This window comes from Bifidobacterium imperatoris (assembly GCF_002860405.1).
Lineage (GTDB): Bacteria > Actinomycetota > Actinomycetes > Actinomycetales > Bifidobacteriaceae > Bifidobacterium > Bifidobacterium imperatoris.
In genome coordinates, this window is sequence record NZ_NMWV01000016.1 from 1 (window position 1) to 115,343 (window position 115,343).

101 protein-coding genes, 5 tRNA genes and 2 pseudogenes (1 of these 108 running past the window's edge) are annotated in these 115,343 nt (G+C 54.7%); 82 read left to right on the forward strand and 26 right to left on the reverse strand.

Annotated elements, in window-relative coordinates:
* The 4 genes and pseudogenes from Tam1G_RS06165 to Tam1G_RS06180 form a co-directional block, all read left to right on the forward strand.
* Positions 1-326, forward strand: a pseudogene (locus Tam1G_RS06165) (integrase catalytic domain-containing protein); the annotation flags it as partial.
* A 249-nt stretch (positions 327-575) separates the two neighbouring features.
* On the forward strand, positions 576-2,216 hold the full coding sequence (locus tag Tam1G_RS06170) for a peptide ABC transporter substrate-binding protein (RefSeq protein WP_101625833.1): 1,641 nt from the start codon (positions 576-578) through the stop codon (positions 2,214-2,216).
* A gap of 207 nt (positions 2,217-2,423) precedes the next feature.
* Positions 2,424-4,307 carry a DUF5696 domain-containing protein gene (locus Tam1G_RS06175; protein ID WP_101625834.1) on the forward strand — a complete coding sequence of 628 codons (1,884 nt, stop codon included), beginning with the start codon at positions 2,424-2,426 and terminating at the stop codon, positions 4,305-4,307.
* Between the two features lie 40 nt (positions 4,308-4,347).
* Complete coding sequence (locus Tam1G_RS06180) at positions 4,348-4,812, forward strand: hypothetical protein (protein WP_101625835.1); 465 nt, start codon at positions 4,348-4,350, stop codon at positions 4,810-4,812.
* Between the two features lie 203 nt (positions 4,813-5,015).
* Here the strand turns inward: Tam1G_RS06180 and Tam1G_RS06185 are convergent, their stop codons facing one another.
* A complete protein-coding gene (locus Tam1G_RS06185; protein ID WP_133124983.1) occupies positions 5,016-6,479 on the reverse strand; it encodes a proline-rich domain-containing protein in 1,464 nt (487 codons plus the stop codon).
* A 239-nt stretch (positions 6,480-6,718) separates the two neighbouring features.
* Between Tam1G_RS06185 and glgA the strand changes: the two genes are divergently transcribed.
* The 6 genes from glgA to Tam1G_RS06220 all read left to right on the forward strand — a co-directional run bounded on the left by glgA (position 6,719) and on the right by Tam1G_RS06220 (position 12,364).
* The gene (glgA, locus tag Tam1G_RS06195; protein WP_101625838.1) at positions 6,719-7,969 is read left to right on the forward strand and encodes a glycogen synthase; all 1,251 of its coding nucleotides are present in this window, start codon (positions 6,719-6,721) and stop codon (positions 7,967-7,969) included.
* A gap of 15 nt (positions 7,970-7,984) precedes the next feature.
* Positions 7,985-8,833, forward strand: a complete 849-nt coding sequence (locus Tam1G_RS06200; RefSeq protein ID WP_101625839.1) for an ABC transporter ATP-binding protein — start codon at positions 7,985-7,987, stop codon at positions 8,831-8,833.
* A 102-nt stretch (positions 8,834-8,935) separates the two neighbouring features.
* The gene (locus Tam1G_RS06205; RefSeq protein WP_101625840.1) at positions 8,936-10,363 is read left to right on the forward strand and encodes an ATP-binding protein; all 1,428 of its coding nucleotides are present in this window, start codon (positions 8,936-8,938) and stop codon (positions 10,361-10,363) included.
* A 79-nt stretch (positions 10,364-10,442) separates the two neighbouring features.
* Positions 10,443-11,285 carry an HAD family hydrolase gene (locus Tam1G_RS06210; RefSeq protein ID WP_101625841.1) on the forward strand — a complete coding sequence of 281 codons (843 nt, stop codon included), beginning with the start codon at positions 10,443-10,445 and terminating at the stop codon, positions 11,283-11,285.
* 2 nt (positions 11,286-11,287) lie between these two features.
* On the forward strand, positions 11,288-12,121 hold the full coding sequence (locus Tam1G_RS06215; RefSeq protein WP_101625842.1) for a nitrilase-related carbon-nitrogen hydrolase: 834 nt from the start codon (positions 11,288-11,290) through the stop codon (positions 12,119-12,121).
* A gap of 39 nt (positions 12,122-12,160) precedes the next feature.
* Entirely contained in the window at positions 12,161-12,364 is a 204-nt protein-coding gene (locus tag Tam1G_RS06220) for a hypothetical protein (RefSeq protein ID WP_101625843.1), read from the forward strand.
* Between the two features lie 7 nt (positions 12,365-12,371).
* Here the strand turns inward: Tam1G_RS06220 and Tam1G_RS06225 are convergent, their stop codons facing one another.
* Together Tam1G_RS06225 and Tam1G_RS06230 are read right to left on the reverse strand one after the other, a co-directional pair.
* Positions 12,372-13,223: an SDR family NAD(P)-dependent oxidoreductase gene (locus Tam1G_RS06225; RefSeq protein WP_242689620.1), complete on the reverse strand. Its 852-nt coding sequence runs from the start codon at positions 13,221-13,223 to the stop codon at positions 12,372-12,374.
* 166 nt (positions 13,224-13,389) lie between these two features.
* Entirely contained in the window at positions 13,390-14,238 is an 849-nt protein-coding gene (locus tag Tam1G_RS06230; protein WP_101625950.1) for an aldo/keto reductase, read from the reverse strand.
* 323 nt (positions 14,239-14,561) lie between these two features.
* Here Tam1G_RS06230 and tenA point away from each other — a divergent pair, with 323 nt between their 5' ends.
* Positions 14,562-15,299 carry a thiaminase II gene (gene tenA / locus Tam1G_RS06235; protein WP_165781926.1) on the forward strand — a complete coding sequence of 246 codons (738 nt, stop codon included), beginning with the start codon at positions 14,562-14,564 and terminating at the stop codon, positions 15,297-15,299.
* A 386-nt stretch (positions 15,300-15,685) separates the two neighbouring features.
* Here tenA and Tam1G_RS06240 read toward each other — a convergent pair whose 3' ends face one another.
* A complete protein-coding gene (locus tag Tam1G_RS06240; protein WP_101625846.1) occupies positions 15,686-16,306 on the reverse strand; it encodes an alpha/beta hydrolase in 621 nt (206 codons plus the stop codon).
* 181 nt (positions 16,307-16,487) lie between these two features.
* On the opposite strand from Tam1G_RS06240, the gene Tam1G_RS06245 reads away from it, so the two are divergent.
* The 20 genes from Tam1G_RS06245 (at position 16,488) to Tam1G_RS06340 (ending at position 42,504) form a co-directional block, all read left to right on the forward strand.
* On the forward strand, positions 16,488-17,972 hold the full coding sequence (locus Tam1G_RS06245) for a class I SAM-dependent DNA methyltransferase (RefSeq protein ID WP_101625847.1): 1,485 nt from the start codon (positions 16,488-16,490) through the stop codon (positions 17,970-17,972).
* Complete coding sequence (locus Tam1G_RS06250; protein WP_101625848.1) at positions 17,972-19,072, forward strand: restriction endonuclease subunit S; 1,101 nt, start codon at positions 17,972-17,974, stop codon at positions 19,070-19,072. The genes Tam1G_RS06245 and Tam1G_RS06250 overlap by 1 nt, the downstream gene beginning before the upstream one ends.
* A gap of 113 nt (positions 19,073-19,185) precedes the next feature.
* The gene (locus Tam1G_RS06255) at positions 19,186-22,617 is read left to right on the forward strand and encodes a DEAD/DEAH box helicase family protein (protein ID WP_101625849.1); all 3,432 of its coding nucleotides are present in this window, start codon (positions 19,186-19,188) and stop codon (positions 22,615-22,617) included.
* 162 nt (positions 22,618-22,779) lie between these two features.
* Entirely contained in the window at positions 22,780-24,054 is a 1,275-nt protein-coding gene (locus Tam1G_RS06260; protein WP_242689622.1) for an ATP-binding protein, read from the forward strand.
* Positions 24,055-24,231: 177 nt separating this feature from the next.
* The gene (locus tag Tam1G_RS06265) at positions 24,232-25,323 is read left to right on the forward strand and encodes a tRNA (adenine-N1)-methyltransferase (RefSeq protein ID WP_101625850.1); all 1,092 of its coding nucleotides are present in this window, start codon (positions 24,232-24,234) and stop codon (positions 25,321-25,323) included.
* Positions 25,324-25,463: 140 nt separating this feature from the next.
* On the forward strand, positions 25,464-26,021 hold the full coding sequence (locus Tam1G_RS06270) for a SixA phosphatase family protein (protein ID WP_101625851.1): 558 nt from the start codon (positions 25,464-25,466) through the stop codon (positions 26,019-26,021).
* Positions 26,022-26,202: 181 nt separating this feature from the next.
* Positions 26,203-28,506 carry a 5-methyltetrahydropteroyltriglutamate--homocysteine S-methyltransferase gene (gene metE, locus Tam1G_RS06275; protein ID WP_101625852.1) on the forward strand — a complete coding sequence of 768 codons (2,304 nt, stop codon included), beginning with the start codon at positions 26,203-26,205 and terminating at the stop codon, positions 28,504-28,506.
* Positions 28,507-28,567: 61 nt separating this feature from the next.
* A complete protein-coding gene (metF, locus tag Tam1G_RS06280) occupies positions 28,568-29,413 on the forward strand; it encodes a methylenetetrahydrofolate reductase [NAD(P)H] (RefSeq protein ID WP_101625853.1) in 846 nt (281 codons plus the stop codon).
* A 98-nt stretch (positions 29,414-29,511) separates the two neighbouring features.
* Positions 29,512-32,748, forward strand: a complete 3,237-nt coding sequence (locus tag Tam1G_RS06285) for a bifunctional [glutamine synthetase] adenylyltransferase/[glutamine synthetase]-adenylyl-L-tyrosine phosphorylase (RefSeq protein WP_423220486.1) — start codon at positions 29,512-29,514, stop codon at positions 32,746-32,748.
* A 133-nt stretch (positions 32,749-32,881) separates the two neighbouring features.
* Positions 32,882-33,844 carry an aspartate carbamoyltransferase gene (gene pyrB / locus Tam1G_RS06290; protein WP_101625855.1) on the forward strand — a complete coding sequence of 321 codons (963 nt, stop codon included), beginning with the start codon at positions 32,882-32,884 and terminating at the stop codon, positions 33,842-33,844.
* The gene (locus tag Tam1G_RS06295) at positions 33,844-34,263 is read left to right on the forward strand and encodes an aspartate carbamoyltransferase regulatory subunit (protein WP_101625856.1); all 420 of its coding nucleotides are present in this window, start codon (positions 33,844-33,846) and stop codon (positions 34,261-34,263) included. Before pyrB ends, Tam1G_RS06295 begins: the two co-directional genes overlap by 1 nt.
* Positions 34,260-35,780 (forward strand): dihydroorotase, encoded by a 1,521-nt coding sequence (locus Tam1G_RS06300; protein ID WP_101625857.1) that lies wholly within the window; start codon positions 34,260-34,262, stop codon positions 35,778-35,780. Before Tam1G_RS06295 ends, Tam1G_RS06300 begins: the two co-directional genes overlap by 4 nt.
* A gap of 17 nt (positions 35,781-35,797) precedes the next feature.
* Positions 35,798-36,772 (forward strand): orotidine-5'-phosphate decarboxylase, encoded by a 975-nt coding sequence (gene pyrF / locus Tam1G_RS06305; RefSeq protein ID WP_101625858.1) that lies wholly within the window; start codon positions 35,798-35,800, stop codon positions 36,770-36,772.
* A gap of 31 nt (positions 36,773-36,803) precedes the next feature.
* On the forward strand, positions 36,804-37,628 hold the full coding sequence (locus Tam1G_RS06310; RefSeq protein WP_101625859.1) for a dihydroorotate dehydrogenase electron transfer subunit: 825 nt from the start codon (positions 36,804-36,806) through the stop codon (positions 37,626-37,628).
* Positions 37,616-38,608, forward strand: coding sequence for a dihydroorotate dehydrogenase (locus tag Tam1G_RS06315; RefSeq protein WP_207553042.1), 993 nt, complete (start codon positions 37,616-37,618; stop codon positions 38,606-38,608). The genes Tam1G_RS06310 and Tam1G_RS06315 overlap by 13 nt, the downstream gene beginning before the upstream one ends.
* A 5-nt stretch (positions 38,609-38,613) precedes the next feature.
* Positions 38,614-39,309: an orotate phosphoribosyltransferase gene (pyrE, locus tag Tam1G_RS06320; RefSeq protein ID WP_101625861.1), complete on the forward strand. Its 696-nt coding sequence runs from the start codon at positions 38,614-38,616 to the stop codon at positions 39,307-39,309.
* Between the two features lie 117 nt (positions 39,310-39,426).
* Positions 39,427-39,621, forward strand: coding sequence for a hypothetical protein (locus tag Tam1G_RS06325; RefSeq protein ID WP_101625862.1), 195 nt, complete (start codon positions 39,427-39,429; stop codon positions 39,619-39,621).
* Positions 39,622-39,710: 89 nt separating this feature from the next.
* A complete protein-coding gene (locus Tam1G_RS06330; protein WP_101625863.1) occupies positions 39,711-40,853 on the forward strand; it encodes a DUF2974 domain-containing protein in 1,143 nt (380 codons plus the stop codon).
* Between the two features lie 89 nt (positions 40,854-40,942).
* Positions 40,943-41,641, forward strand: coding sequence for a hypothetical protein (locus tag Tam1G_RS06335; RefSeq protein ID WP_101625864.1), 699 nt, complete (start codon positions 40,943-40,945; stop codon positions 41,639-41,641).
* Complete coding sequence (locus Tam1G_RS06340; RefSeq protein ID WP_101625865.1) at positions 41,638-42,504, forward strand: hypothetical protein; 867 nt, start codon at positions 41,638-41,640, stop codon at positions 42,502-42,504. Before Tam1G_RS06335 ends, Tam1G_RS06340 begins: the two co-directional genes overlap by 4 nt.
* 63 nt (positions 42,505-42,567) lie before the next feature.
* On the opposite strand, the gene Tam1G_RS06345 is transcribed toward Tam1G_RS06340, so the two are convergent.
* Positions 42,568-43,491 (reverse strand): LysR family transcriptional regulator, encoded by a 924-nt coding sequence (locus Tam1G_RS06345; RefSeq protein ID WP_033890897.1) that lies wholly within the window; start codon positions 43,489-43,491, stop codon positions 42,568-42,570.
* Positions 43,492-43,636: 145 nt separating this feature from the next.
* On the opposite strand from Tam1G_RS06345, the gene Tam1G_RS06350 reads away from it, so the two are divergent.
* Positions 43,637-43,864 carry a helix-turn-helix domain-containing protein gene (locus Tam1G_RS06350; protein ID WP_101625866.1) on the forward strand — a complete coding sequence of 76 codons (228 nt, stop codon included), beginning with the start codon at positions 43,637-43,639 and terminating at the stop codon, positions 43,862-43,864.
* Between the two features lie 144 nt (positions 43,865-44,008).
* Here the strand turns inward: Tam1G_RS06350 and Tam1G_RS06355 are convergent, their stop codons facing one another.
* Together Tam1G_RS06355 and Tam1G_RS06360 are read right to left on the reverse strand one after the other, a co-directional pair.
* Positions 44,009-44,638, reverse strand: coding sequence for an HAD family hydrolase (locus tag Tam1G_RS06355; protein WP_101625867.1), 630 nt, complete (start codon positions 44,636-44,638; stop codon positions 44,009-44,011).
* A gap of 59 nt (positions 44,639-44,697) precedes the next feature.
* A complete protein-coding gene (locus Tam1G_RS06360) occupies positions 44,698-46,557 on the reverse strand; it encodes a bifunctional ADP-dependent NAD(P)H-hydrate dehydratase/NAD(P)H-hydrate epimerase (protein ID WP_101625868.1) in 1,860 nt (619 codons plus the stop codon).
* Positions 46,558-46,792: 235 nt separating this feature from the next.
* Between Tam1G_RS06360 and Tam1G_RS06365 the strand changes: the two genes are divergently transcribed.
* Both Tam1G_RS06365 and Tam1G_RS06370 read left to right on the forward strand, forming a co-directional pair.
* Positions 46,793-48,394, forward strand: coding sequence for an ABC-F family ATP-binding cassette domain-containing protein (locus Tam1G_RS06365; RefSeq protein WP_101625869.1), 1,602 nt, complete (start codon positions 46,793-46,795; stop codon positions 48,392-48,394).
* An 11-nt stretch (positions 48,395-48,405) separates the two neighbouring features.
* Positions 48,406-49,113 carry an SDR family NAD(P)-dependent oxidoreductase gene (locus Tam1G_RS06370; protein WP_101625870.1) on the forward strand — a complete coding sequence of 236 codons (708 nt, stop codon included), beginning with the start codon at positions 48,406-48,408 and terminating at the stop codon, positions 49,111-49,113.
* 75 nt (positions 49,114-49,188) lie between these two features.
* Here Tam1G_RS06370 and Tam1G_RS06375 read toward each other — a convergent pair whose 3' ends face one another.
* The gene (locus tag Tam1G_RS06375) at positions 49,189-49,830 is read right to left on the reverse strand and encodes a hypothetical protein (protein WP_101625871.1); all 642 of its coding nucleotides are present in this window, start codon (positions 49,828-49,830) and stop codon (positions 49,189-49,191) included.
* Between the two features lie 94 nt (positions 49,831-49,924).
* Complete coding sequence (locus Tam1G_RS06380) at positions 49,925-50,881, reverse strand: AbaSI family restriction endonuclease (RefSeq protein WP_133124985.1); 957 nt, start codon at positions 50,879-50,881, stop codon at positions 49,925-49,927.
* 86 nt (positions 50,882-50,967) lie between these two features.
* Here Tam1G_RS06380 and Tam1G_RS06385 point away from each other — a divergent pair, with 86 nt between their 5' ends.
* Positions 50,968-52,044: a helix-turn-helix transcriptional regulator gene (locus Tam1G_RS06385; protein ID WP_101625873.1), complete on the forward strand. Its 1,077-nt coding sequence runs from the start codon at positions 50,968-50,970 to the stop codon at positions 52,042-52,044.
* On the opposite strand, the gene Tam1G_RS06390 is transcribed toward Tam1G_RS06385, so the two are convergent.
* The 6 genes from Tam1G_RS06390 to Tam1G_RS06415 all read right to left on the reverse strand — a co-directional run bounded on the left by Tam1G_RS06390 (position 52,039) and on the right by Tam1G_RS06415 (position 58,669).
* A complete protein-coding gene (locus Tam1G_RS06390) occupies positions 52,039-53,421 on the reverse strand; it encodes a DnaA/Hda family protein (protein WP_101625874.1) in 1,383 nt (460 codons plus the stop codon). The two genes, Tam1G_RS06385 and Tam1G_RS06390, sit on opposite strands and share 6 nt — an antisense overlap.
* 87 nt (positions 53,422-53,508) lie before the next feature.
* Positions 53,509-55,041: an ABC transporter ATP-binding protein gene (locus Tam1G_RS06395; RefSeq protein WP_101625875.1), complete on the reverse strand. Its 1,533-nt coding sequence runs from the start codon at positions 55,039-55,041 to the stop codon at positions 53,509-53,511.
* Positions 55,041-55,760 (reverse strand): energy-coupling factor transporter transmembrane component T, encoded by a 720-nt coding sequence (locus Tam1G_RS06400; protein WP_101625952.1) that lies wholly within the window; start codon positions 55,758-55,760, stop codon positions 55,041-55,043. The genes Tam1G_RS06395 and Tam1G_RS06400 overlap by 1 nt, the downstream gene beginning before the upstream one ends.
* A gap of 74 nt (positions 55,761-55,834) precedes the next feature.
* Positions 55,835-56,473 (reverse strand): MptD family putative ECF transporter S component, encoded by a 639-nt coding sequence (locus Tam1G_RS06405; RefSeq protein WP_101625876.1) that lies wholly within the window; start codon positions 56,471-56,473, stop codon positions 55,835-55,837.
* 73 nt (positions 56,474-56,546) lie between these two features.
* The gene (locus Tam1G_RS06410) at positions 56,547-57,947 is read right to left on the reverse strand and encodes a sensor histidine kinase (protein ID WP_165781927.1); all 1,401 of its coding nucleotides are present in this window, start codon (positions 57,945-57,947) and stop codon (positions 56,547-56,549) included.
* Between the two features lie 50 nt (positions 57,948-57,997).
* A complete protein-coding gene (locus Tam1G_RS06415; RefSeq protein ID WP_101625878.1) occupies positions 57,998-58,669 on the reverse strand; it encodes a response regulator transcription factor in 672 nt (223 codons plus the stop codon).
* 136 nt (positions 58,670-58,805) lie between these two features.
* On the opposite strand from Tam1G_RS06415, the gene Tam1G_RS06420 reads away from it, so the two are divergent.
* The 13 genes from Tam1G_RS06420 (at position 58,806) to Tam1G_RS06480 (ending at position 73,235) form a co-directional block, all read left to right on the forward strand.
* Positions 58,806-59,750, forward strand: a complete 945-nt coding sequence (locus Tam1G_RS06420; RefSeq protein WP_133124986.1) for a hypothetical protein — start codon at positions 58,806-58,808, stop codon at positions 59,748-59,750.
* A gap of 213 nt (positions 59,751-59,963) precedes the next feature.
* On the forward strand, positions 59,964-60,794 hold the full coding sequence (locus tag Tam1G_RS06425) for a hypothetical protein (RefSeq protein ID WP_101625880.1): 831 nt from the start codon (positions 59,964-59,966) through the stop codon (positions 60,792-60,794).
* 103 nt (positions 60,795-60,897) lie between these two features.
* Complete coding sequence (locus Tam1G_RS06430; RefSeq protein ID WP_101625881.1) at positions 60,898-61,734, forward strand: hypothetical protein; 837 nt, start codon at positions 60,898-60,900, stop codon at positions 61,732-61,734.
* Positions 61,735-61,746: 12 nt separating this feature from the next.
* The gene (locus tag Tam1G_RS06435) at positions 61,747-62,862 is read left to right on the forward strand and encodes a peptidoglycan-binding protein (protein ID WP_101625882.1); all 1,116 of its coding nucleotides are present in this window, start codon (positions 61,747-61,749) and stop codon (positions 62,860-62,862) included.
* Positions 62,859-63,539 (forward strand): ABC transporter ATP-binding protein, encoded by a 681-nt coding sequence (locus tag Tam1G_RS06440; protein ID WP_101625883.1) that lies wholly within the window; start codon positions 62,859-62,861, stop codon positions 63,537-63,539. The genes Tam1G_RS06435 and Tam1G_RS06440 overlap by 4 nt, the downstream gene beginning before the upstream one ends.
* A 10-nt stretch (positions 63,540-63,549) precedes the next feature.
* A complete protein-coding gene (locus tag Tam1G_RS06445; RefSeq protein ID WP_165781928.1) occupies positions 63,550-64,749 on the forward strand; it encodes an ABC transporter permease in 1,200 nt (399 codons plus the stop codon).
* A 60-nt stretch (positions 64,750-64,809) separates the two neighbouring features.
* Positions 64,810-66,348 (forward strand): DUF3375 domain-containing protein, encoded by a 1,539-nt coding sequence (locus Tam1G_RS06450; protein ID WP_101625885.1) that lies wholly within the window; start codon positions 64,810-64,812, stop codon positions 66,346-66,348.
* A 2-nt stretch (positions 66,349-66,350) separates the two neighbouring features.
* Positions 66,351-67,163 carry a DUF4194 domain-containing protein gene (locus tag Tam1G_RS06455; RefSeq protein WP_242689623.1) on the forward strand — a complete coding sequence of 271 codons (813 nt, stop codon included), beginning with the start codon at positions 66,351-66,353 and terminating at the stop codon, positions 67,161-67,163.
* A gap of 1 nt (position 67,164) precedes the next feature.
* Positions 67,165-70,695, forward strand: a complete 3,531-nt coding sequence (locus tag Tam1G_RS06460; protein WP_101625887.1) for an ATP-binding protein — start codon at positions 67,165-67,167, stop codon at positions 70,693-70,695.
* A gap of 18 nt (positions 70,696-70,713) precedes the next feature.
* Positions 70,714-71,871, forward strand: a complete 1,158-nt coding sequence (locus Tam1G_RS06465; RefSeq protein WP_243394871.1) for a DUF3322 and DUF2220 domain-containing protein — start codon at positions 70,714-70,716, stop codon at positions 71,869-71,871.
* A 46-nt stretch (positions 71,872-71,917) separates the two neighbouring features.
* Positions 71,918-72,241, forward strand: coding sequence for a nucleotidyltransferase family protein (locus tag Tam1G_RS06470; RefSeq protein WP_165781929.1), 324 nt, complete (start codon positions 71,918-71,920; stop codon positions 72,239-72,241).
* The gene (locus Tam1G_RS06475) at positions 72,238-72,633 is read left to right on the forward strand and encodes a HepT-like ribonuclease domain-containing protein (protein ID WP_101625890.1); all 396 of its coding nucleotides are present in this window, start codon (positions 72,238-72,240) and stop codon (positions 72,631-72,633) included. Before Tam1G_RS06470 ends, Tam1G_RS06475 begins: the two co-directional genes overlap by 4 nt.
* The gene (locus Tam1G_RS06480; protein WP_101625891.1) at positions 72,630-73,235 is read left to right on the forward strand and encodes a pyridoxamine 5'-phosphate oxidase family protein; all 606 of its coding nucleotides are present in this window, start codon (positions 72,630-72,632) and stop codon (positions 73,233-73,235) included. Before Tam1G_RS06475 ends, Tam1G_RS06480 begins: the two co-directional genes overlap by 4 nt.
* Positions 73,236-73,239: 4 nt before the next feature.
* Here the strand turns inward: Tam1G_RS06480 and Tam1G_RS06485 are convergent, their stop codons facing one another.
* Complete coding sequence (locus tag Tam1G_RS06485) at positions 73,240-74,118, reverse strand: nucleoside triphosphate pyrophosphohydrolase (protein ID WP_101625892.1); 879 nt, start codon at positions 74,116-74,118, stop codon at positions 73,240-73,242.
* A gap of 421 nt (positions 74,119-74,539) precedes the next feature.
* Between Tam1G_RS06485 and Tam1G_RS06490 the strand changes: the two genes are divergently transcribed.
* The 4 genes from Tam1G_RS06490 to Tam1G_RS11660 all read left to right on the forward strand — a co-directional run bounded on the left by Tam1G_RS06490 (position 74,540) and on the right by Tam1G_RS11660 (position 75,926).
* Positions 74,540-75,025: a hypothetical protein gene (locus tag Tam1G_RS06490; protein ID WP_133124987.1), complete on the forward strand. Its 486-nt coding sequence runs from the start codon at positions 74,540-74,542 to the stop codon at positions 75,023-75,025.
* Positions 75,022-75,330 (forward strand): hypothetical protein, encoded by a 309-nt coding sequence (locus Tam1G_RS06495; protein ID WP_101625894.1) that lies wholly within the window; start codon positions 75,022-75,024, stop codon positions 75,328-75,330. The genes Tam1G_RS06490 and Tam1G_RS06495 overlap by 4 nt, the downstream gene beginning before the upstream one ends.
* Positions 75,331-75,427: 97 nt before the next feature.
* Complete coding sequence (locus Tam1G_RS11655) at positions 75,428-75,664, forward strand: hypothetical protein (RefSeq protein ID WP_101625895.1); 237 nt, start codon at positions 75,428-75,430, stop codon at positions 75,662-75,664.
* Positions 75,657-75,926: a DUF4160 domain-containing protein gene (locus tag Tam1G_RS11660; protein WP_101625896.1), complete on the forward strand. Its 270-nt coding sequence runs from the start codon at positions 75,657-75,659 to the stop codon at positions 75,924-75,926. The genes Tam1G_RS11655 and Tam1G_RS11660 overlap by 8 nt, the downstream gene beginning before the upstream one ends.
* A 27-nt stretch (positions 75,927-75,953) precedes the next feature.
* Here Tam1G_RS11660 and Tam1G_RS06510 read toward each other — a convergent pair whose 3' ends face one another.
* Positions 75,954-77,171 (reverse strand): histidine kinase, encoded by a 1,218-nt coding sequence (locus Tam1G_RS06510; RefSeq protein ID WP_242689624.1) that lies wholly within the window; start codon positions 77,169-77,171, stop codon positions 75,954-75,956.
* Positions 77,147-77,845 carry a response regulator gene (locus tag Tam1G_RS06515; RefSeq protein ID WP_243394872.1) on the reverse strand — a complete coding sequence of 233 codons (699 nt, stop codon included), beginning with the start codon at positions 77,843-77,845 and terminating at the stop codon, positions 77,147-77,149. Before Tam1G_RS06515 ends, Tam1G_RS06510 begins: the two co-directional genes overlap by 25 nt.
* Positions 77,846-77,993: 148 nt before the next feature.
* Here Tam1G_RS06515 and Tam1G_RS11920 point away from each other — a divergent pair, with 148 nt between their 5' ends.
* The 3 genes from Tam1G_RS11920 (at position 77,994) to Tam1G_RS06535 (ending at position 79,528) form a co-directional block, all read left to right on the forward strand.
* Positions 77,994-78,473 carry a hypothetical protein gene (locus Tam1G_RS11920; RefSeq protein ID WP_242689625.1) on the forward strand — a complete coding sequence of 160 codons (480 nt, stop codon included), beginning with the start codon at positions 77,994-77,996 and terminating at the stop codon, positions 78,471-78,473.
* An 11-nt stretch (positions 78,474-78,484) separates the two neighbouring features.
* Positions 78,485-78,829, forward strand: coding sequence for a hypothetical protein (locus Tam1G_RS06525; RefSeq protein WP_101625955.1), 345 nt, complete (start codon positions 78,485-78,487; stop codon positions 78,827-78,829).
* A gap of 210 nt (positions 78,830-79,039) precedes the next feature.
* Positions 79,040-79,528: a GNAT family N-acetyltransferase gene (locus Tam1G_RS06535; RefSeq protein WP_101625898.1), complete on the forward strand. Its 489-nt coding sequence runs from the start codon at positions 79,040-79,042 to the stop codon at positions 79,526-79,528.
* Positions 79,529-79,686: 158 nt separating this feature from the next.
* Here Tam1G_RS06535 and Tam1G_RS11925 read toward each other — a convergent pair whose 3' ends face one another.
* Both Tam1G_RS11925 and Tam1G_RS12045 read right to left on the reverse strand, forming a co-directional pair.
* A complete protein-coding gene (locus Tam1G_RS11925) occupies positions 79,687-80,229 on the reverse strand; it encodes an MFS transporter (protein ID WP_101625899.1) in 543 nt (180 codons plus the stop codon).
* A 64-nt stretch (positions 80,230-80,293) separates the two neighbouring features.
* Positions 80,294-81,004: pseudogene (locus Tam1G_RS12045) on the reverse strand (MFS transporter); the annotation flags it as partial.
* Between the two features lie 405 nt (positions 81,005-81,409).
* Here Tam1G_RS12045 and Tam1G_RS06550 point away from each other — a divergent pair.
* The 19 genes from Tam1G_RS06550 (at position 81,410) to Tam1G_RS06640 (ending at position 102,612) form a co-directional block, all read left to right on the forward strand.
* Positions 81,410-81,811, forward strand: a complete 402-nt coding sequence (locus Tam1G_RS06550; protein ID WP_101625956.1) for a VOC family protein — start codon at positions 81,410-81,412, stop codon at positions 81,809-81,811.
* An 87-nt stretch (positions 81,812-81,898) separates the two neighbouring features.
* A complete protein-coding gene (locus tag Tam1G_RS06555) occupies positions 81,899-82,198 on the forward strand; it encodes a DUF2316 family protein (protein WP_101625900.1) in 300 nt (99 codons plus the stop codon).
* A 47-nt stretch (positions 82,199-82,245) separates the two neighbouring features.
* Positions 82,246-82,941: an SOS response-associated peptidase gene (locus Tam1G_RS06560; RefSeq protein WP_101625901.1), complete on the forward strand. Its 696-nt coding sequence runs from the start codon at positions 82,246-82,248 to the stop codon at positions 82,939-82,941.
* 150 nt (positions 82,942-83,091) lie between these two features.
* Positions 83,092-84,318 (forward strand): MFS transporter, encoded by a 1,227-nt coding sequence (locus Tam1G_RS06565; protein ID WP_207553044.1) that lies wholly within the window; start codon positions 83,092-83,094, stop codon positions 84,316-84,318.
* Between the two features lie 212 nt (positions 84,319-84,530).
* Positions 84,531-87,560, forward strand: a complete 3,030-nt coding sequence (gene uvrA, locus Tam1G_RS06570; RefSeq protein ID WP_101625902.1) for an excinuclease ABC subunit UvrA — start codon at positions 84,531-84,533, stop codon at positions 87,558-87,560.
* A 140-nt stretch (positions 87,561-87,700) separates the two neighbouring features.
* Entirely contained in the window at positions 87,701-90,037 is a 2,337-nt protein-coding gene (gene uvrC, locus Tam1G_RS06575) for an excinuclease ABC subunit UvrC (RefSeq protein ID WP_101625903.1), read from the forward strand.
* Positions 90,038-90,145: 108 nt separating this feature from the next.
* Positions 90,146-91,117 (forward strand): shikimate dehydrogenase family protein, encoded by a 972-nt coding sequence (locus Tam1G_RS06580; RefSeq protein ID WP_101625904.1) that lies wholly within the window; start codon positions 90,146-90,148, stop codon positions 91,115-91,117.
* Positions 91,117-92,073 (forward strand): RNase adapter RapZ, encoded by a 957-nt coding sequence (rapZ, locus tag Tam1G_RS06585; RefSeq protein WP_242689626.1) that lies wholly within the window; start codon positions 91,117-91,119, stop codon positions 92,071-92,073. The genes Tam1G_RS06580 and rapZ overlap by 1 nt, the downstream gene beginning before the upstream one ends.
* Positions 92,074-92,228: 155 nt before the next feature.
* On the forward strand, positions 92,229-93,179 hold the full coding sequence (gene whiA / locus Tam1G_RS06590) for a DNA-binding protein WhiA (protein WP_033890870.1): 951 nt from the start codon (positions 92,229-92,231) through the stop codon (positions 93,177-93,179).
* 140 nt (positions 93,180-93,319) lie between these two features.
* Positions 93,320-94,525: a phosphoglycerate kinase gene (locus tag Tam1G_RS06595; RefSeq protein ID WP_101625905.1), complete on the forward strand. Its 1,206-nt coding sequence runs from the start codon at positions 93,320-93,322 to the stop codon at positions 94,523-94,525.
* A gap of 85 nt (positions 94,526-94,610) precedes the next feature.
* A complete protein-coding gene (gene tpiA, locus Tam1G_RS06600; RefSeq protein WP_101625906.1) occupies positions 94,611-95,414 on the forward strand; it encodes a triose-phosphate isomerase in 804 nt (267 codons plus the stop codon).
* 63 nt (positions 95,415-95,477) lie between these two features.
* Positions 95,478-95,726: a preprotein translocase subunit SecG gene (gene secG, locus Tam1G_RS06605; RefSeq protein ID WP_033890868.1), complete on the forward strand. Its 249-nt coding sequence runs from the start codon at positions 95,478-95,480 to the stop codon at positions 95,724-95,726.
* Between the two features lie 135 nt (positions 95,727-95,861).
* Entirely contained in the window at positions 95,862-96,812 is a 951-nt protein-coding gene (locus tag Tam1G_RS06610; protein WP_101625907.1) for an L-lactate dehydrogenase, read from the forward strand.
* Between the two features lie 8 nt (positions 96,813-96,820).
* Positions 96,821-97,720 carry an HAD family hydrolase gene (locus Tam1G_RS06615; protein ID WP_165781932.1) on the forward strand — a complete coding sequence of 300 codons (900 nt, stop codon included), beginning with the start codon at positions 96,821-96,823 and terminating at the stop codon, positions 97,718-97,720.
* A 5-nt stretch (positions 97,721-97,725) separates the two neighbouring features.
* Positions 97,726-98,790 carry an ADP-ribosylglycohydrolase family protein gene (locus Tam1G_RS06620; protein ID WP_101625909.1) on the forward strand — a complete coding sequence of 355 codons (1,065 nt, stop codon included), beginning with the start codon at positions 97,726-97,728 and terminating at the stop codon, positions 98,788-98,790.
* On the forward strand, positions 98,787-99,722 hold the full coding sequence (locus tag Tam1G_RS06625; RefSeq protein WP_101625910.1) for a PfkB family carbohydrate kinase: 936 nt from the start codon (positions 98,787-98,789) through the stop codon (positions 99,720-99,722). Before Tam1G_RS06620 ends, Tam1G_RS06625 begins: the two co-directional genes overlap by 4 nt.
* Before the next feature lie 148 nt (positions 99,723-99,870).
* On the forward strand, positions 99,871-101,415 hold the full coding sequence (locus tag Tam1G_RS06630) for an aminotransferase class I/II-fold pyridoxal phosphate-dependent enzyme (protein WP_101625911.1): 1,545 nt from the start codon (positions 99,871-99,873) through the stop codon (positions 101,413-101,415).
* Between the two features lie 407 nt (positions 101,416-101,822).
* Entirely contained in the window at positions 101,823-102,332 is a 510-nt protein-coding gene (locus Tam1G_RS06635; RefSeq protein WP_101625912.1) for a nucleotidyltransferase family protein, read from the forward strand.
* Between the two features lie 31 nt (positions 102,333-102,363).
* On the forward strand, positions 102,364-102,612 hold the full coding sequence (locus Tam1G_RS06640) for a hypothetical protein (protein WP_133124990.1): 249 nt from the start codon (positions 102,364-102,366) through the stop codon (positions 102,610-102,612).
* Between the two features lie 169 nt (positions 102,613-102,781).
* Here Tam1G_RS06640 and Tam1G_RS06645 read toward each other — a convergent pair whose 3' ends face one another.
* The 4 genes from Tam1G_RS06645 to tkt all read right to left on the reverse strand — a co-directional run bounded on the left by Tam1G_RS06645 (position 102,782) and on the right by tkt (position 109,031).
* On the reverse strand, positions 102,782-103,891 hold the full coding sequence (locus tag Tam1G_RS06645) for a 5-methyltetrahydropteroyltriglutamate--homocysteine S-methyltransferase (RefSeq protein ID WP_101625913.1): 1,110 nt from the start codon (positions 103,889-103,891) through the stop codon (positions 102,782-102,784).
* A 204-nt stretch (positions 103,892-104,095) separates the two neighbouring features.
* Positions 104,096-105,466, reverse strand: coding sequence for a branched-chain amino acid transport system II carrier protein (gene brnQ, locus Tam1G_RS06650; RefSeq protein WP_423220487.1), 1,371 nt, complete (start codon positions 105,464-105,466; stop codon positions 104,096-104,098).
* 290 nt (positions 105,467-105,756) lie between these two features.
* A complete protein-coding gene (tal, locus tag Tam1G_RS06655; protein WP_033890859.1) occupies positions 105,757-106,860 on the reverse strand; it encodes a transaldolase in 1,104 nt (367 codons plus the stop codon).
* Positions 106,861-106,928: 68 nt separating this feature from the next.
* Complete coding sequence (gene tkt, locus Tam1G_RS06660; protein ID WP_101625915.1) at positions 106,929-109,031, reverse strand: transketolase; 2,103 nt, start codon at positions 109,029-109,031, stop codon at positions 106,929-106,931.
* A 378-nt stretch (positions 109,032-109,409) separates the two neighbouring features.
* On the opposite strand from tkt, the gene hrcA reads away from it, so the two are divergent.
* Together hrcA and dnaJ are read left to right on the forward strand one after the other, a co-directional pair.
* Positions 109,410-110,561: a heat-inducible transcriptional repressor HrcA gene (gene hrcA, locus Tam1G_RS06665; RefSeq protein WP_423220488.1), complete on the forward strand. Its 1,152-nt coding sequence runs from the start codon at positions 109,410-109,412 to the stop codon at positions 110,559-110,561.
* Positions 110,562-110,671: 110 nt separating this feature from the next.
* Complete coding sequence (dnaJ, locus tag Tam1G_RS06670) at positions 110,672-111,817, forward strand: molecular chaperone DnaJ (RefSeq protein ID WP_101625917.1); 1,146 nt, start codon at positions 110,672-110,674, stop codon at positions 111,815-111,817.
* Positions 111,818-111,933: 116 nt separating this feature from the next.
* Here dnaJ and Tam1G_RS06675 read toward each other — a convergent pair whose 3' ends face one another.
* Positions 111,934-112,725, reverse strand: coding sequence for a fructosamine kinase family protein (locus tag Tam1G_RS06675; RefSeq protein WP_101625918.1), 792 nt, complete (start codon positions 112,723-112,725; stop codon positions 111,934-111,936).
* 151 nt (positions 112,726-112,876) lie between these two features.
* On the opposite strand from Tam1G_RS06675, the gene uppP reads away from it, so the two are divergent.
* On the forward strand, positions 112,877-113,761 hold the full coding sequence (gene uppP, locus Tam1G_RS06680; RefSeq protein ID WP_033890853.1) for an undecaprenyl-diphosphatase UppP: 885 nt from the start codon (positions 112,877-112,879) through the stop codon (positions 113,759-113,761).
* A 114-nt stretch (positions 113,762-113,875) separates the two neighbouring features.
* Here uppP and Tam1G_RS06685 read toward each other — a convergent pair whose 3' ends face one another.
* The gene (locus Tam1G_RS06685) at positions 113,876-114,676 is read right to left on the reverse strand and encodes a PAC2 family protein (RefSeq protein ID WP_165781935.1); all 801 of its coding nucleotides are present in this window, start codon (positions 114,674-114,676) and stop codon (positions 113,876-113,878) included.
* A 195-nt stretch (positions 114,677-114,871) separates the two neighbouring features.
* On the opposite strand from Tam1G_RS06685, the gene Tam1G_RS06690 reads away from it, so the two are divergent.
* The 5 genes from Tam1G_RS06690 to Tam1G_RS06710 all read left to right on the forward strand — a co-directional run.
* Positions 114,872-114,944: transfer RNA gene (locus tag Tam1G_RS06690), tRNA-Gly, on the forward strand.
* Positions 114,945-114,973: 29 nt separating this feature from the next.
* Positions 114,974-115,044 (forward strand) — tRNA-Cys (locus tag Tam1G_RS06695).
* 42 nt (positions 115,045-115,086) lie between these two features.
* Positions 115,087-115,161: transfer RNA gene (locus tag Tam1G_RS06700), tRNA-Val, on the forward strand.
* A gap of 43 nt (positions 115,162-115,204) precedes the next feature.
* A tRNA-Val gene (locus Tam1G_RS06705) sits at positions 115,205-115,277 on the forward strand.
* A gap of 31 nt (positions 115,278-115,308) precedes the next feature.
* Positions 115,309-115,343 (forward strand) — tRNA-Gly (locus Tam1G_RS06710); it runs 41 nt beyond the window's last position.

Here is a 115,343-nt window from a genome sequence, read left to right on the forward strand (position 1 = left end):
GTCCCCGCCGCGTCTACGACGCACCACGCACCCCGTGGGAGCGGCTCAAGGAGTTCGACGAGGCGGACAGGGCCGCCGGCGGCCCCGGCTTCATACCCGACGACAAGCGAGAGGAGATCGAACACACGCTCGCGACCGTGAACCCGGCCGAGCTCGTCCGCCGCATCCACGACATCCAGGACCGGCTCGAAGCACTGGCGGCACCGCGCACCGCGCGGCTGGCCAGACGCATGGGCCCGGACATGGCATACTTGAACAAGACGCTCGCCCGGATCGCGGGCGTCGAACCGGAAGACGACGAAACCCCACAAGCCGACGCGGACTAGGATTTCACGCTCACCACAGGTGAGGCACCACTCCGGATTACGCGCTCATTTTCAAATGAGGCACCTCGAATGTCATATCATACGAATGGACAATCATTATTTGTGTGTCGTCTAGAGAAGTTCGTGTGGGATTCTTGTGTCTGCAGCTTAATTGTTTGTATTTCGAGATTATGCATAGTTAGTTAACATGATCCTCCTATGTTGTTCTTTCGTCGTTACAACGCGACAACAACACTGTGGGAGAGAATTATGAAAACACGCCACATCACCTCATTGGTTGCGGCCGGAGCGGCTATCGTCATGCTGCTCAGTGGTTGCGGATCGACTGGTTCGTCCAGCAATGCCAGCAGCACGGCAGGTTCCAATATTATTTCCGTTTACGGCAGCGAACCTGCACACCCGCTGTTTCCGGGCGCTGTGACCGAAGCTGGCGGCGGCAAGGTCGTCGATCAGCTGTTTGCAGGCTTGGTTACGTACGATGCCAAGGGTGGCATTCACAACGAGGTGGCTGAGAGCATCACCTCCAGCGACAATGCCACGCATTACGTCATCAAGATTAAGAAGGGTTGGAAGTTCACCGACGGCACGCCGGTCACCGCTCATTCCTTCGTGGATGCATGGAATTACACCGCCAACAGCGCCAACAAGCAGGGTAGCGCCAGCTTCTTCAGCACCATCCAGGGTTATGACGATTTGCAGAAGTCTGATGTTGACCCGAGCGCCACGCTTTCTGGTCTGAAGGTTGTGGACGATTACACCATCGATGTGAAGCTCAGCCAGCCTGATTCCGCATTCCCAGTCAAGTCTGGCAGCCACGCATACATGCCGCTTCCGGAATCCGCGTTCAAGGATCCGAAGAAGTTTGGTGAGAACCCGGTTGGTAACGGCCCATACAAGTTTGTCTCTTGGAGCCATAACCGCAGCATCAAGATGGTCAAGAACCCTGACTACAAGGGCAATCGCGTGGCCAAGAACGATGGCCTTGACTTCATGATCTACACGTCTCCGGACTCCGCTTATGCTGATCTGCGCGGCGGCAACCTGGACTTCACTCACGCCATCCCATCCACCGCGCTGAAGACCTTCCAGTCCGATAAGTCAATCAAGGCCTACAACCAGCCCGGTGGCAACACCCTCACCTTCACCATTCCGGAATGGCTTGACCACTTCGGCCAGAATGAGGAAGGCAACCTGCGTCGTCAGGCCATTTCCATGTCCATCGACCGCAAGACCATCGCCGAGAAGATTTTCAACAACACGTCCACGCCGGCCGTTGACTTCATTGCAGCGCCAATCAGCGCATACTCCAAGAACCTCAAGGGCAATGAAGTGCTGAAGTACAACCCGAAGAAGGCCAAGGAACTGTGGGCCAAGGCCAACGCCATCGCCCCGTGGAGCGGCGACTTTAAGATCGCCTACAACGCCGATGGCAACGCCAAGGGCTGGGTTGAGGCTGTGTGCAACTACGTCAAGAACACGCTCGGCATCAATGCCGAGGGCGCTCCAATGTCCACTTCCGATGAGTTCCTCTCCAACGTGGACTCCGGCAAGATGACCACCGCATACCGCAGTGGTTGGGGCCCGGATTATCCGTCCGCAGACAACTACCTGGTGCAGCTGTACGCTTCCAGCTCCGCCGATGGCAAGGGCGCGAACTCCGGCAACTACAAGAACCCTGAGTTCGATGCGCTGATGGACAAGGCTCTTTCCGCGTCCTCCACTGAGGAAGCCGACAAGTACTACCAGCAGGGTGAGGAGATTCTGCTGCAGGATCTTCCGGCCATTCCGCTGTGGAACCAGAACGCCACCGCAGTGAGCACCCAGTCCGTCTCCGGCGTCGAATTCGATTATGGTGGCGGCCCCGTGTTCACCGAGCTAACCAAGAAATAAACAATCGATTCGTGCGATCGCAGCCATCATTCGCGACTGCTAACCGTGAGCGATGACTGCGTAGGTGCATAATCAGACGCCCGTTTGTCTCAGATGAGGCAGGCGGGCGTCTTGCCGCAAATCGATGTTATGCCGCAGTCGAACTGTACAATCCAAACCATTGCCAACACTGAGGCAGCTATACAACAGAAACGAGGAGTACCTCTCATGGAATTCACCGTATCCGGGACCACCGTGCGATTCGATGAACGAACACTGCAGTTCGTTTTCACGCGCAGCGGGGCCGAATGGAGCACTTGCACTGATGCCGTGCCAAGCCTGACAGCAAGCCAAGGAACATTCGCATTCACCGATGCCGTATCCATTACACATGAGCAGCGAGAAACCGGAACCGGCGTTGGCATCCGCAGCATATACACAGGGGTCGGCCACAGTGCATACGCATTCGAAACCTATGTTTGGGTGGAGCGTTCCTCCGGCGACGTACTGTTCGAATGGATTCCACTCAATGAACAGGGGCTGAACGTTACAAACGTGGTGTGGCCTGCTCCGTTTGTTTTTGATTGTGCGGACGAACATGATGCGACATTGATTACGCACGAGCAGGGTGTACTCATTCCTAATACCTGGCCGACCGCAGTAACCACTAAAGACATCGCCTTCGATGGCCGTTATGAAACAGCCGGTGGTTACATGCCGTGGTTCGCGCAGATTCGCGCTGATGCCCACGCGTACATCGCCATCTGCGAAACTCCGTGGAACGCAGGCTACAGCATCGACCATCCGGAAAACGGTCCGTATACACACATCGGCACATGGTTCGAACCCAGCCTTGGCGCGATGAACTACCGCCGTGTAATCCGTTACCGTTTCCTCGATAATGCTGACCATACCGCGGTATGCAAAACCTACCGTGCCTACGTGAACGAACGTGGCCGTTTACGCACGCTCGCCGAAAAAGCAGCACGCAATCCTTCCGTACGTGATTTGATTGGTCGTTCCTGGGTGCACGTCGGCATCAAAACCAAAGTGCAGCCCGACTCGTCCTTCTATGATTCGGAACATCCCGAAAAGAACGATTCGCTGGTCACTTTTGCACAGCGCACCAAGCAAATGCAAACCTTGCATAGCATGGGCGCCGGCCGTCTCTACATGCATTTGGATGGTTGGGCACAGCCGGGATACGACAATGCCCACCCTGATTATCTGCCAGCGTGCGAGGAAGCAGGCGGCTGGGAAGGTATGAAGGCGCTGGTGGATGCCGTTCATGAGCAGGGCGACATTTTCGGCACGCATGATCAATACCGTGACTACTACTTCACCGCACAAACCTTTGATGCCAACAATGCCATTCGTTTGGCGGACGGCACCATGCCCGAGCACGCGCGTTGGGCAGGTGGCCACCAAACCTACCTGTGTGCCGAACTCGCACCTGACTATGTGCGCCGCAACTTCGCTGAAATCGCAGCACACGGCGTTAAACTCGATTGTGCATACTTGGACGTATTCACTTGCAACGAGGGCGACGAATGCTCCAACCCGGAACACCGCATGACCCGACGTGAATGCTATGAACGCCGCGCTGAGTGCTTTGAATACCTGCTTTCACATGGCATCCTGTCTTCTTCTGAAGAAGTATCGGATTGGGCTGTGCCGAGCCTCGTGTTCTGCCATTACGCACCATACGATTTCCAGATGCGTTCGCCTGCTCAGCCGCGCCAAGGTGTGCCGGTACCGCTGTATAACCTCGTCTACCATGACTGCGTCATCGAACCGTGGATGATGGAGCGCGTGGTGGATGGCGACGATTATATGCTTTACGCCCTGCTCAACGGTGGTGCTCCATACCTGATTCGCGACGCCGCCTATGTCGGCGTGGATGGTGACATGGATGATGAGCAGCGCGCCCGCACGGAAAACGACATCGAACGCTGCCATCAGGTCGCGGCTTTCCACGAACGAATCGGCATGCAAGAACTGGTTCGTCACGAGTTCGTTGACAGCGATCCACTCGTGCAACGTTCCGTGTTTGCGGATGGCACGTCGGTTACTTGCGATTTCCATACGCAGACCTACCGCATAAGCGAGTAATATAGCCATCAGTGTCAACGTCGAAACAGGAGTAGATTACATGCCGAATCGTGCAGAACGTCGTGCCCAAGCCAAAGCCAACCGTAGGGGAGTGCCTTCGCAGTACGACCAAACCCAGGGCCGCGGCCGCTCGGGAATGATTGACGAATACCAGCTGCAGCAGAAGTCCATTCGTTTGCAGGATGGCACGGATGGCAAGGAATGGAAGCCGAGTGGAGGCAAGATTGAGGAAACCGAAACTTTGCTCACCACCAATCCGAACTATACGAATCCAAAGATGTTCAAGGCGCCGCATTCGGTGCGCCAGTGGTTCCGCGTGGGCAGCTGGACGCTGATTGCCCTGGCCATCATCGCATTCTTTGTGGTGATGTGGCTGCCGAGCCATCCGATGTGGCTCATCGCCACTGTCTCCGGCGTATTCATCGTCGGCGTGGTGAGCCTGTTCTTCACCGCCGGCAACTCGAAGGATAATCCGAACCTCGATCAAAACGGTACCGCCGTCTGATTTGGTGCTGATAGCCGTAACCGGTTGTAACAACAGGCTGTAATAGGTCGTAAGCAGGCAGTGACTGCGCGCACGTACGAATAGAACGCGCAGTTACTGCCTGCTTTGTATTGAAAAGAGGCAGTGACTGCGCGGCGGTTTCGTGAACACGCGCAATTACTGCCTCCAATTACTGCCTTTTCAGGTGATTTATCGGGCGTTTGCTACTGGATCGCCTCGCATTCGCCTCGATGAATCGCTTCAGCGGCCTTATCTGTGAAATCATCCATCAAATACTGTTCGTGATGATTCTGCGCGGCATACTGCGCGCTTTGCTTAAGCCACTTCGCGTCTGCTCCCAAATATTTGATGGCATAACTACTCGTCACGCCCTCAAAACGATTCACGCCATTCTGCACCACCACTGGTGGCTGAATAGTGCCGCAATACATATGAATGGCATGGTGGGCAAGTTCATGGCGAATTGCTGCGGCAGGTGCGTAATCCGTGTCCCAGCCGCTAGCATTCGCGTTAGCGTAAATAACGTTTGGTGTAACCGGGCAATAATATGCAAACGTTTCTTTGTCTTCGAGAGCCTGCATATCCGGATTATTGGAAGAAGACTTGGTGCAGTATTGCTTGCCGGCATTGAAATCCCAATTGACTTGCAATCCGGCAAGCTCCACGATTTTTTGGGCGCTTTCGGCATAATTGGAGCCCATATTATTGGCTGCTGATGCAATCTTCGGCTCCAAGTCCGCCCACAACGGCTTTAATTCCACGGAATTCTGGCCATCAACCGTATACGTGTCACCATTGGTGCCCTTGAGTGTGATTTGCACTTCAAGCGGCTCGCCCTTCTTGAAATGAGCCTCTACCGTATCCGTATCGGTTTTATAGGAGGCGATGATGTCGTCCATCTCATCAGCGTCGACGCCAATAGTGTCTCCGATTAGTTTCAAATTATTGGAATACTTGCCTAGCACGGCGATGAAGTCGGTCACATATTTGCCACCATCATCAGTAATCGGAATGCGGTACTTATCCATAAAGCCCTGTAAATCTGTGAGTGCTTCCTGGCTGTACTGCTCATACTTACCGTTAACGTACTGGTATGTTTCCTGATATGAAGGGCGATCCTTCATCGTGATGTAGGTGACTTTGGGCTCGGTCTGTTGCTGTTGCTCCGCTTGACTTTGTGCCTGCTGAGCGGCGTCATTAAACGCCTTGTTTGCCATAGCCGCAAATCCAGCGGTAACTGCAATGAACAACAGAATCGGTATGAGAACTACTGAAATCACAATGGCTGCAATACCGCCGCCGCTCAGACCGCGCTTTTTCCTTACCGGTTGTGCGTAATAGTACTGAGATGGTGCAGGGCGCGGATTTGCCGGTACATGCGAGGCGGGTGAATTGTTCGGGCGTGCGCCAGATTGTGCATATGGATTGGATTGCTGAGCGTACGGGTATTGCTGCTGAGGATACGGATTCTGCCGAGGATTGGTTGAATTGGTGTACTGGGGGTATGGGTGTGATTGCTGCGGCGGATTCCCCTGATATGGAGATCCGCCATATTGGCTGGGTTGGCTAGATTGATTAGCCTGATTAGGTGGATATGGATTGGGCTGATGTGATGGTGATGGCTGGCCTGTCTGCCCATATGGGTTTTGTGGTTGTTGCCCGGTCATGTTACCCCTTCGATTAAGACCTGTGCGAGTATCTCCAGTCTAGGCTGAGAGTATGTCTTTCGTCTAGTTTTTCATTCATCAGGTTGCTCTATCGGTAGGCATTTTGTGAGGTCTGGATGGGGGTTAATGTGCGGGCAAAATGCAAAACGCACGTTGAATGTTGTGCGTTTTTGCAGGTCCTGTGCCTTAAAGTAGAACTTGCTTCCAGTGTTCTGATGAAAAGAAGGAGAGGCAGTCCAATGAAGGTCGACATTCTCACCCGCGAATACCCGCCGCATGTCTATGGTGGCGCTGGCGTGCACGCAGAAGAACTGTCCAAGGTTTTGGCCGAACGTATCGACGTGACTGTGCGTGCTTTTGACGGCAAGCGCACTGAGGCTGATGTTCCAGCGATTCCGAATGCCGCCGAAGCCAAGGGTAGCCTTAAGGTTGTAGGCTACGATACACCGTCCGAGCTGGCTGATGCTAATGGTGCTTTGAAGACGTTCGGCGTGGATTTGCAGATCGCCAATGATGTCGATGCTGATATCATCCACGCTCATACTTGGTACGCATGCCTTGCCGGTTATCTGGCCAAGATGCTGCACGGCACTCCGCTGGTCATTACCGCGCACTCTCTGGAGCCGTTCCGCCCGTGGAAGCGTGAACAGCTCGGTGGTGGCTACAACCTGAGCTCTTGGGCTGAGAAGGATGCTTACGAGCACGCTGATCGCGTGATCGCCGTCTCCGGTGGTATGCGTAAGGATATTCTTACCGCTTACCCGAATCTTGACCCGGATAAGGTGGTTGTGGTGTACAACGGCATCACCATGTCTGAATTCGCCACTCCGGCCGATGACGATCCGGGTTGGAAGGTCTTCGAACGTTACAACATCGACCGTTCCAAGCCGACCCTGCTGTTCGTGGGCCGTATCACCCGCCAGAAGGGTCTGCCTTACCTGCTGAAGGCACTGCACTTCGTGAACTCGGATGTTCAGGTGGTGCTGTGCGCTGGCGCTCCGGATACTCCGGAGATTATGGAAGAGGTCAAGACCTCGTTCGCCGAGCTCGATAAGGAGCGTGGCAACATCGTGTGGATTGAGGAGATGCTGCCGAAGAACGAGCTGTCTGCTCTGGAACACGGCTGCGATGCCTTCATCTGCCCGTCGATCTACGAGCCGCTGGGCATTGTGAATCTTGAGGCTATGGCCTGTGGTCTGCCTGTGGTGGCTTCCGCCACCGGCGGTATCCCTGAGGTTGTGGTCGATGGCGAGACCGGTTTCCTGGTGCCGATTGATCAGCTGCACGATGGCACTGGTACCCCGACTGATCCGGATAAGTTTGTGCATGACATGGCCGATGCCATCAACAAGATCATGGCTGATCCGGAACTCCGCAAGAAGATGGGCCAGGCTGGCTACGAACGCGCCCGTGACGTGTTCAGCTGGGAGTCCATCGCCGACGAAACCGTCAAGGTCTACCAGTCCGTCCTCGACGAACAGAAGAAGTAACAAGGAAATACGAGCATGCCCACCACCGTTCTCCAACTCGACAACGTTGAATTCCGCCGCAATCGCCGTGTTATCATCACCGACGTGAACCTGACCGTCAAGGCGGGGGAGCGGTGGGTGCTGTTCGGTCCGAACGGCATCGGCAAATCAACGGCGGTGGGCATGCTCGCCACCCGCACTTTCCCTTCGGAAGGCCGCGTGTTTATTCTCGGCCATCAGCTCGGCAAATACGATGTATTCAAGCTGCGCACGCGCATCGGTCTCGCCTCCGCTGACTTGGGCCGCCAGTTCCCTGATTTCGAAGACCCGCTGGATGCTGTGGTCACTGGTCTTTCCGCAGTAACCGGCCGCTGGCAGGATACTTATACCGAGGCTGAATATGCTCGTGCACGTCAGCTGCTGCATGACTTCCGCGTGGGCTACTTGGAAGGCAAGCAGATGTGGCGTTTGTCCGAAGGCGAACGCACGCGTGTGCTCATTGCCCGCGCACTGATGGGCGACCCGGAATTGCTCATCATGGACGAGCCGACTACAGGCCTTGACTTAGGCGGTCGCGAACAGGTGATGCGCACGTTGAGCCGCATCGGCGAGGAAAGCTCCAACCGTGCGGTGGTGCTCGTGACCCACCGTCTTGAGGAGATTCCTGCTGGCTTCGACCATATCGCCATCATGGGCCGCAAGCCGATTTCGGCTGAGGATGCCACGAGCGATGGTATCGACGCAATGGGTAACCCCGGAGCTGGCACCATCATCTATTCCGGTCCGCTCGAAGAAGGCCTGACCGACGAGCGTCTCTCCGCCCTGTTCGGCATGCCCATCGAAGTCGAACACAGCCACGGCCGCTGGTCCGCCTACGCAGTGTGATTCATGCGATATGGAGCAGCAGGACTATGTTGCTCAGCATCTTCTGCGATATAGAATTGTATTTTAGTAAGTTACGATTCTATAAATCGGAAGTAGGTTCTTATGTTCGTGGGCAGGGATAGAGAACTCGCAACTCTGGAACGGCGTTGGAACTCTTCGCAATTCGAATGTGTGATTGTGCATGGAAGGCGACGGGTAGGCAAAACTACGCTTATCAATCACTTCTTGAAGGGACGGCCGGCAATCTTCTTTCCGGCTATAGAATCCAATATGGATGGCAATCTGAAAACGCTGAGCAACAGTATTGCCATGTATCGCAGCATGGTTGATAATGCTGGGACTGTGACAGATGATTTCGTCGATACGGTGGCTTCTGCACCCGTGTATCAAGATTTCGAGTCAGCGTTGGAGTCGATTTTCCAGCTTGCGCGAAGCAGACGTTTAGTACTTGTCATCGATGAATACCCTTATCTTGCAAAAGCCGACCGATCCATTAGCTCTGTGCTGCAGCATGCCATCGATAGGCATAAGGACGATAGCAAGCTCATGATTATCCTGTGCGGCTCATCGATGTCGTTCATGGAACGCCAAGTACTTGGCTATACGAGCCCGCTCTATGGTCGTCGAACCGCGCAGATCAAGGTGGAGCCATTTGGTTATACCGATGTGCGAAAGTTCCTGCCTCGATATACGGCCGAAGATGCGGCAATCGCCTATGGATTGACTGATGGCATACCGCAGTATCTTCGTCAAATTGATGACACCATGAGCATTCGCAATAATGTCCGCTGGAACATCATTGATCCTGATTGTTATTTATTTGAGGAACCTGGCAACCTGCTGAAGCAGGAACTTCGATCTCCCGCCGAGTACAACTCCATAATCCAAGCCATTGCATCCGGTGCGTCTCGGTTGAATACCATTGCATCATCATGCCACATGGAAACGTCGTCTTGCTCCACATATTTGCGCAATCTCATTGATCTTGGGATTGTGCATAAGGAAACGCCTTTTGGAGAAGATTCACCGCGCAAGACGATTTACCGTATAGAGGACTCTTTCTTCCGATTCTGGTATCGCTTTGTACCCGCGAATATGCCGCTTATACGATCCGGCAATGGTGATATTGCCGTCGAGCGGATCATGCAGTCGATGAATGATTTCATGGGAATGGTATTCGAAGACATGTGCATTCAATGGTTATGGGCGAATAATGCCTCCGGCAAGTTGCCGTTCTTGCTGCTTGATGCTGGGCGCTGGTGGGGCGCTGACCCGAAGACCCACAGTCAGGAAGAAATAGACATTGTGGCTACAGGCGATGAACCGAAGTCAATGTTGTTTTGCGAATGCAAATGGAGAAGTGTTCCATCAAGCCTGCGTCAGCTCGAAACCTTACGCTACCGATCCAGCCTCTTGCATGCTGAGCATGGGCACTTCATGCTGTTCTCTAAAACAGGATTTGATGACCATGTCATCGAGCGCGCGAAGTTAGACGATGATGTGACACTTATCGACTTCGCTGATATGTGACGGCGAAGAGGAATCATCGACTGCTATATTCATCGGTGTGAATGCAATCGGTTAGGATATGAGGTGAGGGGAAAGACGTATGGCCACAAGCAAACTCGTTTTTATTGACATCGATGGCACATTGGCGGATGAGAATCATATAGTGCCTGAATCCGCGCAGGCGGCTTGCCATGAGGCGCAGCGCAACGGGCATAAGCTGTTCATCTGCACCGGTCGTTCCATGCCGAAAATTGAGCGCAGCATTCTGGACCTAGGCTTCGATGGCGTGGTCTCCGTGGCCGGTGCTCAAGCCAACGTCGGCGATACCATCCTGTTCCAGCATCTGGTATCGGCTGAGGCGGTGGATGCGGCAATGGAATACTTCAAGCTGCACCACATTGAAAGCTATCAATGGCAGGGTGCGGACGGCATGTACATTTCCGAAGGCTACCGCCGCCATTTGGAGTCCAAAGGTAAGGCATTCAATCGCGGCGAATTTGCGAAATTCTGGCATCTCTTAGATGAGGTCGAAGTGCCGTTCGGTTCCACGTTGGGGGAGTCCATCAAGGTGAGCAAAGGCTCCTACTTCACTGGTCCGGACCCGGATGTGACGTTTGAGCAAACCAAGCAGGATTTGAGCCCGTGGTTTGAGCTAGTGCACGGTTCGTATGACAAAATCTCTCCGAATAATGGTGAGTTGCTGATCAACGGCATCGATAAGGGCACTGCTGTACGCGATGTGGCCGATGCGCTCGGCTACACCATTGCCGACACGATTGCCATCGGTGATTCGGACAATGATACTGCCATGCTCAAGGCTGCAGGCACTTCGGTTGCAATGGGTAACGCGATTCATGGCATTGAACGGTTCTGTAATCTGCAGACTACCGACATTCACGACAACGGCCTTGCCAACGCCTTCCGCGCCCTCGGGCTGGTGTGACAATGCGCGAAAAGCAATGGTGCACTGCGGAGCTGCCGGTAGCCGTGGCGCAGTTCACTGTGGCACGGGGACCAGAGCGCAATCTCGAGATCATTGACGGATTCGCTGGCGAGGCAGTCGCCCAAGGTGCACGATTGCTTGTGCTGCCCGAAGGACTGATCGCGCGCAACGGCGATGATGATGCGTTTGCAGCCGCGCATGCGCAGCCCCTCGATGGACCGTTCGTTTCAGGACTGAAAGCAATCAGCGCCAAACGAAACATCACGTTGATGGGCACGGTTCATGTTGCTCCAGCCGAGGGCTCGGCAGACGCTCGCGTATCCAATGTGTTCCTGGCGATTCGAGACGGCGAAATCATGGCAGCATACCGAAAACTGCACTTGTATGATGCGTTCGCGGCCAAGGAATCCGCAGTGGTCAAGCCCGGCGAGACATTGCCGTCCATCATCGATATCGACGGCTGGCGTGTTGGTGTCATGACTTGCTATGACGTGCGCTTCCCTGAAACCGCGCGTTCCCTAGCCGTGCGCGGAGCGGACGCGATCGTGGTCGCGGCAGCATGGGTGCGAGGCCCGCTCAAGGAATATCACTGGAAACTGATGACTACTGCGCGAGCGGTGGAGAACACGTGCTATGTACTGGCCTGCAGTGAGATAAGCAGTCGCAACATCGGTTGCAGCCGTATCATTAGCCCACTTGGCGAAGTGCTCTCCGAATCCGGAGACAATGCCGCGGAACTGATTGCCGCCAACCTTGACCGCAACGCTCTCGAATCAGCACGGCAAATACTACCCGTGCTGAGCAATCGTCGTTTCGTGGATCCTCAATTACGATAAATGGTCTGTTAAATAATGGAACGACAAGGTGATGCGTGCATGGATGAACGATGGGTGAAGGCGTTGCAGGCCAAGAACATAAGTGTTTCTGGACGCGCGAAGAGCGGCGGCAATCAGATGAATGGCGGCAATGCGCATGCAAACAAATCAGCTGTGCGCGGCACATCGAACACGTCGATGAGGCACGCACAGCCGTTCAAAGCCACCGGTCACAAAGGCGGTATCAGCCGGCAGGGGAGCTGATCGGTTTTTAGTACACGGAGTAGCCGCCGTCTACCTGCAGATTCGTACCTGTGACGTAGGAGGAGGCGTCGCTGGCGAGGAACAGCACTGCGGTGGCGATTTCCTCATTGGTGCCGAAGCGGCGCATCGGCACGGGAGCGGTCATCATATCGTGCGCTTCGGGAACGATACGGCCTTCGAAAATACCAGACCACACGTAGCCGGGGGAGACGGCGTTCGAACGAATGCCATACGGTGCCAATGCGGCCGCCAGATAGCGCGCGTATTCATAGATACCGGCTTTGGAAGCACCGTAAGCGGCCACTGGGGAAGGCCCGCCGGCGATGAAGTTCGCATTGTGCGCAGACAGTGACGATGTGAAGACCAGAGAGCCGCCGTGATTGTGCTCGCGCATGATGTGCTGGGCGATCTGCGCGGTCAAATAAGCGCCGGTCAGATTGATATCGATGGTTTTCTGCCAGACCTCGTACGGTTCGTCTGCATCGTCACCGGGCACATTCACACCGGCATTGATGAACGCTACATCCACCGTGCCGAGAGTATCGACCAGCGAGGTTTTCAGTGCGTCGACCTGTGTTTTATCGGACACATCACAGTAGAGTGGCACAACCTTCACGCCATAACGCTCGGAGAGCTCCTGAGCGAGCGGTTCGAGGGCGTCCTTGGTGCGCGGCAGATCGACAATCGCCACGTCGGCACCGGCTTCGGCCCAGGCGGCGGCCACATTGCGGCCGAGTCCGCCTGCGCCTCCGGTCACGAATCCTTTCTTGCCAGCAAGCGAGAAGCGGTCCATGATGCGATGGGATGGTTCTTTCCATTGATCAAGCGGGTACTGATCGAAGACGGATGCGTCGGTCATAATGTTCTCCGTTCTATTCGGTGGCGGCGTCATTGTTGCCATCAACGTCAGCGAGCCTATCACAGATAATCGGGTTATCTGCGATAGGCTCGCGTAAAAGTTCAGGAAGTTAACATTTATGTAGTGAACAGTATGTGAGGCTGTGCACCACAGTCACTGCAGGAGGTCAGTCTTCCTCATGCCAATGTGGATTCTGACCGAAGGTGTAGCCCTCCGGATTATCCATTGCGGCAATGTCCTGCATATCTTGCTCATCTAGCGAGAAACCGGTCAGATCAAGGTTCGCGCGCTGGCGTTCGGCATGCATCGACTTCGGAATCGCCACGTCTCCCAACTGCAAATGCCAGCGCAGAATAGCAGCCACAGGGGAGACGCCATGCTTTTCGGCGATGCGTACGATGGTCGGGTCCTTGAGCATCTGGTTGGCGCGGCCGAGTGGGCTCCATGCCTCGGTGATAATGCCATGCGCGTCATCGTAGGCACGCTGCTCGTTCTGCTGGAAGAACGGATGCAGTTCCACCTGATTCACCGCAGGAGTCACACCGGTAGCACGGATGAGCAGATCAATATGGCCGGGCAGAAAGTTGCTCACACCGATATGCTTCACAATGCCCTGCTTCTGCGCATCAACCAGTGCCTGCCAAGCCTCCACGAACTGGCCTTGGGATGGGTTCGGCCAGTGAATCAGATACAGGTCTATGTAATCCAAACCCATGCGAGCCACGGATTCCTCAATGGTCACGCGAGCCTGATCATACTGATGATGACGGCCCGGCAGCTTGGACGCCACGATGATGTCTTCACGTGGTACTTCGGATTCACGAATCGCCTTGCCCACGATGCCCTCGTTCTCATAGTTGAACGCGGAATCAATCAGACGATAGCCGACTTCAAGCGCGGACTTGATGGCTTCAGCGCCCGCGAAACCGTTGACCTTATACGTGCCGAATCCGATGGCCGGCAGCTCCAAGCCATCATGCGCCTTGCGAACTGGAATCGCCGGCGGTTCCATCAATGCCATATCCACTCCTTTGTTTGCTTGCAAGTTTGTTGCACTTGCATGCGGCGTTGTTGCGTTGCGTGAAATCGGCATAGACAACATCGCCTACCTCACAATGCTCACTATAGTGAGGCGCACTTGCGGATTATCGTATTTCGCGGGCTGTGGACGGACTGTTGCAAATGGCGGCAAACCCGTATAATAAGGCCGTTGCAGGGGAACTCGGCAGACTTGCGCGACCTGGAAAGCGCGCAGCGAATAACGCATATGCCGGGTTGAGAAAGGCTGGGTGCCTGACCCTTGGAACCTGTTGGTCAACACCATCGAAGGGAGCAATCATGGCATTCGATGCCGCCCAATTCGGCCCAATCACGCTCGATCATCTGCCGTCGTTCGCCCAGCGACTGCGCCAAGCCGCTGACCTTGTGTGGGAGGAAGGCTACAATCAGCCGTTCCTGCGCGAACTTGGCAACGGTACGCTGGCCCGTGAGAAGTTCGCATTCTATCTACTGCAGGACTACCGTTACCTGAACGATTACGCCAAAGTGCATGCGCTCGCGCTCACCAAGACGCAAGACCCTGAAGTCATGCGCTTCATGGCCGACGTGCAGAACGCGATTTTCAACGTGGAATCCGCCATGCACCGCAAGTACATGGCCAGCTACGGCATCAGCGCCGAAGAGATGAACAACGTGCGCCAGTCCGCATTCGCCCGCGCCTATACGTCGAACATTCTTTCCATCGCCTACGGTGGCTCTCTGGTGGATGTGTTGGTGGCCGTGCTGCCGTGTGCATGGGTGTACGCCGACTATGGTCAGCGTCTTGCCGCCGAATTCGCCGATTCTCTTGACGGCAATCCGTACAAGAGCTGGGTAGACATGTACAAGACCGAGGAGTTCTGGGGCTCTTCCGCATGGCTGATTGCGCACATCGAGGAACTTGTTGAGGGCTTGAGCGAGGAACGCAAGCAGGAGCTCGTGGACATCTTTGTGACTGGCGTTGAGAACGAATACATGTTCTGGGCCTCCGCCTATGACATGCAATACTCCTGGAAACCCGAATGGGACGTGCGTTAGGCGCGTTTGAAGCGTAAACGTATCGTCCACACGAGGTGAGGTCGGTGTCAAGTGTCTGATGGGTGCCTAATACCGACCTTACGTCAGTCTTGACGTGTATATCTCGCTTACAAGGGGTTGATTTCCCTGTTCTGGAACATCTATCTGCTTTACGAGGGGTTCTTTTAAGACTATACCGCAAGTAGAAAGGGCGTTATACTAACGTCATTCCGCCATTTTGACTCCGGCTCTACTTGAGGAGCAGCCCCTTGTAACGCAGATAGACCTTCGGCGAGGTGTAAATCAGCCCCTCGTAAACGAGATAGCACGGTCTTGAGGCTGCTGATTATTGGTTGGGTTGCACGATGAGCTTGCCTCAGGCAGTGTTTATGGTTTGCACAATGTGTTTAGAGCTCTTGAAGACCTAGGAAGGCGCGAATGTCCGCGATTTCCTTATCGCAGATGGCGTGTCCCATGCCTGGGTATTCGCGATATGTCAGATGGCCGGCGTCTTCTAACGCTAAACGGGCATTGTGCTGATCAGACAGTGGAATGGTGCGGTCTGAAGAACCGTATGCGAGGAAGAACCGAGCAGGCGAATTCGGGAGTTGCGCTCCTATCTCGCCTTGGAATGATGGGCTGAGCAGTATCGCCGCATCGAATAGGTATGGGTGTACCTTGACGAGCCGGTACGAGAGATAGCCGCCTTGTGAGAATCCGATAAGAACCTTGCGACGATGCTTGAATGCCGGTGCGTCAAGCAATTGCGTCAGCGCTTCGCCGACCGCCGCGCACTCGCGTTGCCGCTCGTCAACGCCACAACCGTCTGGATACCAGTAATGCCCACCCATATACGGCCTTGAATAGGTGCCACGGAATGACAGATAATCAGGTTTCTCACCGGTGCCCGCATACACCGCGTCGATAATGCGCACCATTTCGCTCTCGTCATTGCCGTACCCGTGGAACATCAGGAACAACGGTCCCTTGCCGTCCGTGTCAAAATCACTGACCATCCGTAGCCGCATGCCTATCACCTCTACAAAACGAGTGTAACGGCGGGAATTGCTTGTTGATGTCATTCAGGATGTAAAACGTGTTTTACTTTTTGCGGTTTTTTGAGTGGATTTAAAATGCATTTTCAATCCACGCCGAAAGCGGAAGCCTGTACAGTAGGGGAGAGCAATTCATGAACACGGGAGAGAACGCATGATTACTGGAGCTACCAAAAACAAGGTTGATGATATTTGGCAGCGCATGTGGGAGGGTGGTATCACCAATCCACTGGAGGTGATCAGCCAGCTCACGTATCTCATGTTCATGAAGTCGCTGGACGATAAGGAACTCGAAGCCGAACAGATGGCTCAGTTGACCGGTATTCCGGCGGAGAAACTCTCCTTCCCGCAGACGCCGGAAGGCCAAGAACTGCGCTGGCATAACTTCAAGAACGAGCCGGCGGAACAGATGTTCTCCACTGTTGGTCAGAGGGTATTCCCATTCCTGAAAACCCTGCATACGGGCAACGCGTTCGCGGAAAGCATGGAAGATGCCTCGTTCGGCTTCAATAAGCCGAAGACGCTGGAACGCGCGGTTTCCGGTATCGATGATCTGTTGACCAACTTCGTCAAAGATCAGGACGATTTGGGTGACCTGTACGAATACATGCTGAGCAAACTCAACACGGCCGGCGCCAACGGCCAGTTCCGTACGCCTAAACATATTCGAGACATGATGGTCGGTCTGCTTGACCCGAAACCGGGCCAGATGATTGGCGACCCGGCGTGCGGCACGGCAGGCTTCCTGATTTCCGCAGCCGAATGGATTCGTAAAACCTACGGTGACACAATGAGCGCCGAAGACTGGAACCTGTTTGAAGGTGAACAGTTCACCGGCTTCGATACCGATCAGACGATGGTGCGTATCTCCGCCATGAACATGCTGCTGCATGGCGTGGAGAACCCGGACATCCGCAATCAAGACAGTCTTTCCCGATTGAATACGATTCGTGGACGCTTCGACTGCATTCTAGCTAATCCGCCATTCACCGGTTCGCTGGACGTGGAAGACATCGATGATTCTTTGAAAGCTATTGTGCAAACCAAGCAGACTGAACTTTTGTTCGTAGCGTTATTCCTACGCATGCTGAAGCTCGGTGGCCGCTGCGCGTGCATTGTGCCGAATGGTGTACTGTTCCGCTCCAATTCCAAAGCGTATCGCGAGCTTCGCCGCGAACTTGTGGAGCATCAGCGTCTGGAAGCAATCATCTACATGCCGTCCGGTGTGTTCAAACCGTATTCGGGCGTGAGCACTGCAGTACTAGTTTTCACCAAGACGGATGCGCCGAACAGCACTGATAGGGTCTGGCTCTACAACATGGAGCATGACGGCTTCACTCTGGACGATAAGCGTGACGAAGACCCGACTCACAACGACATTCCAGACATTCTCGCCCGTTGGAAGAATTTGGATGGGGAGAGCGCTCGCGAGCGCACCGAGCAGAGCTTCTTCGTGACCCGTGAGGATATTGCCGCACAGGATTACGACTTCAGCTTCAACAAGTATGTGAAGGTCGAATACGAGAAAAAGGAGTATCCGCCAACCAGCCAGCTCATGGCCGAATTACGTGAGTTGAACGCGAAGTTCGTGAACGGTCTCAACGAGCTCGACGCCATGCTCGCTAAGGACGGTGAGTGATGGAGGAGCGTTCGACTGTGCGACTTGGCGAGGTCATCACTGTAGTTAACGGCAAAAATCAGAAGGCAGTCGAGAATCCGAATGGACGGTATCCGATTTATGGTAGCGGCGGAATCATGGGTCGTGCTGACGACTATCTTTGTGGACCGGATACTGTCATTATCGGTCGAAAAGGTAATATCAACACTCCGATTTATGTGACCGAACCATTCTGGAATGTGGATACGGCGTTCGGCTTGGTATGTGATCAAAGTCAGCTATTGCCTCGCTACTTGTATCACTTCTGCCGATTCTTTGATTTTGAATGTTTGAACTCCACGGTGACGATTCCCAGTTTGACGAAGAAGAATCTTGAAAAAGTAGAGATTCCGTTACCGCATGTGAATGAGCAGAACAATATCGTTCGTCTGCTTGACGGTATTCAAGCACAAATTGCTATCTCCAAGCAGATGCTTGCCAAAGCAGATGAACTCATCCAATCCCGCTTCGTCGAGATGTTTGGTGATGTAAGAGATATTGATAAAACTGTACCGTGGCACCGCATAGATGAGATTGCATCAACTCGTCTTGGGAAAATGCTTGATCGGAAAAAGCAAACAGGTAATTGGAATCGAAAATATCTAGGGAATCATAACGTTCAATGGTTCAAGTTTGATTTATCAAGTCTTGCCGAGATGGACTTTGCTCCAGAAGATCAGAGAGAGTTCGAACTTCGTGCTGGTGACATTCTTATGTGTGAGGGTGGTGAAGTTGGCCGTTGCGCAATTTGGCGTGGTCAGGTTGCAGAATGCTATTTCCAAAAAGCGTTGCATCGTATCCGTTGTGATTCGCAAATAGTCATTCCTGATTATTTAGTTTGGGTTTTTAAAATGATGGCTGATGCTGGATTGCTCGTCGAGCATACTCATGCAGTGACGATTGCTCATCTGCCGGGTGTACGTCTTAAAGCGTTAAAAGTGCCTGTGCCATCTCTTACATTGCAGAACGAGTTCGCTGAGTTTGTCACGTCGGTGGAATCCTTGAAGTCCACTACGCAGCAGCAGCTCGACCGTCTCAACACCCTCTACGCCAGCCTCACCCAACGCTACTTTGTTCTTTAAGAGAGAAACTTGCAAATAACTGTTGGTGCACATCGCCAAGTTCACAGTTTTGAGCGTTGTACGATGGCGTGAGTAACGGTTTGTTCGCGAGGCTGCGCGTGAGGGAGGAAGCGATGGCTAACTTCTCGTTCTTGGCTGGGCAAGACAATTATGAGATGTTCGCTGGAGCGTGCATCGAAGCGGAAAACGCGTTGGCCATTTCTCCAACCATCAGTGCGCTGGCGGCTCGACGTGCATTCGAGTTGGCCGTCAAATGGGTGTATGCGGCAGACGAAACCGTCAAGGAGCCATACAAAGACAACCTGCAATCGTTGGTTCATGAGCCGACGTTCCGCAACGCGCTCATGGATAATCGCCTTTGGGAAGCGCTGCAGTACATCATCAAGGCCGGCAATATGGCGGCGCATCGCAACGCGCATCTGAAGCTCGAAGATGCGATGTTCTCGCTGAAAATACTCTTCAGTTTTATCCAGTGGATTGACTACAGCTACGGTCGGCGCTACGAGAAGCGAGTCTTCGACTCCAAGCTGGTACCAGCCATCAAACGCACTCTTGATGCCAAAGAAATCAAAGCGCGTGAGGAAGCCGCGCGTAAGGAATACGAAGACGAGCTTAATCAGAAAACCGCGCATATCGCCGCTTTGGAGCAACGCATTCGTGAGCTTAGTGATCAGCTCGCCGCACGTAAGGCCGAGCAGCCCGCTATGCCGCAAATGGATGAGAAAGAGCTCAGCGAATACGAGACTCGCAAACGGTTCATCGATCTCGATTTGCAACTGGTCGGCTGGAATATGCAGCAGGACGTGGCAGTCGAATATCCCGTTACCGGCATGGAAGGCAACGCCGGCAAGCAAGGATTCGTGGACTATCTGCTGAAAGGTCGTGATGGCAAGCCGCTGGCCATCATCGAAGCCAAGCGCACATCGTTCAGCCCGAAGAAAGGTCTGCAGCAATCACGACTCTATGCGGATTGCCTGGAACGCGAGTTCGGCTACCGGCCATTAATTTTCCTTTCGAATGGATACCAAACCTTCTTCGTGGATGACGACAACGGCGGATACCGTCAAGTCGGCGAAGTCTTCGCACAGGATGATCTACAGCGCATTCTTGACAGGCGTAGTCGTGCGCTCAATCCCTCCACGGTTCCCGTCAACCGTCAAGTCGCCGGTGGCAATAATCGCTATTATCAGCTGGAAGCCATTCAAGCCGTGTGCGACAACCTCAACCAAGGCCAGCGCCGCAGTCTGCTCGTCATGGCCACCGGAACCGGCAAAACCCGTGTCTCCGCAGCATTGACTGACGTGTTGATGCGGGCCGGGCTCGTTAAGAACGTGCTGTTCCTCGCCGACCGAGTCGAATTGGTAAGCCAAGCGAAAAGCGCATACGGCGAATACTATCCGCAATGGTCGCTGTGCAATCTCACCGAAAACAAGCATGACGCGGATGCGCGTGTGGTGTTCTCCACCTACCAGACCATGATCAACGCAATCGACGTGGAGATAGCGGCGGATGGGAAGCCGGCGTTCTCGTCCGGGCATTTCGACCTCATCATCGTTGACGAAGCGCACCGCTCGATCTTCAAGAAATATAGGGTTATCTTCGATCATTTCGACGCCATCATGGTTGGACTCACCGCAACCCCGCGCAACGAAGTGGATCGCAATACCTACGACTTCTTCCAAGTGCAGCACGGTGTGCCTACTTTTGTATACGAGTATGAGACCGCGTTGCATGATAAGGTTCTGGTTCCGTTCAACACCATCGAAGCCAAAACCAAGTTCATCGATGAAGGCATTACCTATGATGAGCTGTCTGATGCCGATAAAGAGCGATATGAGGAAGACTTCGGTGACGATACCGATGATGATCCGCAAATCGATGGCAAATCAAACATTCCCGACCATATCGATGCGGCCGCACTCAACAACTATGTGATGAATCCTGCCACCATAGATGCCGTACTCCAGGACCTGCACAACAACGGCATTAAAACCAATGGTGGAGAGCGTCTTGGCAAAACCATTATCTTCGCGCAGAACCAAGCCCATGCGCGATACATCGTCGAGCGATACGGACAGTTGTATCCAAAAGAATCAGCGGGCGGATTCATCAAAGCCGTGTTGCATAGCGAAGACTACTCGTGCAGCATCATCGCCGAATTCAAACGCAAGCCATTGCCGGTGATTACCGTGTCCGTAGACATGATGGACACTGGTGTGGATGTGCCGGAAGTCGTCAATCTCGTATTTTTCAAAAAGGTACGCTCCAAAATCAAGTTCTGGCAGATGATTGGCCGCGGTACCCGCCTGAGTGCCAACCTAGACTGCGTGGACGGTATCGATGGCGAATACGTGGGCAAAAGGCGGTTCTATATTTTCGACTACTGCGGTAACTTCCAGTTCTTCCGAGAGAACGCGAACGTGATTGCCGACAAGCTCACCGGCTCGGTCAGTGAACGCATCTTCGCGCGCAAGGCGGAGCTGATACAGGCGTTCCAGGCAGCGGAATTCAACGGCGATAGTGCTGTTACACAATGGCGTGAAGCATTGATTGACGATGTTTGCGGTCAGATCACCTCTTGGGATACCACGAAAGTCGCGGTCCGTTTGAAGCGAGAATTCGTGGAGCGATACCGTGCGCGCAAATCGTTCGAATATCTCTCCGAATTGAACGTGCGTGAATTGACTCACGAACTGGCTCCGCTGGCGCATTATGACGAATCCGACTCGTATGCGTTGCGATTCGATGCGCTGATGTATGGATTCATGGTGGCTGCAGCAACCAATCAGCCGACTGCTGCGTTCACGACCAAAATTCGTAAGATCGCCGCACAACTGAGCGTACGGATGACCATTCCGCAGGTCAACGAACAGCGTGAACTGATTCAACGAATCACCCATGATGACGCATACCTCAGCACGGCTTCGGTAACGGAACTGGAGCGGATTCGGCTCAAGCTGCGTGATTTGGTGAGGTTCCTAGTTGATGAAAACCAGCACCGTCTAATCATCACCGACCTTACCGATCCCGTAGTATCCCGCGTAGAAGGACAATCATTCGATATCACCGAGCATTATGAGGATTACAAACTCAAGACCAACCGTTATATCAACGAGCATCTCGAAGACGGCGTGATTCGCAAACTGCATCATAACGAGCCGTTGAACGAGGAGGATTACAGCGAGCTCGAACGCATCTTCATGCAGGAGCTTGGCACCCGAGAGGAATACCAGCAGTCGTATGGTGACGTACCTCTTGGTTTACAGGTGCGGCGAATCGCCAAGCTTGATCATCAAGCGGCAATGGAGGCGTTCGCCGAATTCATCAGTTCGCATACGCTCAATCAGGCGCAGATTGCGTTCGTACATCAGGTCATTAGCTACGTGGAGGAGAACGGATATCTCGAACCGCAGGATTTGGCCAAGCCTCCGTTTGACCGTCCGCGGCCGATGATGCGGCTGTTCGATTCTCCGTTGGCTATGGCATTGGTGGTGTGCATCAAGCGATTGCGGGATAATGCCGTAGTCGGCGCTGCTCGGGCTTGACGGGTGTAATTCAATTCGCGATTATGGCTGTGAGGTTCGCGATAAGTTCGCGATAAGTTCGCGAATTGGTTGTGACGACTATACTCGACACATGAGGAGGAATACATATAGAGTTTCGACTATACTCGACACTTAAGGGTATATTCATTGAATGTGTCGGGTATGGAAGACGGTGGTGTCAGCATGGTTAAAGCGCTGTATCCTCGACCGAGATATCAAGCGTTGCTTGAACGGTATCGGGACATCGATCAGATTAAGGTGCTTCGTGGTGTGCGCCGATGCGGTAAGTCGGCGATACTGACCATGTACATGAGGCATCTTATTGCAGATGGCGTGCGTCCTGAAAACATCTTCTACAAGCGATTCGATGAATTCGGCATGCCGGCTATGCAGACAGCGGATGGGCTAACCAAAGAACTAAATGAGGCAATGGACGCCAGCGACAGGCAATCTATGTTCTACGTGTTCCTTGATGAGATTCAAGAGGTTCCGGGTTGGGAGCATGTAGTTCGTGGGCTACATACCAAAGATGGTGTGGACGTGACCATCACCGGGTCGAATGCCCATTTCCTCTCATCCGATCTGGCCACGCTACTTGCTGGACGATACGTGCCAATTGATGTATTCCCATTGTCGTTCCGGGAATACATGGATTTCCGAGAGGCTTCAAGCGGACAGAGCGGCAGCGTGGACGAGGCCTTCGCAACGTACCTACGTTTCGGTGGCATGCCAGGACTGTTCTCATTGAAAGAACAGGATGAAGACGATGTGGCACGTGAGCTTTCGGCAGTGTTCGACACGGTTATTCTGAATGACGTGGCGAAAAGACTCGGTATCCGTGACCTGCCATTGTTGGAGCGGCTCGTCACTTACCTGTTCTCTACATCCGGTAATCTCTTCTCCACCAGAAAAGTGACGGGCGCACTCAAAAGTGCCGGATACCGTGTCTCGCAAGACACCATTGAGAATTACATTGACGCGCTCGAACGAGCTTATATTCTCAATGGCTTGTGTCAGAGCGGTCTCAAAGGCAAAGAACTGCTTAACCCGCTACGCAAGTTCTATCCCGTAGATACTGGCTTGCGTAATCTGACCACGAATTTCGCAGTTGAGGATCTGGGATTCCAGCTTGAAAACGTCGTGGCCAATGAGTTGATGCGTCGCGGCAATCAGGTATCGGTTGGTGCAGTGCCGATGGAACCATCGGGAACTTCTGAGATTGATTTTGTGGCCACTGATCATCAGCGTCGTGCATATTATCAGGTTACGCAAAGTCTTATTGATGAGCAGGTTTTCGAACGGGAGATTGCGCCATTGCGCGCGGTGGGAGATTCCTTCCCGAAGTACATCCTCACATACGACCATGCTCGTAGTGGCATCACCTCCGATGGTATCCATATCGTGCCCGTAATGGATTGGTTGCTGGACAAGAACTGATGCAACGATGCGGCAAGACGGTTTAGCACATAAGTGCTGACCTGATGACTTGGTTTTGCGGAATCCGTAGAGGAATCCCATGCATTACACTGAAACGGTTTGAATCGTTTGCCGTGAGGGCAATGTGCGGCGAATATACGAGTGCACGTGTGCGCAGATCTGAGTGAAGGAGAGTCCATGAATCCCAGGCGTGGGGCGTTTGTTGCGGGCGAGAAGGTGCAGTTTACCGACCGCAAGGGCAAGAAGATCACCGACCAGTTGGTGCCGGGCGGCTCCACGCAAACCGAGCATGGGCTGATCCTGCACGACGATGTGATTGGTGCGGTGGAAGGCACCGTCATCACCACCGTGCACGCTAAGCGCGAAGCGCAGGTCAATCAGGTGTATCCGGAGAAGGACAAGAACAAGCCGTGGAAATCCTCGCGAGCCATCGGCGGATGGGAGTATGCGGCCATGCGCCCGCGCCTTGCCGACTATGTGCTTTCGATGCCGCGTGGTGCGCAGATCATGTACCCGAAGGATATCGCTCAGGTGATTCAGCTCGGTGATATCCGCTCCGGCTTGCGCGTGCTGGAATCCGGTGCTGGTTCGGGCGCGATGAGTCTGAACCTGCTGGATGCCGTGGGGGAGTCCGGCCACCTGACCACTATCGAGCTACGTTCCGAATTCGCCCGGGTGGCCGAAGCAAATGCCGCATTGTATTACGGTGAAAAACCCTTGTGGTGGGATCTTTTGACCGGCGATTTCGACTCTGTGGCCGCAGAGCTTCCTGAACACTGGTTTGACCGCATTATGCTTGACATGCTGGACCCGTGGAATCGCTTGGAGCAGGCGTATCGAGTGATCGCCCCAGGTGGCGTGCTGGTCTGCTATGTGACCACCACCACGCAGATGAGCCGACTGGCCGAAGCGTTGCGTGCGGCAGGCTGCTGGACTGAGCCGCAGATTCAGGAAACCCTTGAACGCACATGGAAGGCGCAAGGTCTGGCTGTACGCCCGGATCATCAAATGATTGGCCACACTGGATTCTTGGTGATTTCGCGTGCGATGGCACCGGGCTTTGCCGCATTGAAGAAGCGCGAACGCTATTCGAAAGACACGGTGACCGACGTGGATGAGTTGACTGACGAGCAGCGCGAAGCCCGCTTGGAGGAGCTGGAGTTGCGCGACATTTCCGATCATAAGTTGCGCAAGGTGCTGCGCGACTTGGACCGTCAGGTGAACGAGTTGGGCGAGCTTGACAAAGGTGAGGAATCCTCCGCCGCTTAGAAATTCAAGTAGATTTGTCGACGGATTTTCCTCTGGGCGCATGCCGATGGATATGTGAACGCTCACAACGGGCTATACTGGAATGACTTTGTGTTGTTCGTTGTGAGCTGTGCAAAACCTTGAAGAGAGGGAGCCTCGAAGTGGGCATCAAGCTGAACAAAGTCGCCAAGGCGGCCAAGAAATACAAGCATATTCTCATCATCATGAGGCATGCCAAGGCCGAACCATTCGGCGGCAAAGATGATTTAGAACGTAAGCTCACCGATAAAGGTTTGAAGCAGGCCAAAACCGTTGGCAAAGGCATTGAAGCACTTGGACTTAAGCCTGACCAGATTTCCTGCTCGGCGGCAACACGCACACGCGAGACCTTGGATCGCATGCTGAAGATTTTCGGTGACGATCCCATCGTGGACTATCGCATCAATCTGTATGACGGGGGAGTGCAGGCCGTTTTCGATGAATTGGCGCACGTCAAGCCAAAGCAACGTGTATTCATGATTGTTGGTCACGAGCCTACAGTATCTATCGCTTCACAATGGATTGCCTCCGCTGATTCTGATGCCGAGCGTCTTGATCTGCTGAATCTCGGACTCTCGCCAGCGTCTTTGGTGATTTTCGGCTCCGATAAACCGTTCGACGAATGGCAGGTGCACAGCGGTGAGCTGCTCGCCGTAATCAACGTTAAGGATTTTGACTGATTTCCTTTGACCGAACCAACTACCTCTCAGTCAGCTGAGGCGACAGCTCCCCTGACAAGGGGAGCCAATGGGGGCGGCTATAAGTTCGTCCTATAACGACACTCAAAGTGTTCTTATGAGTCTGAATCTGTGATGTTTTGGTAGCCTAAGTCGGGTTACGAACGCATACATTGGAGGATTCATGTCCACTCTGACTTCCGTCTCCGGCTTCCCGCGCATCGGGCAGAACCGCGAACTGAAGAAGATCATCGAAGGTTACTGGAAGGGCGCCAACGATCTGGCCGCCGTCAAGTCCACTGCCGCCGAGCTGCGTGCCAAGCACTGGAAGCTGCAGCAGGCCGCTGGCATCGACCTGATTCCGAGCAACGACTTCAGCTACTACGATCAGATGCTGGATACCGCCATCCTCCTGAACGTGATTCCGAAGCGTTATGAGCGCCTTGCCTTCGAAAACCCGGAAGACACGCTTTTCGCAATGGCCCGCGGCTATCAGGGCGAAAAGGGCGATGTCACCGCTCTGCCGATGAAGAAGTGGTTCACCACCAACTACCACTATCTGGTGCCTGAAGTTGAACCAGGCGAGGAGATCAAGCTCAACTCCACCAAGCCGTTTGACGAGTTCAACGAGGCTAAGGCCCTCGGCATCCTTACCAAGCCAGTGCTCATCGGTCCGTACACCTTCCTGAAGCTCGCTCGCACCGATCAGGCCACCGAACTTGAATACGACAAGGGCCTCGTCAACGCGGTTGCCGCCGTCTATGCTGAAGTGCTCACCAAGTTCAACGAGCTGGGTGCCGAATGGCTGCAGCTTGAAGAGCCGTACCTCGTGCTCGACAAGGAGCCGGGTGACGTGGAACTCTTCAAGACGCTCTACACCAAGATTCTGGCCGCTAAGGCCGGCGTCAAAGTGCTGCTCAACACCTACTTCGGCCACATCGCCGACGTGTACGAAACCGTGAACCTGCTCGGCTTCGACGGCATCGGTCTGGACCTCAACGAAGGCCGCGAAGAAAACCTCGAAGCCGTGGCCAAGTACGGCGTTGCTTCCAACACCACCATCTTCGCCGGTGTAATCAACGGCCGCAACATCTGGCGCAACAACTACGCCACTTCCCTCGGTCTCGTGGACGCATTGAAGCAGGTTACCCCGAATGTGGCTGTCTCCACTGCATCCTCCCTGCTGCACGTGCCATTCAGCACTGAAGGTGAAACCGGCATTCCGACCGAAGACCTGAAGCACTTCGCATTCGCCGTCGAAAAGCTTGACGAGCTTAAGGAAGTCGCCGTACTTGCCGACGCTACCGAAGACGAGAAGAAGGTCTCCGAAGCCCTCGCCGCAAATCAGGCCCTGTTCGACGGCACTCGTGTGGCCGCCGACCCGGCAGTCGCCGATCGCGTCAACGGTCTGACCGCTGATGATTATGTGCGTCAGCCCGCCCGCGAAGAGCGTCAGAAGCTGCAGCGTGAAGCTCTCGGCCTGCCGCTGCTGCCCACCACCACCATTGGTTCCTTCCCACAAACCAAGGAAGTGCGTGCCGAGCGTGCCAAGTTCCGCAAGGGCGAAATCACCAAGGAAGCTTACGACGAGTTCATCAAGGCTCAGATTGACGCCTGCATCAAGCATCAGGAAGAAATCGGCCTTGACGTGCTGGTCCACGGCGAATTCGAGCGCAACGACATGGTCGAATACTTCGGCCAGAACCTCAACGGTTTCCTGTTCACCAAGAATGCCTGGGTGCAGTCCTACGGCACCCGCTGCGTGAAGCCTCCGATTGTCTGGGGCGATGTCTCCCGTGCCAAGCCGATCACCGTGGCATGGTCTGCATATGCTCAGTCTCGCACCAACCATGTAATGAAGGGCATGCTCACCGGCCCGGTTACCATCCTGAATTGGTCCTGGCCGCGCGAAGATATCACTCATGAGGAACAGACCAAGCAGCTGGCCCTTGCCATCCGCGACGAAGTGCTCGATCTCGAAGCCGCAGGCATCAAGGTCATCCAGATTGATGAGGCTGCTCTGCGTGAGAAGCTCCCGCTGCGCAAGTCCGATTGGCACGTCAAGTACCTCGACTGGGCAGTGCCGGCCTTCCGTTTGGTGCACTCTGCAGTGAAGCCCACCACACAGATTCACACCCACATGTGCTACTCCGAGTTCAACGACATCATTCGCGACATCGACGCGATGGATGCCGATGTGATTTCCTTCGAAGCATCCCGTGGTGATCTGGTGGTGCTCGACGCCATCCATGATGCCCACTTCGAAACCGAAGCTGGTCCGGGCGTCTACGACATTCACTCTCCGCGTATCCCATCCGAGAAGGAAATCGAAGATCGTATCTACGAAATCTTGAAGAAGATGGACGTTGAGAAGGTTTGGATTAACCCGGATTGCGGTCTGAAGACCCGTGGCAACGCCGAAACCTGGCCGAGCCTCGAGCATCTGGTTGCTGCAGCCAAGGCAGTTCGCGCCAAGCTGGCTAAGTAACGCATCTTATGTTGGGCTCCCTCTGATGAGGGAGCCTCTTTATAACCAAAAGGAATTGATTATGCATACGCCGATGTTTTCATTGGAAGTCTTCCCGCCAAAGCGAGATGCTCCGGTGGGAACCATCTATGACACGTTGGATGGTATCGAAGATCTGAAGCCGGACTTCATCTCCGTCACTTACGGTCACGGCACGCATTCCGATCGCACCGCCACTGCACGCATTGCCAACACCATCGTGAACGAATACCGCATTCCGGCAGTCGCACATCTGACTGCCCTATATTCGGATAAAGCCAAAATCGATGAGGCGTTGGATATGTTCGAGAACGCTGGCGTCAACACCGTGCTGGCCTTGCGTGGCGACTATATCGATGGCGAACAGGTAGTCGGCGCTTTCGAGCATGCCAGCGATCTGGTGGCCTATATCCGCGAACGCAAGCCTAACTTCACGGTGTTCGGCGCATGCTATCCGGAAGGTCACTATCAGGCTGACTCCTTGGATAAAGATATCGAACATCTAAAAATCAAGGTTGATGCTGGCGTCACCCATCTCATTACCCAGCTGTTCTACGATAATGATGATTTCTACCGGTTCTGCGACAAGGTTCGTGCAGCCGGCATCACAGTGCCAATCGAAGCCGGCATCATGCCAGTGCGTGGTGCCAAATCAGTGCGCCGCATGGCCGAACGCAACGCTTCGCGCATTCCAGAGCATCTCGATGCGCTGCTCAACCGTTGGGAAGGCAATACCGAAGCGCTACACAACGCCGGCATCCTCTATGCCTCCGAACAGATCGCCGATCTGGTGGCGCACGGTGTCGATGGCGTGCACCTGTATACGATGAACCATCCGGCCACCACCCGCCGCATTTGGCGCAATGTCAAATCATTGTTCAACGAGTAGTTGATAGCCGGCTTGTAGGCCTCTGTACCGTGTATTCGATCTGGAGAATACGCGGTACAGAGGCTTACAAGCGTATATAGTGGAAACTTATGGAAGCAATGACGACGTTCAAACCCAGTGCCATGTCGTTGATCAGGGCAGGATTGCAGGATCTTGATAAGGCCCGTGAGCTGTTCGATCAGTTGAAGACGGACGGAATCTCAGATTCCCATCGCAGTGAACTTCTGGGATACCTCTCCCATGCCGGCGACCCGGACATCGCATTGCGTAATTTCGTAGACATTGTCAATGCCATGCAATCCAGTGGGCGTGACTTGAAGCGGGTCATGCCGGATGGCGATGCTCTCAAACGGCTCATCACCGTGTTGGGCGTCTCTGATGCGATGGGCAAGTTCATGCGCTTCAAGCCAGACTTGGTGGAAGCCGCAGCCGTAGATAACTGCAACAGTCATCTGTTCAACCATGCGCAACGCAGGGCTCACCTGCTTGAAGCAGTCGGTGCCGACCCTAGTGATTTGTCGCATCCAAAAGCCACCAAGGATTTGGCTGAAGCCGCTACAGCATTGCGAGCCAGCTATCGTAAGCAATTGGCCGCCATCATCGCGCAGGATGCAGTTGCCGATGATCCGACCGCCATTCAGCCGACCATTAGCCATGAGCTTTCAGATCTTGCTGATGCAGCGCTGGAAGGCGCATTGGCCATCGCTCGCAACGAGGTCGAGGGCAGCGATCAGGTACGGTTCACCATTATCGGCATGGGCAAGCTCGGCGCCCAGGAACTGAACTATGTGTCTGACGTGGATTTGATTTATGTGGTGGAACCAGCCAGCAAAGAGGTTGATCATCAGACACTGATTCGTGTGGGAACCAAAATGGGTACTACATTGCAGCGCGTATGCCAGTCGGCGATTATGGGAGTTGCCGAACAGCCACTATGGCAGATCGACGGTGGCCTTCGTCCGGAAGGCAAGGATGGCCAGCTGGTTCGCGTGCTTGAATCGCATAAGAACTATTACGAGCAGTGGGCGGAAAACTGGGAATTCCAAGCATTGCTTAAGGCACGCCCGGTGGCCGGAGACCCGGAGCTCGGCCAAGCTTACATGGACATGACCCGTCCGTTTGTGTGGAGCGCTTCCAAGCGTAAGAACTTCGTGTATGACTGCCAGAAAATGCGCAAGCGCGTTGAAGATTTGATTCCGGCCCCTTTGAAAGATCGTGAAATCAAACTTGGCCGCGGTGGTTTGAGGGACGTGGAATTCACCGTGCAGATGCTGCAACTGGTGCACGGTCGAACCGATGAATCACTGCGCACCAGCAATACACTCGACTCTCTGCAGCGACTTTCTGATGGCGGCTACATCTCCCGCAAACAAGCCGTACGCATGTCCCAGGATTACCGTTTTGAACGTGTGATGGAGCATCGCCAGCAAATCTGGTCGTTGAAGCGTACGCATTTGTTCCCCGATTTAGGGCGCGCTTCCGTAGGCGGGCTTGAGAAGAAGCGCGACATCGACATTGATGCGCTCAATCAGAATCAGGAACTTCGTCGACTGGCCCGCGCCTTCGGCTTGCATCCAGAAGAGCTGGTTGAGAAGTATGATGACACTCGCCGTGAGGTTCGCCACCTGCATCTCGACATCTACTATCGTCCGATGTTGCCGGTCAGCGCTCAGCTTGAGAATGATCAGATTACGCTGAGCAATGCTGCCGCACAGGAGCGTTTCGCATCTATTGGCTTTGGCGATCCGGATGCCGCCATCCGCCATGTGCAGGCGCTTACCGCAGGGGTCGGCCGCGCCGCGAAAATCAACCGCATTATTCTGCCTGCTGTGCTGCAATGGTTGGGAGAGGGGCAGAATCCGGATATGGGTCTGCTCAACTGGCGCAAGCTGGAAGAGAACTTCGGCACTCAATCCGGCTATCTTGGATTCCTTCGCGATTCCACGTCAGCTGCACAACGCCTGTGCCATATTCTCTCCAATTCCAGATTCCTTGGCGATGCACTGAACAAGTCGGTGGAATCCATCAGTTGGCTTGGCGATGATGATAATCTCAAGGCTCGCACCCGTGAAGCCTTGGATATCCAAACAAATTCCACGCTGGAACGTTTTGGTTCAAGCATGAACGAGTTCGCTAATTCCGTGCGCGCAATGCGACGCCATGAGATCGAACGCATCGGTTTGGCATGGATGAGCGGCGTGATGGACGATGCCACCTGTCTGAAGGCTATGACCGACGTCTATGATGCCATCATTGATGCCTCGCTCAAGTGGGCGGTACGCCATCAGGTGAGCGCATTCGGTTTGGAATCAGCTCCAGCGGATATTGCGGTGATCGCTATGGGCCGTTACGGCGGCCGCGAGGTGAACTTCAGCTCCGATGCCGACGCCATCCTGATCTACCGCCCGGCAGACGATGCCGACGATGCCCAGGCAAACGCGTTCGCCAAGAAAGCGGTGGAGGATCTGCGCAATATTCTGCAAGGACCAACCACGCTGGAACCGAAAATCGAACTCGATCTTGATTTGCGTCCGGAAGGTAAAAACGGGCCTATTGTGCGCTCGTACGCCTCCTGCGAGGAATATTACGAATCCTGGGCATCGACCTGGGAGCATCAGGCCCTGCTACGCGCCCGCTATGCGGCGGGAGACGCGGAACTGGCACGCGATTTCCTCATCAATATTGCGGACCCGCTGCGTTACCCAACTCAAGAGCTGACCGATGCTGAATTGCAGAGCATTCGCAAGCTCAAAGCTCGTATGGAAGCAGAACGACTGCCGCGAGGCGTACGCCGCGAACGCCACCTGAAACTCGGCAAGGGCGGACTCTCCGATGTGGAATGGACCGTGCAACTGCTGCAACTTCAACATGCCGGTGATATCAAAGACCTGCGCGTTAATGGAACCTTGGAAGCATTGCAGGTGCTGGAGGACAAGAAACTCATCAGCGCCATCGATGCCATCCAACTGCGTAAGGCATGGACCACCTGCACGGCGGCACGCAACGGCAACTATCTATGGTCCGGCCGCGCCAATCAGGCGGACATTCTGCCCGATGACATGTATTCGCTCGGTGGCATTGCCGTATACCTTGGCTATGGCGCACATCGCGGACAGCATTTTGAGAACGACTTGCTCGGTGTGATGCGCAAATGCCGTGACGTATGCCAGCGCCTGTTCTACGGTCAGACGGAAGAAAGCAACACCATTGCTCCGTCCGTTGCCGGACGTTCGAGCGTCTCGGGTACCGCTGGTAGTGCGCAAAAGCCCGCGAAACCGCGTATGCACGTTATCGCTCCACGTTTGGTAGCCAACCGTCGCCGCGCCCAGCGATAGGGTGAACACTCGGTGAACACGTCTGTCCGAAAAATGGCGTAAGTTAGATAAGGTCACATTAGTGGCCACCTTATCCGCTTCAACGCACGAAAGGTGAGCCGTGTCAACTCCACAAGAGCCGGCGGAGACGCCGATGATCGGTAAAAGCGTTATCTCGCTTGATGATCTCTCTATCGCACAGATTCAGGATTTGCTGCATAAGGCGCAATACATTGATGCCCATCGCAAGGAGGTGTCACACACCTGCGAGGGTAGGGTGTTGGCAACACTGTTCTACGAGCCTTCCACTCGTACGCGCCTGAGCTTCGAAACCGCCATGCTGCGTCTCGGTGGCAAGGTGATTGGTTTCGCTGGTGCTCAGTTGGCTTCCGTGACCAAAGGCGAAACGATTTCCGACACGTTGAAAACTGTGTCCAACTATGTGGATGTGGTCGCTATTCGTCACCCCAAGGAAGGTGCTGCTCTCGTGGCTTCCCGCGCGGCTTCCGTGCCAGTAATCAATGCCGGTGATGGTGGCCATATGCACCCCACACAAACATTGGCTGATTTGGCCACGCTGCAGTCCCGTTTCGGCCGCGTGAACAATTTGACTGTGGGCCTGTGCGGTGATCTTATGTTTGGCCGCACCGTGCACTCCCTGATTGAGACTCTATGCCGTTTCGGCAACGTGCGTTTTGTGCTCATCAGCCCGGAAGAATTGAAGACTCCGCAGTACGTCATCGACCGCATCAATGCCACGCCAACCTGCTCTTACGTAGAAGTGCGTGACCTGGCATCCGTGATTGGCGATCTTGATGTGCTGTACATGACCCGCGTGCAGAAGGAACGCTTCTTCAACGAAGACGACTACCTGCGTCTGCGCGATACCTACATTCTCGACGAGGACAAGCTCTCCTTGGCCAAGCCGCATATGGCTGTGCTGCACCCGCTGCCGCGCGTCAACGAAATCGCTGTGGAAGTGGACGACGACCCGCGTGCCGCCTATTTCGAGCAGGTCAAGAACGGCATGCTTGTGCGCATGGCCCTCGAAAGCTCCGTGGTGGGCGATGACCTGCCCGGTTACGAACCGCTCAACCCCAAGGAGGTTCAGGCCTGATGGAAGTCACCAGTATCGTCAATGGCATCATCATCGATCATGTGCCGGCCGGCACCTCGCTGAAGGTATTGGAATACCTGAAGATCGATCCATCCAAAACCAAGCTCGCACTGATCATGAACACCACGTCCAAGCGCTTCGGTTCCAAGGACATCATCAAGATTGAAGACGATAAGGATATTGATCTTGATGTGCTTGGTTTCGTGGCGCGCCAGGCTACTGTGGACGTGGTACGTGGCGGTCATATCGTCGAAAAGAAGCAGCCGCATCTGCCTGAGCACATTGTCGGCGTCATCAAGTGCGTGAACCCGCGCTGCGTCACCACCAGCGAGCATGACATCAAGCAGATGTTCCACTTGGTGCATTCCGATCGCCTTGAATACCGCTGTGATTACTGCGACGAGGAAGCCAAACTGTGAGCATCACACTGCGCAACATTAAGGTCTGGAACACCGGCGAAATCATTGACTTGGTGGTTCCAGGCCTTGCCGACGCCTATTTCGCCGATACCGACACCGTGCACGATGGTGCCGATATCGATGCCACGGGATTGACTGTGGCCCCCGGTTTCGCGGACCCGCATGTACACTTCCGCGATCCTGGCCAAACATATAAGGAATCTATGATTTCCGGTTGCCGTGCTTCGGCATCCGGCGGTTACACGAATGTGCTCATCATGCCGAACACGCTGCCTGCACTTGACGGCCAGCCAGTGACTGAAGCTGATACGGCGACTGACAAGCCTGGTGCACGCGAGGTACGCGAGTCCGGCTTCAGCAACGTCATCGATTTCCTCCAGAACTATGATGCCGCGCATGATGTGAAGCTTCCGGTTCGCTACGACCTCTGCATATGCGCGTCCAAGGATCGTGCCGGCAAGGAGGCAAGCGACATCGCCGATTGGCTCAAGTATGTGCCTGGATTTGATGATGATGCCAAGACCCCGGCCATGAACGAGCATCCGGTCACCGCCATCAGCGATGACGGTGCCGCCGTGCCCGAGCCGATTCTCGATCAAGTGCTGGCCAATGCCAAGGCCTCTGACCTGTATCTGATCGAGCACTGCGAGCATCACGATACCGGTGCGGTTAATGAAGGTCCGGTTTCTCACCAGCTTGGTGTACCTGGCATTCCGGAGGATACCGAGCGCAAGATCGTGGCCCGCGATATTGAGGCTGCACGTCGCACCGGCATCCATGTGCACTTCCAGCATGTCAGCACTGCGATTTCCTTCGAAGCGATTCGCAAAGCCAAGGCCGAAGGACTGCCGATCACCTGCGAAACCGCACCGCACTATCTGGCCTTGAGCGATGAGGCGTTGCTCGAATATGGCACGCTGGCCAAGATGAATCCGCCGCTGCGTTCCGAAGCGGACCGTAAGGCCACCATCGCGGCCATCGCCGACGGTACGGTCGACCTGCTGGCCACCGATCATGCACCACACACGATGGACGAGAAAGCCTTGGGATTCCTCGAGGCGCCCAACGGCATCATCGGTTTGGAATGCGCGTACGGCGTATGCCACAAAGTGTTGGTGGATGGCGGTCACATTTCAGATGAGCGACTGATTGAACTCATGTCCGTAGCGCCGGAGGCGTTGATGGGCCATGATGCCACGGATATTGCTGTACTCGTGGAGGATTGGGCTGAGCCGGCACCCACCGGCGATGATCCGGAAGGCGTGATTGCCGAGGAACGTGAGGCAGGGGAGAGCGGCACGGCTAAGCGTGAAGGCGTGAACCGTCTGCTTGACCTGAGCCGTGTGGATGATGCCGAGCACGTGGATTTGGCCATTCTCAACACCGACGAGGAATGGACCGTGGATCCGGAACAGTTCCACTCCGCGGCACGCAACACTCCGTTCGGTGGCTGGAAGGTCACCGGACGTCCGCTCTCCACCATCATCGGCTCCCAATTCATGTTCAGCCGTCTGTAGAGAACGAAAGGACTTCGATGGATCGTCTGATCGAAGCAATCAATAACGTACAGAACCCATCCGTCGTGGGTCTGGACCCTACCGAAGCACTGGTGCCGCCTCAGGTTGTGGCAAGCTTCGCCGATGAAGTACGCGACTCGGTGGATTCCCCGGAAGAGCTGCCAGCCGCACAGTTGGCAGTCGCCTACTTCGAATTCAACCGCACCATCATTGATGCGGTGGCTGATATCGTGCCGGCAGTCAAGCCGCAGATCGCCATGTATGAGGCACTTGGCCCAGCCGGCGTTGACGTCTACACGATGACCTGCGAATACGCCGCCCAGCAGGGCCTGTATGTGCTCGGCGATGTGAAACGTGGCGATATCGGCTCCACAGCAGCCGCCTACGCGCATCATCTGAACGGTGTGGCCGCCGCTTCGGCCGATGGCACTGCCTTCGACCCGTGGCACGAGGATGCAGTGACCGTAAACCCGTATCTCGGCACGGATGGCATCACGCCGTTTGTCCAAGCCGCCACCGAAGCCGACAAGGACATCTTCGTGCTGGTGCGCACCTCCAACCCGTCCTCCAGTGAGCTGCAGATGCTCGATTTGGCGGACGGCAAGAAGGTCTACGAGCATGTGGCCGATCTTGTGGAAGGCTGGGGTGCCGAAACCATCGGTGAGCATGGTTACTCCCGCGTCGGTGCCGTGGTTGGTGCCACGCATCCGGAGGAAGGCCGTGCACTTCGCGCCCGCATGCCGCACACGTTCTTCCTGGTGCCAGGTTACGGCGCTCAGGGCGGTACCGCGCAGGATGTTGCCGGCATGTTCGACGCCGATGGCAGTGGTGCTCTTGTCAATTCGTCCCGTGGCATCATCGGTGCATGGAAGAAGAGCGGCAAGTACTCCGAATCCATGAGCGCCGACGAAGCGCTGGATTTGGTTGCCGAAAGTGCCCGCCAAGCCGCTCTCGACATGCGCGACGCCCTGCGCATCGCCGTCTATCGCTGATTGGCAGACCAGTACTGAGACAAGGAATCTTATGACTACCTTCACTCCAACGCATGATGTGGTGGCTGAAGCCACCGCAGCGGGATTCTTCCCGCCGCGCCACACCGTGGAAGTCACCGCTGTGCGCGAACTGACCGACCATGTGGTGCGTCTTACCTTCCGTGATGCATTCATCGCGTCCCATGCCAAGCCCGCCCAGTTCGTGAACCTGTTTACGAACGACGATTTCATGCTGATGCCACGTCCGTTCGGCGTCAGCGAAGTCGAAGGCGATGAAGTCAGTGTGATTTTCGCCGTCATCGGTCACGGCACTGAGCAACTTGCGCAACTTGAAGTAGGCGACACGGTGGACGTCCTCGGCCCGCTCGGCCGCGGCTTCAATCTGAAGCAGGACGCCAACTACATCCTCGTCGGTGGTGGCCTTGGCGTACCTCCGCTGGTGTATGCGGCACAGAAAATCGCCGATATGGCCGGTTCTGTGGCAACCTCCGTCATCGGTTACCGTGACGCCCACTTCGGTGAGGAATTCGTGTCCCGCTACACCGACCGCTCCTTCAGCATCGATAACGCACAAGGCAATGTCGTCGATCTGCTGAACCAGCTGGAACAATCCGGCGAGCTCTATGTCACTGATCATGCGCCGATTATTCTTTCTTGCGGCCCGTTGCCGATGATGAAGGCAGTCGCCGCATGGGCAGCCGAGCGTGATATGCCTGCACAGATGAGCATGGAACAGCGCATGGGATGCGGCTACGGCACTTGTGTGTTGTGCACCGTGGACACCGTGGATGGTCGACTCAAAGTCTGCTCCGATGGTCCGGTATTCACCCGCGAACAGCTTGGATGGGGGGAGTAACGATGAGCCTTACCACAGCAACGACTGCCGCACGTCCAAACGGCAAGCATATCAACATTTACGAGCCGCATGAGTGGAAGCACTCCACCCAGGTAGCTGGCGTCACGTGGAAGAACCCGGTCGGCACTGCTTCTGGCACGTTCCAGTACGCTGCTGTCCGCTGGTTCTATGATGTGAGCCAACTTGGTGCCGTATGCACCAAGGGTTGTTCTCCGATTCCGTGGGAGGGAAATCCGTCCCCACGTACTGCGGAAGGTCCGGCATCAAATCTCAACGCCGTAGGCCTGCAGAATCCCGGTGTGGACCACTACCTTGAGGATGACCTGCCCAAGCTGAAAAAGGCTGGGGCAATGGTCATCGCCAACGTGGCTGGACACTGTGATGACGATTACATGCAGGTAGTCGCCAAGCTCGCCGATTCCGATGCGGACATGCTCGAAATCAACGTCAGCTGCCCGAATGTGACCCACGGCGGTATGAGTGTCGGCACTGATCCAGTGGCCTTGGCAACGTTGATGGACAAGCTGCGCCCGATGACCGATAAACCGATGATCGTTAAGCTCACGCCGAACGTTACCGACATCACCGTGCCGGCTCGCGCAGCCGTGGAGCATGGCGCCGATGCGCTGAGCATGATCAACACCGTGCTTGGCATGAGGCTCAATATCCGCACCGGTGAGCCGATCATCGCCAACAAAACCGGTGGAGTCTCCGGCCCGGCCGTGCTTCCCATCGGCATCGCAGCCGTGTACCGTGTGCGTACCGCGCTGCCGGAGATTCCGATCATCGGTCTCGGTGGCATCGACTCCGGTGAAAAGGCATTGGAATACCTGTATGCCGGCGCGAATGCTGTGGAAGTGGGCGCGGCCGCGCTCTTTGACCCGGTGGCACCGCTGCGCATCGCTCGAGAATTGGATGACCTGTTGGACGAGCGTCCCGAGCTCGCTGCTAAACTGGCCGCAGGCAAAACTTGGAGGTAAATGCTATGGCAGAAACGCTTGCACATCGTTTTACGGAATTCCTGCTGGAATCCAACGCATTGAAGTTCGGCGACTTCACGCTGAAGTCCGGCCGCCAGAGCCCGTACTTCATCAACGCCGGCGCCTTCGACGACGGTAAGAAGATCGCGACTCTTGGCACCTTCTACGCTGAGAAGATCAGCCAGGCCATCGTGCACAATACGATTCCGCGCGACATCGACACCGTGTTCGGCCCGGCCTACAAGGGCATTCCGCTGGCCGTCTCCACCGCCATCGCACTGACCGCGGGCCATAACATGACCGTCGGTTACACCTTCGACCGCAAGGAGAAGAAGGACCACGGTGACGGCGGTTGGATGGTCGGCACTCCGCTCACTGACGGCATGAAGGTGCTGCTCGTGGACGATGTGATGACCGCCGGCACCGCAGTGCGCGAAGTCATCCCGAAGCTCAAGGCCGAAGCCAACGTCGAAGTCGTGGGCCTGGTGCTGTCCGTTGATCGTATGGAGAAGACCAAGGATTCCGACCTGTCCGCCGTCAAGGCTGTGGAACAGGAGTTCGGCTTCCCGGTGCTCGCCATCGCCAACGTGCGCGAGATCTTCGATGCCGCCGCCAAGATGAAGAAGGCCGACGGCACCCCGTTGCTTGACCACGATATCAAGCAACGCGCCGACGCTTACCTCGAACAGTACGGCGCATGATCGTGTAACGGCATTCGCTGTTTCACCACCATTGGAAACGCTCCTTGTACAAGGAGCGTTTTTCATTTACGGGACTATTATGAACATGCACACGTTTTACAGTGCAATGAAGGGGCGATGACCATGGAAATAATGATTGCGGTTCTGGCGATAATCGTAATGGCGCTGTCGTATTTCTCAGGCATGCAGCATGCCATTGACTCTAAAGCGGACAAGCTGGCGAAAGGTGGGACTCTCGACAGGCAGAATGCCAAGGGAATGCGAGAACTTGCCGACAAGGTTGATGTGCACAAGTATTATCCGTCGATATGATGATGCGGCGCTTTGAACGCATTGCAGTAAAGGGAGGTTTTCGTTGAAAATCCTCCCTTTACTTGCTTAAGCTATACAAGGAAATTGCCATGGGAAACATCACGGATGATATTCGGGAGCATTTTGGTACCTTTGCCGAGCTGTCGTTTAACGAGACGGATAGTCTGGCGTTAGCGCAGCTGGCGTATGCGCGTATGCCGGATAATGTGCCGCAATATCAGGTGGATCCACAGGTAGCAGCTGAATCTGTAGAACAATCATCAATGCTGATGGTTTCCATTCGCGATTTACTACGAGCCGAATGCTATGACGCGATGTTCGGCAAGGTCTGGTCGCCGCAGATGAACGTGGATTTGCTGCGTGCGATGTGCGAAAACCCGCGCTGGCGGAACCTCCGTGTTGGCGAATACGTGGATGAATTCGATCCGGAAACCACCAAACAGTTCTCGGCATGCACGTTCGCACTTGGTGACGCAGCCAACACCCTGTATGTATCGTTCCGTGGCACCGACAGTTCCATCGTCGGCTGGAAAGAGGATTTCACAATGGCCTTTCGCAGACCGGTCGCCTCACAGGAATCCGCAACGGAATACCTCATCAATGTGGCTCACCGCTGGGGTGGCCCCATTATGGTTGGCGGCCATTCCAAAGGCGGCAATCTCGCGGTATATGCCGCCGCTTGTGCGCCAAAAGAAATCCAGAATCGTATCACCGCGGTTTTCTCGCATGACGGCCCTGGTTTTGACGATGATTTCTTTGCCCTGCCTGGTTTCAAACGCATCGAATCCAAAGTGTGCAAATCGGTGCCCGGCTCCTCGATTATCGGCATGCTGTTCGAAACCCGAGAACAGTTGAGCGATGGTTACACAGTGGTCAATAGTGACGGCATTGGCATCATGCAGCACTTCGCCTTGCACTGGCAGGTTAATCATGGCCAATTCGTCCAAGCTGAAGGGCTCACATCCAGCGCTCAATATCTTGCGCGCACGGTCAACGGTTGGATGGCAAGATTCGATGACGAGCATCGCCGCCGGTTCATCGAAAATCTCTTTGCAATATTCGAGGCCAGTGGATATAAGACCTTTGGCGAGTTGACTTCACACTTGTCGCAATCGTTGCCGTTGATGCTTGCTGCCGCCCGCAATATTGATGTGGAAGATCGCGATGTGATGATTGAAGTGGTCAAAGGATTCGCTGCAACCGCTGCCAGCGCGATGTTACCCATCAAGTAGCGCATCGATTGATACAGACTGTTGATGTTGAAAATGAACTTTAGGTGACTAAGCCCATATCCTGATTATTGCCTCAGTACAGTGGAAGTATGAGGGAAGGTTCCAGATTCTGGCGCATAGTTGGGCTAGCTGCGGCAATTATTGCAGCGCTGGCAGTGACGTTTGCAGCAGCATTCGTTATCGGACGTGCCACCAAAGATCCCACCACGGATCAAACATATATCGCATTGGCTCAGAAGACAAAGAAAGTCAAGGGCGAGACCGCTGAGAATCGCAAGAAAACCAAAGATCTGACCGAGCAGCGCGACGCTTTACGCAAGAAAGTAGTCGAGCAGCAGAAGCAGCTTGATGAAGACAAGAAGCTCTACCAACAGTATGCGGCAGATGTTCAGGACGGTCAGCCTGGACTGATTGTGGAATCAATCAGCCCAGATATCGACCCGTGGTACACCGAATTAGGTGGAGGCTTTGACCTGTACTATTACCCTAAAATTACTGTGCGGAACAGTACTGGACATGTGATGTTTGGTGCCTATGTGGATTACCAAATCATTGGCAAAGATGGTGCGGTGCTTGCCGGTGACGAAAGTGCCTCTGCATCAAATATCGTCGTCTACCCTGGCAAGACAGTGGTGGTGGAGGACATGGTCAAAGATGCGGGATTCTCCGGTGCCACCATCAAGCCAACGAAATACGAGGCAACAATAGCAAACACCAAGTATCCTAATTCAACAAAAGGAATCGATGGTCAATACACCGGTGACGTTAAGACGGCGGTGATTCCATGAGCGATGAGCAGTCACAGCTCGACGACGCTAAGATGCCGAGGAAGGCAAACGGCGAAGGCCGTCAGTCTAATAACAGCAACAAGCAATGGCATCCATTCCTGCGTGAACGAGACATTTACAATCAGACTATCTCAAGTCGATTCTTCGATGTTTGCGATGATGCCATCAACACTGCGAAATCGATGATTGCGCATGATGAGAGTGGTTTATTAGCTCGACGACTTGCGGTGGGAGCACGAATATTGACGGCTTTGGCATGCGTTGCCGCCCTGATAGGCATAGGCATTACCGGATGGAATATGGGCGGCCGTTCCGTAGTCGTCCAAGAAAGCCCGCAATACCGTAAAGAAGCCGAGAACCTGAAATGGGCGAACAGTGATCTCGAGGAATCAAAGCAGGATGTGAACAATCGGCAACGTCAGTTGCGCGAAGCGGGAAGTCAGGTCGATCAGCTCAAACGAGACCAGGAAAAGTATGGACAGTTGATTCAGGAGATTAAACAGGCCCAGCAACAGTCCGAGACTCCGGTGCTGACGGTGACCGTAATCGGTGATATCTTACAGCGGTCAACGTTTTCATATCATGTGCCGATTACGGTGCATAATAATTCGCAAAGTGCATTGACATTTTTTGAGGTGTATTACCAGGCCGTGGATGGTGCGGGCAATGTAGTGGATGCAGGCTATGCAGTGGGCAGCAGTGGCACTACATGTGAACCGAATGCTGATTGTGAGGTCACGACGTACAGTAATTACAGTCCAGCAGGTACACGAATCGTTCCCACGTTTTGGAGCACTAACACTGCAAGCAGTGATTCCCAGTTTGGCAGATATGGTGCCGATGTGGTGAGTAGGCAGTTCTGAAAAGCAACGTGGCTTCCTTTTCCTGGAAAAGGAAGCCACGAATAAAAGCGTGAATGATGGCGCTTAGTCGATGAGTTTGTAGCCGTGATCGGCAACCACGGACTTGAGCTTGTCGAGGTAGGTTTCGGCGGCCTTGGAGAGCTTGGCGCGCTCGTTGGTGATCCAGCCGACCAGCATGGTTTCGTCGGAGTCGAGCGGAACCGTGACGATCTTCTCATTGTTGAGATCGCCGTTGTCGATGCCGGTGCACACGGTGTAACCGTTGAGACCGATGATGAAGTTCAGGATTGTGGCGCGGTCGGTCACATTGATTTGCTTGGGGGAGTACTCTGGCCAGACGGCTTCCTCGTAGAAGTAGAAGGAGCCCTCCTCGCCCTGCTCGTACTGAATGAACGGGTACGGCTTCAGATCCTCCATCGTAATGAGTTTCTTGGCGGCAAGCGGGTTGTTGCGTGAGATGAACACATGCAGCGGGGCGCGGAACAGCGGGTGGAATTCCAAATGCTTTTCACGCAGCAGCTTGCCAATCACATCCTTGTTGAAATCAGACAGGTACAGAATGCCGATTTCGGACTGCATGTTGGCAACCTGGTTGATGATGTCGCGCGTGCGGGTCTCACGAATGGTGAACTCGTATTCGTCGGATTTGATGGAGTTGATCATCTCCACGAATGCCTCGACGGCGAACATGTAATGCTGGGTGGAGACCTGGCACAGCTGCTTGCGTGGCTTGGCGTGCTTGTAGCGCTCTTCCAAAAGGTCGGCCTGATCGAGCACTTGGCGAGCGTAGGTCAAGAATTCCGCACCATCCACAGTTAGGGCAATGCCTTGGGAGGAACGGGTGAAGATTTCGATGCCGAGCTCGTTTTCCAGTTCCTTCACGGAGGAGCTCAGTGCCGGCTGGGAGACGTAAAGGGCATGGGATGCCTCGTTCATCGAACCGCATTCGACGATTTTCACGATGTATTTCAGCTGAAGCAGAGTCATAAATCACAGTTATATCAGCGAGGCTGGCCGTTTGCTGAGGTTATACCAAGGTTTTCCACAATGGCTGGCGAATAGTGAGATAAACAGTCAATTCTGCCTATAATGACTGTGTTTTGGTTATGCATTGTCGCATAAGGGGGTAGTGGTGGTTGATAAGGATTATGTGTACCCTGAAGTGGGTGAAGCGTTGCGCAAAGCCCGTGAAGATGCGGGTATGAGCCAGGATCAGCTGGCGGAGAGCTCTGGCATTTCACGCATCACCATTAGCCGCATCGAACAGGCGCATATTAACCCTTCATTCCGTTCCTTGGAAGCCTTGGCACAAGGGATGGGTCGCAAACTGACGATCAGCTTTGACGCATGTGATGAATAATCCTTTGTATGTTCGCGCAATACACGGTGGCCGCGCGAACAAACAAAGGATTTTGGCGTTGAAAACGTTTGTATGTTCGCACGGGGTTGGTTGTTGCGCGAACATACAAAGGAAATAGGGCGATTCAGTTGACGCAGCTGCCGATTACAGCTGCACGCCGAGCTGAGCGAGGCTGTCGCGGGCCGCAACGGCACCCCCAAACAGCACGCCGTGAATGCCGACCTCGTTAGCGCCAACAATGTTCTTGGCGGTATCGTCAAAGAAGACGCACTGTTCGGCTTTCAATCCGAAACGATTCAATGCCAGCTCGTAGATGTCCGCGTTCGGCTTATGCATTTTTTCGGCACCGGAAACCACGGTGCCTTCCAGCAGTTGCTCCAGGCGCGGGAACTTCTCGAATGCCAAGTGGAAGGTCTCGTGAGACCAGTTCGTCAAACCCCATACGCCGTAACCATGTGCCTTCAGATCAGCGAGCAGCTCGACCATGCCTGGCAGCGTGCGAGGCAGGGCATCCGCGTAATGATTGATGTAGTACTTGAAGATCTGGGCGATATCTTCGCCTTGTTCACGTACTACGTCTGGGTAGATGTCGGCAAAATCCTCGCCGGCGTCCATACGATCTTCGTAGTGGAAGAATCCGTGCGGATCGTCAGGCGCGCAGATGGCGGTTACCACGTCGTCAGGGAACTTACCTTCCAGACAGGCGCGAGTGTTCCAATCCAGCAGTACGCCGCAGAAATCAAAAATCACATCAGTGATGGGGGAGTTAGCCATTGAAGCTCCTCAGAGATGAAGGGAACGGTATTTGGTTTCAGTGTACTTTGCGACAAGGGTTAAGCAATCACATCGGCGATGGCATCTGGAATCGCACGTATCACATCGCTGGCAACAATAGGATGACCAAGCGTCAGGAACTGCTGACGATGCTCACGTCCGCCAATCAGCTCCGGCTCCTGCCAACCATGCTGTTCGGATTCGGATGCAATGGCGGCCGCTGCTCCATGCAGATATGCCGCTGCAGCCACCGTTTCCGCTGTAGTGATGCCATTTGGTTGCTGGGCAAGCAACGCACCAAGCAAACCAGCCAATACATCGCCGGCGCCAGCAGTAGCCAGCCAAGCAGGAGCGCTGCCGGATACGTACACATGATCCTCATCTACCACAATGGTGACCGCGCCTTTAAGCAGTACCGTGGCGCCGGTCAGCTCATGTGCGCGTTGAGCTGCGGACAGCGGGTGCAGCATGACGTCTTTGGACGTATATGATTCCTGTGCTACGGCTGTATCGGCTGGCTCATCGGCCTTGGCTGTGACGTTGTCGGTTGCGGCATCACTGGTTGCCGCAACCTCCGCTTCAGTGGACAGCGGACCATGCTCCAACCTATTGAGCAACGCTGCCATCTCGCCGGCATGTGGGGTAATCACCACCTGACCAGGCACTCGATCCGGTAGCAAATCAAGAGCACCGGCGTCCACCACCAGCGCGGGCATATCGTAAGCAGCATCGCTCTCGGCATCTGCTGCCGCGTCTTCGGCATCGGACGCCTTTACCGAGTAGTGCTTCAACAAAGCTGCAATCGTCTCACGTTGCAAATCGGAGTCGGCACCCTCCGCATCAGCAGTAGGAATACCGGAACCCACGACCCAAGACTGCACATGGCCTTTGCCAAGCACCGCTTCCGGCAGCGCAGCCAGCACCATGCTTTGAGCACGCTCCGGGCCAAGATAGCGAACCATACCGGTATTGGCGCGTGCTGCTGCACGAGCGGTGAGAACGGCAGCACCAGGATAACGTTGCGAACCGGTCACCAAGCCGACCACGCCACGGGCGTATTTGGAATCCTCAACATGCGGCAGACGAATCGCGTCCGAGGCGAAAAGATGATCAACCACCTCCACTGCGGGATCAATATCGTCAATGATAAAGCCAAAATCAACCAGTTGAATGCGTCCGCAGCCAAAGGTGGCAGGAGGCAGTACCGCGCACGGTTTCATCGCACCGAATGTCACTGTCACGTTTGCGGGCAGGTACGGGCCGGGCAACGAACCGTCGTCAACGCCAACGCCGGACGGCGTATCCACGGCAAGAACCAACGGATAATCACGGGAGGATTCGCGACCGGGCAAAGCAGGTTCGTTTGGCACCTCGCCGTCAAGACCAACGGCGGTGGCCAATGCTGCCGGAATACCGCGCAATGCACCTTGAATGCCAATGCCGGTCATTGCATCAATCACCAAGTGAGACTTATTAATCAATGCAACAGCAGCCTGCAAGCGTTCGCCGGCTTCGCCAGCGGAAAAACCTGAAGCACAGCCCGGGATTTCGGCGGCGGGATCAAGCACCAGAACCTTGCCGCCAGCACGCACGAATTCAGCGAATCCAGCCTCATGCAGTGACTTACCGACAGCTACAGCGGTCACCGCGGCCCCTTCCTGAGCCAAGGCCGCAGCAGCGAACAGACCATCGCCGCCATTGTCGCCTGCGCCGGCGAGCAGCACAATGGAGGAATCCTCAAGTGCCAGATCCTCATCGTCAAGCATGCCGGCAGCCGTATGCGCCACAGCCTGCGCGGCCATACGCATCAGCGGTATGCCTTTATCAAGAAGCGGACGTTCCATATCGCGTACCGTCTGTGCATCATAAGCGCTGTGCAGCAGCAGTTCGCGGCGGTCGACATCATCGGCGTATTCCATAGCAGTCCCCTTCACGGTTCAGATATGTTCTGGAGTCGATTCTAGCCGTTTTGCTGGCTCACGCCTGCGGCGAAGCTGATTCTTGCCTATGGAACTTGGATTGTGCTGATCAGTTTACCGCAGCTTGGAGTGTTGATAGCAAAAATGCAATTTTCACGCCTTCCGTTACTATGGTCTGTTGGTTATTTTTGAGATGTTGCAAGCACTGCACAGTATGGAAAGCGAAGGGTGAGGTATGGCGATTGAGGCACAGGGTCTGGAGATTCAGATCGGCGCACGTACCTTACTGCATCCCACCAATTTCCATGTGGCCAAGGGAGACAAAATCGGTCTGGTGGGTCGCAACGGTGCCGGCAAGACCACACTGACCCGTGTGATCACCGGCGATATGCTGCCTACTGCCGGCAAGGTTCGTGTATCCGGCAAGCTCGGTTATCTGCCGCAGGACACACATGCTGCAGACCCTTCGCAGACCGCACTCGACCGCATGATGAGCGCGCGTGACATCGCCACGATCATCAACCGCATCCGCAAGGCCGAGAAGGAAATGACCGACCCGGATCCGGATGTGATGACGAAGGCTATGGCCCGTTACGACAAGGCCATGCAGGACTTCGACAAGGCCGGTGGCTATGCGGCACAGTCCGAGGCGATTTCTATGGCGGCGTCGCTTGGACTGCCGCAGGAGACCATGCAGCAGGAGCTTGGTACCCTCTCCGGTGGTCAGCGTCGCCGCATCGAACTGGCACGCATCCTGTTCTCCGATGCTGACACCCTGATTCTTGACGAGCCCACCAACCATTTGGACGCCGACTCCATTGAATGGCTGCGCGGCTATCTGAAGAAGTACGAGGGCGGATTCCTCGTGATTTCCCACTCCACCGAACTGCTCGACGAAGTGGTGAACAAGGTCTGGCATCTTGACGCGCAGCTTGGCCAAATCGATATGTATTCGCTGAGCTGGAAGGCCTACCTGCATCAGCGCGTGGTGGATGAGGAGCGCCGTCGCCGCGAACGTGAAGTGGCGGAGAAGAAGGCGGAACGTCTGATGAAGCAGGGCATCCGCCTGCATGCCAAGGCCACCAAGGCCGTGGCCGCCCAGAACATGATGCGCCGCGCCGAAAAGCTGCTGGAGAACACGTCGGAGGCGCAGAAGAAGGAGAAGGTGGCGGACATCCGCTTCCCGGAGCCCGCGCCCTGTGGCAAGACCCCGATTATGGCCAAGGATATTTCCAAGGCGTATGGTTCCAACATTGTGTTTGCTGGCGTGAACCTGGCCATCGATAAGGGTTCTCGTGTGGTGATTCTGGGTTATAACGGCGCCGGTAAGACCACGACGCTTCGTCTGCTGGCGCATATCGAGGAGCCGGACACCGGTTCGGTGGATTATGGCCACGGTTGCAAGATCGGCTACTTCGCGCAGGAGCACGATACATTGGATTTGGATGCCACTGTGCTGGAGAACCTGCAGCACGTGGCACCAGAATTGGACGACACCCATGCGCGCTCGATTCTCGGCTCGTTCCTGTTCTCCGGCGATGATGCGATGAAGCCTGCGCGCGTGCTGTCCGGTGGCGAAAAGACCCGCCTGGCATTGGCGACCCTGGTGACCTCCCGTGCCAACGTGCTGCTGCTCGATGAGCCCACCAACAACCTTGACCCAGCCTCCCGCGAGGAAATCTTGAAGGCCATCGCCAAGTATGAAGGCGCCATCGTGCTCGTTACCCACGATGAAGGTGCTGTCGAGGCACTGAACCCGGAGCGTGTGTTGCTTATGCCGGACGGCGACGAGGATCTATGGAACGACTCCTACCTAGAATTGGTTGCTGAGGAGTAAAGGAGATAATTATGACCACTGCAAGCGGACAGAAAATCGCCATTGTCACCGGTAGCGCATTGGGACTCGGCTACGAGTTTGCCAGCCAGTTGATTGAAGCCGGTTGGCTGGTGGCTGGTGTTGATTTCAATGCTGAGCGTCAGGCGGAATTGACCGCGCAATGGCCGGCGGAATCCTACCGTGCCTATGTGGGTGATATCACGGACGAGGACTTTGTGCGTAAGTCCGTGGCGGAGATTGCTTCCTTCGGCCATATCGATCTGCTTATCAACAACGCTGGTCAGCCATCCTTCAAGGTGCCGACCGCCTATGAGGCTGCGGACGTGGATAAGTGCCTCAAAGGTTTGAAAGGCATGATTCTGTGGACCGTGGAAACCTTGAAGGCTTGTGGCGAGCAGGATGTCAAGATCGCGCAGATCATGAGCACCGCCGCTACCCGCGGCAATGCGAACGAAAGCGTGTACTGCGCCACCAAGTGGGGCGAGAAGGGTTACACGAAGAGTCTCCAGGCCGCGTACAAGGGCACGAGCGTCAAGGTCGTGGCCGTCTACCCGGGCGGCATCGACACTGCGTTCTACCGCGACAGCCACGATTACGTGTCCGAGGAAAAGCAGCACACGTTCATGCAGCCCGGTCCGCTGGCTGAGGTGATTCTGTTCAACCTCATCAACGAGGCCAACCTCACCGTCACTGACATCGAAATCAACCGCAACAGCTGAGGCTGGAGTCCAACCTTCGCGCAGCTACTGCCTGTTCTGACAGTCGAGAGGCAGTAACTGCGCGTATTGCGACACTTAGTCAAGATGATGCAACGCGCGAATAATCCTGCAACGGTCTTCAACCGTTCCCTCATCCGCACACATAGTCGCATACCAGCGCGGGTTACGCAGGGTCTCCGCTCCGGAATCATCAGTGTTGATGAGCGTATGCAAGTCATTGGCATACTGGAAATGCAGATGACTGAGCAGCCCACCCTCTGCGAATGCGGCACGCGAAGGCAACGGCGCAATGGCCAGCAGCCAACGGAATGGGCTATCTTCCGCATGCGGATCATCGGTCACGAACACATACGTCGGTGAGCCTTCCAAACCATGTTCGATGACATGGTCGATGCGATAGTCATAGGCATCAAGATTGGTGTTGTCTTCCGCATACCAGGTGATACGCACATCGGCGTCCGCGTTTTCAGGCTCGCCGACGGTCCAATACCCAATATGAATGATGTTCTCCGGGCTGGTGGTAGAGCAGGCCATCGCCCAGAACTTGCGGATGCCGTTAGCTGCCATCGGAGCCATCTGAGGATTGGCAAGCACAGCCCGCTCAGCCTCATCCCACGTACTACGAATGGTTTCATCCTCGGTATCAATGTAGTGCTCGAAGCTCTCCCAGTCGCCTTGCCAATCAGACAGTACAAAGCCGGTGGATGCATTGCTCATGAATTACCTCATTTTTCATTCGTATCGTTCAGGTACCGAGGATATCTTCTCATGAAACTTCATCGGAGTGAAGCCTTCTTTAATCTGCTTGAATTCATGAATTATGAATGATGGGGAAGGTAGTTTCAATACGTTGGTAGTGGTGGAAGGCGCCGTTCATACTACTTGGAATAGGGCGGAATACGCCGATAAATTGATACTCCTTCTGCTTGGTTGGTGCATTGAGGGTTTCCGCGAAGGTAACACGTAGGCATCCAGGATTGTCATCAATCGAAGCTGTCTCATCGCCAATGGTCCTTTGCTTCCATTCGTGGATACGGTTGCCATCTTCAGAAAGCCACATATTCCATCCTCGTCGCACCATATCGTGACCTCCGACTGTGAGCCGGGGAAACCAGAGATAATATCTTGATCCATAATTGCGACGCAACAAATCTGGAATAATCAATGACTGTGTATTGACCTCAGCAACACTGCCGCACAGGGTTTCAATCACCGCTTCGACACTAGGAAAGATGACATCATCGGCAATGTCGATTACATCCTTTTCTCGGTAATAATTCGAGTATTCTTTCCTCTTTATCAATCGAACGCCGAGAGTTCCCAGCCGTGTCCTTCTGCTTATTTCATCCTGAATCAATGCAATGCACTCATCAGTGGATTGTATAAACTCCTCGTAGGAGTCGGATGCGTTGACTTGAACTGGGAAGTATTCCGTATCTCTAATTTGCGTGAATATGTCGCGAACAGATGTGTGCTGGATTGGTTCATGTGCAGCGGGCACATCAATCTGAGTTGGGCAACAAATCTCTATCCCAAATTTGATTTGGGGAAGATACAAGTCGACCGTTGCGCAAAGTCCATCGAAACAGAGGACCGGTTGATTGATGACCACATCTAAGTCATGAGTACCAAACTTTTTGCGAACCAACTGTATTACAAACTCTTTGAATACGCGTTCGGAAGCTGATGACTGACGAAGATGGAACAGGGTTTTATCCAAGGGCTCATGATTGTTTGCAGTCGATTCTTGTTGATCATTGTTTTCCATGAGTATCAGCATCGTAGGGGATTACAATAGACGGTACATTTCTACCGGCTGCTTCATAGATTCATGTTTCTGGAGGAGGACGAGCAATGGTTGCTTCACACTATGCAACAGCGTCGACTGCAGAGATTGTCGTAAGCATTCTTGAATTGCTTGATAGGAACACGGACAGAGAGCATGGCATAACCGCCGTTTGGATTGCCGATCAGCTAGGAGTCACTGAAAAGACCGTGCGTTCCCATCTGCATACCTTGCAGGCGATGCAGCCGTTCGGTCGCAAGATTGGGCGTATTGAGCGTAAGGATTTGGAGCATGCCGAAAGTGCTGATCCTCGCCCTGGCTGGTATATCGAACCTATTTTCGATACCGCACAAATGAGACTTCTCACTGATGGCGTGGTTCTTTCCCGATCAGATAGCGATTACCTGCAAGAACTTATCGCCAAAGTGTATGCTTTCGCCGGTCAGTCTAATCAGCTTGGCGCATTCGGAAAGATAAGTACACCTCGTAATTACAATCGTGAGTTTCTCAATAACATTGAGCTGCTCAATGATGCTATTGTCCATGAACGAACTATTACATTCCGCTATTGCACCTATGACGTTGACGGTACTTTAGTGTCGAGGAAAGATGCTGATGGCAATGTGAAAAGCTATGCAGCTGACCCATATCGTTTGATGTATCGGAACGGTAAATACTATCTGATTTGCCACATGCATCAGCATGACAATTTGAGCTATTTGCATGTGGAACGTTTCCGTGATTTGTCGGTAAATGAAAGCGATCATTCGCTGATGCGCAAGTTGGATAGCTTCAACCCTGAGCAGGGCGCTCCATTTGATTGGGATAAGCACATGGGGAAGCGCCCCTATCCGATGGATGGTAAGGCTATCCCGATTCATTTGCGAATCAAGAACACTCTGGAGCCTATATACGATTGGTTTGATACTGCACAGGTCACTCGGCTTGATGCATGCACATACGATGTGTGGATCACAGCGAATGAGAAAGCGACACTTTGGTGGGCATTGCAATATGCCGACGATCGCATCATTGAGGTACTGTCCCCGCCGTCCCTGCGCGACACATTGCGGAGGGACGGCGAATACCTTGCAAGTCTTTATGCAGATGTTGAACGCATAAGTACTGTGATTGATGCATCATGACAGCTGACTGATGCGCATGGCATAGAGTGCGATTTCAAGTCCTTTATTGAAATCGCGTAGCCAATGTTGATTCAGAGGAATTACGTATTTTTCAGTTCGTACGGTCATGAATCCAGTTCTGAATCCCGCGATTTGTGTTAGTGCATCTCGGTGAGTTATGACACTGTTCAGTAGAGCATATCGGTTGTTCATTCGGATGACATCGTGCTGCTGCAACTGTATGCTACCGTCAGTGAAATCGATACTCATTACTCCTTTCTGGCCAATGCGTTGAACATCCGAGATTAAAGTCAGCGCATCCTGCATCTTCCAATCAACATCATCGAACAAAGCTTCATCGAGCTCGAATACATCGTTTGTATGGATGTCATCACTTGCTGAGCATTCCTGTTCCTCGTTAATCATCGGAATAATTTCAGCCGAATAATCGTTACGCCATTCAACCGTAGTGCTCGTTTCGAGAACGGTATTCAAAAAATCCGACAGAGCCTCGCCCGCCTGATGAAAATCCTTTCGACTCATTCTTCCTCTATGGTTCGCGTCAAGAGCATAAGGTGAGTTCGACGGCATATCAGCGGTCCATTCAAGTTTGACTATCATCATGGTTGGCTCCTTAACATTTGCGAATAAAGACTGAACGCGATCAAGTGTGATTGCTGGCCATTGCCTTGCATTGACTAGTACTCGAATCATGGCTTTCTTCATGCTTCCGATATCATTCGGGTAAAGGTCTGCTAAATAGGCGAAGACGGTATCGGGAACATCTTCCGAGAACTGATTGGCCAATTGCAGCAGAATCGTCATGCGAGTGATCAGTTCGGGTTTTCGTATTTCCAGTGACATGAATTCCATGAACCAGTTTCGCGTGCGAGAGTCGAGATTGTTCAGTTTGTGCGCTGGTACATCAGAGGTAATGATGATATGTTTATTCGCCTCTTTAAGTTCCTGCATGATACTGCTGAACATCCTCAAAACAGTGGGTTGATGGCTAATGCTCTGTACGTCATCAATCAGAAGAAAATCTGCTTCGCGAAACCTTGAGCGGAATGATTCAGTTTCCGTGTAATCAGTGCTTTCCTGTGCCTGAATGCAGGATTTATTAAATTGTTCGGCTGCGATGTACAGCATTTTGAGTTCAGAATCGTTTGCAGTTATGGCGTTGCCGACAGCATTCAGTATGTGAGTTTTGCCTAGTCCACTTTTCCCATACAGAAAGAGCATTGATGCTGTACTGCTAAGCCGGCAAATGCGCTGTGCCTGTTCCTTGGCCGCTCGGTTGGATGTGTTTACGACGAAATTACCGAAGGTTTGCTTGGTGTCCGGCCATTCTTCGGAATCGTTAGTACTGTTATTGTGCTGTGTTGCTCTGCATCTCATGGCTCGAATATATAAGCGCGCAAATCGAGGCAGTAGATATTTACCGGTTCCTAATGGGTCTGTTGCGCAAAGGATGCGCGTATGCCTTTAGCTTTTTGGTTTCGATGTGCTGCCGTTGTGTTCTAGATTGATGATGGAGGTGCACCAGCCGGCGGCGAGTTCTTCGTCATGCGTGACTACGAGCACGGTTTTGCCTTGTGCGGCGAGCTGACGGAGGAGTTCGCCCACCTGCTCCATGTGGTAACGATCGAGGCCACTGGTTGGCTCATCCAGAATGATGAGATCTTTGCCGCACATTAATGCCGAACCGATGGCTACGCGCTGTTTCTGCCCGCCGGACAGACTCATCGGATGCCGGTCGGCGAAGCGTGTAAGGTCCAGATCCTCGAGCACCTGATTGCAACGTTTAATGATTGCCGGATCGGTTTCGTCGAGGCCAAGCAGTAATTCTTCGCGTACACTGTCGGAGAACAGCTGATAGTTCACGTCCTGCATGACCAGGAATCCGGCATGCGTGAGGTCGCGTGGTTTGGCTGGTTTGCCGTTCAACAGCACGGTGCCGGATACCGGTTTGATCAGACCGGTGAGCGTGCGGACCAGCGTGGTTTTGCCGCAACCGTTATGACCCATCAATCCGATGATTTGGCCGGGGTAGAGGTCAATGTCCGGGATGGTTCGCGAGAATCCGTCACGTCCGCGGTATCCGATGTTGAGATGGCGTGTGGATAATAGCGGTGCCGATTTTGAGCTGGACTGCTGCGCAAGGTTGTGCTGCGCAGATGCCGATTCGGAATCGCCGTCCATATCGGAAGCCGTAACTACGCTCTCGTTCGTTTGAGATTCCAATGCCGCAATCCGTTGCCTGTACGGTTGCAGATCAAGTGTGCGCAGTCCCATTGCGGCGATGCAGCCGGGGGAGAGTTCGAGGAATTCGCTGGCTGCGTATTCGTGCGCTATGCGTCCGTTGTCGAAGATGATATATCGGTCGGCGATGCCGTTCAACCATGCAAGACGGTGCTCGGCAATGATGATGGTCATACCTGCAGTTTTCAGTTGCGCGATGAGCTCGCGCATTCCCCTGATGGCCACCGCATCCAGATTGCTGGTGGGCTCGTCCAGCACGAGCAGCTTCGGATGCAGCATGGTGGCTGCAGCCAAAGCAATACGCTGCTTTTGGCCTCCGGAAAGGTGGAAAATGCTGCGATCCAGCAATGGTTCGATATTGAAACGCTGCGCGGTTTCGGCGATTCGATGATTGATGTCTTGAGATTCCAAGCCCATGTTTTCCGCGGGGAATGCCAGTTCGTCAATGACTTTGGCATTGAAATACTGGGTTTTGGGATTCTGGAATACGCTGCCGACCACTGGGGTGAGTCGGTCGATTGATTCCGCAGCGGTATCGAATCCGCAGGTATGTTGCTCTCCGTCGAATCCGCCGTGGAAGAACTGTGGAATCAGACCATTGACGATGCGGGAATATGTGGTTTTGCCGCATCCGCTGGCGCCGCAAAGAACAACACATTGGCCGTTCGGAATACTCAACGTGATGTCGATTAAAGCTGGTGCGTCAGCATGTTCATAAGTAAACGACACGTTGTTGGAATAGACTTCTGCGGTCATTATCGAATCACCCCAGCAATATCAAGCGCCAGCGAAACCATCACGGCAATCATCATGAGCCAATCGACAATCCGCATGTGAATTTCAGTGCGCGAGGTGTGCTCTCCTTTACGCCCGAGTCCTTTGGTCAGTGCTGCCACAGACAGATCCTGAGCCACATTGGTGGCATTCATCAACAGCGGGATGAGGATGTATTCCAATGATTGCGCGGGATGGTGAACCAATCCCCATCCACCTGCGGCAATACCGCGCAAGGCCATCGCATTGCGGATTTGCCGGTAATCCTCGGCGATGGTGGGGAAGAATCGAATCACGACCACGCAAGGAATCACCACGGATTCAGGAGCATGCATGCGTCGCATTGCACAGATGAATGCGCTGGGGGATGTGGTGGTGAATGCATACGCGCCAGTGATGAAACAGGGCAGCATCATCGTGCAGCCGACCGCCACAGCGGAAACCACATGAAGCCACGGCAAGCCCAAAGCTTCAGGGTCTAGGAAACCCAATCCGGTAAGTGTTGCATAGGTGAGAGCGAAATTCATGGTCAACTTCCAACGTCCTGCGACCGCAAGCGGAATCAGAAACAGCACGACCATAATGATTTGCGTGATGACGCTGACATGGAAGAACAGCATGAGATTGGCGGCCAGAAGAAGAAATAGTTTGGTTCGAGGGTCTAGCGTGCGTTGATTTGATGTGTCATGGCTGAAGGTCATGGCAACGCCCTCGATGCGCAAAGGCGCGCCTGTACCAGACAGGTGCGCCTTTGTTGAAGTAGCGGCGGAATGCATCAGACGATGCCGGCCTTGATGAAGTGCTTCTTCATCATTTTCTGGCCGAACCAGCCGCCGATAATCGCGCACACCAGGATCGCGGCCATCGAGATGAAGAACGTGCCGGTGTTGATGTTCGCGAACACGCCATCAATGTAGGCTGAGTCCTTGCCGCGTGCCTGAAGGCTGGCGATATAGGCGTCCTTCATGAACCAGAGCGGCAAGATCGGTCCGGTGAGACCATAGGAGAACACCACGTAGCTGACCAGCAGCAGCACCTTGCTCTTGTATTTGCCGGCGCGGGCAATCAAGTCGGCCGTAACAGGGAACACGATGCTGGCGATGAACGAAAGTACGAAATGACCAGAGATGAAGAGGAACAGGCCAATGACCACACCCATGACGGCGATTCCGCCGAACTTGCCAAGTCGTGCGGCCAGCAGCATGTAGACGCAGCCGGAAATCAACGCGGCGATGGCGGGCAGGAAGATGGATCCGAAACCGCCGGTGAACAAGGTGCTGACCAGCGTGGCCACGCACACCATCACGAAATAAAGCGCAGCGAAAACGCCGATGGTGATGAGGTCGGCTACTTCGAGTTTGTTGGATTTTGCTGGCTTGCTGATGTTGTCTGCGGGCGAATGCGAAGCGGTCACAATACTTTCCGTTTCATGCGAGGGGACTTATACCTCTCGCCAATGTATCGGGGATTGGGAGGAAAGGCAATACCTAATTTTGGAATCGGATGGTGGCTTGGAACTTGGTTGGTTCAGGCTGGCTGAGTTCCAAGGTTGCGTGCATGGCTTGGCAGGCGGCGTCTGTAATGGAAAGGCCAAGGCCCACGCCCGGCGTGGCGCTGATGCGTGAATTCTGACCGCGGTGGAACGGTTGAATAAGCTCAGCCAAATCATCGGGCAATGTTTCATCAGTGGAATTAGTCACGGTCAGTGATACTTCATTAGTGGATTTACCGTCACTGCTGTCTCCATTGGCATCCAGCATGACGGTCATCACTACATCAATGGACCCGTTCTCCGCATTGTGCATTGCAGCATTGCGCAGCAGATTGCCTACAGCCAATTTCAGCAATGCCGGGTTGACTGGTACCGTGGCATCACCTTCCACATTGACAGTGATTGCATTGTCGGCAATCACCGCATCGACATCAGTAAGCGCTTGATTCACGCATGCGCGCAAATCGGTAGTGTCTGTGATTTCGGGAGTCTCGTTACTTCCACCAATCGTGCCGCTTTGAATACGAGACAACGTGAGCAACGCCTGCACGAGTTCGGCGCCTCGCCTATTCGCTGCGAGCGCGCGACGGACCGATGGTTCCACATCGGCGGGGAATCGGCCTTGGGAGAGCGGTGCGTCAAGATTGGTTTCCACTGCGGCGATGGGTGTGCGTAACTCGTGGGAGGCATTGGACACGAACCGTCGCTCGGCTGTCGCACTGGCCTCCACGCGGTCGAGCATGCCGTTGATGGAATCGACCAGTCGGTCGATGTCGTCATTGCCGGGTTTCACGTTGATCCGGGCACTTAAATCATAAGGCTGTAGTGCGGAGACCTGCTTATCCACTGCGGTGACTCGTCGGGAAAGCATCGTGCCGATGAACCATGCCGCAAACACGGCGATAAGGCCGAAAACCGCCAGTGCGATGATGGAAACCGTGCGCATGGTGGTGGTCAGGGTGTTGGCGACGGCGTTTGCCGTGTTGATCATCACGCCGTTGTATTCGTCGAGAATCCAAGGGCTTCCGTTTTTGGTTTGCTCCTTCGCCGTATCCCATTCCTCGGAATTAAAGGGCACGTATAGTTTCATGCCGTCGAGGTTTCGTCTCGTACCCGTATAGCAGACCAATGCGCTGACTCCGGTGCCGTTGATGACAGGGCTGGTTTCGGAGTCCATGCCTGTGGTGACGGAGACGGTACCGTCCGAGTTCGCGCACATGGTCATCGTTTGGCTCGCTTCGGCTGTGGTGCGTGCCACGATGACGTTCTGCGTGACGATGAGCGCCGTCATCATCACGATGATGATAAGCGCGATGACCAGTGTGAGCTTGGTGCGGAAGGTCTTCGGCGTGAGCTTGCCGGCAATGGCAGCAATGCGGGTTCGGAGTGTCTGCATTATTTGCGCGTGATTTTTGGCAATGGAAATTTGGGGGAGAGGAAAATGGTTCATGCGAGTCGGTATCCTTCCCCGCGCGTGGATTCGATGGTCTGGGCTTCGCCGAGTTTTCGTCGCAGTGAGTAGATGGTGGTTTTGATTACGTCTGCTGGCTCGGATACGGATGCGTCATCCCAGACGGTTTCATAGAGTTCGTTCACGCTTACATAGCCGCCGTCCGCACGCATGAGTTCGAGCAGTATGCCGTACTCCTTGGGTGTGAGTTTGACGAGCGTGCGGCCTTGATCGCGAAACACAAGCCGCCGTGTGGTGTCGAGGGTCAGATCGCCATGCGTCAGCACCGCGGCCGTAGCCTGGCCTTTGCCCGCACGGCGCTGCAGCGCTCGGATCCGGGCCAATAGTTCCGGGTAGGCGAACGGTTTGGTCAGATAATCATCAGCGCCCAAATCGAGCCCGCTCACCCGGTCGCTTATTTCTGCGGCGGCCGTCAGCATGATTACTGCCACGGGAATGCGGTTCGCGGCGATGGTGGCCATCACCGCGTCGCCGGAGAGCACTGGCAGGTCACGATCCAACAGCACGATATCCACGGTTTGATCGGCGAGTATTTGCAACGCTTCCACTCCGGTTGCCGCCACGCATGTGGCGTAACCTTCGTAATGCAGAGCGTCATCCAATGCGGCCGCCAGTTCGCGGTCATCCTCGACAATCAGAATCCTCATCTCGCGTCCTTCGCCCAATGACTATGCCATCCTATTATCCGCCCAAATCGTGCGGTATTCGTTGTATTCTCGAGCGTCTTAGGTAAGGCGAAGGTAATGCTTTCTCTCACCGTCGGCGCACCGGATAAGGCGTTGAATGGTAGTAGCTGCAGCGAAGCGGCAATTACGAGCATTGGAGGGGCAGATCATGATCCGCGAACACAATGGCGGTGCAACATATGTGCGGCCGGTAATCCGCAGCATGATGGCAGGTCTGGCGGTACTTGTATGTCTGATTGGAACAGCTTCCTGCTCATCTGGAACTGAGGCCGCCGACACAGGTTCCAATAGCACACACTCCAGCAACAGGGGAACCGGCGATACGGCACGGTCAGCGGATGACACTGGCACCGATCCATCAGCCAATTTCAGCACCGCCGAACTGGAGACCATCGCCAAACGATTTGCGGCCTGCCTGGTTGAGAAAGGATTCGACGCGAAAATCACCGGAAGCTATGCGCTATTGCCCATCGGCTCATCCGATGAAGCTCCGCAAACCACCGTGGTGGTCCGCCGGCTCGGAGCAGATCGTACTCCGATCGTGCCTGGTCCCGGCGTTGTAATCAGTGCGGACTCGGACCCGCTCTATCCGGACGTGATGTATACCATCGTTTCCGCCAAGGAAGGCGCATGGGTGGGATTCAAGAATTCCAAGTCGCTCACCGGCTCCATCTATGCGGACAAGCAGGCCGATTATGCGGCATGCGAGGCCGCGAATCCTGATTTCGCGCAACCGAACTATTCGAGCTCCAGTACCTCAGGCGGCGGCTCAGCCGGTTCAGCATCCACGGATTCCGACAAGCAGCAGATCTTGATCGACTTCGCCCGTAAGGCTCGTGCGGACGGCTTCAATTGGATGGCCGACCCCGCACCCGGAGAAACTCAGGCTGTGGAAATACCGCCTAACGTGTCCTACGAGGAACTGCGTCGGTTCTTCGACACCTATTCCGGCGATCAGTGGCCCAGCCATGATGGCATTCCGTTCGGTACCTCCTGCTCCGGGCAATGCGCCGCCTACAACCAAATCCTCAGCGAGCGGTAACCGGCAGACTTATCCTCGGCTCCCCTTGTCAGGGGAGCTGTCGGCAAACGCCGACTGAGGGGCAGTCAGCAGTAATTCACACAAATTCATCCTGAAACGTTTTCCCAAACAAGGTAAGGCGAAAGTAAAACGATTCTTCACCGACACACCACTGCAATCGGAGTTTGATGAAGCCATCGCATACATACGAATCGTTTGCCGAAAGGAACCGTCATGACCAGCACCTTTAATCGCATCACAAACCAAACTTTGAGACGCACATCGGCGGCTATTTCCGCATCGGCATTGTGTCTGATCGCGCTCGCTGGCTGTTCCATGCCATTCACCAATCAAGCATCAAATACCAGCGATGCTAGTAACGCTTCTGGATCCACGGATAACCTCACAACAGATGCCAACGCCAAGAAATTCGTTTCCTGCCTGACTGGCAAAGGCTTCGAAGCACAAGCCGCGGCCGCGCCTGGAATGCCTGATTCATCAGGCAAGACGAAAACCCCAACCACCAAGAACATGGTCATGCTTCGCATGCTCGACGCGAATGGTCAGCCGGTCGAAGCTGGTGACAACGGCATGAGCGTGAGCACCGATTCCACCACCCAGCAGATGTACGCCAATTCCATGTTCACTTCCATCGACTATGGCACGGTATGGGTGGCGTTCAAAGATTCCACCGCACTGGCCGGCAGCCCCTATGAATCGAAACGGCAGGATTACGCGGACTGTGAAGCCAAGAATCCAAACTTCTCCCAGCCCGCTCAGGATTTGAGCCAGACTCCCACTTACACAGATGCGGATAAGCAGGCGGCGTTGGCTTTCGCTAAAAAGGCTCGCGAGAAAGGCTTCAGCTGGGTTGCCGACCCTACCGGCGATGAACCAACCACCATCCTTATCCCCAAAACCGTGAACGAAGACGAATTGCGCCGATTCTTCAAGGAGTGCCCTGTCGGCGACGCGCACATCACATACGGCTTTGATGGGACTCCGGATGATTTCGGTTATGACTACACCAAAGTTATGGATGAGGCCATGGGAGTGGTGTCCTGAACGCGCATCCATCCGGCAATGAAGCACGGAATCTTTTACAATGATTCATATCGCTTTCGCTTCCGATCATCGATGATCGGAATAAGGAAATTAGGGGGACGCAATGAAACCACATCACAATATCGAGAAGGGCGAGAGCCATTGCGGGTTGGAACGAATAGCAGCCAGCCTAATCGTGCCCGCATTCGGGTTGGTCATGCTGGCCGCATGCTCGTCACCGTTCACGGTGAACAATGGAACCGATACGGAAGCTGTTGACAATACCAACACTTCCAGTACTTCGGGTTCAAAAGATAATGATGGGCCGCAAGAACCCAGTATCGAGGTCAAGCGATTTGTATCCTGCCTGACCAGCAAAGGCTTTGACGCACGATCAGTCGGATGGGATAACAGTCAGGTGGGCGTGGTGGAACTTGATGCGGCCGGCAATCCCGCGCAATCCGAAATCAGATACCTTGAGGACGGTACGGAGGAGCATTACCATGCAACGCCGCCCGAGCTCTATCCAAATGTTAAATCGTCAGGTGGTATCGGCAACAGCATTACCAAAGAGGACTGGAACTATGTGATCTTCCGGTCCGCAGCGGATATGGCCGGTTCACCATACGCATCCAAGCAATCCGATTATGCTGCCTGCGAGGCTGCAGTCCCTGACTTTTCACAATCGACGTTCAGTGCTGCGGACCCAGAGGCCAATGCGTCGAAGGAAGACAAGGCTGCCGTATTGCAATACGCGCAGAATGCTCGCGCCAAAGGTTTCAGCTGGATCGCCGATCCAAGCGGCGAACACCCATTGACCATCACAATCCCAAACACCGTGTCGGAAGAGGATGTACGGCGATTCTTCCAGGAATGCCCGGCAAACGATACGCCCGTAATCTTCGGCTGGATAGGTGATTACTCATACGATACCTTCGCCGTCCAGCAGGCAATGAACTGATCGGAGCGTATCATGACCAGAACGGAAGCGCGGCGATTCTCCAAACGCCGCAGAATCATTACCACTGTCATAGTGCTCATCGCCGTGATAGGTCTCGCCACAACCTGTGTGATCACACGCCCGTGGACACTTATTGGCCATATGACCGCGTCGGGCCAATCATCCACACAACACATAGACGTGACTACTTTGCGCGCGCAGCCAGTCACTAAAGGTGTACTGAACGCTGAAACCCGGCTCGGTGCGACCCTTCAATATGACGATGCCTCCGATTTCGCCGCCGCCACAGGCATCATCACCCAGTTGCCTGTTGCCGGCAAACAAATCAACACCGGTGAACAGGTGTATGAAATGGATGGTGCGCCGGTGCCGTTGTTCCACGGCGAGCGCCCCTTCTGGCGCACCATCGAAGAAGGTATTTCGGACGGCCCGGATGTGACCCAATTGGAGCAGAATCTTAAGGAACTTGGTTTCTACAACGGTGAAGTCGGGCCGCATTACAATTGGCTGACTCGAGAAGCCATCAAACAATGGCAACGGTCTCTTGGACTCACTGGTGACGCGGTCAATGGGGTGTTTAATCCCGGTATGGTTGCCTTGGCTTTCTCGGCTCCAATCCGCATTAAAACGGTGAACGCCAAACTTGGGGACACCAATGTGAGCCCGGCAAGCTACACGGGTGTGACCTTGCACGCGCAATCCACGATTACCGCCACACAAGCCGCCACCCTCAAGGCCGGTGACAAGGCGCAAGTGATTCTGCCGGATAACACCACGGTTGACACCACGCTCGCCGCTGTTGACCAGGGAGGTCAATCCACTGGCAAGGACGGACAGGTCACTTCGCCTTCCGTGCGCATCGATTTTCCCGACCAGACGCAAGTGGCGCAATTCGGCCCTGCGGCCATCCAAGTCATCGTGCCGAACGCGAATGCCTCCAATGAGGAGACGCTCATCGTACCGGTCACCGCGCTGATTGCCGGCACAGGCAATTCGTATGCGGTCGAGGTGATCCGTGGCGATGAGGTCAAACGCATCAGCGTCGAGATCGGATTGGTGGCGGGCGCCCAGACGCAAATCACCAAATCGAATGGTCTGAAGGAAGGCGACAAGGTGGTGGTCTCATGACTGCGTTGTTGAGTCTGGACCATGTCACCAAAGCGTTCGCTGGCAAGGACGGCAATCCGCTGGAGATTCTGCACAGCACGACACTTGTCATTGGACACGGTGAGCGCATCGCCATCGTGGGGCCATCCGGTTCAGGCAAATCCACACTGCTTTCCTTGCTTGGCACCTTGGACATGCCGACCTCCGGCACACTGGCCTACGACGGCGAGAACGTGGCCGACATGGGGGAGAAGCGTCGAAGCGTGCTCAGGGCAGCTCGCATCGGATTCGTATTCCAACAATTCCATCTCATCGCCACCGTCTCGGCTCTGGAGAATGTGATGACCGGATTGCAATACACTGCATTGCCCCGTGCAGCTCGGCGAGAACAAGCCACCGAGGCGCTCGAACAGGTGGGGCTTGGCGAACGCCTATTCCACAAGCCCTCCCAACTGTCGGGCGGCGAACAGCAACGCGTGGCCATCGCCCGGGCTTTGGCCAAGAAACCCGACATCATTTTCGCCGACGAGCCCACCGGCGCGCTCGACACCGACACCGGCCATGCCATCATCGAACTGCTCATGGGGGCAGCTGATCAAGGCGCAAGCCTTGTAGTCGTTACCCATGATCCCAGCATCGCCGCACGATTTCCACGTCGTCTGCATATCCAGGACGGCGTGGTTACGGAACTTGGATAAGGAGACAGCCATGCGTAAACCACTCATCACGCGTCTGACCGATCTCCTGCATGCGGCATGGATTGGTGCCACAGGCCGTGTTTCTCGCACCATTCTCGCCTCACTGGGTATTGCACTGGGTGTGGCCGCCTATGTGGCGCTTTCCGGTATCGCCGCATCCAACCAGGCCGCCCTACTTGCTCAGCTTGATGCACTTGGCGCGAACCTGCAGGTCGTGGCTCCCGGTCAGGATGCTTCAGGCCAACCCGTACCGTTGCCCGACTATGCGCCTGACACCATCGCCCATCAGCCCGATGTTGAACAGGTCGGCGTGTTCCTGACCCCGCCTAAGGATGCTCAGGTTTTCAAAAACGAGCTTGTGCCGAAAACTAACGGCAACGCACTGGCTGTATCCGTAATGAAACCGGGCGCGCTGAAAGCCGTTGATGCCACGTTTGCCCAAGGGCATGGAATCGACAAGTATAATGAAAATCTGCCGGTAGCGGTCCTCGGCTCCGAAGCAGCCTACCGTCTCGGCGTCAACCAGCCGGGCGACCGCATCCTCATCGACAACGAATGGTACGGCGTCATCGGCATTCTTGAACCTGCCCCACAGGCACAATCCATCAACTCATCCGTCATCATTGGTGCCAAATGGGTGATCAACAACTATCCCGATCAAAAGGAATCCATACAACAGATCAGCCAAATCTACGTGCGCACTAAACCAGGCAATGCTGAATCCTTGCGCCGAATCATTGCACATGCGGCGAACCTTTCCGGGGGCAATGTGTCCGTCGCAGCTTCAGCAAATTTGTCCCAAGCTCGCAACGCCACCAATGATTCGCTTACCACATTAGGTCTCATGATTGGAGCCATCGCGCTTGCCGTGGGCGGTATGAGCATTGCGAACATGATGATTGTGACTGTGATGGAGCGACGCGGTGAAATCGGATTGCGGCGCGCGCTCGGTGCCACGCCCGGCAATATTCGCATGCAATTCGTTACCGAAGCAACATTATTGTCAGCTATTGGCGGGTTGGCCGGCGTTGCGATCGGCGCGGCTACTGCCGTGAGTGTTGCCATCAACGCCGGTCAACCATTGACCTTGGATTGGGCTGGATTGCCAGCCGCATGGGGCGCCGCGGTACTGGTCGGAATCATCGCCGGCTTCTATCCGGCATCTCGTGCGGCCCGTTTGACGCCCACCGAGGCGTTGCGCGGAGAGTAGTTCTTTCCTCCCAGTGTGCTAGCGTCGATACGTCATTCTGGCACGACGCAAAGGAGACGTATGGGCGATATCAGGCGGGAAATGGAACGTCTGCGGCCGATTTACGAAACCGGTGTGCTCCGTCTGCTCTTGCGTCAGCATGCCATGTTGTATGTGGCATTGCTGCGTGCCGCCTTCGACCCGTTGACTGGCGAGCTGCCGCGCGAAACCGTGGAGGAACGCTTCGCGCATAGCCTGGAACTGCTGGCCTCCAGTGGCGAATATACGCTGAAAGACCAGTCCTATGCTGACGCGGCCCATCGTATCCTCGCCGACCTGACCCGCGAAGGCGAAGGCGATTACGCGTGGCTGGCCAACTCGCATGATGCCGCATCACACCGATTCCTCTACAGGCTCACCGCCCGCGCGCATCGCGCCATCGAAGCACTAAGCCGTCTGGAAGACGAATCCCGCGCATTGTCCGGCGCACAGGCGAACAGCATCATCATGGAGATCGAGCATGCGCGCATGCAGCTGACCGCCGACCCCGGCGAGCGCGTCCGATTGCTCAACAGTGAGATCAAGGAACGCAAGCACGAGATCAAACGCATCCAACAGGGCCAGCAGCATGCCACATTGAGCCAGGCCCAGGTGGAGGATGTGATCGCAGTAATCCATAACACCCTCCGCGGTGTGCCCATCGATTTGCGTGAACTCGTGCTCACCGAACGCGATAACGGCGATGCGCTGCGCCGCCGCATGCAGGCCGGCGATATGAGCGTGGACGAAACCCTGAACAGGTATCACGAGGAATACCGTCGATCGTTCAGTGAATCCGATTCCGGTCGCCGCTTCGAAGATGCGTTCCAAGTGATCATCACCGACGAAGGCCGCCAACAGATCGACTCCGCATTGCGCGACATCGCGAAAACCCCGTATCTGGCAGGGGAGTCCGCGGCACTATTGGGGCAGATTCGAGACGAACTATCCCGCATCTATGACGGCATCGAAGCGGTACGTCATCAGATGCGCGTCTCCGATGAGGCGATCAGCCGTCTGGTGCGTCAGCAGACCGATACGCGCTACCGTACGATGATGAGTCGATTGAACCGACTTTACGTGAACTTGAACGCTGATGCGAAAGCCCACACCGGCGACGCTTCACGACCATATGTAACCGATACGTCGAGTGCACTGTTCGCCCCATTGCCGATGCGCCCGGCACGTTCGATGACCTATACCGAAACTCCGGGTTTGGAATCCTCGGTGGCAGCCGATCAGCAAGTCCTACAGGTCAGTCTCAAGGACATGGTCGAAGGTGGAGGCCCACGCTTGCGACACATGGTGGAGCTGATTCGCCGCAATCCAGCCATCGAACACGGCACAGTGAACGTGGCAGCCAGTTTCAACCGTCTGCCCGAACGGGAACGTCGCGAAAGCGAAATCGTAGGCTTCCTGGGCAGCCTGCCATCGGCGTCAGCGGCAGACAAAGCCTCAGATACCAGTGCAGCCAATACGGTGTGGCATTGCATCGCCTTGGACGGAACGCCCAGAGACTGGATCACCAGCCCGGTATGGGCGTCGTTGGAAGAACTTGACAGCATCGTGGAGGAAGGATGAGCATGAGCGAACCAGTCGCCAACCCATACGCCCTGTTTGAAGACGACCACGGCGATATGACCGCGGATGCACGCATGGCCGCCATCGCCTTAAAACGCGAACGCTACATTTCCGGGCAACTCTATGACTTGGTCAACGACAATCGAGCGGCAGTGGAACGTTCCCTCAACAACGATCTGCTCGCCCTCGTAGTCAACGAACGCTACCGCATCATGTACGCCACTCCGGTGGCCAACGACAACGTGGCATTGCGAGCGCTCAAAACCCGCGCCAGTCTGAAACGCGAGGAGGCTGCCTTGCTCGCCTTCCTGCGCATCCGCGTGCTCGAATACGAAAACACCAGAACCGATCAATCCGAATGGCTGGTGAGCTTCGAGGAGATTCGCGCCGCGCTCGCATCCGGCGCCGGCTATCTCGCCTCGCGCAACGATGAGGAAGGCGTACTGAAGCAGGTGAGCGCCATCGTCTCCGCGATGATTACCTACGGGTACCTGAATCGGCTGGATGATGAGGCCATGTATCTCATCACCCCACTGGTGCCCGTGGTACTTGACCGTGAACTGGCCGACACCTGGCTGGACACCGCGGCCAAAAACCTGGATGATGCCCACGATACGCGTGAGTCCAACGATGCGGAAACCGAGCAGAAAGACCCGGACTCTGATTCGGAGGAATCAACCGAGGACATTCCGGATGAAAGCCTCTTTGCCGAACCATTGTTTGGTGCATCGGACGGCGACGCGCAAGCAGCGTCCGGCGATGCCGAAGATGATGATGCAAACGATACGAACGACACTGTAAAGGAAGGGGAATGAGATGGCAGCTGAACTGCAGATGATCGCCGACCGTTGGATGATGGTCAGCCGCCGACTCGTCAACTGGGGCTCCTACGAGGGCTATCACGAGTTCCGCCCCTCCACGGACTCCACCCTCCCGGTGACCTTGCTCGCCGGCGCCAGTGAATCCGGCAAATCCACATTGGTGGATGCGCAGATCTCCCTGCTCTACCCGACAGGCACGCCGTTCAACAAAGCATCCAATTCCGGACGTTCAGAACGTAGCGACTACACATATTTGCGGGGCATGATCGGCGTGGGCAGCACCGAGCATGGCGACGAACCCATCTACCTGCGCGGCAAAGACAAGGCGACCGGAGCACCGCAGGCGGTATGGGGAGCCATCGTGGACACCTACCGGAACCAGACCTCCGGGCAAATCCTGTCCTGCGCCAAATTCCTATATCTGATGCCCGGCGATGGCCGCGCCGACGTTCGCCGCCAATACGCGGTCTGGGGCAAGCCCATCGACCCAAGGCTCATGGACCAATATCGTGAATCACCGTTCACGCCCGGCCAATTGCGCGACGCCTACCCCGACTGCCTGACCTTCCCCAGCGCTGAGGCCTTCCACAGTCACATCTGGTCGATTATGGGCCTGAGCGAGGAAGCCTGCCGACTGCTGCATAAGATCCAGTCCGCGGACGCGCCATCCAAGCTCGACGACATCTTCAAACAAGGCGTGCTCGGCGTACCGGAAGCATTGGAACTCGCGCGCGCCACAGTTGAGGATTACGAACGCTATGGCGCGAACTTCCATGCGATGGAGGAGAAAACCAAGCGTATGGATGCGTTGCACGGCATCCAAAACGCCTATGGCGAGTACGCCAAAGCCAACCAGCGCGTACATATGTTCGACGCTGTTGCGGGCGACGATGACGAGGCGGTTTCAGCACCATTGCGTGATTGGGCCATGACGCGCATGCGCGCGGAAGTCAGCGCACAGCTGCCCATCGACCGCAGCGAAGCGCAAGCCCACGAGTCCGAAGCACGCAATACGCGACGCAATGCCGAAAACTTGCGCAGCCGCATCGACATGATCCGCAGCCAAATGCAAGGACTCGATGGTGGCAACCTCACCCGCCTCGAAATGGAGCTGGATCAAGCCAAACGAGCGTTGGAGGAGACCGAATCCACCCGCAAACGCATCGAACAAACGTTCGCAGCCATTGATGAACAACTACCCGTCAGCGAACAGGCATGGACCGAACGACGCATCAACGCCGTGGAATTCAAACGCACCTACGATGAACGCGTCAGCGCATGCGAGGAGCAGCTCGCGGCAGCCATGAACACGCGAGCAGCAGCCCGAGACGCACTCGAACGACTGCAACGCGATTACGATCGCCAGAAATCCCAGCGCACACGCATTACCCAGCACATGGATGAAACCCGTGCAATGTTGGTACGCGCCACCGGATTGACTCCGGCAGACCTTCCATACGTGGCCGAACTCATGGACGTCAAGGAAACCGACGAACAATGGCGCATCGCCATGAACGTGGCCTACGGTTCCTTCGCGCAAACCATCCTGGTGGACAAGCGCCACGAACAAGGCTTCGCCGCCAAAGTCAGCACCATCGACCCGCATGCGATGAGCCGGCGCACCTGGCAATTCGTGGACACCGCACGCGACTATGCAGCCAACGATAACCATGCCGACATTGGCGAATCTGCGCATGCAGAAGACGACTGGCTCTCCGGCAAACTGCGCTACCGCGAAGACTCGCCGTTCGCCAGATGGCTGCGCTCGCAGACCCAAGCCGAACGCTACGATGCACTCTGCGTGAGTACCATCGATGACACCGACCGCACCACTCGTCAAGTGCAGACGGACGGTCAGATCAAATCCGGTGCACGTGGCCAGCACGGCATCAAAGATCGCGCACAGGTCATCGGCTTCGTCAATGAAGCTTATCTGAAAAATCTCGAGCAGCAGATTAGCCAGTCTCAGGAAGCATTGGAACAGGCGGACGACGATTACACTGCAGCCAAGCAGCAATCAGATAAGCTGCATCGCGAACTCGAACTCGCCAACCAGCTCGCCTACACATCCTGGGAACGCATCGATATCGATGGAGCGCGCAAGGGCATCGCGGATATCGAAGCTTCCATTGCTTCTATCAAGAACGATCCCAAGCTCGCCGAACTTGCCGCTCGCAAGGATGAGTTGACTGCTGAACTGGAGCAATTGGACGAACGACGCATGCGAGCCGAACAGTCTGCAACCTCGGCCTCACAAGCTGTGGAAGCGGCACTCCTATGGCTGAATCATCATACGGAACCAACGCAAGAGCAGACCGGTGCGGAAGCTTCGACTGCTCCGGCTATGCCGAACGATGTGACTGCCGTTCTGGCCGAAGCCTATGAGAATCGTTTCGCTGGACTGGAAGGTGCGGCGATACGAGCGCATATGATCATCGGCGCTGGGGCTGCCTCATCTGATTTCGCCGAACGGGTTCTCACTGGCATGGTCAAGGATATCGATGCGCGTATCACCATGCTGAAGGCGCAGGCTTCCGCGGCACGTACGGCCGTCGAATCGAAGATGAGCACCTACATCGGTATCTGGGTGGCGGATGATGATGCGCTCACCGCCAGCGTGGAGGACTACCGCTATTACCTTGATGAGCTCGAAAGTCTTACACAGCTGGCTGCCACCACGGCCACGGAAGCCGAATACCATCGTTGCCTCGAGCAATTGCTGATGAGCTTCCTGACTATCAAGCGAGCCATCGACACTGATGCCACCGACATCCATGACCAGCTCGACCGCATCAACGCCATGCTCAAAGGCCAGCAGTTCGGCCCCAAGCACGGCAGTCTGTCCCTGCAGGCGGATGTGCGCCGGCCGGAACGTGCGTTCTCCAGTCAGCTCACGCGAGCCATCGGCATCTTGAACGATTGGAAAAGCACTGCCGGAGAATCGGATGATTCGGCAAAGCGCTCCGAGTCCCGCCGTGCCTTCGCCGCTTGCGCTCCAATGATCGCGTTGCTGAAGGAGGAGCTCGCTCAAGTCAAGGATACGAACGGCATCAAGCAATACGGCGCCCGCAATCTCGACCCACGCTGCCGTTCCTCGTTCTACGCCATCGTGCACCATGCGGACGGCCCGGACGAGCGCATCACTTCTACCGGCGGTCGATCAGGCGGCGCATTGCAGGAGCTCACCTCGTTCGTGTATGGCGCTGCATTGATTTACCTGCTGGGCGGCGGCATGGAGAACCGCCTGAAGCCGAGCTACACCACCTTGTTCCTTGACGAGGCGCTCATCAAGGCGGACGGTCGTTATACGCAGCGTGCGTTGAGCGTGCTGCCGCGCCTGGGCTTCCAGGTCATCGTCTCCGCTCCGGAAAGCAAGACCGGCGAAATCCTCGAGGTGTCCACCAAAGCCTACGTGACTTACAAGGATCCCGACACCGGCCTCACCTCCCTGCGCGAAGCCAGCCTGGACGGCATCGAGGAAGAGGCCCCATTCGGCTCGAATCAACCGTTACCGGAAGAACGGTAATGATGCGCTATGGTGACGATGAAAGATGTAGCAGCAATTACTGAGCAAGTCAGTAATCATATAAACAACCATAAATTTGATATCGCGCTGACCTGGCCAATTACCATATCAGTGGGATTACCCAATAAGGCCTTGCTAGAAGCTAACGCTGTTGCCGTGCATAATAACAATAACGCTATCAAAAAATGGGCGAATAAATGCGGTTGCAAATTTGAAACGGTGCATCGTGTAATAGGGACTCCTGTTGAATTGGTATCCAAAATCGCGGTTCCAGACGAATTGACGGTACTACGAATACTCAAAAAATCAGAAGTAGAAGAGTACCGAAAAATCCGCCGTCGCATCGCCTGGCTATCTGCTGAATTCAGTGTTAGTCCTGAGACGATCTCAGCAGTGGTTCGGATGACAAACAATGAAGAAGAGCTGGATTTCAACCTAATCGTTAAAGCAGCGCATTATTTTCAAAATAATGACGTGTCCGGCATCACACCGAGGCAAGTGCCTTTGACTGGATTCAGCAGCAAATGGCTCAATGAGACAAGAACAAAACGTCGAAAAGCCATCTGCCAACTTCTTGGCATCGAATCCTTAAACCTTGCAGGCCGCCCAACAGAACTTAGATTCCGTTATCTTGATCCCGCGTATGACGACATTGAACTCGAACGTATCATATTGCTTCCATGGAAAGGTGATGCATTCGCAGGCGCGAAATATGTGATTGTTGTCGAGAATAAAGACACCTATCAGTCTATGCCCCTTATTCCCAATGGTATATGCATATGGGGCTCTGGTAGTGCTGTGAGCAATGCGGTTCCAAAGATATCAGCGTTGCGAAATATGCATATCGTTTATTGGGGAGATATGGACGCTGATGGCTTGGAAATATTGTCATCACTGCGTGAATCAGGCGTCCCATGCGACTCAATTTTAATGGACTCTACCGCATATAATCGCTATTGCCAGTTTGGCACTGAGCTGACCGAACGCGGTGCCGAAATTAAGTTGAGAGAACCCAAGCCTGTATTGGGATTACGGGAATCAGAACGAAAACTGTATATGCAACTTTGCAGTGACGCGACCCTTCGCTATCGCCGCATCGAACAAGAACGAATTCCCATTTGCAATGCGCTTGAGGAATTGCGTAAGCTCGGTGTCCCTGCCATGCTCCCGAAGTAGGACTACTCCAGAGGAGAGTTCTTCTGAGAACTTGTATCATGAGTATATGAGTCTTCTTACCTTGGATCAGGTGCGGAATGTCGCCCGTCGTACTGCCGCGAATCATGGCGTAGGGGAGATGTACGTATATGGCTCGGTCGCCAGGGGAGATAACGGCCCCCATTCTGATGTCGATTTTATCTATCGATTGAATGCAGGAAACAAGGCCACTGCCGGAGTTGTTTTGTCATTGAAAGATGATTTGGAGTCGGAGCTTGGTTCGCCGGTGTCACTGCTCTCCATGCGCACGTTGTTATTTAATGCTGAACATACTGCATCCGGAAAACGTTTTTACGATTCCATTAAGAATGATTTGACGAGGATTGTATGATACGTGCTCAAGAACGGGATGCGCTTCTATTGGATGAACTCATCGAGCATCTGGAATATGCATACGAAGATGTTTCCGCCTTTTCCGAAGGTGAGGCCTTGGCTTTAAGCCGCAAAGATCGCAATTCGGCGGCCAAAGAAATCGAACAGGCACAGGAATGTGCTGCGCATCTGTCTGACTCGTTGCTCGAATCGGTAAATGATGTTCCTTGGAAAGAGCTGCGGGGTCTACGCAACGTAATAGTTCATGAATATGGTGAAGTTGATTGGGACGTTCTGTATGACACGGTCATCATTGATTTCCCTCCGGTAATTGATGCGCTGAAAGCCTATCGAGAGAATATTGAGCGGCATGACGCATCTCAGCATAGGAGTGAGGGAGGGGCGCGATGAGCGACGACAGCAGATCAGTCGATAGTTCGGCTTCTTCAAAGCGCCGAGACAACGAACGCACTGTAGCTGGCGGGCATCGCAGAATGCGGCGAGCGGATCGGGAGATCGTCGATTCCGCGCAGATAGGTGAGATCATCAGCCGCTGCGATATCGTCGATGTCGCATATGTGGATGCCGAGGGCCTGACGATGGTGCCGCTCAACTTCGGATACGACTATGATTCGGCGTCTGGCTCCCTCACGCTATGGATTCATTCGGCTGCACACGGGCGCAAACTCGATGCCATCCGCGCTGCCGATAATCAGCTGCCTGTATCATTCGCCATGAGAACTGACTGCGAGGTCATCGAGGGGCGTACAGCCTGCAATTGGGGCGAAGCGTTCACTTCGGTGATCGGTAATGGCATCGCCTCGATTGTGGATGATCTCGAAGAACGTCGCCGCGGACTGCAGTTGCTTATGATGCATCAGGCGCATATGCCGCACGTCGAATTCACCGATGCACAGGTGAACGCCGTTACCGTGTGGAAAATCGAAGCAACCAGACTCACAGCAAAAGTACATGCCAAGCCGAGCCGTGCGCATACTCAACGGATTGCATAGCTAATTATGCTTCGCCGTCAAGTTCTTGCTCATGCGAGGCGATGGCGGTTTCTACGTCACGCAGTCGGTTGCGTAGGGCAGCTTCGATGTCGATTCCCTCGGATTGAGCATGGCGTACGATGGCGAGGATTTCGTTGGTATAAGTCGAGGCCTTCGAATGAGAAGGATTCGTTGTGATTGGTGAATCCGGTATGGCTTCTTCGTTGCAATTCTGAACATCATTCGTCTTGATTGCATCATCGAAGACGGCGAGCAATACATCTCGATACGCTGATTTCATGATGCGAGAAACCACTTTGACGGCGCGAGGCAACGCACCTTGTGCGTGTGAGATGCCTTCGAGCACGGACTTGCGATGCTTCTCCTGCTGTTTCATCCGCTCCCACAGAGCGAGTGTTTCCTCCGGGGAAAGCGTAGCCCCATTTACTTGCGCCTCATCTTCTGCATCATCAGCGTCATCATCAGGCTCGAAGACGTGTGGGTGGCGGGTAATGAGTTTGTTCACCAGACGATCAGCCACCTCGTCAATGTCAAATGGATCGGTTGAGTCAGAAGCGCACACCCGTGCTTGGAACACCGACTGCAGCAACACGTCGCCCAGCTCCTCGCGCATGTTATCTCTGTCGTTCGTTTCCACTGCATCCACATACTCGTAGGTCTCTTCAAGCAATGGCTTAAGAAGCGAACGATTCGTCTGCTTGCCATCCCAAGGGCAGCCGCCCGGCGAATATAGAATGTCCACAATGGCTTTGACCCGCTCCAACGCGCTTGGAACCTGTGCGACTGGTTTCAGCTTCGAGCACCGTTCAAAGCCGGCCGGCAGGCGATATCCGCGTTGTATGCTTGCGCTCTCTTCCTGGCTGCGTTCTGTGCTGCTATCCATGTCGTTTTCCCTTTCACTCGAACCGTGAATCTGACTGCTCTAGACATACCAATTATGGCAACGTATCGGGGTCTCACGTTCATTGTCATCCATTGCCCAAAGATAGCAACGGATGGCAATGAAGCTTTTGCCTTACAGTTCAGCTTGTTCCCACTGCGCCGGCAAAGGAATATTTCGCGTCGGGGTGACGCAGGCGAGCAGTAGGCCGAGACCGGTGCTTCTCGTCTCATCCTCGGCCCACCGTACCGGCGCAGGCATGGCCCAGACGCAAAGGGACGTCTAAAACCATGCAGAAGGAATCTGCCTATGTCTACGAAGATTCCTGTCATGCGATTGCTTGACATGATGTTGTATGGTCGGCCGTTCTCGGATTGAATAAGGATTATGGGAAAAGTGACAGCCCTCGAAGAGGAGGATGATCATGACCGATGGTACTTCACACGGCTCCAGTAATAGGCGTTTGTGCAGAAGAGAGGGACGATGGCGTTTGTTCGCTGCGGCCGGAACCTGCGCGTTGTATTCCGTCGTGCTGGCTGTATGTGGTCTCATCCGATATGGATGGAGTGAGGAATGGTTCTGGAATTCTGGATCGCAGGCGATCGTGTTTCTCCTGCTGGGCGCCGGCTCGCTTGTCGCGGAAGGATTCGCATATCGCGGCAAAGTGGCTGAACGGCTGGAGCCGGATGCCCATGACCATTTACTTGCCGATAGATCCGACGCTATCGCCGCGAAGATGACACTCATCATCTGCATCAACCTGTGCGTCAACATGTCCACCATCGCTTTGGTATTCGATATTCAGCCGCTGCAGTATCTGGCGTGGGGTTTGGCCTTGGCCTGCGCATTGTATGCGGTGATTTCAATCGTCGCCAAAACCTATTACCAAAATCCAAGGAAGAAGCCATGAATCGACAGAAGAAGAACTCGACTGAGATGAAACACCGGTGCAAGAACGTGAAGGGAACGTATCGTTTGCCTCTAAAATGGTGGGAACTTTTGGCGTACGTGTTGATTTTTGTGCTGGCATTGGTTTTCAACGCGATGCAATTCCCTAAATGGGTAGTCGTTCCACTTGTTTTAGCAATCCTATTGGTTCGGCCATCCGAATACTTCTCGCAAAAAGAAGGAAGAATCGGGCGGATAAAACCTGTGAGCAGGGACACCACTATAGTCAGGTTCCGTAACGCAGCTGGTGGTGGTCTTCGAGCCTGATAAATAAGAGCAGAGGGTTCGGACCATGCTTCGTGAGGGAGCCGCATACAATGGAATGTGTAATGCTTCATAGGGGGATTTTGGATTGGAGGCTGTCATGGCGAGGATCGGCATGAGCAACCTGTTGGAGGCAAATGGTCTTCGACTGGGATACACGGCGAGAACGGTTACGGTCACCGAGCCGGCGACCGGATTCAAGATCGTGTTCAACAATGATGGCACGGTGCGCAGCAACACTTTCCCCTCCGAATCGCTTCCACTGGTGGAAGGCTACTTCAAGCGTTCCTACCCGTTCGTGGAGGATGCGCGCGAAGTGGATCGCGAATATGCCTGAGATCTGGTTTGAAGACGTCGCCGGATACGAGTTTTATGTGACCAGCAATGACGGCGGTCACGGCGTGCATTTTCATATCAAACGCAACAACTCGTATCGGCTTGCCAAGTTCGTGCTGACCGCTGACGGGGATGTGGTCGTGGACTCGACCACGCTGGATGCCAAGACGACACGGAAGATTCAGTTGTACATGCGCCGCAATTGGAACGGTTTCGTCCAAGCATGGCGCAGTTTCTTCGGTAACTGCCATTTCGACAAGTGACAGGTTCGACAGGAGATATTTGGCGTTCTACTGTTGTAGTTCGCTGTCTGACTTGCTCGGGATGCGGACGTCCAGTTGCCAGTGCCGCTGTTCCGTGTGGATGGTGAAGCTGCCGCCGGCTGTTTCGACGATGGTGCGGTAACGGTCGAGGCCACGGCCCAATCCAAGTTTTCCGTCATGTTCGGCGATGGTGTCACTGACGGAGATACGGATCTCCTCGGCATCGAAGCCGATGGAGACGGCGTACCATTCGGCCGGGTCGGCGTGCTTGGCGATGTTCGCGTACAGTTCCGTCAGCAATCCTATGAGCAGTCGCATCATGCCGGGGGAGAGCGGACGGCGGAATTCTCCGAGCAGACTGTCACCGGTGAAGCCGAGCGATTCGAGCTTCGCCTCCTCGTCATCAATCAGGGATTGCAGCTCCGCCTGTTGTACGGTGGTGTGATCTGTGGCCGTTGTCAGCGGAAATGTTGCCGTGCTTCGCGGTTCCGATGGTTGTGATTGCGGCTGTTGCTCCGGATGCTCTTCCAGTGACTCGATGACTGCGTGCGTGTGGGTCATGGCGCGATTGGCCGCGTCGCGCAGTTCCCGGAGTTGCCGGCGGTATTCCTGTTCGCCGGCGGGCATGCCGCTGGTCTCGGCGTGGTCGATGCGCAGGATGAGATAGGCGAGATCGTTGCTGATGGTGTCATGCAAATTGCGGGCCGTGTCCTCGCGCTCCTGCTGGCGACGCAGCAGATACGAGTCATGATCGCGCTGCCGCATCATGTGCAGCAGCAGGCCGGTCACTAGCGGGAAGCAATAGAGTGCGACATGCATCAACGTAGCTACCAGCAGACGGTTGCTACTAGGTGGTGCGGGAGCGACCAGCAATACGAGCAGCATGCCGGTGGCGATTGCGCCGGACCGTGTGCTGAGATAGGCAAGGAATCCCGTACAGATAATGCTGATGGCCAATGGAGTGATCATGAGTGTCATTACCAGCAGAATCTCGCCGGCCACGAGCGCCGCCCAAAGGAACCATTGCGGGCGGAACATGCCGCCGATCAGACCGACGAGCATCACCAGAACCAGCGCAAGATGCCACACGCTCACCGTCGAGGCAGCATCCGTCGCGGCCCGGACCATGCATTCCGCGATAAGGGCGGCAGCCAACAGCACGCATGCCGCCGCGATGACCGGATGATCGTTGCTTGGACCGATTCGTCCGATAAGATGGTTTACAGCAGATCGTATCTGGCGCATGCCTCCAGCACCTCCCTGCGGCTGGTCACACCGAGCTTGTCGGCCGCGCGATGCACGTACGTGAACACACTGCCCTTGGCAATACCCAGCCGCTGTGCGATCTCGTCGGTGGTCAAACGCTGCGCGTACAGGCGCAGGATATCCTTCTCGCGCGCGGACAATGAGTCCTTCATGTCCTCGGACATCTTCGCCGGCACCGTGCCGGACAACAACGCATACGCCGAGGCCGCGTCATGGAAGCCCGCCTCGGCCTGAGCGGCGGTTGGCTTTCCGGCGGCCGCCCGCCGCACCGCATCAGTAATGTCGGTCTTGAGCCGTTCCTTGGCGAGCAGTCCCTGCGCGCCCGCTTTGATCGCCTCCGCCCGGTAGACGTCCGTCGAATACGAGGTGACGCAGATGACACCCACCTCGCCCGTCCTGCGCCGGATGCGCCGGCACACGTCCGCGCCGGTGATGCCGCCCAACGCCATGTCCAATACGAGCACGTCCGGCCGCGTATGCGCGTTGTGGCAGTGCTCGATCGCCACCGCCGGCGACCCCGTGCTCCACACGACGTGGAAATCCCGAGACATGGCCGCGATCATCGCGCACATCGCATCCAACGCGAACGGATCATTATCCAACACGCCGATGCGGATCACACCCGCCGTCTCCGGATCGTTCCCAAGTCCCATGACATCCACTGTACCGCCGACTGCCATTGGCTCTCCGGCATGAAACGGCACTGCTGTCATGCGATTGCTTGACATGACGTTGCGATTGCGGAGCGTGCATGGATTCAATGAGATTTGTTGGTGCACGACGAAGGCAAGGAGACCACGGATGGGAAACCGCGTATGGAAAGATGGCGGCCGTGTCGGAACGATCATCACTATTGTGGTCGTCACGGCATTAGTGGTGGCGGGATTATGGTTCGCATGGACGCGATACCAAAGCTACAGTACGGTTCAGAATTTGTCGCAGAGGTTCTCGATCTCATTTCCCAAAGATGCGAGGGCAATCGTCAGTAAGGAAGAGGAGAGTTTCCACGGAGACGGGTACAGGTACGTGAAGATCACCGCCGACCCGGAAAAAGTTAACGACACCATTCTGGACGACAGAGAGTACTCAAGCAATCGATTGTCGCAGGAGAGCATACGCATGGTCAAGGAAGCAAATACGACTCTGCAATTGGATCTGGGAACACAACTTGATGATCTGTACGATCAGCCTCATAGGGAGATAAACAACGAGAGCGGTACGCTGATCATCATCCGTGATGCTGATTCCTCGGAATGGCATTTCTTCGAATGCCTGATCTGAAAGGACCTTCCATGAAGTATCTGATTGTCATTGACATGCTGCCCACATACGGGCTACTGTGCTATCTGCTGGTCAGCATTTGCATCACACTGGCGTTTCGCTGGCTTGCGCATGCGTGCGAAGACCAGCGGCGACTGCGTTTCGCCGTCATCGCGCTACTGGTTGGCTCGCTATCTGTTGCCCTGCTTACCGGCTGCGTGTACACCATCGCGATGCCATACGCACAACCGGACATGGTTGATTTCTATCGCGCATACCGTCCCGCTGTGTTGGTGTTCCTCACGGGATTGTTCTGTGTGCAGTCCGTGTTCGGCGTCGCCGCCGTGCAAGCGCCCCGTAAACGACATAATGCCTGAAAGGATTCGGGATATGCTTCTTTGTCTGATCGGTTTGTTCCTGCCGATAGTCCGGTGGTGCCTCTCCATGTATGGGTTCGCGAAGAACGGCCAATTGGAGAGGAATTATCAGGTCGGCATCAAGACCCGTTGGACCATCGCGAATTTCGATGCAGAAAAGCTTACTTGGAATCGAACATATGAAGATATTCGGAGGGAAAGGATAAGCAAATGACGATTTGTGTCGCTCCGATCGAACCACGATGGTTCGAGGAGAAGGCGCAAGTGCAGTCGCAAACATGGCGGGAACTCAACCAAGGCAAGATTCCGCAGGAGATCGTGGACGCCATCACCCCGCAGTTCGCGTTGAAACTCACCGAGGCCCACGCCAAGAACTCCGATCAGGTTACCCTGGTGGCGCTTGACGACGATCATGTGATCGGGTTCGCGGAACTGCTGCGCACGCCGCGCCCTACGATCGATCGTCCCGAAGCGGCGGAACTTGCCTCACTGTACGTGTTGGCCGACCGGCATCGGCGGGGCGTCGGACGCATGCTGGTCGAAACCGGCAAACAGGCTATCGGCAACGACAGACTCGTGCTCTGGGTCGCCGGGTTCAACGCCAACGCGCAGGGCTTCTATCGGCATATCGGCTTCCACGAGACCGGCCGCGCCCAAACCGAGGACATGGGACCGGAACTCGAAATGACCAACTACTGATTCAGGTGGTGGTCCCAAGCTGATTTTGCAATCAGAACTGAGAAAATGGCATTGCCAATGTGATGTTGGCAATGCCGTTGCTGCGCATATCGGATGTGTCTTAAGCCGGCGCAGGTGGCTCATGTTCACCTACACCGGCCATTAGTTTTATGCGTGCATCAGAGTTCGGTTTGCTCCCATTGCGCCGGTAGCGGGATATTCCGCGTCGGGGTGACGCAGGCGAGCAGTAGGCCGAGACCTGCGCAAGCAACGACCAGTATCATGACTGCGCGGAAACCAAGCTGAGTTGTTTGCAGCAGCCAGCCGACCAGTGCAGGTGTCAAGGCTCCGGGAATGCCGATTGCGGTCTCGAATACGGTGGACACTCTTCCTTGCATATCGTCCGGTGTGCGTCCGTAGATGAAACCGAGTTCGCCGGCATTCAGCGCGGGGAACAGCAGGGAAGCCATCATCATGCATACGACGATTACCCCGTATGAATTGGTGAACAGCAACGGTACCATCGCAAGCGTGAACACGGCAAAGGTGATCATGATGAGCTTGCCTGTCGGAATATGTTCGACCAGCCAGCCGGCAGCCAGCGAACCAATCAATGCGGCAACGCCTGTGGCTGTGCTGACCAAGCCGATGAGCGCAGCGTCCGTACCGCGTGAGGCGAGCATGATTTGCACGCCGATGATGCTTCCCGTAGCAAGCGACATTGATGACCGCTCCTTGGACGATGGCTGCAAGAACCGTTCGTCTGGTTAACGTCCATCTCCAGCCTTCAAGAAACTGGGCAATGAATGACGAATCCATTGTCGGGCTACTAGTGGTTAGCTGATTCGACAGACCGTTTTCGGCTGAGACTACCGTTTTCTTCGGCAATGCCAGTGCGGTGAGTGCCGCCGTCAGATAAAGCACCATAGAAGCAAGGAACGGGAACCAGCTGGCAATCCTATACAGCAGTCCGCTGATGGCGCCTCCTGACAGTTCGACGCACGATTCACGTGCCTCGCGTATCGCCTGCGCCTTGGCGAATCGTTCCATAGGCACAATCGACTTGAGCATCGCGTCATTGGAAGGTCCAAGCAAACCATTCATCACAGCGAACAGAGCAACGAACAGAGCGAACAGGACCGTGCTCATCGTGCCGGCTGCAAGCAGGACGGTCGCTGTAAGTGATAGAAGCACGCCGACCAAGCCAAGCAGGATCATCAACCGTCTACGGTCATGACGGTCGGCTATCGCGCCGCCAATCGACATAAGCACAAGCCCTATAGCGGATTCGATAGTAACCAGTAACCCAGAGATAAAAGCAGAGCTGGATAAAGCCAGACCAATCAGCGGTATGGCAAACGCACGTAGACTGACTGCGAACACGTCGGCCGTGTCGGCGATGAACCAGTTGCGGTATGCGGCCAGACTCCACAGCGAACGGGACCTGTGCGCAACGTTGGCAGGGGAGTGGGCAGGTGAGTGAATATCGGTGTTCATGGTGAAACTCGTTTCATGATTGCCATGAACGGCATGCGAAAGCCAGTCGGTTGCGGCCGATTACGACGATCACAGATTCGCGTTCATGGGATGCGTTCTGAAATCAGGTATAACGACCTATCGCGCGAGTCCGAACCGGACCGTGGCGATAGGGGAGAGACGGGAAAACGAAACCGTCAATCCGTCTAGTCGTATGCGAAGGATTCCAAAACGACGTACATGAAAGTCTCCTATGACCGACGATGACGCGCTACGGAAAATCCTCGATGATTGGTTCCGTAACGATGCTTATAATCACCCATGATAATCAACCGAAATGCGACAAAACGCCATTTTCCAGTATGCATCTGAGAATAGCAATCAGAAGCCAAACAGACCAAACGCAATGCGCGTACAGTGGCAATCATGTTGGATCACATCACGTTACATGTACAGAATATTGAACGCAGCATCACGTTCTATGAAAAGGCGCTCGCACCACTGGGCTACATCGCCAAGGCACATCACGAACCGACGATCGGCTTTGGCGTGAACGACGGAACGCCTCATTCCGATTTCTACGTTTCACCGATGGATGATACGCCAACCTCACCGGTCACCCATATCGCATTCCTCGCTCCCAATCGCGAAGCCGTACAGGCGTTCTATCAGGCCGCGCTCGCAGCCGGTGGTCAAGGCAACGGGGCGCCTGGTCCGCGCCCTTACCATCCCGGCTACTATTCGGCGTTCGTTCTCGACCCGGACGGCAATAACATCGAGGCCGTGGTCGACTGGTCCGGCTGGTTTGACAATCATCAAAAGCGCTGAATAATCATCAAGATATTTGCCGTATGTTCATAGCTAGCTAATATTTCGAATGCGGTATGTTGTGCTGAAAGATTAGAGGAATTCGATATGTCTTTGACGAGCGAGCAGCGGGCGGCGACCATTCGCGAGTTCCGTGAGAATATGGCATTGCTAGGATTGACTGCAGAACAGATCGGTGCCGATTTCGGGGTTTCCGGCGCGACTATTGAAAACATTATCGAGTTAAGGTCCGGCGTGCTCGAGTACCCGTGGATCGTACGCCGTTACCTGCTCGACAAGGCCGCCGCCGCTGGCGTGGAACCAGTGCCCTTTACTGCATTACGCGGTAACCCCCATGATTACTGGTTCCTTGATGACCGAATTATCGATGCGAACAAATTGGACTGACAGCCCCAGAACCGACTCGCGAATTACGCGATGGTATGCTTCACGCTATGTGCAGGTGCTTTGCAGCCGATCTGGATTGGGATGCGATTGCGAATCAATTCGGTGTGGATAAGGACGATGCGGATCCCGCCGAGCTTCCGCAGCCGTCGTACAACATCACACCCAAACAGGGCATCGGCATCGTGGCACAAGGGAGAGACGGTAAGCGTCATCTGGCTAGCGCATATTGGTCATTGATCCCCACGTGGAGCACCAATAAGGAACTTACTTATCCCACATACAACGCACGCATCGAATCGGCGTGCGACAAACCCACGTTCGCCGCTTCGGCCAAGTCCATGCGAGCCATCATTCCCGCTTCCGGATACTACGAATTTCACGGTCGCAAACCGTATTATTTCCATGCGCCGAATGATGCGACATTGTATTTGGCCGGACTATTTTCCTGGTGGCGTGACGGCCGATCTCCGTGGCTCCTGACCGCGACGATACTCACCTGCCCGGCTGTGGACGGCCCGGCCACGGTTCATGACCGCATGCCGGTGCTTGTGCCGCACGATTTCACCTATGCATGGCTTGATCGCTCAGTCGATGGTGCTTCATTGATTCCGGATATGCAGATAGATGGCGCTGAATTATCTTGCAAGCTTGCTTTCCATGAGGTCGCTGCATTCAACGCATCGGATGACGGACGTAAGCTGATTCGGCCATTGCGGCGAACGCATACGCCTAGCCTGTTCTGACGCGTGAGCCTGTTAGTGAATGGATACGGCGTTGTGCGAACTAATCAGGCAGAACAAACATTCGACATACCTCGTTCACCATCTGTTCACCTTATCTATTACAATCTTCCGCCGAACCGTAACGAGAAGAGCGGAGGGATAGCCATGTTCATGGCAGAAAAAGAAACGGTGGATAAGGCCAGCGGCATGAAGCATTACGCCGGTCTGGCAGTATTCTCCTCGACGGTCGGGCACGCGCTCGACGGCCTTGATTTGATGATTTTGGGCTTTGCGATGTCCGGCATCATGGCCAGCTTCAATATCGACAAGACCACGGCAAGCACGTTGACCACCATCACGCTGGCCGGCGCATTCTTGGGCGGTCTGGTGTTCGGCCGTCTGGCGGATAAGTACGGCCGCATTCGCGTGCTGACCTATTCAGTGGTTTTCTTCGGCGTATTCACGCTGTTCTCCGCGTTTGCGCCGAACTTCTTCCTGATGGCATTGTTCCGCTTCCTCGCCGGCGTGGGCATCGGCGCTGAATTCGGTATCGGCATGGCCATCGCCGCAGAAGCATCCAGCCCGGAAAACCGCGCCAAGGCGACTTCCGGCGTCGGTCTTGGCTTCCAGGTGGGTGTGCTGCTGGCCTCCCTGCTGAGCGCTCCGATTCTAACCGCCTTCGGCTGGCGTGGCCTGTTCGCCATTGGCATTGTGCCGGCCATCGTGGCTATCTTCATCCGAGTGTTCGTTCCTGAACCGCCGCTGTATCTGAAGCATCGCCAGACCGCCAAGGAGCATGGCTCGATTCGTCAGTTGTTCTCCACGCCGGAACGTGTGCGCTTCTCCATTGCCATCATCATCCTGTGCACTGTGCAGAACTGCGGCTACTTCGGTATCATGACCTGGCTGCCCAGCTATCTCAACACCGAACTGAACCTGTCCCTGACCTCCACCGGCATCTGGACCGCCGTCACCGTGCTCGGCATGATGCTCGGCATCTCCGTATTCGGCTTCCTCGCCGACCACCTCGGCCGTCGCCCGGCGTTCTGGATCTTCCAGATCGGTGCTGCCATCATGGTCGTCATTTACAGCCAGCTCAAGGACCCGACCGCACTGCTGGTCGGCGGCTTCTTCATGGGCATGTTCGCCAACGGTATGATTGGTGGCTATGGTGCGCTGATTTCCGAGCTGTTCCCGACCGAGCTTCGCGCCACTGCGCAAACCGCCCTATATAACACTGGTCGCTTCATCGGCGGCGGTCTTGGCCCGGTCGTCATCGCAGCCATCGCCACCGGCCACGGCTTCGGTTTCGCTCTGGCTACCATCGCATCCATTTACATCATCGCGTTCATCACGATGTTCTTCATTCCTGAGAAGAAGGGCGTCGCACTTGAGTAAGCGGTGCGCGTAATTCCCGATGACTCACTAAGGCCTTGGACACCTTGTCCGAGGCCTTTTTCTATACGTTTGCCGCAGATCTGAACCTTGAACACACCATCGAACAAGCGTTCGACTGAAGTCGCATGTTCGGGTATTCTTGGGGCAGGTTGCATTCAACGTATGCGAGTTAGCGAACACCCGCATACAAACAGACGCGTATGGAAGGCGGGATGGCAGTGGCGGTAGTGCAAACTGGCACAAAGCGCACGGCTGGGGGAGTGAAAGCCGGAAAAGGCAAGAACGGTGAAGTCATCGTAGAAAAAGTGATGACCAGCGACTCATTCCTGAGCCGCGAAATCAAGAAAGCCCCACTAATCGAACATGATGGTTCGCTGGTGGCTGATATCTCCCATATTCCCAACGATTTGAAGATCACGATTCAGGGCGCGCGCGAGCACAACCTAAAAAACGTGGATTTGGCGATTCCGCGCAATCGCATGGTGGTGTTCACAGGACTGTCCGGTTCCGGTAAATCCTCGCTTGCATTCGATACCTTGTTCGCTGAAGGTCAGCGCCGTTATGTGGAATCTCTGTCCGCTTACGCACGCCAATTCCTAGGCCAGATGGATAAGCCTGATGTGGACTTCATCGAAGGCCTGAGCCCAGCTGTTTCAATCGATCAGAAAACCACGAATCGCAACCCGCGCTCCACTGTGGGCACGATTACCGAAATCTATGATTATTTGCGACTGCTGTTTGCACGTACGGGTGTACCGCATTGCCCGGAATGCGGTGAACCGGTGGCTTCGCAAACGCCACAGCAGATTGTGGATACGTTGCTGGATTACCCGGAACGTACGCGATTCCAGATTCTTGCTCCGGTAGTCAAAGGTCGCAAAGGCGAGTTCGTGGATATGCTCGAACTACTGCGTTCTGACGGCTATGCGCGTGCGCTGATCGACGGCGAAATGAAGCAGCTATCCGATGACATCAAGCTCACCAAGCAGAAGAAGCACACCATTGAAGTGGTGGTGGACCGTCTGGTGGTCAAAGATGGCATTCGTCAGCGTTTGACTGATTCAGTGGAAACCGCTCTGAAACTGGCCAACGGCAGCATCGTCATCGATTTCGTGGACGAGGAGGAGGGCTCTCCGGCCCGCCGCCGACCGTTCTCCGAACATCGCAGCTGTCCGAATGGTCATACGTTGGAACTCGATGAGATCGAGCCGCGCACCTTCTCTTTCAACGCGCCTTATGGCGCATGCCCGGCTTGCACCGGTCTGGGATTCAAATTGGAAATCGATCCGGAGCTCGTGATTTCCGACCCAGAGAAGTCGCTGGCCGAAGGTGTTATCGAGCCGTGGAGCAACACGAAGATGACCTCCCAGTATTACGGCCATGTGCTCGAGGGTCTGGCCCGTGAGATGGGCTTCTCAATGAAGACTCCGTGGAAGGATCTACCGGAGGATGTGAAGCACGACATTCTCTACGGTCACGATTTCAAAGTGGATGTCTCCTACCGCAATCGTTGGGGTCGCCTGCGTGAATACTCCACCGGTTTTGAAGGCGTGGTACGCACGCTGATGCGCCGCCATGACGAAACCGACTCGCAGTCCATGCGCGAATACTATGAGTCGTATATGCGTGAGGTGCCCTGCCAAGTGTGTCATGGGCGCCGTTTGAAGCCGGAAGTACTGGCGGTTACCGTGGATGGCAAGTCCATTTTCGATGTCTGCGATATGCCAGTTGTTCGTGAGCTCGAATGGGTTAACGGATTGAAGCTTGAGGGCTCCGCGCAGCTGATTGCCGGCGAAGTGTTGAAGGAAATCAAGGCACGTCTTGGATTCCTCAATGATGTGGGTCTCGATTATCTGACGCTCTCGCGCGCTGCCGCCACACTCTCCGGTGGCGAAGCGCAGCGTATTCGTCTTGCCACACAAATCGGCTCCGGTTTGGTTGGTGTTATGTATGTGCTTGACGAGCCGTCCATAGGTCTGCATCAACGCGACAACGAACGCTTGATTGAAACACTGCATCATTTGCGCGATCTCGGCAATACGCTCATCGTGGTCGAACATGATGAGGATACGATTCGTCAGGCCGACTGGTTGGTGGACATCGGTCCCGGCGCCGGTGAACACGGTGGTGAAGTCATCTACTCCGGTCCTGCAAAGCATTTGATTGAAGCCAAGCGTTCCATCACTGGCGATTACATTGCGCATCGCCGTGAAATCGTGGTACCGACTCATCGGCGCAAGGTCAACAAGACCAAGATGCTCAAAGTAGTTGGTGCTCGCGAGAACAACCTGAAGAACATCAACGTGAGCTTCCCGCTCGGTGTCTTCACTGTAGTTACCGGCGTCTCTGGCTCCGGCAAATCCTCTTTGGTGAACACGATTTTGTATCCAGTACTTGCTGACAAGCTCAATGGTGCTCGCATCGTGCCGGGCAAGCATACGCGAGTTGAAGGCGTTGATCAGGTGCGCAAGGTAATTCATGTGGATCAGAATCCGATAGGTCGCACGCCGCGCTCCAATCCCGCCACATACACCGGCGTATGGGATAAGATCCGTACGCTGTTCGCTAAGACGCCGGAAGCTCAGGTGCGTGGTTATGGTCCTGGCCGCTTTAGCTTCAACGTCAAGGGCGGCCGATGCGAGGCCTGCCACGGTGACGGCACGTTGAAGATCGAGATGAACTTCCTGCCGGACGTGTACGTGGAATGCGAAACATGCCACGGCAAACGCTATAACCGCGAAACCCTTGAAGTGAAATACAACGGGAAAACCGTTTCCGACATTCTCGATATGCCCATCGAAGAGGCTGCCGATTTCTTCAAGGCATACACTGGTATCTCCCGTTATCTGAAGACCTTGGTGGATGTGGGCCTTGGCTATATTCGCTTGGGCCAGCCAGCACCAACGCTTTCCGGTGGTGAATCGCAGCGCGTGAAGCTCGCCACCGAGCTGCAGCGTCGTTCGGATGGTAAAACCGTGTACATTCTGGACGAGCCAACCACCGGTCTGCACTTCGAGGATGTGAACAAGCTGCTTAAGGTGCTGCAATCACTGGTCGATAAGGGTAATACGGTGATTGTCATCGAGCATAATCTCGATGTGATCAAGGAAGCGGATTGGCTGATTGATTTGGGACCCGAAGGAGGCGATGGCGGCGGTACCATCGTCACGCAAGGCACTCCTGAACAGGTAGCTGAATGTTCCGATTCTTGGACTGGTAAGTTCCTTAAACCAATGCTATGAGCCTCGATTTAAGTTGACCGCTGTGGGCTGGGGTGAGTGTTGTGCGACACACTCAAGGCCGTTCGGCCAAGCTTACGGTCTTACAACACTCACCCCAGCCCACACCTCCCATTATCAACAATTCAAGGCAAGGAAGGATTATGACGAACGACATTGAACGGCATAGTCCCGATGAGTGGCGCAAAACCGCTTCGACATTAGTAGCAACGAATACGACAGGTAACGCTGCATCGGAGAGCGAGTTGGAAGCGCAAGTCAACGCGAATGGGGCTCCGCTGCTTGGTGATTCGCGTGATCTGTTCAGACCGAAAACCTCGGATATTCCCGCGAAACCAGGCGTCTATAAGTGGCGCGATGGTGAGGGTCGTGTCATCTACGTGGGCAAGGCCAAGAATCTGCGCAATCGCCTGACCAACTATTTCCAGCCGTTGTATCTACTACATCCACGCACGCAGACAATGGTGCTTACCGCACGCAGTCTTGAATGGACTGTGGTGGGTACTGAGCTTGAATCATTAACGTTGGAATATACGTGGATTAAGGAATTCGATCCGCGATTCAACGTGCAGTTCCGTGACGATAAAACTTATCCATATCTGGCGGTCAGCACGGGCGAGCGAATCCCTCGCATTTGGGTCACACGTTCGCGCAAACGCCGCGACACTCGATATTTCGGACCATATGCGAAAGTCTGGGAGCTGCGTCATAGCTTGGATAAGCTGCTGCGCACGTTCCCGGTACGAACCTGCACGCCTAACGTATTTCATAAAGCAGAGCTGACTGGTCGTCCGTGCTTGTTCGCGTCGATTGGAAAATGCTCTGCGCCATGCATCGGCAAAATCACACCCGTGGAGCATCGCAAGCTTGCCGAACAATTGGTTGGTGTGATGACTGGGCGTCTCGGTCGTTCATATATCGCGCAATTGACTCGGGAGATGAAAGAAGCCAGTGCCGAACTCGAGTTCGAGAAGGCCGCGCATTTGCGTGACCAGATTCAAATGCTCGAGACGGTGGTGCAGCAGAACGCGGTCGTGTTCGATCAGGATGTAGATGCTGATGTGTTTGGCTTCGCCGCCGATGAATTGGAAGCCTCCGTGCACGCATTTTACGTGCGCGCGGGAGCTATCCGAGGCGAGCGTAATTGGAGTGTGGAACGCGTCGAAGACATTGCAGATGGCGATTTGATGGCCGATCTAATTGTGCAAGTGTATTCGGATGCGGCCGGAGACGATTCAAAAGCAAGGCAATCCAACAGGGGAGCAGCCTCCATACAGGAGCAGCGTGAAGCCATCGGCTCCACACAAACCGTAACCGCCACCGATGCCATCGCCCGGGCCAAGGCAACCCGAGAGCGCAATACGCGTCAGGAAGTCACCGGGCGTGCGGACTTGCTGGCTCCGATTGCGCCGGTACCACGCGAAATCATCGTGCCTATCGAGCCAAGCCGTCAAGCAGAACTCGAAGATTGGTTGACTGGTTTGCGTGGAGGAGCGGTAAGCATTCGCGTAGCCTCACGTGGTGATAAAAAACAGCTGATGGACCGTGCCAACGAGAACGCCAATCAGGCATTGCAGCGCAGCAAGCTCAGCCGCATCTCGGATATGGGCGCTCGTACGCAAGCCATGAACGATGTGGCCAAAGCGCTATTCCTTCCTGAAGCTCCGCTGCGTATCGAATGCTACGACATTTCCAACACCGTAGGCGGCGCCTTCCAGGTGGCTTCAATGGTGGTGTTTGAGGATGCCATTGCCAAGAAATCCGAATACCGCCGTTTCGCCATTCGAGGCAAGGACGGTAAAGGTGCAGTGGATGATCTGTCGGCGTTGTATGAAACCTTGACCCGACGATTCAAGCATGGCAATATCGCCGGCGATTCCGGCGACAGTATGGACGCGGAACAGCGGATCAAAGCAGCTACAGCATCAGCCTCGGTAAAACCAAATGATGAGACTGGCGCTGAACGCAATAACCAGGTCGAAAAAACCGTGCAACAGAACACGGATCGTCATCATTTTGCTTACAAGCCAAACCTGGTGGTGGTCGATGGCGGCAAGCCGCAGGTTATGGCCGCGGCAAAAGCGCTTGAGGATTGCGGCGTAACCGATGTGGCGGTTTGCGGTCTGGCTAAGCGTTTGGAGGAAGTCTGGGTTCCAGACGACGATTACCCAATCATTTTGAAACGCCAATCCGAAGGCATGTACCTGTTGCAACGAGTGCGTGACGAATCCCATCGATTCGCCATCACCTATCACCGTCAACAGCGGCGTAAAGGTGCCTTGCGCAGCGCGCTAGATGAGATTCCGGGCATTGGTGAAAGCTACCAGAAACGATTGCTGAATCATTTCGGCTCCGTCAAAGCCATGCGTGGAGCCAGCGTTGAGGATTTCATGAAAGTCAACGGTATCGGCAAAGCGAAAGCAGAAACACTGTACCAAGCATTGCACATCGCTGATGAAGATGCATCAACAGACGAATGAGCTACCGATAGGTAGTATCACGACCCCCACCAAAGGGGGATTTTCGTTTGATGTAACCACATCTGCCTATAACTTCGGCTAGCATGGAGTGCAGTCGAAGGAGGGGATATGATCAACCATCGTTGTGCAGTGCTTGGCAAACCAATCGCGCATTCGCTTTCGCCGGTGCTTCATAATGCGGCATACAAGGCATTGCGCTTAAGCGATTGGTTTTACGACAAGCATGAAATCGGCGAAGGTGATCTCGATGCCTTCCTCAAATCCTTGGATTCATCCTGGGCCGGCCTCAGCCTGACCATGCCACTGAAGAAAACCATCCAGCCTTACGGTACGCCGATAAATCTTTGGGCGAGAGAGCTCAAGGTAGCCAATACCGCAGTGTTCGACTGGTCAAATGCCGCGGATGACCCGGCATGGCCACATGGCAAGCCAAGCATCAAACTGTACAACACGGATGTTATCGGTATTCAGTTGGCATTTGACCATGCTCATCGTGAGCTCGGTCTGTATCATCAGCCTGATCGAACCGGTAAGGCGCTGATTATCGGCAATGGCAATACGGCTACCTCGGCATTGGCAGCATTAAGCATGATGCCGGAAATCGGTCATGTGACCATTGCGGCACGTCATCCGGGGAAGAACATGGCATTACAGCCTTTGGCTGAGCGATATATCGCCACAGCTGCACCGTACAGTGAAATCAATCTTGCAGATGAAGAAGCTCTGCTCGCAGTCGCCCAAGAGTCTACATATGTGATTAATACGATTCCCGGTCACGCTGCGGATGGTATTGCCTCTGAGCTCAATGAGGCTCAGACGACAGCGTTACATGGCCTCTTGCTGGATGTTGTGTATGACCCGCGCCCCACACAGCTCATGACTGCATGGCGTTTGCGCGGCGGTAACGCTATCGGTGGTGAAGAAATGCTGCTGTATCAGGCTCTGGTACAAGTATTGCTGATGACCGGCATCTGGGATAATGATCCGCCGAGCGATGCAGATAAGCGACTTCAAGACACCACCACCGAAGACGATCAACTGGAAATCGCCATGCGTAATGCACTCGAGGAGGCATTGTGATGGAACAGCACATACCGAATCACGCTTCTGATCAGACTGCGGCCGTAAATGCTGCAAGCGCAGACAATCAGCCCAATCCCGCTGATGCGTTTGAAGTGCTGCTCATCACCGGCATGTCAGGTGCGGGCCGCTCCCGTGCAGCTGGAACCGTAGAGGATATGGGCTGGTATGTGGTGGATAATCTTCCGCCGAAACTGCTGGTACCTCTGGTTGATATGATGACTTCCGGTTCGGATAGCAGTATCCATAGGCTTGCAGCGGTTATCGATGTACGTTCCCGCAGCTATTTTGACGATTTGGCAGCTGTATTGAGCCATTTGGACGATCTTGGCGTCAAAACCCGAATCCTGTTCCTCGATGCCAGCAACGATGTGCTGATTAAGCGTTATGAGTCGGTACGCCGTCCACATCCATTGCAACATGGCAATCGATTGATTGATGGCATTCTCGAAGAACGCCATTTGCTGAGCAATTTGAAAGAACGCGCGGATTGGGTTATCGATACCAGCTCGCTGAGCATTCATCAGCTCTCCACCAAACTGTATGAAACAATGCTGGGTTCAGGCCCTACTACCGTTGCTGTTCATATTTTCAGCTTTGGATTCAAATATGGCACACCAATCGACGCCGACTTCGTGGCCGATGTTAGGTTCCTACCCAACCCATTCTGGGTACCAAGTCTGCGCGAACTTACCGGGCATGATAAACCGGTGGCTGATTATGTGCTTTCCAGCAAGGGAGCAACAGAGTTCCTTGATTCGTATGAGAAGGCGATTGAAACCGCGCTTGAAGGGTACGCTCACGAAGATAAGCACTTTGTGACCATTGCCATCGGCTGCACCGGCGGTCAACACCGATCAGTGGCCATGAGTGAGGAACTTGCTCGCAGATTGCGTGCACATGGGCTCAAAGTCACCGTCTCTGCACGAGAGCAGCATAAACATCACTCATCATGAGTGACCACACTGCGAGAAGGCAGTGCCCGAAAACCCTATCGAACGGGTTCGCTTGTCCACGAGATTAGGTATCACAGTAAGCCGATGGCTTCCGGCGTGCAACGGCACGAAGCGGCTGAAGCATTGGGAAGAACGAGACTGTAGGAGGTTGGATCTTGGCTCTTCTGGACGATGTCAAAAGCGAATTGGCAGCTTTTGAGGGTGATTCGCCAGCCGCGATCAAGGCCCAAGCGGCGGCCATGATTCGCTTTGGCGGCGGACTTCGCCCCGTGCAGAACTCATATGTGATTCAATCCGTATACACCTCGCTTGATGCAGCGGAATGGCTGCGCGATACGCTGAGGAACGTATTCGGGCATGAAGCAGAGGTCAAGCATCTGACCCGCCAGACGCCGAATGGACCAGTGGAAACCTATGTGGTGCTGGTCACTCGCAATGTCGTGGCGCTGGCGTTGCAGACCGGTTTGGTAGATCGCCGCAAGCAGCAGGTTCATGGTCTTCCCGCTGAAGTGGTCAATGGTTCCATCGCTCAGATCAAAGCCGCTTGGCGAGGCGCTTTCATGGCTCGCGGTTTCCTGTCCGAGCCGGGTAAGGCAAGTTTCCTGGAAATCGCCTGCCCTTCCGAAGAGGCAGCTATGGCTCTGTGCGGCGTTGCTCGTCGTCTGGGTATCCAGGCCAAGCATCGTACGTTGCGCAGCTCTGAACGTGTGACGTTGAAGGATCCAGATGCCATTGAGCGCATGCTGAAGCTGATGGGAGCTTCCCGCTCAGCCCGTGAATGGACTGGCAAGCGTTCAGACGGTGAAACCCGAGGCAAAGCTAATCGTCTGGCAAACTTCGATGATGCAAATATGCGTCGTAGCGCCAAGGCGGCGGCTGAGGCCAGCGAAAAAGTGCAGCACGCATTCGAAGTGCTGGGGGATAACATTCCGGAGAACCTGCGTCAGGCCGGTCAGCTCCGTATCGACCATGTCGATAAGAGCTTGGAGGAGCTCGGCAAGATTGCCGAACCGCAGATTACCAAGGATGCCATCGCCGGTCGTATTCGTCGTCTGCTGCAACTTGCAGAGAAGACCGAAAAGCAGCGTGCCGCCGAAGGAAAATAAAGCACATTACTGCTCTATAACGAATTTGCAACACCGCATTCGCCTTGTGAGGCAATGCGGTGTTTTGTTCTTCAATGCCTGTAATATGCAAATTGGCAAAACTGGCCACTTTGGCGTCGAACGTCAAGGAAAGGATATTCATGAAGACACTCAAGGATCTTGGAGATCTCAAGGGCAAGCGCGTTCTGATGCGTGCTGATTTCAACGTCCCGCTGGACGGCACCACGATCACCGATGACGGTCGTATCAAGGCCGCCCTGCCGACCATCAAGGCTCTGCGCGAAGAAGGCGCAAAGGTCATCCTGATGGCTCACCTCGGCCGCCCGAAGGGCAAGGTCGTTCCTGAGCTGAGCCTGGCTCCGGTCGCTGTTCGTCTCGGCGAGCTGCTCGGCATTACCGTGCCGCTGGCCAAGGACACCTACGGTGAGGACGCTCAGGCCAAGGTTGCCGCCATGAACGACGGTGACGTTGTGCTGCTCGAGAACGTTCGCTTTAACCCGGAGGAGACCAGCAAGGATCCGGCCGTGCGTGCTCCGTACGCCAAGAAGATCGCCGCTCTCGGCGAGGTCTTCGTTTCCGATGGTTTCGGCGTTGTGCACCGCGCTCAGGGTTCCGACTATGATGTGGCCGCTGATCTGCCGGCTGCTGCAGGCCTGCTGGTCGAGAAGGAAGTCAAGGCTCTGTCCAAGGCTACCGAGAACCCGGAGCGTCCATTCACTGTGGTGCTCGGTGGTTCTAAGGTCTCCGACAAGCTCGGCGTGATTGAGAACCTGCTCGACAAGGCCAACCGTCTGGTCATCGGCGGCGGTATGGTGTTCACCTTCCTCAAGGCCAAGGGCTACGAGGTCGGCACCTCCCTGCTGGAAGAGGATCAGCTGGATAAGGTCAAGGGCTACATCGAGACCGCTGAAAAGAACGGCGTTGAGCTCGTTCTGCCGACCGATATCGTTGTGAACCCCGGCTTCCCGGCTGGCGACACCCCGGTTGCTCCGGAGACCGTTGCCGCTGACGCCATCCCGGCCGACAAGATGGGCCTGGACATCGGCCCGGAGTCCCAGAAGCTCTTCCACGACAAGATCGTCGACTCCAAGACCGTCGTATGGAACGGCCCGATGGGCGTGTTCGAGATTCCGGAGTTCGCAGCCGGCACCAAGGCTGTGGCTCAGGGCCTCGTTGACGCTACCGCTGCTGGCGCATTCACCATCGTTGGTGGTGGCGATTCCGCTTCCGCAGTGCGTAACCTCGGCTTCCCGGAGGACGGCTTCTCCCACATCTCCACCGGTGGTGGCGCTTCCCTCGAGTTCCTTGAGGGCAAGGAGCTGCCGGGCCTGAAGGTTCTGGAGTAGTAACCGTTTTCGGTTGAAATAGGCTCCCCTCACCATAGGGGAGCCTATTATGCTTTTAGGATGCTGGAGGGGGGAAAGGACAAGGATGGCATCGCGACGTATTCCGCTGGTAGCCGGTAACTGGAAGATGAACTTCAATCATCTTGAGGCCACATATTTTGTACAAAAGCTGGTATGGCTGCTACGAGATGCTCACTTTGATTTCAAACGTTGTGAAGTCGCTTTATTCCCCTCATTCACATCATTGCGCAGCGTGCAAGTGCTGGTGGAAGCGGATAGGATGCACATCAATTATGGCGCTCAATCCGTGTCCGTCACCACGCAAGGCGCATTCACCGGCGATGTTTCCGCAGATATGATTGCAAGCCTCGGCTGCACATATGTGATTGTCGGCCATTCGGAACGTCGCAAATATCATCCAGAGGATGATGCGAATATCGTCGATCAGGTCAGAGCAGTGCTTGCCGCGGGCATGCAGCCGATTCTTTGCGTAGGCGAAAGCTTTGAGGAGCGTCGCCAGGGCATTGAACTGGACTTCGCAGTCGGCCAGGTTCATGACGTCACACGAGACCTCAATACCGAGGAAGCAGCCAAACTTATCGTGGCATATGAGCCGGTTTGGGCTATCGGCACTGGCATGGTGGCAACTCCGCAGACCGCGCAGGAAGCCGCCCATGCCATCCGTGACGATCTTGCAGCCACCTTTGACCGTACAGTGGCTGACACCGTTCGTATTCTCTATGGTGGTTCGGTGACTTCAAAGAACGCTGCCGAATTGATTTCCCAGCCCGATGTGGATGGATTCCTGATTGGCGGAGCTTCACTGGACGCTGAAGAACTCGCTAAAATCGCACGTTTGGCATTAAAAACCACACTTTCTCGAGCATAATGCCACGGTTTTCCCGTATGTGCGCTATGCTGTTCATCAGTAATTTCAAACCGGAGGTACCCTGTGACCGCTCTTAAGATCACGCTCGAAGTCATTGTCGTCGTGCTCAGCTGCTTGCTGACCCTGCTCATCCTTATGCATAAGGGCAAGGGCGGTGGCCTTTCCGACATGTTCGGTGGCGGCTTGACTCAGAATGCTGGCACCTCTGGTGTGGCTGAGAAGAATCTGAACCGTTGGACCGTTATCATCGCCCTGATTTGGGTTGCCCTGATTATCGGCCTTGACATGATGACTAAGTTCAACCTCGGCTGAGCTTTACATATGCTTTCTACGACCCATGACCGTATGTTCGGTCATGGGTCGTATTCGTTTCATTGAGCTCGATGAGCGCTAAGCAATAAACAGCAGCATGTCCGCCAACGTTGTTCGTATAAAGGGGAGAACATTATGGTTACGATGAACCGCAACAAAGTCGTTATCGTCGGCACGGGTCAGGTGGGATCGACCGCCGCATACGCCATCGTCACGCACGGTTTGTGCAATGAGCTGGTGTTGATCGATCATTTCACTGAAAAGGCCATCGCTGAAGCACATGATCTCGATGATGGCAGCGAATTCCAAGATCGCCATGTCAAGGTGCACGCCGGAGATTATTCCGAATGCAAGGACGCAGACATTGTGGTCATCACCGTGGGCCGTAAACCCCCGGCAAACTCCACCCGCATGGCAGAACTCGGTTTTACTGTGGGATTAGTTGGCGATGTCGTGGACCATGTAATGTCTTCCGGTTTCAACGGCGTCATTGTCATGGTTTCCAACCCTGTTGATGTGATGGCCTGGTATGCCTGGAAGCGTTCGGGTCTGCCACGTACTCAGGTGCTGGGAACCGGTACCGCACTGGATACTTCCCGTCTGAAGACCATTATTGGTGAAGAGACCGGTCTGGATCCTCGCAATGTTGGTGGATTCGTTATGGGCGAACATGGCAATTCGCAGTTCACTGCATGGTCCACCGTATCGCTTGGCGGTAAGCCGTTCGGCCGATTCCTTGCCGATAATCAGGACCGATTCTCTTCCGTATCCACTGCGGAGATTGAAGAGAAGACCCGCACACGCGGCAATGAGATTGTCGCAGCCAAGCACGGTACGAACTATGGCATTGCCTCCACTGTAGCCGGTATTGTGCAGACAATTTTGTGGGATGAACGCCGTATTGTACCGGTTTCCACATTGCTGGACGGCGAGTACGGTGAGCATGACGTGTTCCTCGGCGTTCCCACTGAGCTCAGGGCCAATGGCGCCAACGAAATCGTAGAACTGGAACTCAACGACGAAGAACACGAAAAGCTGCATCATTCCGCCGAACTTGTACGCGAGCATTGCAAGGGGCTGCTGTGACCAACACGCTGACCGACAAGCCACAACTACTGGTTGCCGATCTTGATGGCACCTTGCTGCACGATGCGGAAGTATTCGAAAACCGAAACATCACCCAGCACAGCATCGATGTCATCAATCGTGCCCATGATGCCGGCTATAAGTTCGCCGTTGCTACCGCACGGCCGGTGAGCACTGGACTGCGATTCGCACAGATACTCCCAGTTGATGCCGTCATTTACCTCAATGGTGCACTTATCGACTTCGATCCCGCACATTCGAATTTCGAAACATTGACTAAGGATTCAACCGAAGGCAATCCAGATCTCATCAAAATCGGATTCTCCTCCAAGCGTGCCTGTGAGGTTTGCCAACAGCTTTTGAAGCATATACCTGGATTGAAGCTGGGCATTGTGATGAACGATGTACGTTACACGAATTTCGATGTTCGCCAGTATTGGAAAACCCAGTCCTTCCAATACACCAACTTCCAAGTCAGCACAGATGCCTCCGGCAATGAGTACAGCGTTCGTATACTCGAGCCTGATGCCAACCATCCAATTCCGGTACCTCAGGGGACTGCGGATAAGATTACGATCTTCCCGGAAGGCAATCAATGGGATGGACTGGAATCACTGATTCCGGATGATTTCGATGTATCGATTTCCGAAGGCGTGATGTGGATGCTGATGAATCCCAACGCCAATAAACAGCATGCAATGAATATCGTATGCGAGCGTCTGGGTGTACCGTTGGAGCAGACCGTCGCCTTTGGCGATGATCTTATCGACATTGATATGATGCGTGCCTCGGGCAGGGGAGTGGCTGTCTCCAATGCCAATCCAAAGGTCCTTGCAATCGCGGACGAAGTCTGCCCTGCAAACAATGACGATGGCGTGGCCCAATGGATTGAGTCACAGCTACAGTAGGAATCATGAACAACACTATGTTGGAGGAGCGCGCTTATGGCGCGTTGATTGGGTTGGCCATTGGCGATGCGCTCGGCATGCCTACGCAAAGCATGTCAGTAGATCAGATACGTGCTGAATATGGAGCAAAGCCTATACGAGACTTTGTGAATGCTTCACCAAAACAGCCGATAGCGCCTAATATGAAAGCCGGCTCGATTACCGACGATACTGAACAGGCGCTCGTCCTAGCGAATCAGCTGATTGCCGGAGCAGGTGAATTGGACATCCATCAGTATGCGCAATCATTGCTCAACTGGGAAGATGGCATGAAGGCCAAAGGTTCGCTTGACTTGCTCGGGCCGTCCACCAAGTCCGCATTGGAACAGTTCAAGGCCGGCGTGGATGTGAATCTTACGGGCATTCATGGCACTACCAATGGCGGCGCCATGCGAGCCTGCCCCATCGGCATCGCCAACCGTCCGGACACTCATTTGGCGGATACCGCACGCCGTTCCTCCATTGTGACTCATAACACCACGCATGGCATTGAATCCACCATGCTGATTGCGGCAACGGTGAGTTATGGTTTGGAAGGCGCTGAAGCCGGTGAAGCCATGATGATGGCACTGAATTACGTGACCGCTTACCTTGCCATGAATCGTTTTGAGGGCATGGAAGTGGGGCATTGGTCGCCTAAAGCTTCCGTCATCGCACGTACACGTTGGGCTATTGCTTGGGCTCATGAGCACGCGGATTCGCAATCCGGCGACATTTACGACCATGACATGTTCGGCGATCAGCTTCGTGCGCTTGTCGGTACCAGTGTGGAAGCGAATGAATCCGTGCCCGCGGCCTTCGCTATCGCCACACGGTATGCGCAACGCCCGTTTGACGCATTATGTGTGGCCGCCAATGTTGGCGGTGATACCGACACCATTGGCGCTATGGTAGGCGCAATGCTCGGCGCGGTTCACGGTGCTGGAGGATTCCCCGCAGAAATGGTTCGTAAGGTTCAGGAAATCAACCACATCGATATGAGGCAGACAGCAAAGGAACTGCTTGCCATCTCCAGGAGCGATGAACAATGAGCAGAGTCATTTCCTTAGGGCAAATGCTGGTTGACCTGACCATGCGTATCGACCGCGTGCCCGAGCCGGGTGGCGATGCCTTCGCCGATGAAGCCGTGGCTCGTGTAGGCTCCAGTTTCAATATTCTGCACGCGGTACGTCAGATGGGCATAGATGCTGCGCATGGCGGCATTATTGGCACCGGTCCGTGGGCTACGCAGATTCGTGACGCGCTGGTGTCTGACGGCATAGAACATATTGGCCTCACCGATTTCTCCCGCGATTCCGGTATCTGCATGGCTATGACCGACGCTCGGGCCGAACGAACATTCGTCACTGTGCGCGGTGCAGAAACCCAAGGCAATGAACATTGCTTCGAAGCAATCGAGCCCGCGAACGACGATATCGTACATATCAATGGCTACACGTTCGCTCATCCCACCGCCCGTGGCCTGTACGCGTTCCTGACACGATACGAATCCCACAAATTCACTACGGTGTTCGATCCGTCTTCGGTAACGGCTGGCGCGGAAGACCGTTTACTATCCGCAATCATTGCACACAAGCCTATCTGGTCGTGCAATTATGAGGAAGCTCTTGCATTGGCTCGTCGATTGGGCATATCCGGTTCTTCCTTGGAAGATACCGGTAACACCTGCGCCTCATTGAGTACAGCCGTTCAAGCGCCGGTTATTCTTCGCGCTGGTGCATCAGGTGCTTGGCTGTGTGCTGAGCCTGGGGCACAAGCTGAACTGATTCCCTCCTACCATGTGCACGCCGTGGATACCAATGGTGCCGGTGACTGTCATGTAGGCGTGATGAGTGCAGAACTGATTCGCGGCGCTTCGTTGCATGATGCAGTTCGAACCGCCAATATCGCCGCGGCGATTTCCGTGACCCGTCGTGGTCCGGCTACCTGCCCCTCTCGCGAAGAATTGGCAGCTATTGCCTAACACAGTTATTGCCGTAGTGGCTTACACAAATGCCACTGCGGCATCTCATTATTCCATTGTTACAACACGCAAATTGAACTCGAATTGAACTAGGTGTAGTCTTTGAACCGTTGTTCAACATGAAATTGAACTTCTGTTTGGAGGGACTATGACCGTCACGGTATTCGCCCAGCGTTTGCGCAACGCTATGGACAGCAGGGGATTGAAACAGGTCGACTTGGTGCATGCGGCGGAACACCGTGGTGTCAAAATGGGCAAAAGCCATATCAGCCAATATGTTGCCGGCAAAACCATGCCGCGTGAAGATGTGCTGGACTTTCTTGCCAGCGAATTGGATGTGGATACGAACTGGCTTAGGGGAGAGACCAGTGAGACATCGGAACGACACAATGAGGGGATGGCTACTATGCCTGTTGAACAATCCACAGCTAATGTGACTCGGGCCGAATCCGTTGATGAGATTCCAGCTGGTCGCCGCCGTGCATTCGGTAAGTCTCATAAGCTCGACAACGTGCTGTACGATGTGCGTGGACCTGTGGTGGACGAAGCCGCACGCATGGAAGCGGATGGCACGCACATTCTGAAATTGAACATCGGCAATCCGGCACCGTTTGGTTTCCGTACGCCGGATGAGGTCGTTTATGATATGGCGCATCAGTTGACTGAGACTGAAGGTTATTCGCCATCCAAAGGCCTGTTCTCCGCGCGCAAGGCCATTATGCAGTACGCACAGCTGAAGAACCTGCCGAATGTGACCATCGATGATATTTACACCGGCAATGGCGTTAGCGAGCTCATTAACCTCTGCATGTCCGCTCTGCTGGATGACGGTGACGAGGTGTTGATTCCAAGCCCTGATTATCCGCTGTGGACGGCCTGCGTGAATCTGGCTGGCGGCACCGCAGTACATTACGTATGTGATGAGCAATCAGAATGGTATCCGGATATTGACGATATTCGTTCCAAGATCACCGATCGTACGGTGGCCATCGTGCTTATCAATCCGAACAATCCAACTGGCGCGCTTTATCCAAAGGAAGTGCTCCAGCAGATTGTGGATATCGCGCGCGAACACCAGCTCATCATCTTCTCCGATGAGATCTACGACCGTTTGGTCATGGACGGATTGCAGCACACGTCTATCGCCTCGCTTGCCCCGGATTTGTTCTGCGTTACGTTCTCGGGCCTCTCGAAGTCTCATATGATTGCCGGCTACCGTGTAGGCTGGATGGTGCTTTCCGGCAATAAGCGTATCGCCAAGGATTACATTGAGGGCATCAACATGCTGGCGAATATGCGTATTTGCTCGAATGTGCCGGCGCAATCCATTGTGCAGACGGCATTGGGTGGTCATCAGAGTGTGAACGACTACATTGTGCCGGGTGGCCGACTCTACGAGCAGCGCGAGTATATTTACAATGCAATCAACGCCATTCCTGGTTTGACGGCGGTTAAGCCCAAGGCCGCGTTCTACATCTTCCCGAAGATCGATGTGAAGAAGTTCAATATTCATGATGATGAGCAGTTCGCTCTTGACCTGCTTCATGATGAACGCATTCTAATCACTCGAGGCGGCGGCTTCAACTGGGGTGAACCTGATCACTTCCGTATCGTGTATCTGCCACGCATCGAAGTGCTCAAAGACGCCACCAACAAAATCGCCAACTTCTTCAGTTATTATTGGCAGAACTAATGGAAAACCTTCGTTGAGCCTGTTTTGATACAGCGCTAGACCTGTTCTCATAAAAGGGGTTAAGGGCTGTTCAATCTGCAAGTTCAATAGTGGTTTTTCGGCCATTCCGCAACATTCCGCAACAAATCTCTTTTTCGTTGCCGAGCGACATTCGGGTGCGTAGGCCTCGCGCTGAGATAGCACAGCGCGAGGCCTCTCTTATATTTGATTGCGAGAAGGCCTCCGGCTTGCAGCCTCGCTCTATATAAACGTTGATTGCCTCGGAATATGGGAAGACCACCCTCCCCGTGGGGACTGTATTATCAAGTGTGTAACTGATAGTAACTATGTGCTTGATTTGGATAATCTCATCAAGTTTGCGGGTAGACCTGTGCAAGGAATATGAGAAATGATGGGAGAATAATCGTATGGACGAACTGATTCTGCCAGACAAGCCGTGGACTCAACGTCAGATTCGAGACTTGCGTAAAGAAATTATCGCTGACATGACGCTGGATGCACAAACCGCGCTTGCCTCTAGGATTGGCGACGTGCTTCCGGTATTCAAAATCTCGGATATGCGTGAAGCTCCGCACAGCGGATATCGTGCCGTGCATGTCATAGTGAAGCTCCCGGATGGGGTTTTCTGTGAAGTGCAGGTGCGTACGTTGCTGCAGGATGCTTGGGCTAACTGTTACGAGCTTGCGGGGGATATTTATGGGCGCGCTATCCGATACGAAGGCAAACCGGACCATGATGACCACGGTGTGGTTGATTCGTTGAAGAATATATCGGCAAGTGTCGCGACGTTGGAGAAGGCGTTGAATGATTCAAACGACAACAATGTCAAGCGAAAAGCCATAACCGCATCCATGTCCTCAATAATCGAAGTACGTGATTCCCTTGGGGAGAAACGTGACATTCTTAAACGTTTCTAACTATTATGGGGATATCAATAGGAAAGGAACCATGATGGTGGGTGTCATTATCCGGTATAACCGGAAGACTGGGGACCGTTGTGTCAAGGTTTATGACGGCCCCAACGGATATCTCGATGCAGGCAATGATCCAGCGTATTTGCGCGATTCCGCAAAAGTCGGAACCGATTGGGAGGTTGCCTTAATCGGCTCCGACTCCTTGGCTTCGGTGATGCATACGCATTCCCGTTATTTCAGCGGCAAGGATCGGACAAAGGAACTGGCCGCCCAGTTCGAGTAAACAATCAAATTCAGGTGGGTTCGATTCTATCAATCGCATGCAGGTTCATCGAAACCGTGTGAAACACGTTGATTACTGTGTTTCACACGGTTTCGGTGTAATTCAGACATAGTTTCAGATGCCTAGCACACTATCTGCCATGACCTGCACGAGGTGGGTCAACACTGCACTAATTCCATACCTCTTCAGCAATAGAGCGGACCAGGGCGATCTTGGCCCACTGCTGATCTTCGGTCAGGTGGTTGCCTTCTTCGGTGGAAGCAAAGCCGCATTGCGTAGACAGGCACAGACGCTCCAGCGGCACATACTGCGCTGCTTCGGCGATACGAGCCTTAATCGCTTCAGGATTTTCCAGCTCAGGCTTCTTGGAGGTGATCAGGCCGAGCACCACCTTCTTGTCTCCGGACACCTTGGCCAACGGTTCGAAATCACCGGAACGATCATCATCGAACTCAAGATAGTAGGCGGCAACATTCTCTTCGCCGAAGAGCACATCGGCCACCTGACCATAGCCACCTGCGGAGAACCACTGAGACTGGTAGTTGCCGCGGCAGATATGCGTGGTCACCACCATGTCTGCCGGTACAGAAGCAATCACCGCATTGTTTACTGCGGCGTACTGGCGCTGCACGGTCTTGGCATCAACGCCGAAAACGGTGTCCTTGAAGTCCTCGCCGACAAATGCGCCCCAAGTACAATCATCGAACTGCAGCGTACGGCAGCCGGCCTCGTACAAATCATGGGCTACCTGAATATAAGCGTTGGCAATAGCTTCAGCCAGAGCATCGTTATCCTTGTACGGGCTGTGCGCTTCCTCGGCGATACCCTGCTGCAGCACAAACAGCGTCTGCGCGGGGGAGGGCACGGTCTGCTTGGCGATGGTGTTCTCATCTTCCAAAGCCTTGACGAACTTGTAATGCTCCACGAACGGATGATGCTCACCACTGAGCTCGCCATCCACACCGGCAGCCTCGGTCACGGGCGTGCCATCGGAACCCTTGAACAGAATCGGAGCAGTGCCGCGCTTTACACCGTTCAAACCCCACATGAAGTCAAGATGCCAGTAGGCGCGGCGGAATTCACCATCAGTAATCACACGCAAGCCAGCTGCCTTTTGCTTGGCAACCAGCTCGGTGATGGCCTTGTCTTCAACAGCCTTCAGTTCGGCAGCATCAATACGTCCGGCTTCGAAATCAGCACGGGCTGCTTTGAGCTCGGCAGGACGAAGATAGCTACCAACCACGTCGGCGCGGAAAGGTGCATTATGCTGATACGTCATGGAGTCGCTCCTTAACGATTCATGACCGCTGAACCAAATCAAACAATCAGTTCACCAGCCATGATTGGTGTGGTTATGTCAACGTCGTTTGTTGAACATGCCATCATCGCATATCCAACAAACATATACGTTGGGTACCTTATCAGCGCAATTGCAACACTGTCTGCAGCGTCTCACAGAACGTTACTGTGCTGTTCAAAAAACTTATGGCTTATCCTTATGCGCAATCCTGAGTGAATCAATCACACCGATTACCGCGCCAATAGCTGCAGGAGTCAACCATCCAAGCTGTTGATGCTGCAACGGAAGCGCATTCAGCAAGGATTCAAGCCACGGCAGCGAACCACCAAACACAGTGACCAGCGAAGCGATACAACCAATCAACGCCACAATGCCAACCAACAGCACCATCCAGAAATACACGCGGGGGAAACGTGCCGCAAACACTGTATGCGTGATGGCCAGCAGCACGAGCACAATCGAAATCGGGTACAATGCGGACAACACTGGTACGGAAACCTTAATGATCAGACTTAATCCAGCGTTGGAGACCACGAAACTGAAGATGGTGAACGCCAGTTGCCATGCACGATAGCTTACTGTGTGACCGGCTACGGTCGGGAACTTGGTGTGGAAGTAAGTGGCGCAAGTGCAAATCAGACCTGTGCAAACATTCAAACATGCGATGACGAATACGATGCCGAGAAAAATAGTGCCGGCAGTGCCGAAAATCGTGGAGGTAAGGTTCGTCAACACCGTGGCACCAGTGTCACTATTCGCATTGATAGCAGTAATGGAACCGGAAACCGCACCAACATAGCTCAGCGCACCGTAGATCAGAATCAGCAGGACTCCAGTGCCAAGTCCGGCAATTGCAGTCTCACGCTGTACCTGTGACTCCTCGGTAACGTTGAGTGCACGTACGTTGGCTGAAATGACAATACCAAAATACAAGGCAGCAAGCAGATCCATCGTCTGATAACCATCGAGGAATCCACGAGCCATCTGATTGGTTTGATAATTACCGGAAGGTGCAGTGGCTGTAGCAATACCATGTACCAGACAAGCTACGAACAATACTGCAATCAGTACCAGCAGCAACGGCCCCATGAAGCGGCCAAGCACTTTGGATAGTTTTTCAGGATGCTGGGCGAAGAGAAATGCCAGCGTGAAGAACAGCAGTGAATACAGGAGCTGAGCTATCCATTTGGAGCCATCTGGCACGAGCGGCACCACCATCATTTCGAATGATGTTGTAGCTGTGCGAGGAATCGCGAAGCACGGCCCAATGGTCAAAATAATGGCAATGCCGAGAAACAGCGCGAATTTGGGGGAGACCCGGCCGGCGAGCTTATCAAAACCATCTGCAAACGTGACCGCCAATACGCCAAGAATTGGCAGACCCACCGCAGACACAATGAATCCAATGGCTGCAGGTATTGTGGCAGCTCCTGCCTGTGCACCTACGAACGGCGGGAAAATGAGGTTTCCTGCACCAAAGAACATCGAAAAGAAGGTAAACGTCATCACCACGCGCTGTCGGCTATTCAGGGTGCGCAATACATATCCTCTCATCAGAGCGCCCTATATCAAGTTCAGGCACAATCTCTCTGTTCGCGAACTTACCAGTCAGGGAACTTTGCGGCAAGAGAGAGTCGTACCGATGGCATCCGAATGCCCACGTTTCGGTCATCATCGACGATATTTGCTTATTGTTGTTTCCGGCCAGAGCAAAGGGCCTGCAATATATGCGCACAGGGTTGACATCGTTGGCGGACAGCAAATGAGGCTCTGACCATATTTTCAGGTCAGAGCCTCATTGAGTGTTACTGATAATGTGCTATTCGCACATTACGTCAGTGATCTCAGGCGTTCACGCGATCGATGCCGGACTGAACGTCGGCCAGCACGGAATCCCAGGACTTGATGAAGGCGGCGACACCGTCGGCCTCCAGCTTGTCGGTGACGTCCTTCAGGTTGATGCCGAGCTCAGCCAGCTTGTTGATGATGGCGTGGGACTCTTCGTAGGTGCCCTCGATGGACGGAGCGCCGTTGCCGTGATCAGCCAGAGCGTTCAGGGTCTTCTCCGGCATGGTGTTGACGATGTGCGGAGCAACCAGCTCGTCAACGTACTTGCAGTCGGAGTAAGCCGGGTTCTTGGTGCCGGTGGAAGCCCACAGCGGACGCTGAACCTTGGCGCCCTTGGCAGCCAGGTCGGCCCAGCGCGGATCCTCGGCGAACTTCTTCTCGAACAGTTCGTAAGCCAGGCGAGCGTTGGCCACAGCAGCCTTGCCCTCCAGAGCCTTAGCCTCGTCGGAGCCGTTGGCTTCCAGCAGCTTGTCCACAGCGGTGTCCACGCGGGAGACGAAGAAGGAAGCGACGGAGCCGATGTGCTTCAGGTCGTGGCCGTTAGCAGCAGCCTGGGCGATGCCCTCGATGTAAGCGTCGATGACCTGCTCATAACGCTCGAGAGAGAAGATCAGGGTGACGTTCACGGAGATGCCCTTGGCCAGGGTAGCGGTGATGGCCGGCAGGCCTTCGAGGGTTGCCGGAATCTTGATCATGGCGTTCGGACGGTTGACCTTCTCCCACAGCTCGACAGCCTGCTTCTCGGTGGCTTCGGTCTCGTGGGCCAGACGCGGGTCAACTTCGATGGAGACGCGGCCGTCAACGAAGTCGGTCTTCTCAGCGATCTCACGGAAGATGTCGGTGGCGTTGCGCACATCGGTGGTGGTGAGCTCGCGAACGGCGGTCTCAACGTCGACCTTGCCGAGTTCCTTGAGCTGAGCATCGTACGGGCCGACCTGGCTCAGAGCCTTCTGGAAGATGGACGGGTTGGTGGTAACGCCGACCACGTTCTTGTTGGCGATGAGGTCCTGCAGGGAGCCGGACTCGATGCGGGAGCGGGACAGATCGTCCAGCCAGATGGAAACGCCGGAATCGGACGTACGCTGAGTTGCTTCAGTCATATTTTTCTCCTTGTTATTGGTTCCCCTCCTTTAAGAGGGGAACCGAAATTTATTAAATTATTCAGTAATCAGGCGTTAGCCTCGGCGATGGAAGCTTCAGCAGCCTCGACCACGTGCTCGGCGGTGATGCCAAGGTCGATCATGTTCTGAGCGCCGTCACCCTGCAGGCCGAACTGCTCGATGGAGACAGGCTTGCCGTAGGAGCCGAGGTACTTGTACCACGGCATGGCGACGCCGGCCTCGACGGAGACACGGGCCTTGACGGAAGCCGGAAGCACGGCCTCCTTGTACTCGGCGTCCTGCTCCTCGAACCATTCCATGGACGGGAAGGAGACCACGCGAGCCTTGACACCCTTCTCAGCCAGGGTCTTGGCAGCAGCGACAGCCCACTGGACTTCGGAGCCGGAAGCCATGATGATGACATCCGGAGTGCCTTCGGTGTCGACGAGCACGTAAGCGCCCTTCTTGACGCCGTCCTTAGCCTTGGCAGCGGTCTCAGCCAGAGTCGGCACGCCCTGACGGGTCAGCACCATGGCGCCCGGCAGAGTGTTCTTCTTCTCGAAGAAGTAACGGTAGGCTTCAGCGGTTTCGAAGGCGTCGGCAGGACGGATGACCTCGAGCTGCGGGATAGCGCGGAAGGAAGCGAGGTGCTCAACCGGCTGGTGAGTCGGACCATCTTCTCCGACAGCCACGGAATCGTGGGTCCAGACGTAGAGGTTCGGAATCTCCATGAGGGCGGCCAGACGAACGGCGGAACGCTCGTAGTCGGAGAACATGAAGAAGGTGCCGCCGAACGGACGGGTGTGGGAGCCCAGCAGGATGCCGTTGGTGATGCAGCCCATGGTGAACTCGCGCACGCCGAAGTGCAGCTGACGACCGAACTCGTTGCAGTTCGGCCACTGAACGGTAGCGCACTCAGCCGGAGCGAAGGTAGCAGCACCCTTGAGGTCGGTCTTGTTGGAGCCACCGAGGTCGGCGGAGCCGCCCCAGAGTTCCGGCATAACAGCAGCGATGGCGTTCAGCACGGAGCCGGAAGCGCCACGGGTGGCAACACCCTTGCCGACTTCGAAGGTGGCCTCAAGGTCATCAATGGCCTTGTCGAAGCCTTCCGGCAGTTCGCCGGCCTTCAGACGGTCGTACAGGGCAGCCTTGTCCGGGTTGGCCTTGCGCCAAGCGTCGAACTTCTCATCCCAAGCCTTGTGTGCTTCGAGACCGCGATCGGCGACCTTGCGAGCGTGAGCCAGGGCTTCTTCGTCGATGTGGAAGGACTCTTCCGGATCGTAACCGAGAACCTTCTTCAGGCCGGCAACGGCCTCGGCACCGAGCTTGGAGCCGTGAGAAGACGGATCGTTGGTCTTGCCCGGGGTCGGCCAAGCGATCAGGGAGTGAACCTTGATGAGCTTCGGCTGATCCGGAGCGGCAGCCTCAGCCTTTGCGATCACGTCAGCCAGGCCTTCGATGTCCTCCTTGTAGGAGCCATCAGGCTGGATGAAGCTGAACTCATCGGTGTACCAGCCGTAGGCCTGGAAGCGCTTCAGCACGTCCTCAGCCAGAACCAGGTTGGTGTCGCCTTCGATCTGGATGCGGTTGGCGTCGAAGATCACGGTCAGGTTGCCGAGCTTCTGGTTAGCAGCCAGAGCAGCAGCCTCGCCGGAGATGCCTTCCTCGATATCGCCTTCGCCGCAGATGGCCCAGATCTTGTGGTAGAACGGGGAATCTTCCTTCGGGGTCTCCGGATCGAGCAGGCCACGCTGGAAACGCTCGCCGTAAGCAAAGCCGATGGCGGAAGCGAAGCCCTGGCCCAGAGGACCGGTGGTCATTTCGATGCCCGGGGTCAGACCGTACTCAGGGTGGCCCGGGGTGCGGGTGTCAGCGCCGCCACGGAAGTTCTTGAGATCGTCCAGAGTCACGCCGTAGCCGGAGAAGTACAGCTGAACGTACTGGGTGAGGGAAGCGTGGCCGCCGGAAAGAATGAAGCGATCGCGGCCTTCCCAGTTGGGATCGTTAGGATCGTGCTTGATGAAGTGCTGGTACAGGGTGTAGGCGACAGGCGCCAGGGAGATAGGGGAACCGGGGTGGCCGGAACCAGCCTTCTCAACCGCGTCAGCCGAAAGGACCTTTGCCATTGCGATGGCGCGCTCGTCGAGCTCGGTCTCCTTGAATTCGGTCATGGATTTACTTTCCTTCCAATTGGTCGGGCCGCGTATCCGGCTTGTGCCGGGCGCTTGACGCCCTCACATTGCGTTTCCCATGTTAACGTCGGAAGAAGACGTTTGTGGTGCATATTTGGCGTGTTTTGGTAAGTTGTGTTCTGTTAGCGTTCACAATTACCATTCATTCGCTACCAACGAACGTATTAGCACTCGAAACCAATGAGTGCTAATACAATATGAATCGAGGCTTACGCTGGTTTGATATCGATCAGCCGTTGAATGTGACACGCCGGAACGTCGGTGTTGTTCTTTCAGCGTGTCGTTCGCGTTATCTCACTCGAAACGTCATGCACCTGCTGTGCATGAATGCCGAACATGAGATAGCGGGCATATCAGATGTATGCGTGCGCCACGCAAATTACGTATATATGGAATGCACATAAGGAGGCGCGCATGACGCAATCCAGACGCATGTTGGTGCTGCGCGCCGTGGTTGAAGACTACATTCGGTCTCAGGAACCCGTGGGATCCACATCGCTCACCAAACAACATGATCTAGGCGTCAGCTCGGCCACGATTCGCAACGATATGGCAGCACTGGAAGATGAGGGCTACCTCATCCAACCGCACACGTCAGCAGGACGCGTACCCACCGAAAAAGGGTACCGTTACTTCGTTGATCGTCTTGCCACAGTCATGCCATTAAGCGAAGCGCAACGTCGAGGTATTAACAGCTTTTTGGAAGGCTCGGTCAGCTTAAAGGATGCACTGCAACGCGCGGCTCGCCTGCTTTCAGAGATAACTGGCCAAGTCGCGATAGTCGCATCCCCATCATTGGCCAAAGCCACAATGCGGCACGTCGAAATGGTCCCGGTGGCCATGAACACACTGCTTGCTGTGGTCATCACCGATACCGGGCGTGTGGCACAGCATGGTCTCGTCGTACCCTCCATGCCATCAGCGGATGATATCAATCATCTATCGTCGACAGTAAACGAGCAATGCGGCGGCCTATCTCTGGCAAAAGCGGGGGAGAAGGTCCGCTCCATCGCCGAAACAGCAGGATTCGAAGAAGTCAAGGCAGTTGCTAAAGCATTGGCCGATGCTTTTGAATCTATGGCATTGGATGAGCGAGCCAATGAGTTGTACATGTCTGGGGCTTCGCACCTTGCTCATTCGCGTTCCTTGGCCGATTTGGCACCATTGTTCGATGCATTGGAGGAGCAAGTTGTGCTCATGAAGCTGATGAGCAATCTCAGCGAGGAAACCAATGCGTCCGGAGTTGGCGTTGCCATCGGCTCGGAAAGCCATACACCCGGACTCTTGCATGCCTCAGTAGTCAGTAGCGGGTATGGACGTAAGGCTGCTTCCCGCGACTCGAATCTCGATGACGGTTCGACTACGAGCCCGAGCGACAACGAACCCGTTGCATTCGTCGGATCCATCGGCCCCACACATATGGATTATGCGGCCACTATGGCCGCGGTTCGAGCGGTGGCGCGATACCTCAGCGCCTTTATTTCCGAAAGCGGAACCGACGCATCATGAAAGATCAACTCTTCGGATCGGCATTTGCATGTTTTCAACATGCATGTGAACGCTGACCGCGGGCTATGGCACAATAACCGGCAGACTACACGAACACAAAGGATCATTCAGTGGCAGATTATTACGAAACCCTAGGTGTTGACCGCAACGCCAGCGACGCTGATATCAAAAAAGCTTATCGCAAGCTCAGCCGTAAATATCACCCGGACATTGCCGGCCCTGAATTTGAAGACAAGTTCAAGGAAGTCAACAACGCATACGAAGTGTTGTCGAACCCGGATAAGCGCCGTATGTATGATTCCGGTGTGGATCCCAATAATCCCAATGCCGGTGCCGGTGGTTTCTCCGGTGGCTTTGGAGATATGGGCGATGTGTTCTCCACATTCTTCGGCTCCGCTTTCGGCGGCGGCTCCCAAGGCCCTGTTCCGCGCACTCAGCCCGGACGTGACGCTCTCGCTTCGGCGTCCATTGATTTGAAGACCGCCGTCTTTGGCGGTACTGCACATGTAAAGATCAATACGTTTGCGCTGTGCCAGGAATGCGGTGGCTCTGGATCCCAAGGCGGAGCACAACCGGTCACCTGCCCGGATTGCCACGGCCAAGGCTTCATGCAGAAGGTCGTTCGCACGATGCTGGGACAGATGATGACTTCCGCACCTTGCGAGCGATGCGAAGGTCACGGCACCATCATCAAGAACCCGTGCCCCAGCTGCATGGGCCACGGTCGAGTGCGCACCACGCGCAACGTTGGCGTCAGCGTGCCGGCCGGCATCAATGACAACGCTCGTCTTCGTCTTGCCAATCAAGGTGAGGTCGGCGAAGGCGGCGGCGCCGCAGGCGATTTGTATATTGATATCCGCATCCGTACCGATAAGCAGTTCACTCGCGACGGCGATAATCTGCATTGCTGGATTCAAGTGCCGATGAGCTGGGCAGTGCTGGGCCATGATTTGGATATCGATACGTTTGACGGCAAGCAGACGATTTCCATTCCCGCAGGCTGCCAGCCGGAAGATACTGTGACGCTGAAGGGGCTTGGCGTCACCAACATTCGTAACAACGACGAACGTGGCGATTTGATTGCCCATGTCAACGTGCTTATTCCTACAAAGCTTGATGACAGCGAACGCCATCTCATCGAACAGTTCGCGCAATCGCATGATTCGGATGCTTCGCATGTGGCCCAGGCATCCCGACCGCAAGCCGGGCAGAAAAAGGCTGGCTTCTTCAGCAAATTGAAGGACGCATTGAGCTGAGCTGAATGCCGGCGTCAATAAGCCTGTTGCGTTGAATAAGGAAGGGTGTGGGAGTCTTATCGATGAAGACTCCCACACCCTTCCTTATGGCCTGCTTAGTTTAGGAAATAGAGCAATCAGCCGAGCAGCGTCCGGCACATGGAGCGGTATTCACTGACGTATCCACCGCCAAAGAACACGCAATGGCCGGCGATGGGGTAGAGCTGCCAAAGAGTCAGACGTTCCTGCCATCCGGCTTTCAACGGATGCACTGACTGGTAGCCTTCGGTAATCTGCGTCAAATAGCTCATACCAAACAGGTGCAGCATGGCCAAATCCTCTTCGCGGTGACCGCCGTGTGCCGCTGGGTCGATGAGAACGGCCTCGCTGTGGCCGGAATCAGCAGTCCACATCACATTGCCGCTCCACAGGTCGCCATGAATACGGGCCGGCTTATCATTTGCCGCTCGGCCCATGAGATCTGGAAGCGCTTCAATTACGCGCTCAGTCAAATCAACGTCACGCTTGTCCAGCTCGCCACGCTTTACGCCAAGTTCCACCATCGGCCGCAGACGACCATCAGCGAAATAACTGATGGGGTCGCTCCATGTGCCGGTGTCCATCTTTACTGGGTCTTGAAGCGGTCCAAAATAACATGTGCCATCGTACCCGTCTGGGGCGGAACCGAAGAATTCAGCTCCGGCGTCATGCATACGAGCGAGCGCAGCGCCAAAATCAAAAGCTGCTTTCGCCGTGGGAGATGAGCTGCTGACCCGTTCAATATCGAGGTAATCCTTACCCCATCCGTACACTTCGACCACGCGCGGTCCGCCTTGAGCATGTGCGGCGCCAAGCCATTCCAAGCCGCGTCCCTCGCATTCAAAGAAGCCTTGTGGTGCGAAAGCCCTGCTTTTGCGATATGTTGCCATCGCAGTCCCTCCTCCTATTCTGTTTCCACTTTGCATTGTAGAAGCCGTGGTTGTCATCGTTGTTGACATGATTTCTTAGTGTTGTTCTACACCCCCTTCGGTAGTGTGTTCATCGTCATAACTACGAGATAAGAATGAATTAAGAGGGGTTATGAATTTTTTCCAAGCCATTGTTCTTGGCATTATTCAGGCGCTGACTGAGTATCTTCCAGTTTCCTCCAGCGCTCATATTCGTATTTTCGGTGATCTGATGCTGGGTTCCGACCCAGGTGCTGCGTTCACCGCCATTATTCAAATCGGTACTGAGCTTGCTGTGGTGTTGTATTTCCGCCGCGACATCATCAATATTCTGACGCATTGGTTTGCTTGCTTGTTTGGCAAAAACGGCAAGGATTTCAAGTCTCGTATGGGTCGTGGAGACTATTACGCCACAATGGGCTGGAATGTGATTGTTGGTTCCATTCCGATTGTCATTCTTGGTTTTACGCTGCAGAACATTGTTGAAACGACGCTGCGCAATCTGTGGATTACCGTCACCGTGCTGTTCCTGTTCGGTATTCTGCTGTGGGTGGTGGATGCTCGTGCGCGTCAATCCAAGACTATGGCCGATATGACGTATCGCGATGCTTTCCTGTTCGGTCTGGGACAGTCTCTTGCCTTGATTCCTGGCGTGTCTCGTTCAGGCGGCACCATTACCGTTGGCCGTGCACTTGGATATGAACGTGAGGCCGCTGTGCGACTGAGCTTCTTGATGGCTATTCCCGCTGTTCTGGGATCTGGTTTGCTTGAAGCGGTTAAGGCTGTGAAGAACTACAAGGCCGACGCGTTGTTCCCTGGCTGGGGCCCAACCATTGTGGCGGCTGTCGTGTGCTTCATTCTGGGCTACATTGTCATCATCGGCTTCCTGAAGTTCGTGTCCACATTCTCGTACAAGGCTTTTGCCATCTACCGTATCGGACTGGCCGTTGTGGTTGCTTTGCTGCTGCTGTTCGGCGTACTGCCGGCCATTGATCCATCCGTGGCTGCTGCAGCATAACGGTGCTTAATTGCCGATGATTATCGGCAACGCCGGCATATGTGAAGAGCGCCGCTCACCTTCTCTGTCAGGTGAGCGGCGCTCTTCACATATAATGCGGCAAGCATGTTTTTCTCATTCGCCCATGTTGCGTAGGAAGGCTTCGGCCTCTTTTACCAATTGCTCGGCCTGAGGTGCACCCAATGAGGCTTCTGCATCGGCTTTCTGTTTGAGGTCGTATTCATGTTCCAAATGGCCGACGTAATCAGCTAGCTGGTCATTGCATCTGACCAAAATCGAAGCTTGCGCCTTCCAATGATCGGACTTGGACTGCAAGTCACCTGTATCAAAAGCAAACCCGATACGGTCTCCTAATGCTTGCAGAAGGCGCAAAGTTCCTGCAGCGCACTCATCACTGCCAAGATACTGGGGAATCGATACCCACATTGAAGCGTGAGAGAACCCCTGATCAGCTGCTGCCACATCCAAAACAGTGGGAATGCCTACTGGCCCGTTGTATTCACGATCGCCTTCACATTGGCAGGCTCCATCGCTGACGGATAACGGCAATGGTCTGGTGTGAGGACAGTCCGAAAACATCGAACCGAGAGTGATGATCTGATTGACGTCAAGTTCCTCGGCTATCGCAAGACTTTCGCTGCAATAATTACGCCAGCGATAATTAGGTTCCGGAGCAATCTGCGCATAAAGATGACGATGAGGAGCCAAAGTAATGTCATAAAACGTGGTTTGTGGCCAAATAAGGTTGGCATATCCGGCAGCATGGCACATCATTGGACGAGCCACCTGATAGTCGTAATAACCATCGCAGCTAATGTGTCGAATCTCGCGGGACTCATATTGCCCAACGAGATGACGAATGACGTTTGTAGCCGCCTGGCATGCATCATTCCAGCCTTCAAATGCGGCAATCATAACCGATCGAGGCATATGCGCTTCTCCACTCATATTGTCTAGAGTAACGTGCGCCAGCAGTCATCGAGAAGCTCTTTAGCCATAAGCGAGCAGAGCAAGGAAAAATAAGGCGACACGCCGTGATTGGACGAACTACATGCATGTGAGTATAGTAATCACTCGTGCTTCGGCAGGGGAAATCCTGCAGAGAGCATTGCGGACATAGCTTAGTTGGTAAAGCGCAACCTTGCCAAGGTTGAGACCGCGGGTTCGAGTCCCGTTGTCCGCTCTAGGTCCGACGAGTTGACAGACCTTTACGGTGGGTTAGCCAAGCGGTTAGGCAGCGGCCTGCAAAGCCGTATAGACGAGTTCGACTCTCGTACCCACCTCGAAGGACAGCAGATTCCATCTGCTGTCAACACAGCAGACCCGGGCGGTTGGCGCAGTGGTAGCGCACTTCCCTGACACGGAAGGGGTCACAAGTTCGAATCTTGTATCGCCCACCACGGATGAAGTAATTCATCGTGATAATTGAATACCGAATGATTCGGGCGATTGGCGCAGCGGCTAGCGCACTTCGTTCACACCGAAGGGGTCGTAGGTTCGATTCCTACATCGCCCACTGAATCCTGCTTCTCACGGCAGGATTCTTTGCGGACATAGCTTAGTTGGTAAAGCGCAACCTTGC

Coding starts and splice junctions, on each gene's coding strand:
- Tam1G_RS06315 (WP_207553042.1), top strand. CDS start 37,616: ATGGGGGGAGTAACGATGAGCCTTACCACAGCAACGACTGCCGCACGT.
- Tam1G_RS06480 (WP_101625891.1), top strand. CDS start 72,630: ATGAGCGACGACAGCAGATCAGTCGATAGTTCGGCTTCTTCAAAGCGC.
- Tam1G_RS06635 (WP_101625912.1), top strand. CDS start 101,823: ATGGACGAACTGATTCTGCCAGACAAGCCGTGGACTCAACGTCAGATT.
- Tam1G_RS06390 (WP_101625874.1), bottom strand. CDS start 53,421: ATGAGATGCAGAGCAACACAGCACAATAACAGTACTAACGATTCCGAA.
- Tam1G_RS06420 (WP_133124986.1), top strand. CDS start 58,806: ATGGTAGTAGCTGCAGCGAAGCGGCAATTACGAGCATTGGAGGGGCAG.
- Tam1G_RS06450 (WP_101625885.1), top strand. CDS start 64,810: ATGGGCGATATCAGGCGGGAAATGGAACGTCTGCGGCCGATTTACGAA.
- Tam1G_RS06580 (WP_101625904.1), top strand. CDS start 90,146: ATGATCAACCATCGTTGTGCAGTGCTTGGCAAACCAATCGCGCATTCG.
- tal (WP_033890859.1), bottom strand. CDS start 106,860: ATGACTGAAGCAACTCAGCGTACGTCCGATTCCGGCGTTTCCATCTGG.
- tkt (WP_101625915.1), bottom strand. CDS start 109,031: ATGACCGAATTCAAGGAGACCGAGCTCGACGAGCGCGCCATCGCAATG.
- Tam1G_RS06630 (WP_101625911.1), top strand. CDS start 99,871: ATGACCGTCACGGTATTCGCCCAGCGTTTGCGCAACGCTATGGACAGC.
- uvrC (WP_101625903.1), top strand. CDS start 87,701: ATGACGAACGACATTGAACGGCATAGTCCCGATGAGTGGCGCAAAACC.
- Tam1G_RS06485 (WP_101625892.1), bottom strand. CDS start 74,118: ATGGATAGCAGCACAGAACGCAGCCAGGAAGAGAGCGCAAGCATACAA.
- Tam1G_RS06430 (WP_101625881.1), top strand. CDS start 60,898: ATGAAACCACATCACAATATCGAGAAGGGCGAGAGCCATTGCGGGTTG.
- Tam1G_RS06225 (WP_242689620.1), bottom strand. CDS start 13,223: ATGACCGACGCATCCGTCTTCGATCAGTACCCGCTTGATCAATGGAAA.
- Tam1G_RS11655 (WP_101625895.1), top strand. CDS start 75,428: ATGGCGAGGATCGGCATGAGCAACCTGTTGGAGGCAAATGGTCTTCGA.
- Tam1G_RS06220 (WP_101625843.1), top strand. CDS start 12,161: ATGGATGAACGATGGGTGAAGGCGTTGCAGGCCAAGAACATAAGTGTT.
- Tam1G_RS06360 (WP_101625868.1), bottom strand. CDS start 46,557: ATGGAATACGCCGATGATGTCGACCGCCGCGAACTGCTGCTGCACAGC.
- Tam1G_RS06560 (WP_101625901.1), top strand. CDS start 82,246: ATGTGCAGGTGCTTTGCAGCCGATCTGGATTGGGATGCGATTGCGAAT.
- Tam1G_RS06310 (WP_101625859.1), top strand. CDS start 36,804: ATGACTACCTTCACTCCAACGCATGATGTGGTGGCTGAAGCCACCGCA.
- Tam1G_RS06455 (WP_242689623.1), top strand. CDS start 66,351: ATGAGCGAACCAGTCGCCAACCCATACGCCCTGTTTGAAGACGACCAC.
- Tam1G_RS06180 (WP_101625835.1), top strand. CDS start 4,348: ATGCCGAATCGTGCAGAACGTCGTGCCCAAGCCAAAGCCAACCGTAGG.
- Tam1G_RS06370 (WP_101625870.1), top strand. CDS start 48,406: ATGACCACTGCAAGCGGACAGAAAATCGCCATTGTCACCGGTAGCGCA.
- Tam1G_RS06415 (WP_101625878.1), bottom strand. CDS start 58,669: ATGAGGATTCTGATTGTCGAGGATGACCGCGAACTGGCGGCCGCATTG.
- Tam1G_RS06555 (WP_101625900.1), top strand. CDS start 81,899: ATGTCTTTGACGAGCGAGCAGCGGGCGGCGACCATTCGCGAGTTCCGT.
- Tam1G_RS06395 (WP_101625875.1), bottom strand. CDS start 55,041: ATGACCGCAGAAGTCTATTCCAACAACGTGTCGTTTACTTATGAACAT.
- Tam1G_RS06375 (WP_101625871.1), bottom strand. CDS start 49,830: ATGAGCAATGCATCCACCGGCTTTGTACTGTCTGATTGGCAAGGCGAC.
- Tam1G_RS06355 (WP_101625867.1), bottom strand. CDS start 44,638: ATGGCTAACTCCCCCATCACTGATGTGATTTTTGATTTCTGCGGCGTA.
- Tam1G_RS06245 (WP_101625847.1), top strand. CDS start 16,488: ATGATTACTGGAGCTACCAAAAACAAGGTTGATGATATTTGGCAGCGC.
- Tam1G_RS06385 (WP_101625873.1), top strand. CDS start 50,968: ATGGTTGCTTCACACTATGCAACAGCGTCGACTGCAGAGATTGTCGTA.
- pyrF (WP_101625858.1), top strand. CDS start 35,798: ATGGATCGTCTGATCGAAGCAATCAATAACGTACAGAACCCATCCGTC.
- Tam1G_RS06240 (WP_101625846.1), bottom strand. CDS start 16,306: ATGCGGCTACGGATGGTCAGTGATTTTGACACGGACGGCAAGGGACCG.
- Tam1G_RS06675 (WP_101625918.1), bottom strand. CDS start 112,725: ATGGCAACATATCGCAAAAGCAGGGCTTTCGCACCACAAGGCTTCTTT.
- Tam1G_RS11920 (WP_242689625.1), top strand. CDS start 77,994: ATGGGAAACCGCGTATGGAAAGATGGCGGCCGTGTCGGAACGATCATC.
- Tam1G_RS06460 (WP_101625887.1), top strand. CDS start 67,165: ATGGCAGCTGAACTGCAGATGATCGCCGACCGTTGGATGATGGTCAGC.
- brnQ (WP_423220487.1), bottom strand. CDS start 105,466: ATGAGAGGATATGTATTGCGCACCCTGAATAGCCGACAGCGCGTGGTG.
- Tam1G_RS06295 (WP_101625856.1), top strand. CDS start 33,844: ATGGAAGTCACCAGTATCGTCAATGGCATCATCATCGATCATGTGCCG.
- Tam1G_RS06175 (WP_101625834.1), top strand. CDS start 2,424: ATGGAATTCACCGTATCCGGGACCACCGTGCGATTCGATGAACGAACA.
- Tam1G_RS11660 (WP_101625896.1), top strand. CDS start 75,657: ATGCCTGAGATCTGGTTTGAAGACGTCGCCGGATACGAGTTTTATGTG.
- Tam1G_RS06255 (WP_101625849.1), top strand. CDS start 19,186: ATGGCTAACTTCTCGTTCTTGGCTGGGCAAGACAATTATGAGATGTTC.
- uvrA (WP_101625902.1), top strand. CDS start 84,531: ATGGCAGTGGCGGTAGTGCAAACTGGCACAAAGCGCACGGCTGGGGGA.
- Tam1G_RS06470 (WP_165781929.1), top strand. CDS start 71,918: ATGAGTCTTCTTACCTTGGATCAGGTGCGGAATGTCGCCCGTCGTACT.
- metE (WP_101625852.1), top strand. CDS start 26,203: ATGTCCACTCTGACTTCCGTCTCCGGCTTCCCGCGCATCGGGCAGAAC.
- Tam1G_RS11925 (WP_101625899.1), bottom strand. CDS start 80,229: ATGTCGCTTGCTACGGGAAGCATCATCGGCGTGCAAATCATGCTCGCC.
- Tam1G_RS06210 (WP_101625841.1), top strand. CDS start 10,443: ATGGCCACAAGCAAACTCGTTTTTATTGACATCGATGGCACATTGGCG.
- metF (WP_101625853.1), top strand. CDS start 28,568: ATGCATACGCCGATGTTTTCATTGGAAGTCTTCCCGCCAAAGCGAGAT.
- Tam1G_RS06400 (WP_101625952.1), bottom strand. CDS start 55,760: ATGACCTTCAGCCATGACACATCAAATCAACGCACGCTAGACCCTCGA.
- pyrB (WP_101625855.1), top strand. CDS start 32,882: ATGATCGGTAAAAGCGTTATCTCGCTTGATGATCTCTCTATCGCACAG.
- Tam1G_RS06265 (WP_101625850.1), top strand. CDS start 24,232: ATGAATCCCAGGCGTGGGGCGTTTGTTGCGGGCGAGAAGGTGCAGTTT.
- Tam1G_RS06260 (WP_242689622.1), top strand. CDS start 22,780: ATGGAAGACGGTGGTGTCAGCATGGTTAAAGCGCTGTATCCTCGACCG.
- Tam1G_RS06515 (WP_243394872.1), bottom strand. CDS start 77,845: ATGGGACTTGGGAACGATCCGGAGACGGCGGGTGTGATCCGCATCGGC.
- Tam1G_RS06345 (WP_033890897.1), bottom strand. CDS start 43,491: ATGACTCTGCTTCAGCTGAAATACATCGTGAAAATCGTCGAATGCGGT.
- Tam1G_RS06365 (WP_101625869.1), top strand. CDS start 46,793: ATGGCGATTGAGGCACAGGGTCTGGAGATTCAGATCGGCGCACGTACC.
- Tam1G_RS06200 (WP_101625839.1), top strand. CDS start 7,985: ATGCCCACCACCGTTCTCCAACTCGACAACGTTGAATTCCGCCGCAAT.
- uppP (WP_033890853.1), top strand. CDS start 112,877: ATGAATTTTTTCCAAGCCATTGTTCTTGGCATTATTCAGGCGCTGACT.
- Tam1G_RS06495 (WP_101625894.1), top strand. CDS start 75,022: ATGAATCGACAGAAGAAGAACTCGACTGAGATGAAACACCGGTGCAAG.
- Tam1G_RS06440 (WP_101625883.1), top strand. CDS start 62,859: ATGACTGCGTTGTTGAGTCTGGACCATGTCACCAAAGCGTTCGCTGGC.
- Tam1G_RS06610 (WP_101625907.1), top strand. CDS start 95,862: ATGGTTACGATGAACCGCAACAAAGTCGTTATCGTCGGCACGGGTCAG.
- Tam1G_RS06625 (WP_101625910.1), top strand. CDS start 98,787: ATGAGCAGAGTCATTTCCTTAGGGCAAATGCTGGTTGACCTGACCATG.
- Tam1G_RS06640 (WP_133124990.1), top strand. CDS start 102,364: ATGATGGTGGGTGTCATTATCCGGTATAACCGGAAGACTGGGGACCGT.
- Tam1G_RS06525 (WP_101625955.1), top strand. CDS start 78,485: ATGAAGTATCTGATTGTCATTGACATGCTGCCCACATACGGGCTACTG.
- Tam1G_RS06425 (WP_101625880.1), top strand. CDS start 59,964: ATGACCAGCACCTTTAATCGCATCACAAACCAAACTTTGAGACGCACA.
- tenA (WP_165781926.1), top strand. CDS start 14,562: ATGGCATTCGATGCCGCCCAATTCGGCCCAATCACGCTCGATCATCTG.
- glgA (WP_101625838.1), top strand. CDS start 6,719: ATGAAGGTCGACATTCTCACCCGCGAATACCCGCCGCATGTCTATGGT.
- hrcA (WP_423220488.1), top strand. CDS start 109,410: ATGTATGCGTGCGCCACGCAAATTACGTATATATGGAATGCACATAAG.
- Tam1G_RS06550 (WP_101625956.1), top strand. CDS start 81,410: ATGTTGGATCACATCACGTTACATGTACAGAATATTGAACGCAGCATC.
- Tam1G_RS06335 (WP_101625864.1), top strand. CDS start 40,943: ATGAGGGAAGGTTCCAGATTCTGGCGCATAGTTGGGCTAGCTGCGGCA.
- Tam1G_RS06285 (WP_423220486.1), top strand. CDS start 29,512: ATGACGACGTTCAAACCCAGTGCCATGTCGTTGATCAGGGCAGGATTG.
- tpiA (WP_101625906.1), top strand. CDS start 94,611: ATGGCATCGCGACGTATTCCGCTGGTAGCCGGTAACTGGAAGATGAAC.
- Tam1G_RS06410 (WP_165781927.1), bottom strand. CDS start 57,947: ATGCAGACACTCCGAACCCGCATTGCTGCCATTGCCGGCAAGCTCACG.
- pyrE (WP_101625861.1), top strand. CDS start 38,614: ATGGCAGAAACGCTTGCACATCGTTTTACGGAATTCCTGCTGGAATCC.
- Tam1G_RS06215 (WP_101625842.1), top strand. CDS start 11,288: ATGCGCGAAAAGCAATGGTGCACTGCGGAGCTGCCGGTAGCCGTGGCG.
- Tam1G_RS06620 (WP_101625909.1), top strand. CDS start 97,726: ATGAACAACACTATGTTGGAGGAGCGCGCTTATGGCGCGTTGATTGGG.
- Tam1G_RS06435 (WP_101625882.1), top strand. CDS start 61,747: ATGACCAGAACGGAAGCGCGGCGATTCTCCAAACGCCGCAGAATCATT.
- rapZ (WP_242689626.1), top strand. CDS start 91,117: ATGGAACAGCACATACCGAATCACGCTTCTGATCAGACTGCGGCCGTA.
- Tam1G_RS06565 (WP_207553044.1), top strand. CDS start 83,092: ATGGCAGAAAAAGAAACGGTGGATAAGGCCAGCGGCATGAAGCATTAC.
- Tam1G_RS06475 (WP_101625890.1), top strand. CDS start 72,238: ATGATACGTGCTCAAGAACGGGATGCGCTTCTATTGGATGAACTCATC.
- Tam1G_RS06445 (WP_165781928.1), top strand. CDS start 63,550: ATGCGTAAACCACTCATCACGCGTCTGACCGATCTCCTGCATGCGGCA.
- Tam1G_RS06685 (WP_165781935.1), bottom strand. CDS start 114,676: ATGATTGCCGCATTTGAAGGCTGGAATGATGCATGCCAGGCGGCTACA.
- Tam1G_RS06170 (WP_101625833.1), top strand. CDS start 576: ATGAAAACACGCCACATCACCTCATTGGTTGCGGCCGGAGCGGCTATC.
- Tam1G_RS06205 (WP_101625840.1), top strand. CDS start 8,936: ATGTTCGTGGGCAGGGATAGAGAACTCGCAACTCTGGAACGGCGTTGG.
- Tam1G_RS06325 (WP_101625862.1), top strand. CDS start 39,427: ATGACCATGGAAATAATGATTGCGGTTCTGGCGATAATCGTAATGGCG.
- Tam1G_RS06380 (WP_133124985.1), bottom strand. CDS start 50,881: ATGGAAAACAATGATCAACAAGAATCGACTGCAAACAATCATGAGCCC.
- Tam1G_RS06595 (WP_101625905.1), top strand. CDS start 93,320: ATGAAGACACTCAAGGATCTTGGAGATCTCAAGGGCAAGCGCGTTCTG.
- Tam1G_RS06465 (WP_243394871.1), top strand. CDS start 70,714: ATGAAAGATGTAGCAGCAATTACTGAGCAAGTCAGTAATCATATAAAC.
- Tam1G_RS06330 (WP_101625863.1), top strand. CDS start 39,711: ATGGGAAACATCACGGATGATATTCGGGAGCATTTTGGTACCTTTGCC.
- Tam1G_RS06535 (WP_101625898.1), top strand. CDS start 79,040: ATGACGATTTGTGTCGCTCCGATCGAACCACGATGGTTCGAGGAGAAG.
- Tam1G_RS06645 (WP_101625913.1), bottom strand. CDS start 103,891: ATGACGTATCAGCATAATGCACCTTTCCGCGCCGACGTGGTTGGTAGC.
- Tam1G_RS06340 (WP_101625865.1), top strand. CDS start 41,638: ATGAGCGATGAGCAGTCACAGCTCGACGACGCTAAGATGCCGAGGAAG.
- Tam1G_RS06250 (WP_101625848.1), top strand. CDS start 17,972: ATGGAGGAGCGTTCGACTGTGCGACTTGGCGAGGTCATCACTGTAGTT.
- Tam1G_RS06490 (WP_133124987.1), top strand. CDS start 74,540: ATGACCGATGGTACTTCACACGGCTCCAGTAATAGGCGTTTGTGCAGA.
- Tam1G_RS06185 (WP_133124983.1), bottom strand. CDS start 6,479: ATGACCGGGCAACAACCACAAAACCCATATGGGCAGACAGGCCAGCCA.
- Tam1G_RS06510 (WP_242689624.1), bottom strand. CDS start 77,171: ATGCGCCAGATACGATCTGCTGTAAACCATCTTATCGGACGAATCGGT.